The sequence below is a fragment of the Aquamicrobium sp. genome (assembly GCF_023954335.1).
Taxonomy (GTDB): domain Bacteria; phylum Pseudomonadota; class Alphaproteobacteria; order Rhizobiales; family Rhizobiaceae; genus Aerobium.
In genome coordinates, this window is sequence record NZ_JAMLIE010000001.1 from 1,449,739 (window position 1) to 1,562,456 (window position 112,718).

At 68.8% G+C, this 112,718-nt stretch carries 104 protein-coding genes (2 of these 104 only partly in view); 63 read left to right on the forward strand and 41 right to left on the reverse strand.

Features of this window, described 5'->3' with window-relative positions:
* A protein-coding gene (locus M9945_RS07130; protein WP_367928227.1) for a type II toxin-antitoxin system VapB family antitoxin crosses the window boundary here: on the reverse strand, positions 1-158 show its 5' portion. It extends 31 nt beyond the left edge of the window; the window shows 158 of its 189 coding nt (coding positions 1-158); the start codon lies at positions 156-158; its stop codon lies off the left edge, out of view.
* A 146-nt stretch (positions 159-304) separates the two neighbouring features.
* On the opposite strand from M9945_RS07130, the gene purD reads away from it, so the two are divergent.
* Positions 305-1,585 carry a phosphoribosylamine--glycine ligase gene (purD, locus tag M9945_RS07135; protein WP_367943972.1) on the forward strand — a complete coding sequence of 427 codons (1,281 nt, stop codon included), beginning with the start codon at positions 305-307 and terminating at the stop codon, positions 1,583-1,585.
* Between the two features lie 3 nt (positions 1,586-1,588).
* On the opposite strand, the gene M9945_RS07140 is transcribed toward purD, so the two are convergent.
* Positions 1,589-1,825: a hypothetical protein gene (locus tag M9945_RS07140; protein WP_367943973.1), complete on the reverse strand. Its 237-nt coding sequence runs from the start codon at positions 1,823-1,825 to the stop codon at positions 1,589-1,591.
* A gap of 166 nt (positions 1,826-1,991) precedes the next feature.
* Between M9945_RS07140 and M9945_RS07145 the strand changes: the two genes are divergently transcribed.
* Together M9945_RS07145 and M9945_RS07150 are read left to right on the forward strand one after the other, a co-directional pair.
* Positions 1,992-3,764 carry an acyl-CoA dehydrogenase gene (locus M9945_RS07145; protein ID WP_367943974.1) on the forward strand — a complete coding sequence of 591 codons (1,773 nt, stop codon included), beginning with the start codon at positions 1,992-1,994 and terminating at the stop codon, positions 3,762-3,764.
* A gap of 11 nt (positions 3,765-3,775) precedes the next feature.
* Positions 3,776-4,528 carry a crotonase/enoyl-CoA hydratase family protein gene (locus M9945_RS07150; RefSeq protein WP_367943975.1) on the forward strand — a complete coding sequence of 251 codons (753 nt, stop codon included), beginning with the start codon at positions 3,776-3,778 and terminating at the stop codon, positions 4,526-4,528.
* Between the two features lie 46 nt (positions 4,529-4,574).
* Here M9945_RS07150 and M9945_RS07155 read toward each other — a convergent pair whose 3' ends face one another.
* The 4 genes from M9945_RS07155 to pdxH form a co-directional block, all read right to left on the reverse strand.
* Positions 4,575-5,927: an esterase-like activity of phytase family protein gene (locus M9945_RS07155; RefSeq protein WP_367943976.1), complete on the reverse strand. Its 1,353-nt coding sequence runs from the start codon at positions 5,925-5,927 to the stop codon at positions 4,575-4,577.
* A 282-nt stretch (positions 5,928-6,209) separates the two neighbouring features.
* Complete coding sequence (locus M9945_RS07160) at positions 6,210-6,404, reverse strand: DUF2283 domain-containing protein (RefSeq protein WP_367928220.1); 195 nt, start codon at positions 6,402-6,404, stop codon at positions 6,210-6,212.
* Positions 6,401-6,664, reverse strand: coding sequence for a DUF4258 domain-containing protein (locus tag M9945_RS07165; protein ID WP_367943977.1), 264 nt, complete (start codon positions 6,662-6,664; stop codon positions 6,401-6,403). Before M9945_RS07165 ends, M9945_RS07160 begins: the two co-directional genes overlap by 4 nt.
* Before the next feature lie 6 nt (positions 6,665-6,670).
* Complete coding sequence (pdxH, locus tag M9945_RS07170) at positions 6,671-7,285, reverse strand: pyridoxamine 5'-phosphate oxidase (protein ID WP_367944789.1); 615 nt, start codon at positions 7,283-7,285, stop codon at positions 6,671-6,673.
* A 92-nt stretch (positions 7,286-7,377) separates the two neighbouring features.
* Here pdxH and M9945_RS07175 point away from each other — a divergent pair, with 92 nt between their 5' ends.
* The 4 genes from M9945_RS07175 to M9945_RS07190 all read left to right on the forward strand — a co-directional run bounded on the left by M9945_RS07175 (position 7,378) and on the right by M9945_RS07190 (position 10,343).
* Positions 7,378-7,785 carry an RT0821/Lpp0805 family surface protein gene (locus M9945_RS07175; RefSeq protein ID WP_367928219.1) on the forward strand — a complete coding sequence of 136 codons (408 nt, stop codon included), beginning with the start codon at positions 7,378-7,380 and terminating at the stop codon, positions 7,783-7,785.
* 80 nt (positions 7,786-7,865) lie between these two features.
* A complete protein-coding gene (locus tag M9945_RS07180) occupies positions 7,866-8,849 on the forward strand; it encodes a DnaJ C-terminal domain-containing protein (protein ID WP_367943978.1) in 984 nt (327 codons plus the stop codon).
* Between the two features lie 88 nt (positions 8,850-8,937).
* Positions 8,938-9,756 (forward strand): enoyl-ACP reductase FabI, encoded by an 819-nt coding sequence (fabI, locus tag M9945_RS07185; protein WP_367928217.1) that lies wholly within the window; start codon positions 8,938-8,940, stop codon positions 9,754-9,756.
* Positions 9,753-10,343 (forward strand): histidine phosphatase family protein, encoded by a 591-nt coding sequence (locus tag M9945_RS07190; RefSeq protein WP_367943979.1) that lies wholly within the window; start codon positions 9,753-9,755, stop codon positions 10,341-10,343. Before fabI ends, M9945_RS07190 begins: the two co-directional genes overlap by 4 nt.
* Positions 10,344-10,346: 3 nt before the next feature.
* Here the strand turns inward: M9945_RS07190 and M9945_RS07195 are convergent, their stop codons facing one another.
* Positions 10,347-10,619: a DUF1344 domain-containing protein gene (locus tag M9945_RS07195; RefSeq protein WP_367943980.1), complete on the reverse strand. Its 273-nt coding sequence runs from the start codon at positions 10,617-10,619 to the stop codon at positions 10,347-10,349.
* Positions 10,620-10,765: 146 nt separating this feature from the next.
* Entirely contained in the window at positions 10,766-11,662 is an 897-nt protein-coding gene (gene ppk2, locus M9945_RS07200) for a polyphosphate kinase 2 (RefSeq protein ID WP_367943981.1), read from the reverse strand.
* A 193-nt stretch (positions 11,663-11,855) separates the two neighbouring features.
* Here ppk2 and aroC point away from each other — a divergent pair, with 193 nt between their 5' ends.
* The 12 genes from aroC (at position 11,856) to M9945_RS07260 (ending at position 23,056) form a co-directional block, all read left to right on the forward strand.
* A complete protein-coding gene (aroC, locus tag M9945_RS07205) occupies positions 11,856-12,962 on the forward strand; it encodes a chorismate synthase (RefSeq protein WP_367943982.1) in 1,107 nt (368 codons plus the stop codon).
* 91 nt (positions 12,963-13,053) lie between these two features.
* Positions 13,054-14,154: a 3,4-dihydroxy-2-butanone-4-phosphate synthase gene (gene ribB, locus M9945_RS07210; RefSeq protein ID WP_367943983.1), complete on the forward strand. Its 1,101-nt coding sequence runs from the start codon at positions 13,054-13,056 to the stop codon at positions 14,152-14,154.
* A gap of 53 nt (positions 14,155-14,207) precedes the next feature.
* On the forward strand, positions 14,208-15,173 hold the full coding sequence (locus M9945_RS07215) for a hypothetical protein (RefSeq protein WP_367943984.1): 966 nt from the start codon (positions 14,208-14,210) through the stop codon (positions 15,171-15,173).
* A gap of 72 nt (positions 15,174-15,245) precedes the next feature.
* Complete coding sequence (locus M9945_RS07220) at positions 15,246-16,175, forward strand: histone deacetylase family protein (protein WP_367928210.1); 930 nt, start codon at positions 15,246-15,248, stop codon at positions 16,173-16,175.
* 6 nt (positions 16,176-16,181) lie between these two features.
* Entirely contained in the window at positions 16,182-16,436 is a 255-nt protein-coding gene (locus M9945_RS07225; protein ID WP_367943985.1) for an exodeoxyribonuclease VII small subunit, read from the forward strand.
* 65 nt (positions 16,437-16,501) lie between these two features.
* Positions 16,502-16,759 carry a type II toxin-antitoxin system Phd/YefM family antitoxin gene (locus M9945_RS07230; protein ID WP_367943986.1) on the forward strand — a complete coding sequence of 86 codons (258 nt, stop codon included), beginning with the start codon at positions 16,502-16,504 and terminating at the stop codon, positions 16,757-16,759.
* On the forward strand, positions 16,756-17,148 hold the full coding sequence (locus tag M9945_RS07235) for a type II toxin-antitoxin system VapC family toxin (RefSeq protein WP_367943987.1): 393 nt from the start codon (positions 16,756-16,758) through the stop codon (positions 17,146-17,148). Before M9945_RS07230 ends, M9945_RS07235 begins: the two co-directional genes overlap by 4 nt.
* A gap of 16 nt (positions 17,149-17,164) precedes the next feature.
* Positions 17,165-18,085: a pirin family protein gene (locus M9945_RS07240; RefSeq protein ID WP_367928206.1), complete on the forward strand. Its 921-nt coding sequence runs from the start codon at positions 17,165-17,167 to the stop codon at positions 18,083-18,085.
* A gap of 86 nt (positions 18,086-18,171) precedes the next feature.
* Positions 18,172-20,085: a 1-deoxy-D-xylulose-5-phosphate synthase gene (gene dxs / locus M9945_RS07245; RefSeq protein ID WP_367928205.1), complete on the forward strand. Its 1,914-nt coding sequence runs from the start codon at positions 18,172-18,174 to the stop codon at positions 20,083-20,085.
* A gap of 346 nt (positions 20,086-20,431) precedes the next feature.
* On the forward strand, positions 20,432-20,725 hold the full coding sequence (locus M9945_RS07250) for a hypothetical protein (RefSeq protein ID WP_367943988.1): 294 nt from the start codon (positions 20,432-20,434) through the stop codon (positions 20,723-20,725).
* Between the two features lie 319 nt (positions 20,726-21,044).
* Positions 21,045-21,815, forward strand: a complete 771-nt coding sequence (locus M9945_RS07255; RefSeq protein ID WP_367928203.1) for a TlyA family RNA methyltransferase — start codon at positions 21,045-21,047, stop codon at positions 21,813-21,815.
* Positions 21,812-23,056 (forward strand): class I SAM-dependent RNA methyltransferase, encoded by a 1,245-nt coding sequence (locus tag M9945_RS07260; RefSeq protein ID WP_367943989.1) that lies wholly within the window; start codon positions 21,812-21,814, stop codon positions 23,054-23,056. Before M9945_RS07255 ends, M9945_RS07260 begins: the two co-directional genes overlap by 4 nt.
* 7 nt (positions 23,057-23,063) lie before the next feature.
* Here the strand turns inward: M9945_RS07260 and M9945_RS07265 are convergent, their stop codons facing one another.
* Positions 23,064-23,783, reverse strand: a complete 720-nt coding sequence (locus tag M9945_RS07265; protein ID WP_367943990.1) for an NAD-dependent deacylase — start codon at positions 23,781-23,783, stop codon at positions 23,064-23,066.
* A gap of 76 nt (positions 23,784-23,859) precedes the next feature.
* Here M9945_RS07265 and M9945_RS07270 point away from each other — a divergent pair, with 76 nt between their 5' ends.
* Positions 23,860-24,231, forward strand: coding sequence for an antitoxin Xre/MbcA/ParS toxin-binding domain-containing protein (locus M9945_RS07270; RefSeq protein WP_367928200.1), 372 nt, complete (start codon positions 23,860-23,862; stop codon positions 24,229-24,231).
* Positions 24,232-24,295: 64 nt separating this feature from the next.
* Positions 24,296-24,784: an RES family NAD+ phosphorylase gene (locus M9945_RS07275; protein WP_367943991.1), complete on the forward strand. Its 489-nt coding sequence runs from the start codon at positions 24,296-24,298 to the stop codon at positions 24,782-24,784.
* Positions 24,785-24,793: 9 nt separating this feature from the next.
* Here the strand turns inward: M9945_RS07275 and tldD are convergent, their stop codons facing one another.
* Positions 24,794-26,209, reverse strand: coding sequence for a metalloprotease TldD (gene tldD / locus M9945_RS07280; protein ID WP_367943992.1), 1,416 nt, complete (start codon positions 26,207-26,209; stop codon positions 24,794-24,796).
* Between the two features lie 121 nt (positions 26,210-26,330).
* Entirely contained in the window at positions 26,331-26,885 is a 555-nt protein-coding gene (locus tag M9945_RS07285; protein WP_367928197.1) for an invasion associated locus B family protein, read from the reverse strand.
* A 344-nt stretch (positions 26,886-27,229) separates the two neighbouring features.
* Between M9945_RS07285 and coxB the strand changes: the two genes are divergently transcribed.
* The 11 genes from coxB to rnhA all read left to right on the forward strand — a co-directional run bounded on the left by coxB (position 27,230) and on the right by rnhA (position 36,465).
* Positions 27,230-28,117 (forward strand): cytochrome c oxidase subunit II, encoded by an 888-nt coding sequence (coxB, locus tag M9945_RS07290; RefSeq protein WP_367943993.1) that lies wholly within the window; start codon positions 27,230-27,232, stop codon positions 28,115-28,117.
* A 21-nt stretch (positions 28,118-28,138) separates the two neighbouring features.
* Complete coding sequence (gene ctaD / locus M9945_RS07295) at positions 28,139-29,809, forward strand: cytochrome c oxidase subunit I (RefSeq protein ID WP_367928195.1); 1,671 nt, start codon at positions 28,139-28,141, stop codon at positions 29,807-29,809.
* A gap of 93 nt (positions 29,810-29,902) precedes the next feature.
* Entirely contained in the window at positions 29,903-30,841 is a 939-nt protein-coding gene (locus tag M9945_RS07300; RefSeq protein WP_367928194.1) for a heme o synthase, read from the forward strand.
* A 5-nt stretch (positions 30,842-30,846) separates the two neighbouring features.
* Positions 30,847-31,032, forward strand: coding sequence for a hypothetical protein (locus tag M9945_RS07305; protein ID WP_367928262.1), 186 nt, complete (start codon positions 30,847-30,849; stop codon positions 31,030-31,032).
* Positions 31,033-31,039: 7 nt separating this feature from the next.
* A complete protein-coding gene (locus tag M9945_RS07310; protein WP_367943994.1) occupies positions 31,040-31,756 on the forward strand; it encodes a cytochrome c oxidase assembly protein in 717 nt (238 codons plus the stop codon).
* A 1-nt stretch (position 31,757) separates the two neighbouring features.
* Positions 31,758-32,639 carry a cytochrome c oxidase subunit 3 gene (locus tag M9945_RS07315; RefSeq protein WP_367943995.1) on the forward strand — a complete coding sequence of 294 codons (882 nt, stop codon included), beginning with the start codon at positions 31,758-31,760 and terminating at the stop codon, positions 32,637-32,639.
* A 105-nt stretch (positions 32,640-32,744) separates the two neighbouring features.
* Positions 32,745-33,158: a DUF983 domain-containing protein gene (locus M9945_RS07320; RefSeq protein WP_367944790.1), complete on the forward strand. Its 414-nt coding sequence runs from the start codon at positions 32,745-32,747 to the stop codon at positions 33,156-33,158.
* Complete coding sequence (locus M9945_RS07325; RefSeq protein ID WP_367943996.1) at positions 33,155-33,913, forward strand: SURF1 family protein; 759 nt, start codon at positions 33,155-33,157, stop codon at positions 33,911-33,913. Before M9945_RS07320 ends, M9945_RS07325 begins: the two co-directional genes overlap by 4 nt.
* Before the next feature lie 124 nt (positions 33,914-34,037).
* Entirely contained in the window at positions 34,038-35,033 is a 996-nt protein-coding gene (ispH, locus tag M9945_RS07330; RefSeq protein ID WP_367928190.1) for a 4-hydroxy-3-methylbut-2-enyl diphosphate reductase, read from the forward strand.
* The gene (locus M9945_RS07335) at positions 35,033-36,001 is read left to right on the forward strand and encodes a homoserine kinase (protein WP_367928189.1); all 969 of its coding nucleotides are present in this window, start codon (positions 35,033-35,035) and stop codon (positions 35,999-36,001) included. The genes ispH and M9945_RS07335 overlap by 1 nt, the downstream gene beginning before the upstream one ends.
* On the forward strand, positions 35,998-36,465 hold the full coding sequence (rnhA, locus tag M9945_RS07340; RefSeq protein ID WP_367928188.1) for a ribonuclease HI: 468 nt from the start codon (positions 35,998-36,000) through the stop codon (positions 36,463-36,465). The genes M9945_RS07335 and rnhA overlap by 4 nt, the downstream gene beginning before the upstream one ends.
* Before the next feature lie 337 nt (positions 36,466-36,802).
* Here rnhA and M9945_RS07345 read toward each other — a convergent pair whose 3' ends face one another.
* Both M9945_RS07345 and M9945_RS07350 read right to left on the reverse strand, forming a co-directional pair.
* Positions 36,803-37,288 carry a peroxiredoxin gene (locus M9945_RS07345; protein WP_367928187.1) on the reverse strand — a complete coding sequence of 162 codons (486 nt, stop codon included), beginning with the start codon at positions 37,286-37,288 and terminating at the stop codon, positions 36,803-36,805.
* A 149-nt stretch (positions 37,289-37,437) separates the two neighbouring features.
* A complete protein-coding gene (locus tag M9945_RS07350) occupies positions 37,438-38,361 on the reverse strand; it encodes a protein-disulfide reductase DsbD domain-containing protein (protein ID WP_367943997.1) in 924 nt (307 codons plus the stop codon).
* A 43-nt stretch (positions 38,362-38,404) separates the two neighbouring features.
* Here M9945_RS07350 and M9945_RS07355 point away from each other — a divergent pair, with 43 nt between their 5' ends.
* Entirely contained in the window at positions 38,405-39,013 is a 609-nt protein-coding gene (locus M9945_RS07355; RefSeq protein ID WP_367928185.1) for a YqgE/AlgH family protein, read from the forward strand.
* 12 nt (positions 39,014-39,025) lie between these two features.
* Here M9945_RS07355 and M9945_RS07360 read toward each other — a convergent pair whose 3' ends face one another.
* From M9945_RS07360 to thrC, 4 genes are read right to left on the reverse strand one after another with little or no spacing between them, the layout of a single operon-like run.
* Positions 39,026-41,869: a putative bifunctional diguanylate cyclase/phosphodiesterase gene (locus M9945_RS07360; RefSeq protein WP_367944791.1), complete on the reverse strand. Its 2,844-nt coding sequence runs from the start codon at positions 41,867-41,869 to the stop codon at positions 39,026-39,028.
* Between the two features lie 49 nt (positions 41,870-41,918).
* Complete coding sequence (locus tag M9945_RS07365; protein WP_367943998.1) at positions 41,919-42,521, reverse strand: GNAT family N-acetyltransferase; 603 nt, start codon at positions 42,519-42,521, stop codon at positions 41,919-41,921.
* Between the two features lie 17 nt (positions 42,522-42,538).
* A complete protein-coding gene (locus M9945_RS07370) occupies positions 42,539-43,837 on the reverse strand; it encodes a M16 family metallopeptidase (RefSeq protein ID WP_367943999.1) in 1,299 nt (432 codons plus the stop codon).
* Between the two features lie 10 nt (positions 43,838-43,847).
* A complete protein-coding gene (gene thrC, locus M9945_RS07375) occupies positions 43,848-45,287 on the reverse strand; it encodes a threonine synthase (protein WP_367944000.1) in 1,440 nt (479 codons plus the stop codon).
* Between the two features lie 119 nt (positions 45,288-45,406).
* Between thrC and M9945_RS07380 the strand changes: the two genes are divergently transcribed.
* Positions 45,407-45,979 (forward strand): hypothetical protein, encoded by a 573-nt coding sequence (locus tag M9945_RS07380; protein ID WP_367944001.1) that lies wholly within the window; start codon positions 45,407-45,409, stop codon positions 45,977-45,979.
* A 29-nt stretch (positions 45,980-46,008) separates the two neighbouring features.
* Here the strand turns inward: M9945_RS07380 and M9945_RS07385 are convergent, their stop codons facing one another.
* Positions 46,009-46,698 (reverse strand): HAD family hydrolase, encoded by a 690-nt coding sequence (locus tag M9945_RS07385; protein WP_367944002.1) that lies wholly within the window; start codon positions 46,696-46,698, stop codon positions 46,009-46,011.
* Between the two features lie 194 nt (positions 46,699-46,892).
* Here M9945_RS07385 and M9945_RS07390 point away from each other — a divergent pair, with 194 nt between their 5' ends.
* The gene (locus tag M9945_RS07390) at positions 46,893-48,038 is read left to right on the forward strand and encodes a site-specific DNA-methyltransferase (protein WP_367944003.1); all 1,146 of its coding nucleotides are present in this window, start codon (positions 46,893-46,895) and stop codon (positions 48,036-48,038) included.
* Between the two features lie 100 nt (positions 48,039-48,138).
* On the opposite strand, the gene M9945_RS07395 is transcribed toward M9945_RS07390, so the two are convergent.
* Both M9945_RS07395 and mutY read right to left on the reverse strand, forming a co-directional pair.
* Positions 48,139-48,744: an HAD family hydrolase gene (locus M9945_RS07395; protein WP_367944004.1), complete on the reverse strand. Its 606-nt coding sequence runs from the start codon at positions 48,742-48,744 to the stop codon at positions 48,139-48,141.
* Positions 48,737-49,867: an A/G-specific adenine glycosylase gene (gene mutY / locus M9945_RS07400; RefSeq protein WP_367944005.1), complete on the reverse strand. Its 1,131-nt coding sequence runs from the start codon at positions 49,865-49,867 to the stop codon at positions 48,737-48,739. Before mutY ends, M9945_RS07395 begins: the two co-directional genes overlap by 8 nt.
* 39 nt (positions 49,868-49,906) lie before the next feature.
* On the opposite strand from mutY, the gene M9945_RS07405 reads away from it, so the two are divergent.
* From M9945_RS07405 to M9945_RS07420, 4 genes are all read left to right on the forward strand, one after another.
* Positions 49,907-50,395 carry a DUF721 domain-containing protein gene (locus tag M9945_RS07405; protein WP_367928176.1) on the forward strand — a complete coding sequence of 163 codons (489 nt, stop codon included), beginning with the start codon at positions 49,907-49,909 and terminating at the stop codon, positions 50,393-50,395.
* A 271-nt stretch (positions 50,396-50,666) separates the two neighbouring features.
* Complete coding sequence (locus M9945_RS07410; RefSeq protein ID WP_367944006.1) at positions 50,667-51,404, forward strand: DsbA family protein; 738 nt, start codon at positions 50,667-50,669, stop codon at positions 51,402-51,404.
* A 78-nt stretch (positions 51,405-51,482) separates the two neighbouring features.
* On the forward strand, positions 51,483-54,938 hold the full coding sequence (gene smc, locus M9945_RS07415) for a chromosome segregation protein SMC (protein WP_367944007.1): 3,456 nt from the start codon (positions 51,483-51,485) through the stop codon (positions 54,936-54,938).
* A 267-nt stretch (positions 54,939-55,205) separates the two neighbouring features.
* Positions 55,206-55,628: a hypothetical protein gene (locus M9945_RS07420; protein WP_367928173.1), complete on the forward strand. Its 423-nt coding sequence runs from the start codon at positions 55,206-55,208 to the stop codon at positions 55,626-55,628.
* Between the two features lie 114 nt (positions 55,629-55,742).
* Here M9945_RS07420 and M9945_RS07425 read toward each other — a convergent pair whose 3' ends face one another.
* Both M9945_RS07425 and M9945_RS07430 read right to left on the reverse strand, forming a co-directional pair.
* Positions 55,743-56,087 (reverse strand): GFA family protein, encoded by a 345-nt coding sequence (locus tag M9945_RS07425; RefSeq protein WP_367944008.1) that lies wholly within the window; start codon positions 56,085-56,087, stop codon positions 55,743-55,745.
* Positions 56,088-56,191: 104 nt separating this feature from the next.
* Positions 56,192-56,533, reverse strand: a complete 342-nt coding sequence (locus M9945_RS07430) for a VOC family protein (protein ID WP_367944009.1) — start codon at positions 56,531-56,533, stop codon at positions 56,192-56,194.
* Between the two features lie 202 nt (positions 56,534-56,735).
* On the opposite strand from M9945_RS07430, the gene ppdK reads away from it, so the two are divergent.
* The 3 genes from ppdK (at position 56,736) to M9945_RS07445 (ending at position 61,962) form a co-directional block, all read left to right on the forward strand.
* Positions 56,736-59,399, forward strand: a complete 2,664-nt coding sequence (gene ppdK / locus M9945_RS07435) for a pyruvate, phosphate dikinase (RefSeq protein ID WP_367944010.1) — start codon at positions 56,736-56,738, stop codon at positions 59,397-59,399.
* A gap of 431 nt (positions 59,400-59,830) precedes the next feature.
* On the forward strand, positions 59,831-60,892 hold the full coding sequence (locus tag M9945_RS07440) for an endo-1,4-beta-xylanase (RefSeq protein WP_367944011.1): 1,062 nt from the start codon (positions 59,831-59,833) through the stop codon (positions 60,890-60,892).
* A 44-nt stretch (positions 60,893-60,936) separates the two neighbouring features.
* Positions 60,937-61,962, forward strand: a complete 1,026-nt coding sequence (locus M9945_RS07445; RefSeq protein ID WP_367944792.1) for a glycosyltransferase family 2 protein — start codon at positions 60,937-60,939, stop codon at positions 61,960-61,962.
* 24 nt (positions 61,963-61,986) lie between these two features.
* Here the strand turns inward: M9945_RS07445 and M9945_RS07450 are convergent, their stop codons facing one another.
* The 4 genes from M9945_RS07450 to M9945_RS07465 all read right to left on the reverse strand — a co-directional run bounded on the left by M9945_RS07450 (position 61,987) and on the right by M9945_RS07465 (position 66,000).
* Positions 61,987-62,922 carry a glycosyltransferase family 2 protein gene (locus M9945_RS07450; RefSeq protein WP_367944012.1) on the reverse strand — a complete coding sequence of 312 codons (936 nt, stop codon included), beginning with the start codon at positions 62,920-62,922 and terminating at the stop codon, positions 61,987-61,989.
* A 14-nt stretch (positions 62,923-62,936) separates the two neighbouring features.
* Positions 62,937-63,851 carry a glycosyltransferase family 2 protein gene (locus M9945_RS07455; protein WP_367944013.1) on the reverse strand — a complete coding sequence of 305 codons (915 nt, stop codon included), beginning with the start codon at positions 63,849-63,851 and terminating at the stop codon, positions 62,937-62,939.
* Between the two features lie 89 nt (positions 63,852-63,940).
* Entirely contained in the window at positions 63,941-64,702 is a 762-nt protein-coding gene (locus tag M9945_RS07460; RefSeq protein ID WP_367944014.1) for a polysaccharide deacetylase family protein, read from the reverse strand.
* The gene (locus M9945_RS07465; protein ID WP_367944015.1) at positions 64,699-66,000 is read right to left on the reverse strand and encodes an O-antigen ligase family protein; all 1,302 of its coding nucleotides are present in this window, start codon (positions 65,998-66,000) and stop codon (positions 64,699-64,701) included. The genes M9945_RS07460 and M9945_RS07465 overlap by 4 nt, the downstream gene beginning before the upstream one ends.
* A 303-nt stretch (positions 66,001-66,303) precedes the next feature.
* Between M9945_RS07465 and M9945_RS07470 the strand changes: the two genes are divergently transcribed.
* Positions 66,304-67,602 (forward strand): lipopolysaccharide biosynthesis protein, encoded by a 1,299-nt coding sequence (locus M9945_RS07470; RefSeq protein WP_367944016.1) that lies wholly within the window; start codon positions 66,304-66,306, stop codon positions 67,600-67,602.
* A 61-nt stretch (positions 67,603-67,663) separates the two neighbouring features.
* Complete coding sequence (locus M9945_RS07475; protein WP_367944017.1) at positions 67,664-68,452, forward strand: WecB/TagA/CpsF family glycosyltransferase; 789 nt, start codon at positions 67,664-67,666, stop codon at positions 68,450-68,452.
* A 6-nt stretch (positions 68,453-68,458) separates the two neighbouring features.
* Here the strand turns inward: M9945_RS07475 and M9945_RS07480 are convergent, their stop codons facing one another.
* Positions 68,459-70,150, reverse strand: a complete 1,692-nt coding sequence (locus M9945_RS07480) for a GumC family protein (protein ID WP_367944018.1) — start codon at positions 70,148-70,150, stop codon at positions 68,459-68,461.
* A 227-nt stretch (positions 70,151-70,377) separates the two neighbouring features.
* Between M9945_RS07480 and M9945_RS07485 the strand changes: the two genes are divergently transcribed.
* On the forward strand, positions 70,378-71,493 hold the full coding sequence (locus tag M9945_RS07485) for a hypothetical protein (protein ID WP_367944019.1): 1,116 nt from the start codon (positions 70,378-70,380) through the stop codon (positions 71,491-71,493).
* 30 nt (positions 71,494-71,523) lie between these two features.
* Here the strand turns inward: M9945_RS07485 and nadE are convergent, their stop codons facing one another.
* From nadE to M9945_RS07515, 6 genes are all read right to left on the reverse strand, one after another.
* Complete coding sequence (gene nadE, locus M9945_RS07490; protein ID WP_367944020.1) at positions 71,524-72,525, reverse strand: NAD(+) synthase; 1,002 nt, start codon at positions 72,523-72,525, stop codon at positions 71,524-71,526.
* Positions 72,522-74,066 (reverse strand): class I adenylate-forming enzyme family protein, encoded by a 1,545-nt coding sequence (locus M9945_RS07495; RefSeq protein WP_367944021.1) that lies wholly within the window; start codon positions 74,064-74,066, stop codon positions 72,522-72,524. The genes nadE and M9945_RS07495 overlap by 4 nt, the downstream gene beginning before the upstream one ends.
* A 5-nt stretch (positions 74,067-74,071) precedes the next feature.
* Positions 74,072-74,341 carry an acyl carrier protein gene (locus M9945_RS07500; RefSeq protein WP_367944022.1) on the reverse strand — a complete coding sequence of 90 codons (270 nt, stop codon included), beginning with the start codon at positions 74,339-74,341 and terminating at the stop codon, positions 74,072-74,074.
* A complete protein-coding gene (gene asnB / locus M9945_RS07505) occupies positions 74,338-76,296 on the reverse strand; it encodes an asparagine synthase (glutamine-hydrolyzing) (RefSeq protein ID WP_367944023.1) in 1,959 nt (652 codons plus the stop codon). The genes M9945_RS07500 and asnB overlap by 4 nt, the downstream gene beginning before the upstream one ends.
* 119 nt (positions 76,297-76,415) lie before the next feature.
* Complete coding sequence (locus M9945_RS07510) at positions 76,416-77,912, reverse strand: undecaprenyl-phosphate glucose phosphotransferase (protein WP_367944793.1); 1,497 nt, start codon at positions 77,910-77,912, stop codon at positions 76,416-76,418.
* Between the two features lie 255 nt (positions 77,913-78,167).
* Positions 78,168-80,483, reverse strand: a complete 2,316-nt coding sequence (locus M9945_RS07515) for a methyl-accepting chemotaxis protein (protein ID WP_367944024.1) — start codon at positions 80,481-80,483, stop codon at positions 78,168-78,170.
* Positions 80,484-80,762: 279 nt separating this feature from the next.
* Between M9945_RS07515 and M9945_RS07520 the strand changes: the two genes are divergently transcribed.
* From M9945_RS07520 to M9945_RS07555, 8 genes are all read left to right on the forward strand, one after another.
* Positions 80,763-82,049, forward strand: a complete 1,287-nt coding sequence (locus tag M9945_RS07520) for a glycerate kinase (RefSeq protein ID WP_367944025.1) — start codon at positions 80,763-80,765, stop codon at positions 82,047-82,049.
* Between the two features lie 52 nt (positions 82,050-82,101).
* Complete coding sequence (locus M9945_RS07525) at positions 82,102-83,565, forward strand: phospholipase D-like domain-containing protein (protein ID WP_367944026.1); 1,464 nt, start codon at positions 82,102-82,104, stop codon at positions 83,563-83,565.
* 291 nt (positions 83,566-83,856) lie between these two features.
* Entirely contained in the window at positions 83,857-85,431 is a 1,575-nt protein-coding gene (locus M9945_RS07530) for an ABC transporter substrate-binding protein (RefSeq protein WP_367928153.1), read from the forward strand.
* 265 nt (positions 85,432-85,696) lie between these two features.
* Positions 85,697-86,680: an ABC transporter permease gene (locus tag M9945_RS07535; protein WP_367944027.1), complete on the forward strand. Its 984-nt coding sequence runs from the start codon at positions 85,697-85,699 to the stop codon at positions 86,678-86,680.
* A gap of 2 nt (positions 86,681-86,682) precedes the next feature.
* The gene (locus M9945_RS07540) at positions 86,683-87,642 is read left to right on the forward strand and encodes an ABC transporter permease (RefSeq protein ID WP_367928151.1); all 960 of its coding nucleotides are present in this window, start codon (positions 86,683-86,685) and stop codon (positions 87,640-87,642) included.
* Positions 87,642-89,276 (forward strand): ABC transporter ATP-binding protein, encoded by a 1,635-nt coding sequence (locus tag M9945_RS07545; protein ID WP_367944028.1) that lies wholly within the window; start codon positions 87,642-87,644, stop codon positions 89,274-89,276. The genes M9945_RS07540 and M9945_RS07545 overlap by 1 nt, the downstream gene beginning before the upstream one ends.
* Positions 89,277-89,293: 17 nt before the next feature.
* Positions 89,294-89,857 carry a DUF924 family protein gene (locus M9945_RS07550; RefSeq protein WP_367944029.1) on the forward strand — a complete coding sequence of 188 codons (564 nt, stop codon included), beginning with the start codon at positions 89,294-89,296 and terminating at the stop codon, positions 89,855-89,857.
* Between the two features lie 108 nt (positions 89,858-89,965).
* Positions 89,966-91,660, forward strand: a complete 1,695-nt coding sequence (locus M9945_RS07555) for a long-chain fatty acid--CoA ligase (RefSeq protein ID WP_367944030.1) — start codon at positions 89,966-89,968, stop codon at positions 91,658-91,660.
* Positions 91,661-91,717: 57 nt separating this feature from the next.
* On the opposite strand, the gene M9945_RS07560 is transcribed toward M9945_RS07555, so the two are convergent.
* Genes M9945_RS07560 through M9945_RS07570 form a run of 3 tightly spaced genes read right to left on the reverse strand, consistent with a single transcriptional unit; the run spans position 91,718 to position 95,231 of the window.
* Positions 91,718-92,872 carry an alanine racemase gene (locus M9945_RS07560; RefSeq protein WP_367944031.1) on the reverse strand — a complete coding sequence of 385 codons (1,155 nt, stop codon included), beginning with the start codon at positions 92,870-92,872 and terminating at the stop codon, positions 91,718-91,720.
* Positions 92,869-94,164 (reverse strand): D-arabinono-1,4-lactone oxidase, encoded by a 1,296-nt coding sequence (locus M9945_RS07565; protein WP_367944032.1) that lies wholly within the window; start codon positions 94,162-94,164, stop codon positions 92,869-92,871. The genes M9945_RS07560 and M9945_RS07565 overlap by 4 nt, the downstream gene beginning before the upstream one ends.
* A complete protein-coding gene (locus M9945_RS07570) occupies positions 94,164-95,231 on the reverse strand; it encodes an AraC family transcriptional regulator (protein WP_367944033.1) in 1,068 nt (355 codons plus the stop codon). Before M9945_RS07570 ends, M9945_RS07565 begins: the two co-directional genes overlap by 1 nt.
* A 395-nt stretch (positions 95,232-95,626) precedes the next feature.
* On the opposite strand from M9945_RS07570, the gene M9945_RS07575 reads away from it, so the two are divergent.
* The 6 genes from M9945_RS07575 (at position 95,627) to M9945_RS07600 (ending at position 103,290) form a co-directional block, all read left to right on the forward strand.
* Positions 95,627-97,051, forward strand: coding sequence for a coniferyl aldehyde dehydrogenase (locus M9945_RS07575; RefSeq protein ID WP_367944034.1), 1,425 nt, complete (start codon positions 95,627-95,629; stop codon positions 97,049-97,051).
* Between the two features lie 36 nt (positions 97,052-97,087).
* Complete coding sequence (locus tag M9945_RS07580; protein WP_367944035.1) at positions 97,088-98,689, forward strand: GMC family oxidoreductase; 1,602 nt, start codon at positions 97,088-97,090, stop codon at positions 98,687-98,689.
* A 109-nt stretch (positions 98,690-98,798) separates the two neighbouring features.
* The gene (xylB, locus tag M9945_RS07585; RefSeq protein ID WP_367944036.1) at positions 98,799-100,253 is read left to right on the forward strand and encodes a xylulokinase; all 1,455 of its coding nucleotides are present in this window, start codon (positions 98,799-98,801) and stop codon (positions 100,251-100,253) included.
* Positions 100,250-101,575 carry a xylose isomerase gene (gene xylA, locus M9945_RS07590; protein ID WP_367944037.1) on the forward strand — a complete coding sequence of 442 codons (1,326 nt, stop codon included), beginning with the start codon at positions 100,250-100,252 and terminating at the stop codon, positions 101,573-101,575. Before xylB ends, xylA begins: the two co-directional genes overlap by 4 nt.
* A gap of 289 nt (positions 101,576-101,864) precedes the next feature.
* Positions 101,865-102,161 carry an ArsR/SmtB family transcription factor gene (locus M9945_RS07595; protein WP_367944794.1) on the forward strand — a complete coding sequence of 99 codons (297 nt, stop codon included), beginning with the start codon at positions 101,865-101,867 and terminating at the stop codon, positions 102,159-102,161.
* 13 nt (positions 102,162-102,174) lie between these two features.
* Positions 102,175-103,290, forward strand: a complete 1,116-nt coding sequence (locus M9945_RS07600; RefSeq protein ID WP_367944038.1) for an alkene reductase — start codon at positions 102,175-102,177, stop codon at positions 103,288-103,290.
* A gap of 12 nt (positions 103,291-103,302) precedes the next feature.
* Here M9945_RS07600 and M9945_RS07605 read toward each other — a convergent pair whose 3' ends face one another.
* The 3 genes from M9945_RS07605 to puuE are packed head-to-tail and all read right to left on the reverse strand — an operon-like array spanning position 103,303 to position 106,072.
* Entirely contained in the window at positions 103,303-103,800 is a 498-nt protein-coding gene (locus tag M9945_RS07605) for an ureidoglycolate lyase (protein WP_367944039.1), read from the reverse strand.
* Positions 103,797-104,624, reverse strand: coding sequence for a bifunctional allantoicase/(S)-ureidoglycine aminohydrolase (locus M9945_RS07610; protein ID WP_367944040.1), 828 nt, complete (start codon positions 104,622-104,624; stop codon positions 103,797-103,799). The genes M9945_RS07605 and M9945_RS07610 overlap by 4 nt, the downstream gene beginning before the upstream one ends.
* A 14-nt stretch (positions 104,625-104,638) precedes the next feature.
* The gene (puuE, locus tag M9945_RS07615; RefSeq protein ID WP_367944041.1) at positions 104,639-106,072 is read right to left on the reverse strand and encodes an allantoinase PuuE; all 1,434 of its coding nucleotides are present in this window, start codon (positions 106,070-106,072) and stop codon (positions 104,639-104,641) included.
* Positions 106,073-106,251: 179 nt separating this feature from the next.
* Here puuE and uraH point away from each other — a divergent pair, with 179 nt between their 5' ends.
* From uraH to xdhC, 4 genes are read left to right on the forward strand one after another with little or no spacing between them, the layout of a single operon-like run.
* Positions 106,252-106,611 (forward strand): hydroxyisourate hydrolase, encoded by a 360-nt coding sequence (uraH, locus tag M9945_RS07620; RefSeq protein ID WP_367944042.1) that lies wholly within the window; start codon positions 106,252-106,254, stop codon positions 106,609-106,611.
* A complete protein-coding gene (gene xdhA, locus M9945_RS07625; protein WP_367944043.1) occupies positions 106,611-108,095 on the forward strand; it encodes a xanthine dehydrogenase small subunit in 1,485 nt (494 codons plus the stop codon). The genes uraH and xdhA overlap by 1 nt, the downstream gene beginning before the upstream one ends.
* 4 nt (positions 108,096-108,099) lie before the next feature.
* The gene (gene xdhB / locus M9945_RS07630) at positions 108,100-110,475 is read left to right on the forward strand and encodes a xanthine dehydrogenase molybdopterin binding subunit (protein WP_367944044.1); all 2,376 of its coding nucleotides are present in this window, start codon (positions 108,100-108,102) and stop codon (positions 110,473-110,475) included.
* Positions 110,472-111,284: a xanthine dehydrogenase accessory protein XdhC gene (gene xdhC, locus M9945_RS07635; RefSeq protein WP_367944045.1), complete on the forward strand. Its 813-nt coding sequence runs from the start codon at positions 110,472-110,474 to the stop codon at positions 111,282-111,284. Before xdhB ends, xdhC begins: the two co-directional genes overlap by 4 nt.
* A gap of 15 nt (positions 111,285-111,299) precedes the next feature.
* Here the strand turns inward: xdhC and dps are convergent, their stop codons facing one another.
* Together dps and M9945_RS07645 are read right to left on the reverse strand one after the other, a co-directional pair.
* Positions 111,300-111,800, reverse strand: coding sequence for a DNA starvation/stationary phase protection protein Dps (gene dps / locus M9945_RS07640; protein WP_367928131.1), 501 nt, complete (start codon positions 111,798-111,800; stop codon positions 111,300-111,302).
* A gap of 78 nt (positions 111,801-111,878) precedes the next feature.
* A protein-coding gene (locus M9945_RS07645; RefSeq protein WP_367944046.1) for a LysR substrate-binding domain-containing protein crosses the window boundary here: on the reverse strand, positions 111,879-112,718 show its 3' portion. The gene runs 81 nt beyond the window's last position; 840 of the gene's 921 nt are visible here — the last part of the coding sequence; its start codon lies off the right edge, out of view; its stop codon occupies positions 111,879-111,881.

The following is a 112,718-nucleotide window of genomic DNA, read 5'->3' on the forward strand; positions in this document are numbered from 1 at the left end:
TGCGGCTCGCTGCCGCCGAGCAGGGCAAGGCGCCGGGCGCTTTCCCGCTCGATCAACGCCTTCAACGCCTCTCGCACCAGCGCCGATTTCTCCTTCAGGCCGGTGAAGGCCTGCGCCTGCGCCATCAGCTCGTCGTCGAGCGACAGGGTCGTCCGCATGGCGGTACCTCCTTGTGCATATAGTTTATCATCGAATGATGCTATATTTGATGCGTGAAGACAATGGATGGACGCGGTTCTTGACCGGCCGGCCCTGTGGCCCTACCGGGAACGCGACCAACGCGAGAGGCTAAGGAATCGCCGCGATGAACGTACTCCTGATCGGTTCGGGCGGGCGCGAGCATGCGCTGGCGTGGAAGATTTCGGCCTCGCCGCTGCTTGGCAAGCTCTATGCCGCGCCCGGCAATCCCGGCATCGCAAGCCACGCCGAATGCGTCGCGCTCGACGTCGCCGACCACGCCGCGGTCGTCGCCTTCGCGAAGGAGAAGGAGATCGGCCTCGTCGTCGTCGGGCCGGAAGCGCCGCTGGTCGCCGGGCTGGCGGACGATCTTCACACCGCCGGCATCCGCGTCTTCGGCCCCTCGGCCAAGGCGGCGCAGCTTGAGGGCTCCAAGGGCTTCACCAAGGATCTGTGCGCGCGATACGGCATTCCCACCGCCGCCTATGGCCGCTTCGGCAACGCCGCCGACGCCCGCGCCTATGCGCAAGAAGTCGGCGCGCCCATCGTCGTCAAGGCCGATGGCCTCGCCGCCGGCAAAGGCGTGACGGTGGCGATGGAGCTCGACGAGGCGCTTTCCGCCATCGACGCCTGCTTCGAGGGCGCGTTCGGCGCGGCCGGGGCGGAGGTCGTCGTGGAGGAATTCCTCGAAGGCGAGGAGGCGAGCTTCTTCTTCCTGTGCGACGGGAAAACCGCGCTGCCCTTCGGCACGGCGCAGGACCACAAGCGCGTTGGCGACGGCGACACCGGCCCCAACACCGGCGGCATGGGCGCCTATTCGCCCGCCCCGGTGCTGACGCCGGAACTGGAGGCGCAGGTGACAAGCCAGATCGTCGAGCCGACCATGCGCGGCATGGCCGAGATGGGCATGCCGTTCGCCGGCGTGCTCTATGCCGGGCTGATGCTGACGAAGGACGGGCCGAAGCTCATCGAGTACAATGCCCGCTTCGGCGATCCGGAATGCCAGGTGCTGATGCTGCGCCTGGAGGACGACCTCCTGCCGCTGCTTCTGGCGTCCGCCGAGGGCAGGCTGGCGGATTTTTCTCCGCTCTGGCGCGACGAGCCGGCGCTGACCGTGGTGATGGCGGCGAAGGGCTATCCCGGCACGCCGGAAAAGGGCAGCGTCATCTCCGGCGTCGAGGATGGAGGCGATGGCGTCGTGATCTTCCACGCCGGCACCGCGCGCGACGCTTCGGGGCGGCTGGTGGCAGCAGGCGGCCGCGTGCTCAACGTCACCGCCGCCGGCGCGACGGTTCTTGAGGCGCAGGCCCGCGCCTACGCCGCCATCGAGCGCATCGACTGGCCGGGCGGCTTCTGCCGCCGCGACATCGGCTGGCGCGCGGTGGAACGCGAGAAGACTGCCGGCTGAGCCTCAGCGGAAAAAGGCCGGATCCGTCTCAAGCGGGTTCGGGGCCGGCTCGCGCAGCAGCGTGCCTTCGGCCGCGCGCTTGCGGTAGTGCTCCAGCGAGCAGCGCGGCGAGCACAGCAGTCCGCGGTCGCACCAGTAGGCCGGGCCGTTCTCGATCAGCCCCTCATGCAGCCAGAACCCGTCCGCACCATAGGGCAGGTTGCATTCGATGCAGCGATACTTCTCCGGGCGCGCCAGCATGACCGTCTCCTTGCTTCGGGCATTCTTATCCCCGGCGCTTCGGCATCGCAACGGCGCGTGAACGTTGACGTAAACGTCAAAAAACAATAGCCATGTTGCGGAACCGCAGCCCTATCCCTACAGGAAGGGTGACAGCCCTTTTGTCTGCCGCAGAGGAGGAAGCCAGATGTACCGCGCGCCCGTTGCCGAGATCGCCCATACGCTCAAGCACGTCGCGGGCCTCGGCGCCGCGCTGGAATCCGGCCGGCTCGGCGACCTCTCGGAAGACCTCGTCGACGCCATCCTCGAGGAGGCCGGCCGCTTCGCCTCCGACGAGGTGACGCCGCTGCGCACCGTCGGCGACGAGGTCGGCGCGGTGTGGAAGGACGGCGACGTCACCATGCCACCCGGCTGGCGCGACCTCTACCGCCGCTGGATCGACGGCGGCTGGAACGCGCTGGCCGGCCCGGTCGATCACGGCGGGCAGGGCCTGCCGACCATGCTCTCCGTCGCGGCGCTCGAAATGTGGAACTCCGGCTCCATGGCCTTCGCGCTGGGACCCACGCTGACCATGGGCGCGGTCGAGGCCATCGAGAAGCACGGCTCCGATGCGCTCAAGGCGACCTATCTCGAAAAGCTCGTCACCGGCGAGTGGATGGGCACCATGAACCTCACCGAGCCGCAGGCCGGCTCCGACCTCGCCGCGCTGCGCACCCGCGCCGAGCCGGCCGGCGACGGCACCTACCGCATCTTCGGCCAGAAGATCTTCATCACCTATGGCGAGCACGATTTCACCGACAACATCGTCCACCTCGTGCTCGCCCGCCTGCCCGACGCGCCGGCCGGCACGCGCGGCATCTCGCTGTTCCTCGTGCCGAAGTTCCTCGTCAACGCCGACGGCTCGCTCGGCGCGCGCAACGACGCCTTCTGCGCCTCCATCGAGCACAAGCTCGGCATCCACGCCTCGCCGACCTGCACCATGATCTATGGCGACGGCTTCGCGAAGGACAGGGAGCCGGGGGCCATCGGCTGGCTGGTCGGCGAGGAGAATCGCGGCCTCGCCTGCATGTTCACCATGATGAACAACGCCCGCCTCGCCGTCGGCATGCAGGGCGTCGCCGTCGCCGAGGCCGCCTACCAGAAGGCGCTTTCCTACGCGCAGGAGCGCCGGCAGGGCAAGGCGGCGGACTATGCCGGCGAGGGCATGGCGCCCATCGTCCACCACCCCGACGTCCGGCGCAACCTCATCACCATGAAGGCGCTGACCCAGGCGGCCCGCGCCATTGCCTATGCCTGCGCCCACGCCATCGACCTGAGCAAGGCGGGCGGCGAGGACGCGGCCAGATGGAGCGAGCGCGCCGGGCTGCTCACCCCGCTCGCCAAGGCGTTCCCGACCGACATCGGCGTCGAGGTCTCGTCCATCGGCGTCCAGATCCATGGCGGCATGGGCTTCATCGAGGAGACGGGCGCGGCCGCGCTCTATCGCGACTCGCGCATCGCGCCGATCTACGAGGGCACCAACGGCATCCAGGCCATCGACCTCGTCACCCGCAAGCTGCCGCTGTCGGGCGGCGAGACGGTGAAAGCCTACATCGACGAGCTGCGCGGCGACGTCGAGGCGCTGCGCAAGGCCAATGCCGAGGGTTTCGGGCGAACGGCGGACAAGGTCTCCGCCGCGCTCGACGATCTCCAGGCCGCGACCGACTACCTGCTCGCCGCGCTCGGCGGCGGCAGGACGCAGGAGGCGCTGGCCGGCGCGACGCCGTATCTGCGGCTCTTCTCGCTCGCGGCCGGCGGGGCCTATCTGATCCGCGGCGCACTTGCCGGGCAGGACAAGGCCCGCGTCTCGCTCGCCCGCTTCTTTGCCGAGAACCTGATCGACGAGACGGCCGCGCTGAAGAACCGCGTCACCGAGGGCGCGGACAGCCTCGACACGGCCGCGGCGGCGCTGGCGCTGTAAGGGGAAAAGCGATGAGCGAGCATATCGAGGTCTCCCGCGACGGCGCGGTGCAGACGGTCCGCATGAACCGGCCGGACAAGAAGAACGCCATCACCCGGGCGATGTATGCGGCGATGGCGAAGGCGTTAACGGAAGGCGATGCCGACGAGGCCGTGCGCGTCCACCTGATCCTCGGCGTGCCGGGGGCGTTCTCGTCCGGCAACGATCTCGCCGACTTCATGGCGGTGGCGACCGGCGGCGAGCATGGCACCGAGGTCTACGATTTCCTGATGGCGCTGGCGACGGCGCAGAAGCCGGTGGTTTCCGGTGTCGACGGCATCGCGGTCGGCATCGGCACGACCATCAACTTCCATTGCGACCTGACGCTGGCGACGCCCCGCACGCGCTTCCACACGCCCTTCGTCGATCTCGGCCTCGTGCCGGAGGCCGGGTCGAGCCTCATCGGCCCGGCGCTGCTCGGCCGCCAGCGCGCCTTCGCGCTGCTCGGGCTGGGAGAGCCGCTCGCCGCCGCCGACGCAAAGGCCGCCGGCCTGATCCACGATGTGGTGGCGGAGGAGGAACTGGAAGCGGCGGTGCTGGCGCTGGCCCAGCGCGTCGCCGCCAAGCCGCCGCAGGCGCTGAAGATCGCCCGCGACTTCATGCTCGGCGATCGCGAGGCGCTGGTCGCGCGGATCAGGGCCGAGGGCGAACAGTTCCGCGCCCGCCTGTCCTCGGACGAGGCGCGCAACGCCTTCGTCGCCTTCATGAACCGCAAGAAGGGCTGAAGCGCCGCGGGCGGCAACCGCCCGCGACGCCTCGCGATGCCGCGTGCTACTTCACGGCGAGGAAATCGGCGACCTCGAGCAGGATGAACTCATTGTTCGCGGCCTTGCCGATCTCGCGCCCGCCCGAGAAGGGCAGGTTGTTGTCGTTGGCGACCATAATGTGGGTGTCGTCGACGCGCATCACGTCCTCGATGGTGAAGAACGGGAAGGTGAACGTGCCGGAAAGGTCGCGGTTCGACTGCGTCGTCAGGCGCGCCTTGCCGTCGGGGTCGGCGATGTCGAGCAGGTCGATGGTGCCGATCCGCCTGATGAAGCCGTCGGCGTCGACGCCGGCGGTATCGACCAGCACGATGCTCTTCACCTTCGCCGGCAGCGGGTAGCAGGCCGACTTGTCCTCGCCCGTGCATTCGAGGCTGATGTCGCCCTCGCCATTGTCGCGCTCGATCACCAGCGCCCGCGTCTCGTCGATGAAGTTGAAGTCGCCGATTGCCGCCGCGCCCTCGGCGAGCTGGAACCTGTAGCTGTCGCCGGTCCATTCGGCCTTGCCGGTGTCGAAGGTGACGATGCGCAGGAACGCGCCTTCCGGCTTGCCGTCCTCGCCCAGCAGCGGCTTTTCCAGCATGCCCCAGAGGAGGTTCGTGCCCGGCTGGAGCGCCATGCCCTCGTAGCCGCCCGAGCGCTGGACCGTGAAATCCTTGCCGGCGGCGGCTGGAACGACGACGCCCGGCGTGTCCGGCCCGCGCAGCGCCTTGCCGTCGAGCATGGTCTGGTGGACGGAAAGTACGCGCCCGTCCGCGGTGGCGCGGATGATGAAGGGGCCGAACTCGTCGCCGATCCAGATCTCGCCGTCGAGATACTGGATGCTCTCGGGGTCGAAGTCGGCGCCGGTCAGGTAGCGGCTCTCCGTCCCCTCATAGGCGATGCGGAACGGCACCTTGCGGTCGGGATCGCGCAGGAACACGGTTTCGATGCGCTCGACCGCGCCGGTCTCGAAATCCGGCTTCATGCGGTGGAAGAACAGCATCGCGTCGGGGCTGTTGACCTTGGAGCCGAAGCCGTTGTCGGTGAGCGTGAAGACGCTGCCGTCCTCGGCGCGGTTCATGGCGAAGCCCGACATGCCCTGCACCGGCTGGCCGAGGAACGGCAGCGAGATGCCGGTCTTGTGCCCGCCATAGGCCGCGCCGACATCGCCCATGACGCTCATCGGCCTTTCGTTGCGCTGGGGGCGGGTGAACTTGCCGGACACCCACGCGTCGCGCGGCGCGTCGGCCGGCGGCGCGACGAGGGTGAAGGCCGGCAGATAGGCGTGGCCGGCGAGGGTGGCAGTGAAGACCTGCTCCGCCCCGGCCGGCACGGCGAGGGCAAGGAGGGCGGCGGAAGCGAGAAGATGGCGGATCATGTGTCTGGCCTTCCATGAGGTTGATGGAGACCGGACCTGACTTAAGCGCGCTCGATGACAGCCGCCCGACGCGACGATGACAGTTCTGCGAGCGTCCTCTTGTAGGGGAAGGGGGACTTCAGGCCAGCCCGTGGTCCTTCATCGCCTGCGCCTCGTCCGGCGTGATCCAGGCGAAGATCCGCGGCTCGCCTCCGGCGAAGCTGACGAAATAGAGGTTGCGGAAGGCGATGGTTCCCGCCGCGCCGTCGCCTCGATCCCTTCGGTCATCGCCGCCATCGGGGGCTATGCCGCTTCGGCCAGAAGCTCCGGCGGAAGCTGGGCCTTGGCGTCGAGCAGCTCTATCGCCACCAGCCGTCCCTCGGCGTCATAGTCGAACACGACGCCGGGCGAGACTTCCTCGCTTTCGAGCACCTTGAGATCGGAGAAGCGGATATAGGCCGCGTTGGCCTGCGCATCGTATGTGACGGACGGCTTCATGGCTGTCTTCTGGCTCCGCGGTCGAAGAACGCCGTCAATATACGGATTTCGGCGTCGGTTTCCAAGCAGACGACCCGCAGGATGCGGTCGCCGTGCGCCGTGATCGTGCGATAGCGACGCTGGATGGGCTGGCGGGGGTCTGCTTCTTCCCATTCGGGAAAATGAACGGTCGCCTCGATCCACTCGCGCTTCAGTTCACGCTCGCGGACGGCGTCGCCTGCATGTTTCGTATAGACGAGCGGCTTGCGTCGCTGGACCATGGCCCCTCACGGATAGAGCCGCGTCTTCTTCCAGCCGCCGCCGTCGGTCGTGAACACGACCCGGTCGTGCAGGCGGAAGGGGCGGTCGTGCCAGAACTCGATCGAGGCTGGCCGGATGCGGAAGCCGGACCAGTAGGGCGGGCGCGGGATCTCGCCGATGGCGTGGCGGGCGGTGTATTCGGCAACCGCCTTTTCCAGCGCGAAGCGGCTTTCGAGCGGGCGCGACTGCTTCGAGGCCCATGCGCCGATGCGGCTGCCGCGCGGGCGCGAGGCGAAATAGGCGTCGGCCTCCGCGTCGCTCACCGTCTCGACCGGGCCGCGCACGCGCACCTGCCGGCGCAGGCTCTTCCAGTGGAAGCACAGCGCCGCCTTCATCGCGCCCAGCACCTCGCGGCCCTTCGCGCTCTCGTAATTGGTGTAGAAGATGAAGCCGTGCTCGTCGAAATCCTTGAGCAGCACCATGCGCACGTTCGGCATGCCGTCGCGGTCGACGGTGGCCAGCGCGACGGCGTTGGGGTCGTTCGGCTCCGAGGCCTTGGCGTCCTCCAGCCAGCGCGCGAACAGCGCGTAGGGCTCCCCGCTTTCGGTGAAGTCACCGTCCGTTAACCCTGTATCCGTCATCATGGACCCCTTGCATGCTTTGGCATCGACGGGGAGATTGCCGATTGGCGCGTCGGACGCAAGCATTCGCTGCGTGGGACAGGCTTGTTTTCGTGTGGCTCGGCCTTGCCGCCGTGCTGCCGCTGGCCGCGTGCGGCACGGCCGGCTTCTCGCTCGAGAGCGCCGTGCCGGACCGTTCCGTGCTGACGGGCTCGGTGCGGCCGGGGCCGGCCGACGCGCTGAACGGCCCGGTCGTCGCCTCCGACGAGGAGACGATCCGCAACGCGGTGTCCTCGGCCATCGTCGACGAGGTCGGCACCGAGGGGCTCGGCTGGGCCAATGCCGGGACCGGCTCGCGCGGCGCGATCAACCAGATCATCGAGCGCAAGGACGAGGGCAGGCTGTGCCGCCGCTTCACCGCCTCGCGCGAGAGCTACGAGGGCGTCCACCTCTATCGCGGCGAGGCCTGCCTCGGCTCGGCGCGAATCTGGACCATGACCGCCTTCGATCGCGTCGAATAGCGCCGCCGCACTGGAATTTCTTCCTAGGTGGGCGCATATAGACTGCAACACCACGAATCCCTTTCCGGCAGGCGGCACAGATGCGCGATCCCTATGACGTGTTGGGCGTTGCGAAGAACGCATCGGCGAAGGACATCAAGTCCGCGTTCCGCAAGCTCGCCAAGAAATACCATCCGGACCAGAATCCGGACGACCCCAAGGCCAAGGACCGCTTCGCCGAGGTCAACCAAGCCTATGAGATCGTCGGCGACGACGACAAGCGCGGCCAGTTCGACCGCGGCGAGATCGACGCATCCGGCAAGCAGCGCTTCACCGGCTTCGAAGGCGGAGCCGGCGGCGATCCCTTCGCCGCGTTCCGCCGCGCCCAGGGCGCGGGCGGCCGGGCCGGGCCGGGCGGCGCGCATTTCGAGTTCCGCACCTCCGGCACGGACGGCGAGGGGTTCGACGCCGGCGACATCTTCAGCGAGCTGTTCGGCCAGTCGTTCCGACGCGGCCCCGGTGGTGGCATGGGCGGTGGCATGGGCGGCGGTCCCGCCGGCAGCCGGTCGGCCCCGCCGGCCGGCGCGGATTTGAACGTCGCGCTCGACGTCACGGTCGAGGACATGGCGCAGGCCGCCAAGGTGACGGCGCTGTTTCCCGACGGGCGCAAGGTCGGCATCAAGCTGCCGGCCTTCGTTGAGGACGGGCAGACGATTCGCCTCAAGGGGCAGGGCCAGCCCTCGCCCTTCGGCGGCCAGCCGGGCGACGCGCTGGTCAAAATCCGCCTGCGGCCGCATCCGCTCTACCGTGTCGAGGGGCGCGACCTTCACGTCGACGTTCCGGTGCCGCTTGCCGACGCCGTCCTCGGCGCCAAGGTGCCCGTCGAGACGCCCTCGGGGCGGCTCGCGGTCGCCATTCCCGCCTGGTCGAGCTCGGACCGCAAGTTGCGGCTCAAGGGCAAGGGGTTGCCGCTCAAGTCCGGCGGCCACGGCGACCTCTACGCCCATGTGCGCATCATGCTGCCGGAGGGCGGCGACCAGGAGCTCGAGGCGCTGATGCGCAAGGCCCGGGCGGCCGGCGCCTGAAGCCCGCCGCCCACCGCCTTGTGCCTTGAAGCGGCAATGCGCCTGTGCGATAGGGCAGGCGGCGGGGATGAATGCGGAGTAACCACACATGGCGGCAGGAAACGGTCTTCTGGCAGGCAAGCGCGGCCTCATCATGGGCATCGCCAACAACAGGTCGATCGCCTGGGGCATCGCGAAGGCGTGCGCCGATCAGGGCGCGGAGCTGGCGCTGACCTATCAGGGCGACGCCTTCCGCAAGCGCGTCGAGCCGCTGGCCGCCGAGCTGGGCGCACATGTCGCCGGCGACTGCGACGTCACCGACATGCAGAGCGTCGACGCCGTGTTCGCCGGGCTGGAGAAGAAGTGGGGCAAGCTCGACTTCCTCGTCCACGCCATCGCCTTCTCCGACAAGGAGGAGCTCGACGGCCGCTATGTCGACACGACGCGCGACAACTTCCTGCGCACGATGGACATTTCCGTCTACTCGTTCACCGCGGTGGCCAAGCGCGCCGAGGCGATGCTCGCCGACAACGCCTCGCTGCTGACGCTGACCTATTACGGCGCCGAGAAGGTGATGCCGCACTACAACGTCATGGGCGTGGCCAAGGCGGCGCTGGAGGCCAGCGTGCGCTACCTCGCCGTCGATCTGGGCGGCAAGGGCATCCGCGTCAACGCCATTTCCGCCGGCCCGATCAAGACGCTCGCCGCCTCCGGCATCGGCGATTTCCGCTACATCCTCAAGTGGAACGAATACAACGCGCCGCTGAAGAAGACCGTCTCCATCGAGGAGGTCGGCGGCTCGGGACTCTACCTCCTTTCCGACCTGTCGCGCGGCGTCACCGGCGAGGTGCACCATGTCGATGCCGGCTACCACGTCGTCGGCATGAAGGCGGTCGACGCGCCGGACATAACCACCGTCAAGGAATGACTGGCCCAACCGTCTATTTCGTCCGCCACGGCGAGACGGACTGGAATGCCGAGGCCCGGCTTCAGGGGCAGGCCGACACCGACCTGAACGAGAAGGGCTGCGCGCAGGCGAGCGCCAACGGCCGCGCGCTGGCCGGGCTGATCGCCGATCCGGCCGGGTTCGACTTCGTCGCCAGCCCGATGCGGAGGACGCGCGAGACCATGGAGCGGCTGCGCGCCGCCATGGGGCTGGACCCCGCCGGCTACCGCACCGATCCGTGCCTCGTCGAGGTCAATTTCGGCGACTGGCAGGGCCACACCTTCCCCGAGCTGGAAGCGGTCGATCCCGGCTGCTTCGCGCGCCGCCAGGCCGACAAATGGGCGTTCGTGCCGCCGGGCGAGGGCGCGGAAAGCTATGCCGGGCTCACCGCGCGGGTGCGGCCGTGGCTGGAGGGCGTCGCGCGCGACACGGTCTGCGTCACCCATGGCGGCGTCATGCGCGCCGTCTTCAGTCTCGCCGGCGCGATGGAGCCGAATGAGGCCGTCATGCTGCCCATCCCGCAGGACCGTATCCTGCGGCTGGTGGGCGGGCGGCTGGAATGGCTGTAAGGTCTATTCGTAGATGACGAGATCGGTGACGAGCTTCTCGCCGCCGACCGTGTCGTAGGCCAGCACGACCTCGACGCCTTCCTGAAGCGCCTCGACGTCGAACTCGCCCGACAGCTTGTAGGTGTTGCCGTTGTCGAGCGTGATCGTCAGCGCCTCGCGGTCGACGCGGCTGATCTTGCCTTCGTCGTCGGCGGCCAGCGCCGCGCCCGAGGAGAGCATGAGGCCGGCGGCCACCAGAAGCGCGGAAAGCATCCCTGTCACGGTGCGCATGTGCATTCCCTTGTCCTTTGGCTCTTGTCCTTGGCCCCGCCCTGTCGCGGAGCATGTTCGATCGTCCGGGCGAGACGAAAGCAGAAACAGGATCACTATGTCAAAAGTTTTGCAGCTTTGCGGCGCGGGCGCCTTGCCGCGGCATTTTTCCCTCAGCGGAAAGCCTCGTCCGGCGCGGCGATGACCGCGCCGTCTTCCTCGCCGATCACCTCCATGTCCTTTCCCTCATAAGGGATGGACAACAGCAGGCGGCGGATGACGGAAAGCCGCGCCCGCCGCTTGTCGTTGGCCAGCACCACCGTCCACGGCGCATGCTCGCTGTGGGTGCGCTCGAACATCAGGTCGCGCGCCTTCGTGTAATCGTTCCATTTCTCGATGCCGGCGATGTCCATCGGCGAGAACTTCCACATCTTCAGCGGGCTGTGGCGCCGGTCGTGGAAGCGCTTCAGCTGCGTCTCCTGGCCGATGGCGAGCCAGAACTTGAACAGCCTGATGCCGTCGGCGACGACGCCCTTCTCGAAGTTCGGCGTCTCCTCGAGGAAGAGCGCGTGCTGCTGCGGCGTGCAGAAGCCCATCACCGGCTCGACGCCGGCGCGGTTGTACCACGAGCGGTCGAAGGTGACGAACTCGCCCGCCGTCGGGAAGTGGGTGACGTAGCGCTGGAAATACCATTGCCCGCGCTCGGTCTCGGTCGGCTTGGTCAGCGCGACGTTGCGCGCGGTGCGCGGGTTCATGTACTGGCGGGCGACGAAGATGGTGCCGCCCTTGCCGGCCGCGTCCCGCCCCTCGAACAGGATCATCACCCGCTCGCCGGTCGCCTGCAGCCAGGATTGCAGCTTCACCAGCTCGATCTGGAGGCGCTCGAGCTGCTTCTCGTAGGCCTTGCGCTTCATGCGCTTGTCGTAGGGATAGCCGCCGGCGGAAAGCTCGTTGTCCGTCACCCAGCCCGGCAGTTCGGGATCGTCGATGTCGAAAGACCGCTTCTTGCCCGCGACCGTCAGGCGGATCGGCTTGATCGGGTCGGAGAACTTCGTTCTGGCTTCGCTCATCGGCGTCGGTCCTTCGGGGGCGTTCGGGCGGGGGCTCGTTCGGGCCGGCATGCTATCGGCCGTCCGCCGCGAGGTCCAGCCGTGGGCGCGCGTTCGCGACGGTCCGTTCACGGCGCGAGCGCGCTCGTCGTTTGACGCACCCGCCAAAGGCAAATAGAAGCGTGGCGAAACGCATCCCCGCAGGCCAGACGCCATGTCCCACAACAGCTTCGGTCATCTGTTCCGCGTCACCACCTGGGGCGAGAGCCACGGGCCCGCGCTCGGCTGCGTGGTCGACGGCTGCCCGCCCGGCATCCGCTTCACCGTCGCCGAGATCCAGGCCGAACTCGACCGCAGGCGGCCGGGCCAGTCGCGCTTCGTCACCCAGCGGCGCGAGCCCGACGAAGTCAAACTCCTGTCGGGGTTCGTCACCGAGGAGGACGGCGTCACGCTGGTGACGACCGGCACGCCGGTCTCGATGCTGATCGAGAACACCGACCAGCGCTCCAAGGACTATGGCGAGATCGCCCGTCAGTACCGCCCCGGCCACGCCGACTACGCCTACGAGGTCAAATACGGCCTGCGCGACCATCGCGGCGGCGGCCGCTCCTCGGCGCGCGAGACCGCGGCGCGCGTCGCCGCCGGCGCGCTGGCGAGGAAGGTCGTTCCCGGCCTCGTCGTGCGCGGCGCGCTGGTCGGCATGGGCGAGAAGCGGATCGACCGCGCCAACTGGAACTGGGGCTTCGTCGAGGACGCCGAAAACCCGTTCTTCACCCCCGATCCGGCCTCGGTGCCGGTCTTCTCCGACTATCTCGATGCCGTGCGCAAGGAAGGCTCCTCGGTCGGCGCGCTTGTCGAGATCGTCGCCGAGGGCGTGCCGGCGGGGCTCGGCGCGCCGGTCTACGGCAAGCTCGACCAGGACATCGCCGCCAACCTCATGTCGATCAACGCGGTCAAGGGCGTCGAGATCGGCGAAGGCTTCGAGACCGCGCGCATGCGCGGCGAGGACAACGCCGACGAGATGCGCATCGGCAATGACGGCAAGCCGATCTTCTTGTCCAACCATGCCGGCGGCATCCTCGGCGGCATATCGACCGGCCAGCCGGTGGTGGCGCGCTTCGCGGTCAAGCCGACCTCGTCGATCCTGACGCCGCGCCGCTCCATCGACCGCGACGGCAACGAGGTCGACATCCGCACCAAGGGCCGGCACGACCCCTGCGTCGGCATCCGCGCCGTGCCGGTGGGCGAAGCCATGGTTGCCTGCGCCATCGCCGATCATTATCTGCGGCACCGGGGACAGACGGGGAGAATGAGTGAGTAGTGAATAGGGAGTAGTGAGTAGTGGGAGGGGAGAGTTCAGGTCTCTACTCACTATTCACTACTCTCTACTCACTCAATTCCGGGCAAGAAAAATGGCGTATGATCAAAAAAGAATCGTCGAGGCGCTGCGCGCCTTCGAGCGCGGCGAGATCGTCGTCGTCATGGACGATGACGGGCGCGAGAACGAGGGCGACCTGATCGTCGCCGCCGTCCACTGCACGCCGGAGAAGATGGCGTTCATCGTCCGCCACACCTCGGGCATCGTCTGCGCGCCGATGCCGCGCGAGGAGGCGAGGCGCCTGAACTTGACGCCGATGGTGGCCGAGAACGACGCGCCGCATTCGACCGCCTTCACCGTCAGCGTCGATTTCCGGCACGGCACCACGACCGGCATCTCGGCCGAGGACCGGACGCTGACCGTGCGCAACCTCGCCAACGGCAATGTCGGCCCGGCTGATTTCGTCCGCCCCGGCCACGTCTTCCCGCTGGTGGCGCGCGAGGGCGGGGTGCTGATGCGCTCCGGTCATACGGAAGCCGCCGTCGACCTGTGCAAGCTCGCCGGCCTGCCGCCGGTCGGCGTCATCTGCGAGCTGGTCAACGACGACGGCACGGTGATGCGCGGGCCGCAGGTCCAGGCCTTCGCCGACGAACACGGGCTGCGCCAGGTCTCGGTCGCCGACCTGATCGCCTATCGCCAGCGCCAGGAAACGCTGATCCAGCGCGTCGCCTGCTCCGAGATCGAGACCGCGGCGGGTCCGGCCAAGGCCTACACCTACCGCCTGCCGTGGGACGCGATGCAGCATTTCGTCGTCGTCTTCGGCGACATCCGCGACGGCGTCGACGTGCCGGTGCGCCTGCACCCGGAGGACGTCGTGTCCGACGTGTTCGGCCCCGACAGCCGCCTCGACACCATCATGCGCCGCATGGCGCAGAACCAGCGTGGCGTCATCGTCTATCTGCGCGAGGGCTCCGTCGGCGTCGGGCAGGGCGCCGGCCGCCAGCGCCCGGCGCTGGGCGACGAGGCGCATGAGGAGGCCTTGCGGCGCGAGAGCGAGTGGCGCGAGATCGGCCTCGGCGCGCAGATCCTGCGCGACCTCGGCATCTCCTCGATCCAGCTCATCGCCTCGCGCGAGAAGCACTATGTCGGGCTGGAAGGCTTCGGCATCGAGATCGTCTCCACCGACATCATCTGACGCTGCGGCAGTTTCGCCGCTAAAGTGGCGCATCCGAATCGGGGACGCGCACCATGTGGGATTTCGACATCGGCCGTACGCTCGGCATCATGGCCCGGACATGGCCGTTCATCGCGCTCCGGCTGGTCGTCTATTTCGCCATCACGCTCGCCTATATCCTCGCCACCGGCACGGGGGCGGGCGTCGGCTACGGCCTCGGCCGTATCTGGGACGATCCGGGGATGTTCGCGCTGTTCGGCGGGTTCATCGGCTTCGGGCTGGTCTCGGCCGTGCTCTACTGGCTGCGCGAATACATCCTCTATCTCGTCAAGGCCGGCCATGTCGCCGTCATCGTCCATCTGGTCGAGGGGCGCGAGGTGCCGGAGGGCAGGGGGCAGATCGACTATGCCACGAGCCTCGTCAGGGCGCGCTTCGCCGAGGCGAGCGTGCTGTTCGTCGTCGACCAGCTGATCAAGGGCGTGCTGCGCGTCGTCACCGGGCTGATCGGCGGCATCGCCAACGCCCTGCCGATCCCCGGCCTTCAGGCCGCCGCCGGCTTCGCCAATTCGGTCATCCGCATCTCGCTGACCTATGTCGACGAGATCATCCTCGGCTACAACATCCGCGAAGGCGCGGACGATCCGTTCGACGGCGCCCGCCGCGGCCTCGTCCTCTACGCCCAGAACGGCGGCCGCATGGTCAAGAACGCGGTGTGGCTCGCGCTTTTCATGTGGCTCATCGCCCTCGTCATCTTCCTTTTGATGCTCGGGCCTGCCGCCGCAGTGCTCTATCTCATGCCCGGCGCGCTCGCCGGCTGGTCGTTCGCGCTCGCCATCGTCTTCGCCTGGGCGATCAAGGCGGCGCTGCTCGAGCCCTTCGCCATCGCCGCGCTGATGCAGGTCTATTTCCGCACCATCGAGGGCCAGGTGCCGGACCCGGACTGGGACCGCAAGCTCTCCGACGCCTCGCGCCACTTCCGCGAGCTGAAGGACCGCGCGGCAAGCGCCTTCGGCGGCCGCCCGGCCGGGCAGACTCCCTGACGGCCTGTTGACGGGCCGGCGGCGCGCGCGAAGCCGCTTGGCGAACCGGCCGGAAAGCGCCTATATCGGGGAATGACCACCCGGCTCTATTCCCATTCGATCTATCTCGACCATCTGACGCCCGCCGGCCACCCCGAGCGGCCCGACCGGCTGCGCGCCATCGAGCGCGTGCTGGAGGACGAGGCGTTCCAGTATCTCGACCGTCGCGAGGCGCCCGAGGGCGACGAGGCCGCGATCCTCTACGCCCATCCCGAGCAGCACCGCGAGCGGGTGCGCCAGTGCATACCGCATGAGGGGCTGGCTCGGGTCGATGCCGACACCACCGCGAGCCCGATGAGCTGGCAGGCGGCGCTGACCGCCATCGGCGCCGCCAACGCCGCCGTCGACGACGTGTTCGCGGGCGTCGCCGACAACGTCTTCGTCGCCTCGCGCCCGCCCGGCCACCACGCCGAGAAGACGACGGCGATGGGCTTCTGCTTCTTCAACAACGCCGCCATCGCCGCCCGCCATGCGCAAAGGAAGCATGGCGCCGAGCGCGTCGTCATCGTCGACTGGGACGTCCACCACGGCAACGGCACGCAGGACATCTTCTGGGACGATCCGTCCGTGCTTTATTGCTCGACCCACCAGATGCCGCTCTATCCCGGCACCGGGGCCAAGGGCGAGACCGGCGTGGCGAACAACATCGTCAACGCGCCGCTCGCCGCCAATGACGGCGGCGCACAGTTCCGCGAGGCGTTCCAATCGCGCATCCTCACGGCGATCGACGCGTTCCGGCCCGACCTCGTCATCGTCTCGGCCGGCTTCGACGCCCATCACCGCGACCCGCTGGCCGAGCTGAACCTGACCGAGGACGATTTCGACTGGGCGACCGGCAAGCTGATGGAGAGTGCCGGCAAATGGTCGCAGAACCGGCTGGTCAGCCTGCTCGAAGGCGGCTACGACCTGCACGGGTTGGCCTTCTCGGTCGCCGCCCATGTCCGTCGCCTGATGAAGGGATGATCGCAAATGTCCGCTGAGAACGTCAACGACGACATCAAGGCCATGAGCTTCGAGCAGGCGCTGGAGGCGCTGGAGCGGATCGTCGACGATCTGGAACGCGGTGATGTGCCGCTGGAGCAGTCGATCCGCATCTACGAGCGCGGCGAGGCGCTGAAGGACCATTGCGGCAAGCTGCTCAAGGCTGCCGAGGACAAGGTCGAGAAGATCCGCCTCTCGCGCGATGGCAAGCCCGCCGGCACCGAGCCGCTGGACCCGGAATAGGAGCCATATCTTGCGACGCGGGCGCTCCAGCCCTATCTTAGCCAGACTTGGCTAAGGAGGCGACGATGCCGACCGTGAACATGCTGGAAGCGAAGACCTCGCTGTCGCGCCTCGTCGAGGCCGTGGAAAGCGGCGCGGAAAAAGAAATCATCATCGCCCGCAACGGCAAGCCGGCGGCGAAGTTGGTCCCGCTCGACGCTGCGCCGGAGAAGAAGCTGCGGCTCGGGCTGGCGCGCGGTAAATATCCCTCTCTCGACTATGAAGCGTTCCAGGCATTGGACGCCGAGGTCGCCCGCATGTTCTATGGCGACGACGAGAAGTGAGGCTGCTGCTCGATACGCATGTAGCGATCTGGGCGATCGACACGCCGGAGCGCATTCCCGAGCATATCCATCTCCTCCTCCGGGAAGCGTATCCGAACGTTTTCGTCTCGGCTGCAGCGGTGTGGGAGATCGCGATCAAGCACCCGCTCGGCAGGTCGGACGCGCCGCCCGTTTCAGGGTATCAGGCCATGGCCGAGTTCGAGGCGGCCGGCTTTGCCCTCCTCGACGTGAGCGCCGCGCATGCCGCTTTCGTCGAACGCCTCCCCCTCCATCACGGCGACCCATTCGACCGGCTGATGCTGGCGCAGGCGATCGTCGAGGGCATGCAGTTCGTGACATACGATCGGCATCTTTCCCGCTACGATGTCGCCCTGCTGACATGGTCCTGACGGAAGGCACGGCGAAATGAGCTTCTTCCCCGGCAACGATCCGCAACCCGGCGACGCCTTCGCCTGCGACGCCATCGAGACGCTGATCATTCCCAACGCCCGCGACATCGACGGGTTTTCCGTCCGCCGCGCGCTGCCGACGGCGCGGCGGCGGCTGGTCGGGCCGTTCATCTTCTTCGATCGGATGGGGCCGGCGATCCTGCGCGGCGGGCAGGAGCTCGACGTGCGACCGCACCCGCATATCGGCCTGTCCACCGTCACCTACCTGTTCGACGGCCGGATCAGGCACCGCGATTCGCTCGGCACCGAGATGGTGATCGAGCCGGGCGACGTGAACCTGATGACGGCCGGGCGCGGCATCGTCCATTCCGAGCGCTCGCCGGAAGAGCTGCGCGGCGGGCCGCTGTCGATCTCCGGCCTCCAGACATGGCTGGCGCTTCCCGACGACAGGGAGGAGATCGCCCCCGCCTTCGAGAACACGGCCCGCGCCGACCTCCCGGTCATCGACGCCGAGGGCATCACCGGCAGGGTGGTGATCGGCGCGCTGCACGGCTTCTCTTCGCCGGTCGCCACCGCCTCGCGCACGCTCTACGCCGACCTGAGGCTCGCGCCGGGCGCGCGCCTGCAAATCCCGGCCGAGGCCGAGGAGCGGGCGATCTACGTGCTCGAAGGCGATGTCACTATTGCCGGCGACCGCTTCCCGTCCGACCGGCTGATCGCCTTCAAGCCGGGGGCGGAGATCGTGGTCTCGTCCGAGCGCGGCGCGCATCTGATGCTGTTCGGCGGCGATTCCCTCGGCTCGAAGCGCTATATCTGGTGGAACTTCGTCTCCTCCTCCAGGGAACGGATCGAGCAGGCCAAGGAGGAATGGCGCACCGGCCGCTTCGACATCGTGCCGGGCGACGAGGAGGAGTTCGTGCCGCTGCCTTCGGGGTAGGCGGGCCCGATGGCCGCATTTACTTTCGCGGCTTATGCGCCTATCTCGGATGGCGAAGCGCAACGACAAGGAACAGGCGAGAAGCCTTGAACCCACGTCCGCACACCCCGCTCCTCGACAAGGTGCGCATCCCGGCAGACCTGCGCGGCCTCGCCGAAAGCGAACTGCCGCAGCTCGCCGCCGAATTGCGCGCCGAGATGATCGACGCCGTCTCGCAGACCGGCGGGCACCTCGGCGCGGGCCTCGGCGTCGTCGAGCTGACGGTGGCGCTGCATTACGTCTTCGACACGCCCACGGATCGGCTGATCTGGGATGTCGGCCATCAGGCCTACCCGCACAAGATCCTGACCGGACGGCGCGAGCGCATCCGCACGCTCCGCCAGGAGGGTGGGCTTTCCGGCTTCACCAAGCGCGCGGAAAGCGAATACGACCCGTTCGGCACCGCCCATTCCTCGACCTCGATCTCGGCCGGGCTCGGCATGGCGGTGGCGCGCGACCTCAAGGGCGGCGCCAACAACGTCATCGCCATCATCGGCGACGGGGCGATGTCGGCCGGCATGGCCTTCGAGGCGCTGAACAATGCCGGCGCGCTCGACGCGCGGCTGATCGTCATCCTGAACGACAACGACATGTCCATCGCCCCGCCGACGGGCGCGCTGAGCCACTATCTCGCGCGCCTCGGCACGGGCCGCGCCTATCACGGGATGCGCGACCTGGGCAAGAAGCTGACCTCCTATCTCGGCAAGCGGGTCGACCGCGCCGTGACCCGCGCCGTCGAGCATGCGCGCGGCTACGTCACCGGCGGCACCATGTTCGAGGAGCTCGGCTTCTTCCACATCGGCCCGATCGACGGCCACAATCTCGAGCACCTCGTCCCGCTGCTGCGCAACGTGCGCGACAACGGCAACGGCCCGGTGCTGATCCATGTCGTGACGCAGAAGGGCAAGGGCTACGCTCCGGCCGAGGCCGCGGCCGACAAGTATCACGGCGTCAACAAGTTCGACGTGATCAGCGGCGCGCAGGCGAAGGCGCCGGGCAACGCGCCGAGCTACACCAAGGTCTTCGCCGAGAGCCTCATCCGCGAGGCGCGGGAGGACGAGCGCATCGTCGCCGTCACCGCCGCCATGCCCTCCGGCACCGGGCTCGACCTGTTCGGCGAGGCGTTTCCCAGCCGTGTCTTCGATGTCGGCATCGCCGAGCAGCACGCCGTCACCTTCGCCGCCGGGCTGGCGACGGAAGGGCTGAAGCCGTTCGCCGCGATCTACTCGACCTTCCTCCAGCGCGCTTACGACCAGGTCGTCCACGACGTGGCGATCCAGAAGCTGCCCGTGCGCTTTCCCATCGACCGCGCCGGCTATGTCGGCGCCGACGGGCCGACCCATTGCGGCGCGTTCGACGTCGCCTATCTCGCCGCGCTGCCGGATTTCGTCGTCATGGCGGCTGCCGACGAGGCGGAGCTGCGCCACATGGTGCGCACCGCCGCCGACTACGACGAAGGCCCGATTGCGTTCCGCTATCCGCGCGGCAACGGCGTCGGCGTCGAGATGCCGGAGCGCGGCCAGCCGCTCGCCATCGGCCGCGGCCGCGTCGTCAAGGAGGGCACCAAGGTCGCGCTGCTGTCGCTCGGCACCCGCCTTGCCGACTGCCTCGTCGCTGCCGAGGAACTCGACGCCGCCGGCCTGTCGACCACCGTTGCCGACGCTCGCTTCGCCAAGCCGCTGGACGCCGATCTCGTGCGGTGGCTGGCGCGCGAGCATGAGGTGCTCGTCACCGTCGAAGAGGGCTCCGTCGGCGGCTTCGCTGCCCACGTCCTGCATTTCCTCGCCCATGAGGGGCTGCTGGAGAGCGGCCTCAAGGTGCGCCCGCTGGTGCTGCCCGACGCGTTCACCGACCACGGCAAGCAGGAAAAGATGTATGCCGCCGCCGGTCTCGACGCCGCCGGCATCGTGCGCACGGTCTTTTCCGCGCTGGGGCGTTCGGTGTCGGCCGCCTCGGCCTGATCGCCGGAAGCGCGTCGCGTCCTGTCCGCTTCGGAGGACCACGCGCTTGCGCCGCCCCTCATCCGCCCTTCGGGCACCTTCTCCCCGTGAACGGGGAGACGGAATGGTGGTCGCAACGCCCGCAATTTCTCTGGCCGCGCTCGCGATTGGCGAAAGCGGGGGCGGCAGCTCTCTTCTCCCCGTTCACGGGGAGAAGGTGGCGGCAGCCGGATGAGGGGCAGCGCCGGCGGCGCCGATGATGCACATAAGGCGCGACATGCTCTAACCCTCTCCTAACCATTTCGCTTGGGGCTTCCTTAGGCCGGCTTTGCTATCTCCCTTCGCACAGGGAGATGGAGCAGGGGCAATGCGCATCCATGTGCCGGCCATGCTGGCCGCCGCCGTGCTGGCGGGCGGCGCAGCCATGGCCGACGGGCGATACGACCGCAAGCTGGACGAGGCCGCAGCGCAGATCGCTGCGGCGAAGATGGGCTCGTTGCGCGGCGGCTTCGCGCCCGACGAGCGGCCGCTGCTGCTGAAGCCCGTGCCCCGGCCGCAGCGGGAGAGGGCGGAAAGGCCGGCCGCGCCCGCGCCGGGCGAGTGGCGCGACGGCCTCGCCATCGCGGTCGAGCGCAAATCGGCCGTCTCGCCCGAGCTATAGCGCAAATTCAGGCAGGCCCGGCGCTGCCCCTCATCCGCCCTTCGGGCACCTTCTCCCCGTGAACGGGGGGAAGGAATGCTGCGGCACCGCCACATCCCCTTCGCAACGCTTGCGATTGGCGAAAGCAAGGACGGCATCTCTCTTCTCCCCGTTCACGGGGAGAAGGTCCCGGCAGGGGGATGAGGGGCAGCGCAGGCAGCGCAGGCGGCGCCGATGAGGCACATAAGGCACGACACGCGATAGAGCATTTTGCGGCCGGATGGCGTCCGCCGCTGCAAGGCGCTTGCCATCGCCGCGCGCTTGCCGCACTGAGTGGCGGATGGTCACGCAGGGTTCCCCCACGCAAAGGCTGCGCCTCGACGAGCTGCTCGTCCGGCGCGGGCTGTTCCCCACCCGCTCGCGCGCCCGCGACGCGGTGGCGCGCGGCGCGGTGCGCGTCGACGGCCGCCCCGTGACCAGGCCCGGCCAGCCGACGGGCGCGGACGCCGCCATCGACGTGGATGATCCGGCGCGCGCTTACGTCTCACGCGCGGCCCTGAAGCTGATCGCAGGGCTCGAGGCCTTCGGTCTCGATCCGGCCGGGATCCTCGCGCTCGATGTCGGCGCCTCGACCGGCGGCTTCACGCAGGTGCTGCTTACGCGCGGCGCGGCGCATGTCGTCGCGCTCGATGTCGGCCACGGCCAGCTCGATCCCGCCCTTGCCGCCGACCCGCGCGTCACCGTGCTGGAAAAGCTCAACGCCCGCGATCTGACGCCCGGCCATCTCGACGGCAGGCGGCCCGGTTTCGTCGTCTGCGACGTCAGCTTCATCTCGTTGAAGCTTGCCCTGCCGCCCGCGCTCGACCTCGCCGCGCCCGGTGCGCGTTGCGTCCTTCTGGTCAAGCCGCAATTCGAGGTCGGCCGCGAAGGCATCGGCAAGGGCGGGCTGCTGCGCGACCCCGCCGAGGGCGAGCGCATCGCCGCCGATCTTTCCCGCTGGCTCGGCGAGCGGCCTGGCTGGCGCGCGCTCGGCATCACGCCGTCGCCCATCGAAGGCGGCGACGGCAACCGCGAGTTCCTGCTCGCCGGAATCAAGGACGGGAACGGATGAGCGCGATCCTCGACATCGCACGGCTGGGCGGGCAGGGCGACGGCGTCGCCGATACGGAAAATGGCCCGGTCTTCGTGCCGTTCGCGCTGCCGGGCGAGCGCGTCAACGTCGCGCTCGGGGCCAAGCGCGCCGACCTCGTTTCCGTGCTCGATCCTTCGCCGCTGCGCGTCGAGCCGGCCTGCCGCCATTTCACAAGCTGCGGCGGCTGCGCCATGCAGCATCTCGAGGACGACGCCTATCGCGACTGGAAGCGGAGCCTCCTCGTCGAGGCGCTGCGGGCCAAGGGCATCGGCATCGAGGTCGATCCGCTCGTCTCCTGCCCGCCGCACTCGCGCCGCCGCGCGGCGCTGACGGCGAAACGCACGGAAGGTGGCATCCTCCTCGGCTTCAACGCGGCGCTGTCGCACCGGATCGTCGACATCGAGGAATGCCCGGTGATGGAGCCTGAGCTGGTCGCGGCGCTGCCGTTGTTGCGGCGGCTGGCCGGCCTCGTCGCGCGCACCAATGACGCCTTCCGCTTCTCCGTCACCCGCACGGCCTCAGGCCTCGACGTGGCAGTGCAAGGCAGCGGACGGCTGGAAGGCAAGGCGCGGCAGGCGGCGATCGAATTCTCGATCGCCAACGGCATCGCCCGGCTGACCGTCGACGGCGAGATCGTCATCGAGCCGAAGAAGCCGGCGATCATGGTCGGCGACCTCTCCGTTTCGCCGCCGCCGGGCGCGTTCCTTCAGGCGGTCGCGGAGGCGGAAAGCGCCATGGCCGGCCTCGTCGCCGGGCATCTCGGCAAGGCGAAGCGCGTCGCCGATCTCTTCGCCGGCATCGGCACCTTCGCGCTCCGGCTGGCGCGGCAGAGCGAGGTCCATGCCGTCGAGGGCGACATGGCCGCGCTCGCCGCGCTCGACCGCGCTTTCCGCTTCGGGCAGGGGCTGAAGAAGGTGACAGTGGAAAAGCGCGACCTTTTCGTGCGGCCGCTGACCTTCAAGGAGCTCGACGCCTCGTTCGACGGGCTGGTTTTCGACCCGCCGCGTGCGGGTGCTGAGGCGCAGGCGGCGCAGATCGCCCGCTCGCAGGTGCGCCTCGTCGCCGCCGTGTCGTGCAACCCGCTGACGCTGGCGCGCGATCTTTCGATCCTGATCGCGGGCGGCTACCAGTTGAAGCGGGTGGTGCCGGTCGACCAGTTCCTGTGGTCGCCGCATCTGGAAGCCGTGGCGCTGCTGGAGAAGCCGAAGAAGCGGCGCTGAACTGAGCCTACACCCTCGCCAGCAGCCCCTCGACGAAGGCGGGAACGATCTCGGTCGCGCGTCCGTGGACGAGCTCGTCGAAGGACGAGGCGGTTTCCGACGGTTCCAAATTCAGCTCGATGGTGCGCGCGCCGGCGTGCTTCGCCTCCTCGACGAAGTCGGCCGCCGGATAGACGTGGCCCGACGTGCCGATGGCGACGAACAGGTCGGCTGCGCCCAGCGCGCGGTAGATGCGGTCCATGTGATAGGGCATCTCGCCGAACCAGACCACGTCCGGCCGCAGCTGGCCGATGGTCGAGCAGGCCGGGCATTGCGAGCTGGTCGTCATGTCGCCATGCCAGCGCGAGCGCTGGTGGCAGGCCTCGCATAGCGCCGAGAACAGGTCGCCATGCATGTGGACGAGCTTCTGCGAGCCGGCCGCCTCGTGCAGATGGTCGATGTTCTGGGTGATCAGCGTGAACTCGCCCTCCAGTCCATGGCCGAACGCCTGCTCCAGCCGCGCCAGCGCCCGGTGCGCGGCGTTGGGCTTCGCCTCGGCGACGCTCTCGCGGCGACGGTTGTAGAAATCGTGGACCTTCGACGGGTTGCGCGCGAAGGCGTCGGGCGTCGCATAGTCGCGCCAGTCGACCCGCGCCCAGATGCCGTCGCGGTCGCGGAACGAGGCGATGCCGGACTCGACCGAGATGCCGGCGCCGGTGAGGATGACGATGGAGGAGGGAGAGGGCATGCCGGTCCAGCTTGAAAAGTTCGGATATTGAGCGCATATTGAGCACGGAAACGTCAATCTGTGCAAGGATAATGTCATGAGCAGCATGGCGTTGGAAATTTCGGCCGGGACGTTCGGCGAGAGCGGGACGCCGTTCCTGTCGCCGCGCCGCGTCGCCGACCTGCTCGGCGTGACGATGACCGAGCTCGCGGCGCTGATCGGCGTCGCCCGCAACACGCTGGCGGCGCGCAACAGTGCGCGCAAGGTCGACGCGGCACTCAGCCCCGTGGTGCGGGTGCTGGCGATGGCCAGCGAGATGGCCGGCTCGCAGGAGCGCGCCGCGATCTGGTTCAAGCACCAGCCCATCCCCGGCTGGGCCGGCAAGACCGCCTACGACCTCGTGCGCGAAGGCAAGGCCGACAAGGTGCTCGCCTATCTGGAAGCCGTGCGCGCCGGCGTCTATGCCTGACCCCGAGAGGCCTGAATCAAGCGGGCCCGCCTCGGAAGCGACTGAAACCGCGGGCGCGCCCGTCGTGCTGTGGCGCGCCTTCGTACCGCGCTGGGCGCATCTGCCTCTCTCCGGCGAGGGCGCGGCGCGTTTCGGCGGCCGCTGGAACCCTGTCGGCGTGCTGGCCCTCTACGCCGCCCGCGAGCTCTCCACCGCATGGGCCGAATACAATCAGGGCTTCGTCCAGCACCCGGCGCTGATCGCCCGGCTCGAACTCACCGGCGCGCGCCTCGCCGACCTGACGGACGAGGCCGAACTGGCGCGGCTCGGGCTCGATCCCGGCATCCACCGCTGCGAGTGGCGCGCCGCGCTCGACGAGGGCAGGGTGCCGGCGACGCATGCGCTGCGCGAGACGCTGCTGGATGCGGGCCATGACGGCGTCGTCTACCGGTCCTTCATGTCGCCCGGCGGCACCTGCGTCGCGCTTTGGCGGTGGAACAGGCCGGGCGCGCCGCGTCTCGACATCGTCGACCCCGAGGGCAGGTTGTCGAAATCGCCGGCCTCGTGGATGTAGAAGCGCGGATCAGGCTTTCGTGCCGCCCACCGTCATGCGGTCCATGCGCAGGTGCGGCTGGCCGACGCCGACGGGCACCTGCTGGCCGGCCTTGCCGCACATGCCGATGCCGTTGTCGAGCTTCGAATCGTTGCCGATCATCGAGATGCGATGCATCGCGTCCGGCCCGTTGCCGATCAGCATCGCGCCCTTGATCGGCTGCGTCACCCTGCCGTTCTCGATCCTGTAGGCCTCGGTGCAGCCGAACACGAACTTGCCGCTGGTGATGTCCACCTGCCCGCCGCCGAAGGAGACGGCATAGATGCCGTCCTTCACCGAGGCGATGATTTCCTCCGGCGTGTGGGCGCCATCGGTCATGGTGGTATTGGTCATGCGCGGCATCGGGGCGTGGGCGTAGGATTCGCGCCGGCCGTTGCCGGTGGGGGCGACGCCCATCAGCCGGGCGTTCAGCCGGTCCTGCATGTAGCCGACGAGGACGCCGTCCTCGATCAGCACGGTGCGGTTTGTCGCCGTTCCCTCGTCGTCGATGGTGAGCGAGCCGCGCCGCTCGGCGATCGTGCCGTCGTCGACAACGGTCACGCCCTTCGCCGCCACCTGTTGCCCCATCAGCCCGGAAAAGGCCGAGGTCTTCTTGCGGTTGAAGTCGCCCTCCAGCCCGTGGCCGACCGCCTCGTGCAGCATAACCCCCGGCCAGCCGGAGGCGAGGACGATGTCGAAGGTGCCGGCCGGCGCGGGGACGGCCTCGAGATTGACCAGCGCCTGCCTGAGCGCCTCCTGCGCGGCGTGCTTCCACGTTTCCTCGGCGAGGAATTCGCCGAAACTCTTGCGCCCGCCCATGCCGTAGGAGCCGGTTTCCTGCCGCTCGCCCTCGCCGACGACGACCGCGACGCTGAAGCGCACCAGCGGGCGCACGTCGCTCGCCACGCGCCCGTCGGCCCGCATGATCTCGACCTGCTGCCAAGACGCGGCGAGCGAGGCGGTGACCTGGCGCACGCGCGGATCGCGCGCCCGCAGCCAGGCGTCGATCTCGCGCAGCAGCGCCGCCTTGGCCTCGAAGCCGGGCTCGGCGATCGGGTTCTCCTCGCCGTAGAGCTTCAGGTTGGTGCCGGCTGGCGCGTCGGCAAGCCGGCCGGCATGGCCGCTCCGGACCGCCGCGACGGCCGCCGCAGCCCGCTTCAGCGCCGCCTCGGAGAACTCGCCCGAATGCGCGTAGCCGCCCGCCTCGCCGGCGACCGCCCGCAAGCCGAAGCCGCGATCGGTGTTGAAGTTGGCGGTTTTCAGCCGCCCGTCGTCGAAGACCAGCGCCTCGCCCTCGCGATGCTCGACATAGAGCTCGCCGTCGTCGGCGCCGTCCAGCGCGCCGGCCACGATCCGGCGCACCGCTTCCGGCGCGATGTCGAACTGTTCGAGAAGCCTTGTCGCCACGGGTGCCGCCTTTCATGCCTGCCGCACGATGCGTCCCGTGCGCGTGCCCGGCCGCTCGCCGGCCGCGCCTGTCATATAGGCGCCCGCGGTGCGGGTTGCACCCGCGCATGCGCGGTTTTCTTCAGGGCAGGGCGTCGAAGCCGGCGGAGAAGCCGGCGAGGTCGACGGGGATGCCGATTCCCTCTTCCGGCGTCTGGAAGACGATGAAGGTGGCGGCCTCGCCGGTCTTCAGCGTGTCGAGCAGCGGCTGCTCGAGGATCACCTCGGCATAGCAGCCGTCCTGGAAGCAACGCACGAAGTAGGCGCGGCCGATGTCCTTGCCGTCGACGTTGAGGCCGAGCCCGTTGGGCAGGAGGACGCCGAGCGGCGCGAGCACGCGCAGGATCTCGGCGCGGTTGTCGGCGGTGCGCAGCACGACCACCGAAAGCCCGACCTCGGGCCGGTCTTCGGCGACCACGTTCTGCATCAGCGCGCACTGCTCGGCCGCCGCGCCGCCGGGCGTGTCGCAGATGATCGACCAGGAGCCGTGGGTCGAGCGGACCGTTCCCTGCTGGGCCGCGGCCGGGCCGGAGAAAAGGCTGGTGACGACGAGGCCGGAAAGGGCGAGCGCGCCGGCGAAGGCGGCTGCGAAGCCTGCCAAACGGGCGGTCACCGGCGCGGTCCAGCGAAGCGTCATGGAACTCATCCTCTCGAAAGCTGGCGTAACGAATCACGCAAATCTAGCACGCGCGCGCGGGGTGCGGCGACCTTACGCATGGGCAGGTTCTGGAGAGGGAAAATTCGCTGCAAGTTAAGCGAAATCAAGGCGCAGTCGGCATTTTCATGCACCCGCGCAAAAATGCCGCAGCAAGTTCGGGGCCAATCCCCGGCCTCCTTCAAACCATTCCTTGCGGTTCGACAAAGATTGTGGTTTGAGATTGTGCCAGTCGCCCGCCCCTCGTCACCCGGCGGGGGCGGTGCGCTTGCGATTTTCGCGAAGAAATTCGCCGAGGAAATTCCGACGGGGAGATGACAAGGGTGATGAAGAAGTTCCTTGCAGGCGTGGCCGTCCTTTCGCCGCTTCTGGCCGGCGCCAGCGCGTTCGCGGCGCAGCCGGAGCCCTGGCAGCTCGGCCTGCAGCCGGCGGCGACCGCGATCATGGAAGAGATCCGCTGGTTCGAGCAGTACACGCTCTGGTTCATCGTGCCGATCACCCTGCTCGTCATGATACTGCTGGCCTGGTGCATCATCCGCTACCGTGCCGGCGCCAACCCGACCCCCTCGCGCACCAGCCACAACACGCTGATCGAGGTGATCTGGACCGTCGGGCCGGTGATCGTGCTCCTGTTCATCGCCGTCCCCTCCTTCCAGCTCCTCACCGCGCAGTACAATCCCGAGGAAGAGCCGGCCATGACGCTGAAGGCCACCGGCGTCCAGTGGAGCTGGGAATACGAGTATCAGGACGGCGAGGAGCCGCTGACCTTCTCCTCCTTCATGCTGCGCGATGAAGACCGCGCCGACGCCGGCAAGGAGGACAGGGCCGCCTATCCGCGCCTTCTCGCCGTCGACAACGAGATCGTCGTTCCGGTCGACACGACCGTGCGCGTCCTCGTCACCGCCAGCGACGTCATCCACGCCTTCGCCATGCCGGCCTTCGGCATCAAGGTCGACGCCGTTCCGGGACGCCTGAACGAGACCTGGTTCAAGGCCGAGCGCGAAGGCATGTATTACGGCCAGTGCTCGGAGCTGTGCGGCAAGGACCACGCCTTCATGCCCATCGGCATCCGCGTCGTCAGCCGCGAGCAGTACGACGCCTGGCGCGCGGCCGCGCAGGCCAATCTCGATGAGGCGAACAAGGCGCTCGTGGCTTCGCTCGCAAGCCGCGCGGTCGACGTCGCCGACGCCGGCCCCAACGCCAGCGCGCAATAACAAGCATTACGGAGCGGGAAAATGGCAGGCTCGGCATCTCAGCACGACACCCACGCGGCCCATGACCACGACGACCACCACATGCCGACCGGCTGGACGCGGTGGGTCTATTCGACCAACCACAAGGACATCGGCACCCTTTACCTGATCTTCGCGATCATGGCCGGCATCATCGGCGGCTTCCTGTCGGTGATGATGCGCTGGGAGCTCGCCGAGCCGGGCATCCAGATCTTCCACGGCCTCGCGGCCATGGTCTACGGCTACGAGGGCGAGGCGGCGATCGACGGCGGCAAGCAGCTGTTCAACGTCTTCACCACCGCGCACGCGCTGATCATGATCTTCTTCATGGTGATGCCGGCGCTGATCGGCGGCTTCGCCAACTGGATGGTGCCGATCATGATCGGCGCGCCGGACATGGCGTTCCCGCGCATGAACAACATCTCGTTCTGGCTCCTGCCGCCGGCCTTCATCCTGCTGCTGATCTCGCTGTTCATGCCCGGCCCCACCGGCAGCTACGGCGCGGGCGGTGGCTGGACGCTCTATCCGCCGCTGTCGACCCAGTCGCCCGGCCCGGCCGTCGACTTCGTCATCCTCTCGCTGCACATCGCCGGCGCCTCGTCGATCCTCGGCGCAATCAACTTCATCACCACCATCTTCAACATGCGCGCCCCGGGCATGACGCTGCACAAGATGCCGCTCTTCGCCTGGTCGGTGCTCATCACCGCCTTCCTGCTGCTGCTCACCCTTCCGGTGCTGGCCGGCGGCATCACCATGCTGCTGACCGACCGCAATTTCGGAACCGCGTTCTTCGCGCCCGAGGGCGGCGGCGACCCGATCCTGTTCCAGCACCTGTTCTGGTTCTTCGGCCATCCGGAAGTGTACATCCTGATCCTGCCGGGCTTCGGCATCGTCAGCCACATCATCTCGACCTTCTCGCGCAAGCCGGTCTTCGGCTATCTCGGCATGGCCTACGCCATGGTCGCCATCGGTGTCGTCGGCTTCGTGGTGTGGGCGCACCACATGTACACGACCGGCATCTCGCTCGACGCGCAGCGCTACTTCGTCTTCGCGACGATGGTCATCGCCGTGCCGACCGGCGTGAAGATCTTCTCGTGGATCGCGACGATGTGGGGCGGCTCGATCTCGTTCCGCACGCCGATGCTGTGGGCGATCGGCTTCATCTTCCTGTTCACCGTGGGCGGCGTCACCGGCGTCCAGCTCGCCAATGCCGGCCTCGACCGCGCGCTGCACGACACCTACTACGTGGTCGCCCACTTCCACTACGTCTTGTCGCTGGGCGCGGTGTTCGCGATCTTCGCCGCCTGGTACTACTGGTTCCCGAAGATGTTCGGCTACATGTACTCGCCGCTCATCGCGCGCACCCATTTCTGGGTGACGTTCATCGGCGTCAACCTGATCTTCTTCCCGCAGCACTTCCTCGGCCTCGCCGGCATGCCGCGCCGCTACATCGACTATCCGGACGCCTATGCCGGCTGGAACCTGGTGTCGTCGTGGGGCTCGTATCTCTCGGCCCTCGGCGTGATCATCTTCCTCATCGGCGTCTTCGAGGCGTTCGCCAGGAAGCGCGTGGCGGGCGACAACCCGTGGGGCGAGGGTGCGACGACGCTCGAATGGCAGCTTTCGTCGCCCCCGCCCTACCACCAGTGGGAGCAGCTTCCGAAGGTCAAGTAGGAAGCCTCCCGACCGCAACGATGAATCCGCCGGCCCTCCTTTACTCGCGGGGCTGGCGGTTTCGGCCAAACGGATAGACCGGATCAGGTACGCATGGCCCTTATTGAGGAAAGCAGGTTCGAGGACGCCGGCCTTCGCGTGTCGGAAGCCACGCCCGGCGATTATCTCGCGCTGCTCAAGCCGCGGGTCATGTCGCTGGTCGTCTTCACCGCCTTCGTCGGCATGGTGACGGCGCAGGCGCCCGTCAACCCGGTCATCGCCGTGTTCTCGATCCTCGCCATCGCCGTCGGCGCGGGCGCGTCCGGCGCGCTCAACATGTGGTACGACGCCGACATCGACGCGGTGATGAGCCGCACCGTCAACCGCCCGGTCCCGTCCGGCCGCGTCGCGCCCGGCGAGGCGCTGGCCTTCGGCCTCGTCCTGTCGGCGCTGTCGGTGATGACGCTCGGCCTCGTCGCCAACTGGCTGGCCGCGAGCCTGCTCGCCTTCACCATCTTCTTCTACGCCGTCGTCTACACGATGTGGCTCAAGCGCTGGACGCCGCAGAACATCGTCATCGGCGGCGCCGCCGGCGCGTTCCCGCCCATGATCGGCTGGGCCGCCGTCACCGGCGACGTCAGCCTCTACGGCGTCGTCCAGTTCCTCATCATCTTCCTGTGGACGCCGCCGCATTTCTGGGCGCTGGCGCTGTTCAAGTCCGGCGACTACCAGCGCGCCGGCGTGCCGATGATGCCCAACGTCGCCGGCGAGGCTTCGACCAAGCGCCAGATCTTCGCCTACTCGATCCCCGTCGCCTTCATCGCCGTCGTCCCGACGCTGATCGGCGTCGCCAGCCTCGCCTACGGGCTGTTCGCCGCCGCGCTCGGCGCCGCCTTCGTCTGGTATGCGTGGAAAGTGCTGCGCATGGACGAGGCCGACCGCGGCATGCGTCCGGCGAAGATGCTGTTCGCCTATTCGGTGTTCTATCTCTTCGCCATCTTCGCCGCGCTTCTCGCCGACGGCATCGTCGGCCGTATCGGAGGCGTCTGGTGAGCGTGATGGAAGGCAGGATCGTCATGGAAGACAATGGTGCCCCCAAGGGCGTCGAGATGACCGAGGCGCAGAAGAAGGCGCGCCGCAGCCGGTCGATCGCCATCGGCCTCGCGCTCGCCGCGCTCGTGGTGCTGTTCTACGTCATCACCCTGGTCAAGTTCGGGCCGGCGATCCTCAACCGGCCTATGTGAGGATGCGATGAGCGATCTTGCACCGCGAACGGCAGGGAGTGGAGGCGAGCGGGGCATCCGCGAGCCGGAACAAGGCCGCGACCGCGGACCGGGCTTTCGCCCGTCCCCGCGCGAGCGGCAAGAAGGTAGGGGCGAGCGGCGCTCGAACCGCGTCGTCGTTCTCGTGTGCCTGACCTTTTTCGGCACCATGCTGGGCATGTCCTATGCCGCGGTGCCGCTCTACGATCTGTTCTGCCGGGTGACCGGCTATGGCGGCACCACCCAGCGCGTCACGCAATATTCGGACGTCGTCCTCGACCGCGAGATCACCGTGCGCTTCGACGCCAACGTCGCCGGCGGCCTGCCATGGGCCTTCAAGCCCGTCGCGCGCGACGTGACGGTGAAGATCGGCGAGACGACGCAGGCGAGCTACGAGGCGAAGAACGTCTTCTCGCGCCCGACCTCCGGCCGCGCCAGCTTCAACGTGACGCCGCAGCTCGCCGGCGCCTATTTCATGAAGGTCGAGTGCTTCTGCTTCACCGACACCGAGCTCGCGCCCGGCGAGACCATGGACATGCCGGTCGTGTTCTATGTCGATCCGGCCATCGTCGACGTGCCGGAGCTGAAGAACATCCATACCATAACCCTTTCCTACACCTTCTTCCCGATCGACAAGGACGGACCGCAGGGTCAGACCGCGGCCGGGAAGACGCAAACCAGCACCGACACGAAACTCGGGGGATAGAATGGCAGACGCCCACGCCAAGCATCACGACTATCACATCATCGACCCGAGCCCCTGGCCGGTCCTCGGCTCGCTGGCTGCCTTCGTGCTGGCGATCGGCGGCATCGGCTGGATGCAGTATCTCAAGGGCAATGCCGATTTCTCGCTCCTCGGCATTCCGCTGGCGACCCCGTGGGTGTTCTTCGTCGGCCTCGCTTTGGTGCTTTACGTCATGTTCGCCTGGTGGTCGGACACGATCCGCGAGGCGCATGAGGGGCATCACACGCGCGTGGTGTCGATCCACCTGCGCTACGGCATGATCATGTTCATCGCCTCGGAGGTGATGTTCTTCGCCGCCTGGTTCTGGGCCTTCTTCGACGTCAGCCTGTTCCCCGGCGAGGCGCAGCAGGTCCTGCGGTCGGAGTACACCGGCGGCGTCTGGCCGCCGAAGGGCATCGAGATCCTCGATCCCTTCCACCTGCCGCTCTACAACACCATCATCCTGCTGCTGTCGGGCACGACGCTGACCTGGGCGCACCATGCGCTGCTGCACGACGACCGCAAGGGGATGGTCTGGGGGCTGGCGATCACCGTCGCGCTCGGCCTGCTGTTCTCCTACGTGCAGTTCTACGAGTACGCGCACGCGCCGTTCGACTTCAAGCAGTCGATCTATGGGGCGACCTTCTTCATGGCCACGGGCTTCCACGGCTTCCACGTCATCATCGGCACGATCTTCCTGATCGTCTGCCTGCTGCGGGCGATGGCCGGCCATTTCACCGCCCAGCAGCATTTCGGCTTCGAGGCGGCGGCGTGGTACTGGCATTTCGTCGACGTGGTCTGGCTGTTCCTCTTCGCGGCCATCTATGTCTGGGGTTCGGCGGGCGGCACCATCGCCGCGCATTGAGGCGAACGATCCGAACGGATAGAACGGGGGCGGCCGTGGCGACACGGCCGCCTTTCTCTTGGGAAGGCCGGCAACGGCAAGGACGGAAATGCCATGAGCGAGAACATGAGCGAGAGCCAGCACGGCGACACGGCCATCTGGCCGCCGGTCGATCCGGTCAGGGCCGGGCTCTCCGGCCGCTGCCCGCGCTGCGGCGAGGGCCGACTGTTCAAGGGCTTCCTCGCCGTCGGCGACCGCTGCGGCAATTGCCGGCTCGACTATTCCTTCGCCGATGCCGGCGACGGCCCGGCCGTGTTCGTCATCCTCATCATTGGCTTCGTCGTCGTCGGGCTGGCGCTGTGGATGGAGGTCAACCACAATCCGCCGCTGTGGCTGCATTTCATGTTGTGGATACCGCTGACCCTCGTGCTTTCGCTGGCCGCGCTGCGCGCGTTGAAGGGCCTGCTGATCGTGCTGCAATACCGTAACAAGGCGGCCGAGGGCCGGCTGGAAAACGGCTCCGGCGGGGAAGAGCGATGAGTGCTGACAGCGGCAGGCCGGCGCGCCGGCGCGCGAGCACGGTGCTCTTCGTCGTCCTCGGCCTCGCCGCCCTCGCCATCCTCCTCGGCCTCGGCACATGGCAGGTGCAGCGGCTCCACTGGAAGGAAGGGCTGATCGCCACCATCGACGCCCGCATCGACTCTGCGCCCCAGCCGCTCGCCGCCATCGAGGCGCGGCTTGCCGAGGCGGGCGATGTCGATTACTGGCCCGTCTCGCTCGCCGGCACCTTCCGTCACGAGGGCGAGCGGCATTTCTTCGCCACCCACAAGGGGCATTCGGGCTATTTCGTCTATACGCCGCTTGCGCTCGACGACGGCCGGCTGGTCCTCGTCAATCGCGGTTTCGTGCCGTTCGACCTTAAGGACGCCGCCACCCGCCCCGAAGGGCAGGTCGAGGGGAGGCGGGAGATCGCCGGCCTCGCCCGCAACCGGGTCGACGGGAAGCCCAATTCGCTGATGCCGGACAACGACCCGGAAAAGAACATCTTCTACTGGAAGGACATCGGCGCCATGGCGGCGAGCGCCGGCGTCGGCGCGCCCGGCGACTACCTGCCCTTCTTCGTCGATGCCGACGACGCGCCCAATCCCGGCGGGCTGCCCGTCGGCGGGGTGACGCTGGTCGACATGCCCAACAGCCACCTTCAATACGCCGTCACCTGGTACGGCCTCGCCGCCGCGCTTGCCGGGGTGATGGGCGTCTGGCTCTGGCGACGGTGGCGGACTCCGGCCGGATAGATGGCGGCCCCACAGAAGCCGGCCCCACAGAAGCCGGGTTGACAGGCCGGGGCGCAACAGCCATCTGGCCTGTGGCGGATGGGCGATCTCCAGCAAGCATCACGCCCGGAAAAGAGACGAGACGATGAAGCCACCCCTGACGATCAGGCTATGCGGCCCGCGCGGTTTCTGCGCCGGTGTCGACCGCGCGATCCAGATCGTGGTGCTGGCGCTGAAGAAATACGGCCCCCCCGTCTATGTAAGGCACGAGATCGTCCACAACCGCTACGTCGTCGAGGGGCTGCAGGAGCGCGGCGCGATCTTCATCGAGGAGCTCGATGAGATCCCGCCCGAGCATCACGACAAACCGGTGGTGTTCTCCGCCCACGGCGTGCCGAAATCCGTGCCGCAGGACGCCGAGGCGCGGAACCTGTTCTATCTCGACGCCACCTGTCCGCTGGTCTCCAAGGTCCACAAGCAGGCGATGCGCCACCACCGCCAGGGCCGCCACGTCCTGCTCGTCGGCCATGCCGGCCACCCGGAAGTCATCGGCACCATGGGCCAGCTGCCGGAAGGCGCGGTGACGCTGGTCGAGACCGAGGCGGACGCGGCGTGGATCATGCCGGCCGACCCCGAGGCGCTCGGCTTCGTCACCCAGACGACGCTGTCGGTGGACGACACCGACGGCATCATCCGCGCGCTCCAGAAGCGCTTTCCCGCCATGCAGGCGCCGGCGGCGGAATCGATCTGCTACGCCACGACCAACCGCCAGGACGCGGTCAAGGAGGCCGCGCCCGGCGCGGACCTGTTCATCGTCGTCGGCGCGCCCAACTCGTCGAATTCCAGGCGGCTGGTCGAGGTCGCCGAGCGGGCCGGCGCGACGCGCGGGCTGCTCGTCCAGCGCGCCGCCGAGATCGACTGGAGCGACATCGGCGACATCGCGACGCTCGGCCTCTCGGCCGGCGCGTCCGCCCCCGAGATCATCGTCGACGAGATCATCGACGCCTTCCGCCAGCGTTTCGAGGTCAAGATGGAGCTGGCCATCACCGCCGAGGAAACGGAAACCTTCCTCGTCAATCGTGTGCTGCGCGACGTCGAGCTGACGACCGCCGACATGGCGTTCGTGAACGGGAACGCCTGATGGCCGTCTACACCGACATCACCGAGGCGGAGCTCGCCGCCTTCCTGGGCGGCTACGATCTCGGCGGGCTCCTGTCCTACAAGGGCATCGCCGAGGGCACGGAGAACTCGAACTTCGTCCTCCACACCGGGGCCGGCCCGTTCATCCTGACGCTCTACGAGAAGCGGGTGGAGCGGTCGGACCTGCCGTTCTTCCTCGGCCTGATGGAACATCTGGCAAAGCGCGGCGTCTCCTGCCCGCTGCCGGTGCGCCGCAGGAACGGCGAGATGACCGGCGACCTCGCCGGCCGGCCGGCGGCGATCATCACCTTCCTCGAAGGCATGTGGCCGCGCCGGCCGACGCCGGCCCACTGCCGGGCGGTGGGCGAGGCGCTGGCGCGCCTGCATGTCGCCGGGGCCGACTTTCCGCTCGCCCGCCCCAACGCCCTGTCGCTGCCGGGCTGGCGCACGCTGTGGGACGGCTGCCTCGCCCGCGCCGACGAGGTCGAGCCGGGGCTGGGGGCAGAGGTCGCGGCCGATTTTTCCGTGCTCGAGGCCGGCTGGCCGCGCGGCCTTCCCGCCGGCGTCATCCATGCCGACCTCTTCCCGGACAACGTCTTCTTCCTCGGCGACAGGCTCTCGGGGCTGATCGATTTCTATTTCGCCTGCAACGACTTCTTCGCCTACGATCTCGCCACCTGCCTCAACGCGTGGTGCTTCGAGCGCGACCACGCCTTCAACCTGACCAAGGGGACGGCGCTGCTCGCCGGCTACCAGAGCGTGCGCCCGCTGGCGCCGGCCGAGGCGGAGGTGCTGCCGCTGCTGGCGCGCGGCTCGGCCCTGCGCTTCATGCTGACGCGGCTCTACGACTGGCTGCACGGACCGGACGGCGCGCTGGTGATGAAGCGCGACCCGATGGAATATGTGCGCAAGCTGCGCTTCCACCGCGCGGTCGCCTCGGCCAGCGAATACGGCCTCGCCCGCCCATGAAGCAGGTCGAGATCTTCACCGACGGGGCCTGCTCGGGCAATCCCGGCCCCGGCGGCTGGGGCGCGATCCTGCGCTGGGGCGGCATCGAGAAGGAGCTGTCGGGCGGCGAGGCCGACACCACCAACAACCGCATGGAGCTGATGGCCGCGATCGAGGCGCTGAACGCGCTGAAGGAGCCGTGCGCCGTCGACCTCCACACCGATTCCAACTACGTCAAGGACGGCATTTCCGGCTGGATCGAAGGCTGGAAGAGGAACGGCTGGAAGACGGCGGCGAAGAAGCCGGTCAAGAACGCCGAGCTGTGGCAGGCGCTCGACACCGCCCGCCGCCGCCACAAAGTGACGTGGCACTGGGTCAAGGGCCATGCCGGCCACCCGGAGAACGAGCGCGCCGACGAACTCGCCCGGCTGGCGATGGCGCCGTTCAAGAAGGTGAGAAGGGCGGTCGGGCCGGTTGCGCCCTGAGCGCCAACGCCGGCTCTGCCCCTCATCCGGCCCTTCGGATCACCTTCTCCTCGTGAACGGGGAGAAGGGCAAGCGGCGGCGTTGCGGCAGTCTCTCCTCTCCCGGTTCACGGGGAGAGGATGCCGGCAGGCAGGTAAGGGGCGCCGGCGTTGGACGTCGCGTCCTGACCGCCGAGGCCGCAACCCCTCACCGCCTCGCTGCGCTCGGCACCTCTCCCCAGAGGGGAGAGGAAAACCAAGGTTGGAGAAGCGCCGGCATTGCGGCAGCTTTCCTCTCCCCTCTGGGGAGAGATGGCCCGTAGGGCCGGTGAGGGGCCGGCGCGAACCGCTCCGGAAGTTCAGAGCTGCTCGAGGATCGTCGCCGCGCCCGAATTGGCGACCATGCCCGGCGCGTCCTCGATGTTGAGCGCCGTCACCGTGCCGTCCTCGACGATGGCCGAGAAGCGCTTGAGCCGGAGGCCGAGGCCCGCCTTGGAAAGGTCGATGTCGAGCCCGGCCGCCTTGGCGAAATCGCCGCTGCCGTCGGCGAGGAACAGGATCTTGCCGTCGCCCCCGGTCGAGCGCGCCCATGCGCCCATGACGAAGACGTCGTTGACCGCGACCACCGCGATCTGGTCGACGCCCTTGGCGAGGATCGCGTCGTGGTTCTCGACGTAGCCCGGCAGGTGGTTGTTGTTGCAGGTCGGCGTGAACGCCCCCGGCACGCCGAACAGCACCACCTTTTTGCCGGCGAACACGTCGGCGGTGGACAGCTCCTTGGGGCCGTCGCCCGTCAGGGTCTTGAAGGTGGCGTCCGGCAGTTTCTGGCCAACGGCGATGGTCATGCTTCACCTCGTTCGGAAAGGCTGGTTGGGAGCGTAAGCGGCAAGGGTTACCGGTTCGTGCGGGCGATGGCAATGCGCGTTAAAGCGCGTCGCGATCTTTCAGATTCGCTCCTCACGCTTTGGCTTCCCGCTTTCGGGATAGAGGCATGCTAGCGCGGCGGCACCGCGATGACGCCCGTGACCGCGCCGGCGTCGGTGACGAGCGTATAGGTCACGTCCGCGCCGGCCTCGCCGGTCCGCAGCGAGACCGGGACACGGAACGTGCCGTCCTCGCCCGCCTTTTCCGGCGTGCCGAGGACGAGGCTTTCGGTCCCGGCGACGAAAAGGTCGAGCGCGCGCACGCCGGCCGGCAGCACCGGCCGGATCACCACCGCCTTGTCGTCCGCCCTGGCGAGCGCGGCGGAGAAATCGGGCCGCGCCGGCGCGGGCAGGGCGGCGAAGGCGGCCTCGACCACGGCGGCGTCGGCCGGGTCGGCCATGCTGTTGCGCGGGTCGAACGACAGCGTCGCCTGGACCGGGATGCAGATCGTCTCGCAGACGCCGAGGAAGACGCTCGCCTCCAGCCGCGCCGGCGTCGTCGCGCCCTGCGGCAGCGCCATGGTCAGCGCCAGCGAGACCGGCTGGTCGTAGCCCGCCCACGCGGCGTAGCCGTCGTCGAAACGGCTTGGCGGCGGGAACCCGATCTCGACCGCCGCATCGGTCTCGCCCGCGAGCGCGGTCAGCGTCGGCGGCACACCCGCCGAGCCGGGGTCGAGCCAGTAGGTCTTCCAGCCGGGCTTCAGCCGGATTTCGAGCGCGCCGCGCAGCAAGCCGCCGGCATCGGGCTCGCCGCTGGTGACGATGCGGATCGAGCCGCCCTCGACATGGTGCCAGCCGCTCGACGCCGCGCCGGCGCCGCCGGCGCAGGCGAGAACGATGGACAATCCGGCCAGGAGGCTGGGCAGGAGGCGGGCGATCGACATCGCGCGAATGTGGAGCCAGCCGCGCGCTTTCGCAACAGCCCCGCGCTCGCGCGCCATCATAATTGCGTGAGACGCGGCAAGGGCCGTCCGTCCGGCGAAATCACCGTTCATGATGCCCTTTCGCGTCGGCGGGAAACACGCTAGCTTTCGTTTCATGGACCTGTTGGGCAAAAAGAAAGGCATGCCGCGCAGCGGCTTCCTCGACGACCAGTTCCTCATCGCCATGCCGGGCATGAAGGACGAGCGCTTCGCGCGTTCGGTGATCTATGTCTGCGCCCACAGCGAGGAAGGGGCGATGGGCCTGATCATCAACCAGGCGCAGCAGCTTCTCTTTCCCGACCTCCTGGTCCAGCTCGGCATCCTCGACGAGCGGCAGGCCATACGCCTGCCGGCCAAGACGCGCGACATCGTCGTGCGCCATGGCGGCCCGGTGGACCGCAGCCGCGGCTTCGTCCTGCACAGCGACGACTACACGGTCGAATCCTCGATGCCGGTCTCCGACGAGGTCTGCCTGACGGCGACGGTCGATATCCTCAGGGCGATCTCGGCCGGCAAGGGGCCGCGCCACGCGCTGATGGCGCTCGGCTATTCCGGCTGGGGGGCGGGGCAGCTCGAGCACGAGATCGCCGAGAACGGCTGGCTCACCTGCCCGGCCAATGTCGACCTGCTGTTCGATTCCGACATCGACCGGAAATACGACCGCATCCTCGCCTCGATCGGCATCAACCCGACGCATCTGAGCAGCGAGGCCGGGCACGCCTGAGCCGGGCCCGCCTTACGCCTTGACCAGCGGATACTGCTCCTTGAGCAGCCTGAGCGCCACGTCGGCCTGGATCGGCGGGCCGAACAGGAAGCTCTGGACGTATTCGCAGCCCATCTGGCGCAGCTCCAGCGCGTCGTTGTCGTCGGCGACGCCCTCGGCTACCACCGACAGGCCGAGCTCGTGCGCCATGCCGACCATGGAGCGCAGGAGCACCGAGCGCTTCGGGCTGGTGTCGTCGATGAAGCTCTTGTCGATCTTGATCGTGTCGAAGGGGAAGCGCGTGAGGTAGGCGAGCGAGGAATAGCCGGTGCCGAAATCGTCGAGCGACAGGCCGATGCCGATCTGGCGCAGCTTGGCGAGGATGTGGGCCGACTGCTCGGGATTGTCCATCACCAGCGATTCGGTCAGCTCCAGCCGGAAGCAACGCGGCTTGATGTTGGCGCGCGCCACCACCGAGCGCACGTCGCTGACGAGATCGCGGCGGATCAGCTGCCGGCTCGACAGGTTGACGGAAACCGACAGCGGCACCTCGCCGACCTGCTTCTGCCACATGGCGAGGTCGTCGGCCGCCTGCTGCATGGCGAACAGGCCGAGCGGGACGATGAGGCCGCAATTCTCGGCGACGGGGATGAAATCGGCCGGCGGGATGGGCCCGCGGCGCGGATGCTCCCAGCGCAGCAGCGCCTCGAAGCCGGCGATCGAGCGGTCCTCCAGCCGCACGATCGGCTGGTAGGCGAGGCGCAGCTCCTGCCGCTCCACGGCGCGGCGCAAGTCGGATTCGAGCTGGAGCCGGTCGGTGCCGACCGAGCGGAATGCCGGGCGGAACGGCTCGATGCGGTCGCCGCCGAAGCGCTTGGCCTGGTGCATGGCGAGTTCGGCGTCCTTGACCATCTCGCCGGCATTGGCGTGCGAGGCGGTCCACGAGGCGAGCCCGAGCGAGGCCGACAGCACGATCTCGCGCTTGGCGAACATGATCGGCGCGTTGATCGCCTTCTTCATCGCCTCGGCGACCGCGGCGACGCGGGTGGGTTCCTGCTCGGAGACGAGCAGCATGGCGAACTGGTCGCCACCGAAGCGCGACAGCGAATCCTGCGGCTTGAGCAGCCGATGCAGACGCCGCGCGATGGTGAGCAGGATGGTATCGCCGGCCGAGATGCCGAGGCCGTCATTGACCTGCTTGAACCGGTCGATGTCGACGACGATGACGGTCGGCCGCACGCTCTCGCCCGTCCGCGCGATGGAGATCAGCGCGTCCAGCCGGTCGAGGAACAGCTCGCGCGTCGGCAGGCCGGTCAGGTTGTCGTGGACGGCGTCGTGCAGCAGGCGCTCCTCGGCCTTCTTCTGCTCGGTCACGTCGACCAGCGTGCCGACGCAGCGGATGATCTCGCCGTCCGAGCCGATGATCGGCCGCGCCTTCAGCGTGAACCAGTGATAGTGCCCGTCGGCGCCGCGCATGCGGAAGGATTGCGACACGCGCCCGCGCCGGTGCTCCAGGATGACGTCGAGCGTGGTGCGGAACGTGTCCCGGTCCTCGGCATGCAGCGCCGGCAGCCAGTTGCGCGCCGGGCCGTGCAGGCTGCCCTGCGGCAGGCCGAGCTGGCGCGTGACGTCGGGCCGGGTGATGACGCGGTCGCGCAGCACGTCCCAGTCCCAGACCGTGTCGCCCGAGCCGGCGATGGCCAGCGCTTGCCGCTCCATGTCGCTGAACAGCCCCTGATGCAGCGCGCCGCCGGCGAAGGCGTGCTGCATGACGGTGAAGCCGATCAGCAGGATGATGAGCACCAGCCCGCCGCCGAGCGCCGGTTGGACGATGTCGTTGTCGAGCGCGCCGGTGACCGCCATCCACGAGCCGGCGAGCCAGACGAGGATCATCAGCCAGCTCGGCACCAGCATGATGGCGCGGTCATAGCCCCGCGCCGACAGGAAGGCGATGATGCCGAGGCCGACGACGGCGGTGAGCGCGAAGGAGAAGCGCGCGATGCCGGAGGCGACGGACGGGTCGAACAGCAGCACGCCCGACAGCGCGACCAGCGCCAGCACCCATGTGAACGCGCCGTAGCTGAAGTGGAGGTGCCAGCGGTTGAGGTTCAGATAGGTGTAGAGGAACACGACCAGCGTCGCGGCGAGCGCGATCTCGGTGCCGGCGCGCCACAAACGCTCCGAGCCGGCGGTGATCTCCAGCACCTGGTTCAGGAAGCCGAAATCGATGCAGATATAGGCCAGCACCGCCCATGACAGCGCCGCCGTCGCCGGGAACATCGACGTGCCCTTGACCACGAACAGGATGGTCAGGAACAGCGCCAGGAGGCCGGCGATGCCGATGACGATGCCGCGGAACAGCGTGTAGGAGTTCATCGTGTCCTTGTAGGCGTCCGGCTCCCACAGATAGACCTGCGGCAGCCGGGGCGAGGACAATTCGGCGATGAAGGTGACGATGGAGCCGGGGTTCAGCGTCACGAGGAAGATGTCGGCGTCGCGGCTCGCCTGCCGGTCGAGCGTGAAGCCCTCGCTCGGCGTGATGGCGGCGATGCGGTTGGAGCCGAGGTCTGGCCAGATCAGCCCCGAATTGACGAGGCGGTAGTGCGGCGCGACGATCAGCCGGTCGAGCTGGCGGTCGGTGGTGTTGGCGAGCGCGAACACGGCCCAGTCGCCGCTGGAGCGCTCGTCGAGCGCCTCGACCTCGATGCGCCGCACGATGCCGTCGATGCCCGGCGCGGTCGAGACCTGGAAGTTCTGGCCCTGGTTGCGGTAGATCTCGACGGCGCGCGACAGGTCGAGCGCGACGTCCTCGCGGGAAATCTTGATCGGCTCGATGGCGGAGGCCGGAAAGGAGAACACCAGAAGGAGAAGCGCCAGAAAGGCGCATGCGAGCCGTTGCCCCGTTCGCGTCGTCGCCGTCAACCGCCTAAGCCTCTCGTCTCGCTGGTGCCGGGCCCGGATCGCCGGCGACCCGCGCATAGATGTAGTGATCCTGCCAGACGCCGTTGATGCGCAGGTAGGACCGCAACAGTCCTTCCCGCTCGAATCCGGCTTTTTCAAGTACGCGGATCGAGCGCACATTGCCCGGAATACAGGCCGCTTCGATGCGGTGCAACCTCATGGTTTCGAAAGCGTGAACGACGAGCGTCCGCACGGCGTCCTGCATGTAGCCGCGTCCGGCATGGCGCTCGCCGGTCCAGTAGCCGATCTGCGCTGACTGCGCGACCCCGTAGCGGATGTTGCCAAGGGTGATGCCGCCGACGAGGCGGCCCGCCTCCTTCTCGAAGATGAGATAGGCGATGGCGATGCCGGCCTCGAAATCCTCGTGGTAGCGGCGCATGCGCCGCCGCCAGCCGGAACGGTCGAGCTCGTCGCCGGCCCAGCGAGGCTCCCACGGTTCGAGGAAGCCGCGGCTCTCGCGGCGCAGCGCCGACCAGGCGGAAAAGTCCGAATTTCGCGGCGCGCGCAGCCTTACCCGACTGCCCTCGAGTGCCGGCGGCTCGCGGCGAAGGAGGGGCAGCTTCAGCATGGCGCGCGGCCGAAGGATCAGACGGCGAGCTTGTGCCGCACCTGCGCGGGCGTCGATCCGCCGAGGCTGTCGCTGACCGCCTCGAAGGCCGGCAGGGCCGAGACGGGGCCGATGGCGGCAAGCGTCGGGCGCGTCGAGAACAGGCGCGAGGACAGATCCGTCAGGCGCTCGACCGTCAGCTTGGAGAGCCTGTCGACCAGCTCCTCGGTGGCGATGGGGCGGCCGAACAGCAGGAGCTGGCGCGCGATCTGCGAGGCGCGGGAGGCCGCGCTCTCGTGCGACATCATCAGGCCGGCGCGATACTGGGCGCGGGCACGGTTCAGCTCTTCCTCGGTGATGTCCTCGCCGGCGCGGCGCAGCTCGTTGACGATGACTGGCACCAGCTCGGCGATGTCCTCCCTGCCGGTGGCGGCATGGACGCCGAAGATGCCGGTGTCGGAAAAGCCCCAGTGGAAGGCGTAGACCGAATAGCAAAGGCCGCGCTTCTCGCGCACTTCCTGGAAGAGGCGCGAGGACATACCGCCGCCGAGGATCATCGACAGGACCTGGCTCGCGTAGAAGTCGCGCACGTGATAGGCGCGGCCCTCGAAGCCGAGCACGATCTGCGCGTCCATCAGGTCGCGGCCCTCGCGGAAATCGCCGCCGATATAGGTCGCGGTCTCGGGCGCGTCGGTGGTGGCGTGCGTGCGGAAGGCGCCCAGCCGCTTCTCGACCTCGCGGACGAAATCGTCGTGGGCGACGCCGCCGGCGGCGACCACCACCATGCGCTCGGCGCCGTACTGGCGCTGCATGAAGGCATGGAGCTGCGCCGAGGTGAAGGATTCGACCGTTTCCGGCGTGCCGAGGATCGAGCGGCCGAGCGCCTGGTCGCGGAACGCGGTCTCGGTGAAGCGGTCAAAGACGATGTCGTCGGGCGTGTCGTGCGCCGCGCCGATCTCCTGCAGGATGACGTGCTGCTCGCGCTCCAGCTCGTGCGGGTCGAACAGGGAATCGTTGAGGATGTCGGCGAGGATGTCGATGGCCAGCGGCATGTCGTCCTTGAGCACGCGGGCGTAGAAGGACGTGGTCTCGACGCTGGTCGCGGCGTTGATCTCGCCGCCGACATCCTCGATCTCGGAGGCGATCTTCCAGGCGCTGCGGCCGCTCGTGCCCTTGAAGGCCATGTGCTCGAGCAGGTGGGCGAGCCCGTGCTCGTCCCCGCGCTCGTCACGCGCGCCGGATTTGACCCAGACGCCGAGCGCCACGGATTCGATATGCGGCAACGTTTCCGTGGCGACCGTGAGGCCGTTGGACAGCCGGCTTACCTCAACACCCATTTTATCGTACTCAGCTCCCCGAACGCGATCCTGCCGCTCCCGACGCGGCTCTGGTCAGCCGGCTGATATGATCTTCCACCATTTTACGGTCGGATGGAAGCACGCTGTAACGCTCCTCGCGCTCCATCAGGTCGCCGAGCCATGCGGGCAGGGCCGGGCGCGTGCCTGAGGCTTCCTCGACCGCGGCGGGGAACTTGGCCGGATGGGCGGTGGATAGCACCACCATCGGCGTGCGGCCGTCCCCGGCCTTTCCCCGCGCCGCGTCGCGCGCGACCTTGACCGCGGTGGCGGTGTGCGGGTCGATCAGGTAGCCGGTGCCGGCGAGCACGGATTTGATCGTCGCCGCCGTCTCCTCCATGGTCGAGCGGCCGGCGTCGAAGTCGCGGCGGATCGCCTCCAGCGTCCCTTCGGGCACCGCGAAGCGGCCCGACTGCTTCAGCCCGTCCATGCAGCGGACGACGGCCTCGGCGTTGCGGCCCGAGGCCTCGTAGAGCAGGCGCTCAAAATTGGACGACACCTGGATGTCCATCGACGGCGAGGTGGTCTCGGTGACGCCGCGCGTCTCGTAGACGCCGGCGGCGAGGGTGCGCGCGAGGATGTCGTTGTCGTTGGTGGCGATGATGAGCCGCTCGATGGGCAGGCCCATGCGCCGCGCCGCGTAGCCCGCGAAGATGTCGCCGAAATTCCCCGTCGGCACGGTGAAGGAGACCGGACGGTCCGGCGCGCCGAGCGACAGGGCCGAGGAGAAATAATAGACGATCTGGGCCATGATCCGCGCCCAGTTGATCGAGTTGACGCCGGCGAGCGCGACACCGTCGCGGAAGGCATGGTGGTTGAACATGCCCTTCACGATGTCCTGGCAATCGTCGAAATTGCCTTCGAGCGCGATGGCATGGACGTTGCCGGCGCTTGACGTCGTCATCTGGCGCTGCTGGACCGGCGAGACGCGGCCATGCGGGAACAGGATGAAGATGTCGGTGCGGTCACGGCCGGCGAAGGCCTCGATGGCCGCGCCGCCCGTGTCGCCCGAGGTCGCGCCGGCGATGGTGGCCCGCTCGCCGCGCGCGGCCAGCACATGGTCCATCAGCCGCGCCAGGAGCTGCATGGCCACGTCCTTGAAGGCGAGCGTCGGCCCGTGGAACAGCTCGAGCACGAACTCGTTTGGCCCGGTCTGGATGAGCGGGCAGGTGGCGTCGTGGCGGAAGGTCGAATAGGCCTCGCGCACGATGCCGGCGAAGGTGCGCTCGTCGATCTCGCCGCCGAGGAACGGCGTCAGCAGCCTGACCGCGAGGTCGGGATAGGAAAGCCCCCTCAGGGCGCGGATCTCGTCGGGCGAGAGCTGCGGCCATTCGACGGGCACGTAGAGCCCGCCGTCGCGGGCCAGCCCCGCCAGCAGCACGTCGCAGAATCCCAGTTCGGGCGCGCCGCCCCTTGTGCTTATATAGCGCATGATAGTCCGTCCCGTTGCGCCGCCCGCGGCGCGGTCTTCGAAAAACCGCAATCGCGCGGTCGCCTTTTTACTGCGGCGTTGGTATAGAACGCCAGCTTTGCATGAGGGAAGTGCGGTTCATGGCATTTGTTCGCTTGAAGTCGGCCGGCCTTGCGGCGGCCTGTCTCGCGCTGGCGCTTTCGGGCTGCCAGTCGGGCGATACGCTCGGCGCGCTCAACATCGGCGGCGGCGGGCAGAGCCAGCCCCCGGCCGGGCAGGAGACGATCACCGCAGCCGAGCTGTTGGCCTATTGCCCGGCGGTGACGCTGGCCGCCGACAACGCGGTGCTCAATTCCTACCAGCGCGGCGGCGACGGTGACGCGTCGAAGCTCAGCTATCGCGCCGCCATCACCGACACGACGCGCAGCTGCACCTATGGCGGCGGCATGACCTCGATAACGATCGGCATCGCCGGTCGCCTCATTCCCGGCCCCGTGGGCGTTGCCGGGACGGTGCGCCTGCCGCTGCGCATCACCGTCTATCAGGACACGACGGAAATCCACACCCAGCGCTTCGACCATGACGTCGCCATCGCCGACACGGCCGGCGCGACCCAGTTCATCGTCGTCGACCGCAATTTCTCCATGCCCAACCCGACCTCGCGCAACGTGCGCGTCATCGTCGGCTTCGAGCCGGCGCCGAAGGGGCGCTAGCGCCTTCACGAGGTCCGGTGACGGGGCGATCACGCCCCGTCCGACCATTCCGACAGGGCGGCGATGACGGCGGGAAAATCCGCCCAGCGCCGGATCACCGTTTCCGCGCCGGCCTCCGTCAAGAGGTCGGCATGGCCGGGGTGGCTGTGCGAGCCACCGGTGAAGCCGATGACGCGCATGCCCGCCGCCCGCGCCCCGGCGATGCCATGGACGGAATCCTCGATCACGAAGGTGGCGCGCGCGTCGGCCGCCATCGTCTTGGCCGCGTGGAGGAAGATGTCGGGCGCGGGCTTCGGCCGCCCGTCCGGCAGGTCTGCGACCGAGAACACCGCGCCGGGGAAGAAGGGCAGGAGCCCGGCCCGCGTCAGCGTCAATTCCACCCGCGCCGTGCCCGAATTGGAGCAGACGCAGCGCTTGCCCTTGACGGACGCCACCGCCTCGCGCGCGCCGTCGATGGCCCGGACCTCGCGCGCCAGCCGCTGGTCGACCAGCCGCTCGACCTCGTCGAGCAGGGTAGCCTGGAAGGGAATGGCCGCCTCCTGCTCGATGCGCAGCATGATGTCCTTGAAGGTCAGGCCGGCATAGGTCTCGGCCAGTTCCTCCGGGGTGATGGCAAAGCCCGCCTTGGTCAGAATGTCGGCCTCGACCCGCGCGGCGATGATCTCCGAATCGGCCAGCACGCCGTCGCAATCGAAGATGACGAGTTCGGGTTGCGGCATCGGCGGGACCTTTCGGGACGATGGGCGGGACGGGGAAGCCGCGCGGCATACACCATGGTTCTCCGGACGGCAAATCGCGCCGGGCTTGCCGCACGGGAGATCGGGTAGGAAATCGGGCCGCGCTTCATTAAAAATTTACCGGAAAAGGTAACCATAACGGCGAGTTAAGAGTAACCCGCGTTCCCGGTGTACCCATGTCCGCTTCCCAGACAGCCTTGCGTCATCTCGATGGCCTTTCCCCCGCAGCGCCTGCCGCCGAGTGGCTGGACACGATCCTGAAAGGCGATTGCGTCGCCGCGCTGGAGCGGCTGCCGGAAAAATCAGTCGACGTCATCTTCGCCGACCCGCCCTACAATCTCCAGCTCGACGGCGACCTGCACCGGCCCGACCAGTCGAAGGTCGACGCGGTCGACGATGCCTGGGACCAGTTCGAGAGCTTCGCCGCCTACGACGCCTTCACCCGCGCCTGGCTGCTCGCCGCGCGCCGGGTGCTGAAGCCCAACGGCACCATCTGGGTGATCGGCTCCTACCACAACATCTTCCGCGTCGGCGCGATCATGCAGGATCTCGGCTTCTGGATCCTCAACGACATCGTCTGGCGCAAGACCAACCCGATGCCGAATTTTCGCGGGCGCCGCTTCCAGAACGCGCACGAGACGATGATCTGGGCCTCGCGCGATCCCTCAGCCAAGGGCTACACCTTCAACTACGAGGCGATGAAGGCGGCGAACGACGACGTGCAGATGCGCTCGGACTGGCTGTTCCCGATCTGCACCGGCAACGAGCGGCTGAAGGACGAGAACGGCATCAAGGTCCATCCCACCCAGAAGCCGGAGGCGCTCTTGGCGCGGGTGCTGCTTTCGTCGTCGAAGCCCGGCGACGTGGTGCTCGACCCGTTCTTCGGCACCGGCACCACCGGCGCGGTGGCGAAGAAGCTCGGCCGCCATTTCGTCGGCGTCGAGCGCGAGCAGGCCTATATCGACGCCGCGCTGGAGCGCATCGCCGAGGTCGAGCCGCTGGAGATGACCGCGCTCAAGATCATGACCGGCAAGCGCGCCGAGCCGCGCGTCGCCTTCGCCAGCCTGCTCGACAACGGGCTGATCCGGCCGGGCGCGGCGCTCCACGACGCGCGCCGCCGTTTCCGCGCCGTCGTGCGCGCCGACGGCACGCTGGAATGCGGCGACGTCGCCGGCTCGATCCACAAGGTCGGGGCGCAGGTGCAGGGCCTCGACGCCTGCAACGGCTGGACCTTCTGGCACTACGAGCGCCATGGCGGCCTGATGCCGATCGACGAGCTGCGCCGCATCGTGCGCCTCGGCATCGAGCGCGCGGGCGGCTAGAGCATTTTGCAGCCGGACGGAATCGTCCGGCGTCGCATAAATGCGGCGAAAGGAAAGAAGCTGAGCAGCGGAAGCCGCGTTCGTCAGAACGCCTGCTGCTCTAGAGCCCGAACCGCGCCAGATCGCTTTGAAGCGTCGGCGCGTCGGTGAACAGCACCGCCCGCCAGCCGGCGTTTCTTGCGCCCTCGACATTCTTCGCGCTGTCGTCGACGAACAGCGTCGCCGCCGGCTCGAGGCCGAACGTCTCGGCATGCAGGCGATAGATCGCCGCGTCCGGCTTGATGACGCCGGCCTCGCCCGAGACCGTCGCCCCGCGCGGCAGGGCGAGGAACGGGAAGATCGTGCGCGCCTCGGCGAAGGTATCGGCGGCGAAATTGGACAGCAGCGTCACGTCGTGCCCGGCCTCGACCAGCCGCGCGAGGATCGCTACCGTGTCGTCATAGGCGTGCGGCACCATCTCGCGCCAGTGGCGGCGGAAGGCGCGGATCAGCGCCTCGTGCTGCGGGTGCCGGTCGATCAGCAGCGCCTCGGCCTCGGGCCACGGCCGGCCGCGATCCTGCTCGACGTTCCATTCCGGCGTGCAGACTTCCGCGAGGAATTGCCGCCGCGCCGCCTCGTCCGGGATCAGCCGGCGGAACGGCAGCTCGGGGTCGTAATGGAGCAGCACCTTGCCGATGTCGAAGACGATGTGACGGATTTCAGTCATTCTTTCCTCCTCGGCGGTGGGGCAGGGCCGCCGCGATCGCCTTCTTCATGACCGTGGGCAGCGCCTCGCCGTCGAGATTGGCGGGGGGCGACCACCACCAGTCCTGCGGCGCAGCGAGGCCGGAAACCTCGGCCCGCCAGATGTCGAGCCGGAGCTCGAAATGGGTGAAGACATGGGCAATCGTGCCCGCCGGTCGCCAGTCGGCGGGGAAGGGCGCGGCCTCCGGGCCGGTCCCGCCGTCCTGACGCGCCGTCCACGCGCTCGTCGGAGGCTCGGCCATGCCGGCCAGCAGCCCGCTCCCGGCGCGCTTGCGCAACAGCACCGCCCCGTCGCCGCGCAGGGCGATGAAGGCCGCGCCGCGCCGCAGCGGCTTTTCCTTCTTCGGTGCCTTGACCGGATAGCGCTCGGGCTCGCCTTCGCCGAGCGCCGCGCAATCCTCGTTGACCGGGCACTGCATGCATTTCGGCCGTTTCGGCGAACACAGCGTCGCGCCGAGGTCCATCATCGCCTGCGCGAAGTCGCCCGGCCGGTCGGGCGGCAGCATCGCCTCGACATGCGCCCGGATCTCGCTCTTGGCGGCGGGCAGCGGCGTCGAGATGGCGCGAAGGCGCGACACGACGCGCTCGACATTGCCGTCCACCACCGCGGCCGGGCGGCCGAAGGCGATGGCGGCGACGGCCGCCGCCGTATAGGCGCCGATGCCGGGCAGGGCGCGCAAGGTCGCCTCGCTGTCGGGAAACCGCCCGCCATATGCTGCCGCGACCGTCTCGGCGCAGGCCTTGAGATTGCGGGCGCGCGAGTAGTAGCCGAGCCCCGCCCACGCCTTCATCACGTCGTCGGCCTCCGCCCCGGCCAGCGCCTCGACCGAAGGCCAGCGGGCGACAAAGCGTGCGAAATAGGGTTTCACCGCCTCCACCGTCGTCTGCTGGAGCATGATCTCCGAAAGCCAGACCCGGTAGGGATCGGGCCGCTCGCCGCGCGCGATCCGTGCCGGCGGCACCCGCCAAGGCAGGTCGCGATGGTGGGCGTCGTACCAGGCGAGCAGACGCGCCGCCACGCGCCCGGCCGCCACGCGCCCGCCTGCTTTGGAACCGCCGCTTTCGGTGCTAGTGTGCCTTGCCATGAACCCGTTCAGCCGGCCCGCAACGATGGAAGACCGCTCATGACAGGGAAACGCCGCAACGGCAATGCCGTGCCGGTCAGCGATCTGGCTTCCGGCATCCTCGATCCGGTGCTGCGCCGGCGCGCCGGCATCACCATCGGCCTCGTCCAGTCGTGGGACGAGATCGCCGGCGAGCGGCTGGCCGCGACGACGCGGCCGGAGAAGATCGCCTGGCCGCGCCGGATGCACGAGGACGACCCGTTCGAGCCGGGAACGCTGGTCGTCGCCTGCGAGGGCATGGCCGCGCTCCACCTCCAGCATGAGACGGGCGAGGTGATCGCCCGCGTCAACGCCTTCCTCGGCTTCGCCGCCATCGGCCGCGTGAAGATCGTCCAGAAGCCCGTCGCGGTCGCCGCGAAGCCGCGCCCGAAGCCGCGCGCCCTGACCGGCACGGAGGCCGCCCGCCTCGCCGGCATGGTGCGCCAGATCGAGGACGACGGCCTGCGGGAAGCCTTGGCGCGGCTGGGACGGTCGATGATGGGATCGTAGAGCGAATAGTGAGTAGTGAGTAGTGAGTAGTGAGTAGGGGAGAAAGGAGTCTCTTCGCTTCGAGGCGGTGCCGGCATCGCGCCTTCGGACCCGCCGCACCCACTACTCCCTACTCACTATTCGCTATTCCTCCTCCCTCCCTTCCCTCTTTTGTGAACGCTCCGTCGCCGCCCGCCCATTGGATTGGGGACAGATTTGCCTTAATTCGGCATCACGCTCGCCTTCGCGGCCGAAAAGGCTGCACAGTTCAATCCGTCATCAGGTGATTCGCATGATCCGCTCTGTCCCGCGCCGTACAGTTCTTGCCTTGCTCGCCGGCCTTCCGGCCGCGGCCCTGCTCGCGGCGTGCAGCGATTCCGGCAGTGGCGGCGCCGAGGCGCAGGCGCCGCAGGCACCGGCTCCCGAAGCGCCGGCGACGCCCGCACCGGCCACGCCGCCGGCGGCCGCCGCGCCCGCGCCCTCCGGCAAGGTTGACATGGCCAAGCTCCTGGAGGAGGGCGCGCTGCCGGAAAAGACGATCGGCAACGCCGACGCCCCCGTCACCATCGTCGAATACGCCTCGATGACCTGCGGCCACTGCGCCAATTTCCACAACGAGACACTGCCGGTGATCAAGGAACGCTACATCGACACCGGCAAGGCCCGGATGGTGTTCCGCGAGTTCCCGTTCGATCCGCGCGCCGAGGCCGGCTTCATGCTGGCGCGCTGCGCCGACGACAAGTATTTCGCCATGATCGACGTGCTGTTCAAGCAGCAGCGCAACTGGGCGGGGGTGGACAACGCCCGCGAGGCGCTGCTCCAGATCGCCCGTCTGGCCGGTTTTTCACAGGAAGCGTTCGAGGCCTGCTTGACCGACCAGAAGCTTCTGGAGGATGTGCGGGCGGTGCGTACGCGCGGCGCGACCGATTTCGGCATCGACGCGACGCCGACCTTCTTCATCAACGGCAACAAATATTCGGGGGCTTTGAAGGTTGACGAGATGTCGGCCATCATCGAAAGCCTGCTCTAGCGGCAGGGACGAGGGCAAGGCGAGGCGCGTGTCCCGCACCCTCCGGTGCGCCCCGTGCCGATGCGCGCGGGTGCGCGCATGAAATTCTCGCGCCTGCGCCTTCTCGGCTTCAAGTCCTTCGTCGAGCCCGGCGAGTTCGTCATCGAGCGCGGGCTGACCGGCATCGTCGGCCCCAATGGCTGCGGCAAGTCCAACCTCGTCGAGGCGCTGCGCTGGGTGATGGGCGAAAGCTCGTACAAGAACATGCGCGCGTCCGGCATGGACGACGTCATCTTCTCCGGCTCGGCCACGCGCCCCGCGCGCAACACCGCCGAGGTGACGCTGTTCCTCGACAATGCCGAGCGCACCGCGCCCGCCGCCTTCAACGACGCCGACGAGCTGCAGGTGTCGCGCCGCATTGAGCGCGAGGCCGGCTCGGTCTACCGCATCAACGGCAAGGAGGCCCGCGCCCGCGACGTGCAGCTTCTCTTCGCCGACCAGTCGACCGGCGCGCGCTCGCCGTCGATGGTCGGACAGGGGCGCATCGGCGAGCTGATCCAGGCGAAGCCCCAGGCGCGCCGCGCGCTGCTGGAGGAGGCCGCCGGCATCTCCGGCCTGCACACGCGCCGCCACGAGGCCGAGCTTCGCCTGCGCGCCGCCGAGCAGAACCTCGAACGGCTCGATGATGTGGTCGGCGAGCTGGAAAGCCAGATCGAGAGCCTGAAGCGGCAGGCGCGGCAGGCCTCGCGCTTCAAGAACCTGTCGGCCGAGATCCGCAAGGCCGAGGCGATCCTGCTGCATCTGCGCTGGAGCATCGCCAGGGACCAGGAGGCGGAGGCGAAATCGGCGCTGGCGCAGGCGACGACGCTGGTCGGCGACCGCGCCGCCGCCCAGATGCAGGCGGCGAAGGAGCAGGCGGTCAGTGCCCACCATCTGCCCGCCCTGCGCGAGGCGGAAGCGGCCGCCGCCGCCGCCTTGCAGCGCCAGACCATCGCCAAGGCGCAGATCGAGGAGGAGGCGCAGCGCGTGCGCGCCCGCGCCGCCGAGCTCGAGAAGCGGCTTGCCCAGTTCGACGCCGACATCGGCCGCGAGGAGCGCATGGTGCGCGACAACGCCGACGTGCTCGCCCGGCTCGACGAGGAAGAGCGCAGCCTGAATTCGGACAATGCCGGAGCGGCCGAGCGCGAAGCCGGGACACGGGCCGCGTTCGAGGAGGCCGTGGCCCGGCTCACCGCCAGCGAAGCCGCGCTCGCGGCGGTGACGGCCGAGAGGGCGGAGGCCGCCGCCGGCCGCGCCCAGATCGAGCGCGCGCTGCGCGACATCGCCGAGCGGCGCGAGCGCCTCGCGCGCCAGCTTGCCGAGATCGACCGCGAGATGGGCGAGATCGCCGGCCGGATCGCCGCCCTTGCCGACCCGGCCGAGAAGCGGGTCCTGCTCGATGAGGCGCAAGCCGCCGTCGAGGCGGCCGAGGAAGCCGCGCTCGCTGCCGAAGAGGCCGTTGCGAATGCGCGCGCGGCGGAAGCCGCCGCCCGCCCGCCGCTCGCCGAGGCGAAAGCCGAATTGCAGCGCATCGAGACCGAGTCGCGCACGCTGGCGAAGATGCTGAACGCCGGCGGCGGCGACCTCTTTCCCGCGGTTCTCGAGAAGATCAGGGTCGCGCGCGGCTACGAGACGGCGCTGGGCGCCGCGCTCGGCGAGGACCTTGACGTGCCGCTCGACCGCGCCGCGCCGGCTCATTGGGCGCAGGTCTCTGGCCACGACGACCCTGCGCTGCCAGCCGGCGCGCGGCCGCTCTCCGAGGTGGTCGACGCCCCGGCGCAGCTTGCCCGCCGGCTCGCCCAGATCGGCATCGTCGACGAGGCCGACGGGCCGCGCCTGCGCGCGGAGCTGAAGGCGGGGCAGCGCCTCGTCAGCGCCGGCGGCGCGCTGTGGCGCTGGGACGGGCTGACCGCCAGCGCCGACGCGCCGACCGCCGCGGCGCTGCGCCTGCAACAGAAGAACCGGCTGGCCGAGCTGGAGGCCGAGGCGACCGAGGCGACGCGGCTGGTGCGCGCGGCGGAAGCCGCGCTCGCCGGCGCGGAAACGCGGGTACGGCAAACGGTCGACGAGGAAAGGGCCGCGCGCGACGGCTGGCGCGAGGCGCAACGCCTTGCCGGCGAGGCGCGCGAGGCGCTGGCGCGAGCCGAGAAGGCGGCCGGGGAGCTGACCAGCCGCCGCGCCGCGCTCGAGGAATCGCGCGGCCGCGTGATGGAGGCGTTCGAGGAAGCCGAGGCCGGCCTCGCCGAGGCCGGGGAGGCGCTGGCCGCGACGCCCGACCTTTCCGAATTGCAGACGCGGCTCGACGCCCTCGCGCGCGACGTCGCCGAGGATCGCGCCCGGCTGGCCGACGCGCGCGCCGCCAATGAGGGCCTTGCCCGCGAGGCCGAGGCGCGCGCCCGCCGGCTCGCCGCCATCGCCGGCGAGCGCAAATCGTGGGTGGGCCGGGCCGAGAACGCCGACCGCCAGATCGCCTCGCTGCGCGAGCGCCGCGAGGAAGCCGCGGCCGAGCACGAGGCGCTGGCCGAGGCGCCGGACGAGATCGACGTGCGCCGCCGCGCGCTGCTGTCGCAGATCGCGCAATCGGAAGAGGCCCGCAAAGCCGCCGCCGACCGGCTGCAGGAGGCGGAGAACCGGCAGGCCGCCTTCGACAGGGCCGCGACCGACGCCATCCAGGCGTTGTCGCAGGCGCGCGAGGCCCGCGCCCGCGCCGAGGAGCGGCTGACCGCCGCCGACGAGCGGCGCAAGGAGGCGGAGGCCCGCATCCAGGAGGCGCTCGCCGTGCCTCCGCATCTCGTCCTGCGCCAGGCCGAGCTGGCGCCCGACGCGCCGCTGCCCGAGATGGCGCAGGTCGAGCGCGACCTGGAGCGGCTGAAGATCGAGCGCGAGCGGCTGGGCGCCGTCAATTTGCGCGCCGAGGAGGAGCAGAAGGAGCTGACCGAGCGCCACGAGACCATCGTCTCCGAGCGCGAGGACGTGATCGAGGCGATCCGCAAGCTCAGGCAGGCGATCCAGAGCCTCAACCGGGAAGGGCGCGAGCGTCTTCTCGCCGCCTTCGAGGTGGTCAACGCCCAGTTCCAGCGCCTGTTCACCCACCTGTTCGGCGGCGGCACGGCCGAGCTGCAACTGATCGAGTCGGACGACCCGCTGGAGGCGGGGCTCGAAATCCTCGCTCGCCCGCCCGGCAAGAAGCCGCAGACCATGACGCTGCTTTCCGGCGGCGAGCAGGCGCTGACCGCGATGGCGCTGATCTTCGCCGTGTTCCTGACCAATCCCGCGCCGATCTGCGTCCTCGACGAAGTCGACGCGCCGCTCGACGACCACAATGTCGAGCGCTTCTGCAACCTGATGGACGAGATGGCGGCCTCGACCGAGACGCGCTTCGTCGTCATCACCCACAACCCGATCACCATGGCGCGCATGGACCGGCTGTTCGGCGTCACCATGGCCGAGCAGGGCGTCAGCCAGCTCGTCTCGGTCGACCTCCAGACCGCCGAGCAGATGCGCGAGGCGGTGTGATCCGCCGCCGGAGCATTTCGCGGCCGCGCGGAAACGGCTGGAGCAATTCCGGCGAAGACCGGGTTGCCTCCGTTGCCCCATCTCCTTGTTTTTACGTAGTTCCGGACACTATACCGCTGCGCGCCTTTGCAGGAATTGCTCGGGCATCGCATATATGCGGCTGGATCGAATGGCTGAAGCGCCGGGCATTCCGCGACGAATGCCTGCTGCTCCGGTCCGCCTTCCCCTTCGTCCGAATCGGCGGCTCGCCCGCGTCAGGAGCATGGAATGTCTGAAGCCGAACCGGGGCACGCCGCGCTCGCCGTCCAGCTTTCCGGCGCGCTGAAGGAACTGCACAGGGCGCTGATCCGCTCCGAGATCGGCGACGACCCGGCGCTGCAGAACCCCTATACGATGCTGTTCGCGCTGATCGGCGATCCGCGCTTCGCCTGGATGGGGCCGCTGTCGCAGCTGATCGCCCGCATCGACCAGCAGGTCGCGGACGAGGAGATCGGGGACGCGGACATCCTCGCCGCGCTGCATGGCGAGGTCGCAGGCTTGACGGGTGCCGGCCTAACTGGGGGCAAGGGCGACGCCACCTTCCGCATGCGCCATGTCATGGCCTTGCAGAAGGAGCCGGAAGTGGGGCTGGCGACGGGCCGGCTGCGCAAGGTGCTGGCGAAGCTGCCGCCCCTTCCCGAGCCGGAGTGAGCCGACCCCGGTCCGAAACGCATCGCGATCCTTCCGCTTCGCCGCCCGCGCCCCAGTCTCCTGTTCGGCGCGAGTCCCGTCCCGAAACCGCCTCCCACTCCCGGGCGGCCTGCGTCAGAAGCTCCTGCCGTCGATGGCGATGCGCTTGACGGCGGAAAGGTCGATGCCTTCGAGGCAGCGTATGTTGATCGCCGCCGTCTCCGCGCCGTCGGGCGCGGTGCCGAGGCTGAACGGGGCGCAGCCGCAATCCGGGCAGAACCGGTGGTCGATGACGTGCCGGTTGAAGCGGTAGGATGACAGCGCGTCCACCGGCGTTCCGCTGCGCAGATGCGCGCGCGGCACGAACCAGAGCAGGAAGCCCTTACGGCCGCAATGCGAGCAGTTGCATTCCATCGCCTCGGCCGGCGCGCCTTCGACCTCGAACTTGACCTTGCCGCAGTGGCAGCTTCCCGAAACCATCGTCTCGCTCCGTTCGTTAAGGGCGCCCTCCGCGCACCTCTCTTTCTATCCACTCGACGGCAAGCGGAAAAGCCGCGCGGCAGCTCCGCGCCGAGGAAAGCGGCCTATTCGCTCCATACGGCGAGCTCGTTGCCGGCGGGGTCGGTGAAATGGAAACGCCGGCCGCTGGGAAAGGAAAAGATCGGCTTGACGATGGCTCCGCCCGCCGCCGTCACCGCGGCAAGCGTCCTTTCCAGATCCTGCGCATAAAGGACGGGCAGCGGCTTCGCTCCGCGCGCCACGGCGCCGTCGAAGCCGCCGTTCAGCCCCTCGTCGAAGGCGGCGTAGGACGGGCCGTAATCGGTGAAGCGCCAGCCGAACGCCGCCGCATAGAACGCCTTCACGCCCGCCAGCGCCCCGTCGCCGGCCTGCATCTCCAGATAGTCGAGCTTGCCGTCGGTTTTCATCTTTACATCCTCATATGTTCATGATTTGTTCCATATCATGATCGCGCTCGGATGCAAATGGATTTTCGCGACGCTGCTAATCGATTCAGTCGGGCGGCTGGGATCGTGGCTGCTTGCGTTCGCCGCCTTCGGGTCTTATCGCTCAGGCCTCGGCCGGGGGCGGGCCTATCCGGCCGCGGCGGCAAAAGGCAGGGAAGCGAGCATGACAAAGTGGGTCTACGGCTTCGGCGGCGGCAGCGCGGAAGGCAATGCCGGCGACAGGAACCTTCTCGGCGGCAAGGGCGCGAACCTTGCCGAAATGTGCAGCCTCGGGCTGCCGGTCCCGCCCGGTTTCACCATCACCACCGCCGTATGCTCGTGGTTTTACGCCAACGACCGCTCCTATCCGGCCGATCTCGAGGCGCAGGTCACGGCCGCGCTCGACCGGGTTGGCGAGATCACCGGCCGCCGCTTCGGCGATCCCGAGCGGCTGCTTCTGGTGTCCGTGCGCTCGGGCGCGCGCGCCTCGATGCCGGGCATGATGGACACCGTGCTCAATCTCGGCCTCAACGACCGCACCGTCGCCGCGCTGGCGCGCGATTCCGGCGACGAGCGCTTCGCCTATGACAGCTACCGCCGCTTCATCCAGATGTATTCCGACGTGGTGCTCGGCGTTGCCCACGAGCATTTCGAGGAGATTCTGGAGGACGAGAAGGCCCGGCGCGGCCACGACCTCGACACCGACCTCTCCGCCGCCGAGTGGCAGGAGATCATCGCGCTCTACAAGGCCAAGGTCGAGGAGGAGCTGGGCGCGCCGTTCCCGCAGGAGCCGCAGGAGCAGCTCTGGGGTGCCATCGGCGCCGTGTTCTCGAGCTGGATGACGCCGCGCGCGGTCACCTATCGCCGCCTGCACGACATTCCCGAGGACTGGGGCACGGCCGTCAACGTCCAGGCCATGGTGTTCGGCAATATGGGCGAATCGTCGGCCACGGGCGTCGCCTTCACCCGCAACCCCTCGACCGGCGAGAAGAAGCTCTACGGCGAGTTCCTCGTCAACGCCCAGGGCGAGGACGTCGTCGCCGGCATCCGCACGCCGCAGAACCTGACCGAGGAAGCCCGCATCGAGGCCGGCTCCGACAAGCCGTCGATGGAGAAGGCGATGCCTGAAGCGTTCGCCGCCTTCGTCGAGATCGCCGACCGGCTGGAGCGGCACTATCGCGACATGCAGGACATGGAGTTCACCATCGAGCGCGGCCGGCTGTGGATGCTGCAGACGCGCTCCGGCAAGCGCACGGCCAAGGCCGCGCTTAAGATCGCGGTCGAGATGGTGGCCGAGGGCCTGATCGGCAAGGAGGAGGCGGTGCTGAGGGTCGATCCCGCCTCGCTCGACCAGCTCCTCCACCCGACCATCGATCCCAAGGCGAACCGCGACGTCATCGGCGTCGGCCTGCCGGCATCGCCCGGCGCCGCGACCGGCGAGATCGTCTTCACCTCGGACGAGGCCGAGGAGATGCGCGCCCAGAACCGCAAGGCGATTCTCGTGCGCGTCGAGACCAGCCCCGAGGACATCCACGGCATGCATGCCGCCGAAGGCATCCTGACGACGCGCGGCGGCATGACCAGCCACGCGGCCGTGGTGGCGCGCGGCATGGGCAAGCCCTGCGTCTCGGGCGCGGGCTCGCTCCGGGTCGACTACAAGGCCGGCACGTTGACCGCCCTCGGCCGCACCTTCCGGCGCGGCGAGGTCATCACCATCGACGGCGCCACCGGGCAGGTGCTGAAGGGCGCGGTGCCGATGCTCCAGCCCGAGCTCTCGGGCGACTTCGCCGCGATCATGGAATGGGCCGACGAGACAAGGCGGATGAAGGTGCGCACCAATGCCGAGACGCCGGCCGACGCGCGCATGGCGCGCTCCTTCGGCGCCGAGGGCATCGGCCTGTGCCGCACCGAGCACATGTTCTTCGACGACGAGCGCATCGTCGCCGTGCGCGAGATGATCCTGTCCGACGTCGAGAAGGACCGCCGCGCCGCGCTCGCCAAGCTCCTGCCGATGCAGCGCGGCGACTTCCGCGAGCTGTTCGAGATCATGGCCGGCCTGCCGGTGACGATCCGCCTGCTCGATCCGCCGCTGCACGAGTTCCTGCCCAAGACCGAAGCCGAGATCGACGAGGTCGCGGCCGCCATGGGCGTCTCGGCCGACAGGCTGCGCCAGCGCACCGAGGCGCTGCACGAGTTCAACCCGATGCTCGGCCATCGCGGCTGCCGCCTCGCCGTCTCCTATCCCGAGATCGCCGAGATGCAGGCGCGCGCCATCTTCGAGGCGGCGGTCGAGGCGGGCAGGAGCACCGGCAGCCCGGTGGTGCCGGAGATCATGGTGCCGCTGGTCGGCATCATGAAGGAGCTCGACTTCGTCAAGGCGCGCATCGACGCGGTGGCGCAGGCGGTGATGAAGGAGAGCGGCACCACCATCGACTACATGGTCGGAACGATGATCGAGCTGCCGCGCGCCGCGATCCGCGCCGACGCCATCGCCGCGTCCGCCGAGTTCTTCTCCTTCGGAACCAACGACCTGACGCAGACCACGTTCGGCATCAGCCGCGACGACGCCTCGTCCTTCCTCGAGACCTATCGCCAGAAGGGGATCATCGAGCGCGACCCGTTCGTCACCCTTGACGTCGAGGGCGTCGGCGAGCTGGTGCGCATCGCCGCCGACAAGGGCAGGGCCGCGCGCCCCGGCATCAAGCTCGGCATCTGCGGCGAGCATGGCGGCGACCCGGCCTCGATCGCCTTCTGCGAGGAGGTGGGCCTCGACTACGTGTCCTGCTCACCCTTCCGCGTCCCCATCGCCCGGCTCGCTGCCGCGCAGGCGGCGGCGCGCAGGCGCTAGCTTTACGGCCGGGCGGCTCCGCCCGGCGTTGCATGGCTGCGGCAAAGGAAGGCAGGCCGAAACAACGGAGGAGCTGCGGCCGCCGCTGAAGCGCTCGCTGCTCCGGCGCACGCCTCCCGAAGCCGGAACCGGCTTCGGGATAGGACACGCGGGGGAATGAAGCGCGGGGAGCCAAACCGGAAGACCGCGATGTATCTTGGCGCGGCCTGCGGCCGGAAGGCTTCGTTCGACATCGCGTGAATGCGGCCGGATTTGACGCGTGGAGCCGTAGCGACCCTCGCCGCAATGCCACCGCTCCGGGCGTCCGCGCGGGTGCGGCCGGCATCCTTGCATTAACCCTGGAAGCGGGATCGGCTACAGTTGCCGCGCCCGACGTGGTAGTGCCTCCCGTCCGGGCCGGCCAGGCCGGCCGGTGGAAGGATGCCTGTTGCATGGAGCCGACAAGAAGGGACATTCTCGCCCTGGGGCTGGCCGCCGGCGCCTGTGCGGCGGTGGGCGGCGCGGCGCATGCCGGGCCTGCGGCCCGGCCGGTTCCCTTCGGCGCGGCGGTCTATCTGCCGGACCTCGAGGCCGATCCCCGGCTGGGCGCGGCGATCGCCGCCCGCTGCCAGCGCGTCACCCCGGTCAACGAGCTGAAATGGACCTACAGCCGCCCCGACCCCGACGCGTTCGACTTCGCCGCCGGCGACCGCATCGCCGATTTCGCCCGTGCCAACGGCCTCGCCATGCACGGCCACACGCTGGTCTGGTATGCCGAGCTTCCCGACTGGGTGAATGCGCTCTCCAGCGCGGCCGAGGCCGAGGCGGCGCTGGCGAAGCACATCGAGACGACCATGCTGCGCTATCGCGACGTCGCGCGCAGCTGGGACGTCGTCAATGAGCCCATCCCCGACGTCGTGCGCCGGCCGACCGACCGGCGCGACAGCCCGTGGCGGGCCTTGCTCGGCGATGGCTACATCGAGCGCGCCTTCCGGCTCGCCCATGAAATCGACCCCGACGCGCAGCTCGTCATCAACGAATACGACGTCGAGCACGCGACCGAGTATTTCCCGGCCAAGCGGCGCGCCTTCGCCCACCTGATCCGCGAGCTGGTGGAGAAGGACGTGCCCGTCCACGCCGTCGGCCTGCAGGGCCATCTGCGCGGCGGCGTACCGATCGACAGCGAGGAGCTCGCCGAATTCGTCGCCGAGATGCGCGGGCTCGGCCTGAAAATCCTCGTCACCGAGCTCGACGTCATCGACGCGGCCCTGCCGACGCCGATCGAGGAGCGCGACGTGCTCGTCGCCCGGCAGGTCGAGGAATTCCTCGAGGCCGTCACCTCGTCCGGGCCGCTCGATTCGATCACCACCTGGGGGCTGACGGACAGGTTCACCTGGATAGGCTGGGCCTACAAGCGCATCGACGGCACCGGCAACCGCCCCCTGCCGCTCGACGCGGACTATCGACCCAAGCTCATGCTCGACGTGATCGAGCGGTTCCGGAGAGTGGCGTGACGGAGACCTCGAAGACGCGGGTGCGCGCGGCGCTCCAGATCAACATGCATCCCTTCGATGCGCCGCATGTCGTCCACACCCTGCCGCACCAGCTGCGCGCGTGGTCGGGGCAGGTGGACCGCGTCCTCGTCACCGTCGACACGCGGCTGGCCAATGCCGGGCGCTATCGCGCCGACCGCTACGAGGAGGCGCGGGAGGCCCTGTTCGCCCAGCTCGAGGCGATGCGCAAGGACCATCCCGCCCTCGTCGTCGATCCTGTCTCCTACGACAGGCAAACGCGCGCCGAGATCGGCCGCGCCTTCTTCTCGACGACGCCCGACTGGCCGGACCGGGCCTTCGACGGCGGGCCGTTCTACGTCTATTTCCACGGCCTTCACCGCGCCGACGCCGATTACGTGCTGCACATGGACAGCGACATGCTGTTCGGCGGCGGCAGCCAGACGTGGATCGACGAGGCGGTCGCGCTGCTCGAAAGGCGGCCGGACGCGCTGTTCGTCGGGCCGTTCCCCGGCCCGCCCCGCGCCGACGGCAGCCTCGACCCGGCGGTCCATGCCGGCTTTCCCGGCCTCTCCGGGGTGGCGGCGCCGGCGCGGCTCGACGAGCCCGCGCCCGCCTATTGCTTCTCCACCGTTTCGACGCGCATCTTCATGATGGACATGCGCCGGTTCGCCGCGCGCATCGGCGCGCTCGATCTCGTGCGCCCCGATCTGAAGCGCCGGCTGCGCGCCCGCGCCTATGACGAGACGCCGCGCTCCATGCCAGCCGAGGAGGTGCTGAGCGCCAACCTCGCCGCCCGCGGCCTGTCGCGTATCGACTATCTCGGCGAGGGCGCCGGCATGTACTCGCTGCACCCGCCCTATCGCATGCCCGAATTCTACGCGCGCCTGCCCGAGCTCATCGCCCGCATCGAGCGCGGCGACATCCCCGAGGGACAGCGCGGCAATTTCGACATCAACGCGTCGATGATCGACTGGTCTGTCGCGCTCGAAGCCAAGCGCCCCGCCGTGCGCTACCGCAAGGCGCTCCAGCAGTTGCTGCGGGTGCAGGCTGGCCGCTTCCGGCGCGCCTGAAATCCGCGCCCGTCCGGTTCCGCTTCACGGCGCGGCCGGGGCGGTGTCCTTGTAGGGCGCCTGGATCATGCCGAGGCTGCCCATGATCCGTCCCCACGACAGAAGGATCGGGTGCGACGCCTGCAGCGGCGAGCCCGTGCGCGCCAGCACCTTCGCGGCGCGCCACAGCGACAGGCCGAGGCTGGCGACGTTCTTGGCCTCGACGCGCAGGCGACCGCCGGGGCCCGAGGCATGCCTGCGGTCGATGAGGTAGTTGATGGTGCCGGTGCGCACCGAGCGCCGCATCAGCCAGCCCGGCGTCAGCCGGTCTGTCGCCACATGCTCGACGATCTCAGCCTCCGCGCACCAGGCGAAGCGGAAGCCGCGCCTGCGGCAGCGGGTGAAGAAATCCATGTCGCCGCCGCCGAGGAAGTTGAAGGCGGGATCGAAATAGGGCCTGCCGAACGCCTCGAACACCCGCCGGCGGATCAGGCAGTTGCCCGTGCCGTGGATCGCCGTGATCGGCCCGGTCGGCGCCTCGATCGAGCGGAAGAGCTGGTGCGTCGCCATGGCGGCGTCAACCGGATGGTCGAACACGCGGTCCACCGGGCCGCCGGCGATGTCGGCGTCGAGCCGGCGCGCGGTGGCGACCATGGCCTCCAGCCAGCCGGGCGCGGCCGTCTCGTCGTCGTCGATCATCAGCAAGAATCCGGCGTCGGGAAAGCGGTCCATCGCGCCGGCGAAGGCAGCGTTGATGGCGTGGCAGTTGCCCTGCTTCTCCTCGACGGCGCAGTGGCCGGGTATTCCGCTCTCGCGGAAGAAATCGCTTGCCACCGCCAGCGCCTCGCGGCCCGCCGCGTCGTTGTCGATCACGAGGACCGCGAAGGAAAGACTGGTGCGCTGTCCCGCCAGCGAGGCGAGGGTCCGCCGCAACCCCTCGGGCCGGCGGAAGCTGGGAATGCAGATGACGGCTTCGACCATCGCTTGTCCCCGCCTCAAAGGCCGGCCAGCGCGGCGGCGCTGACGAGAAGCGCCCGCGGCAGCGCGCGCGGCTGGCGCGCGAGCGTGGCGGCGAGCCCACTGAGCGCCGTCCCGTAGCGCCCGGCGCGCAGCGACTGGCCGATCAGATAGGCGTTGAGATGGGCATGCGCCTTGGCGCGCAGGCCGGCCCGGCGCTCGGCCGGGACGGCCCGGACGATGTGCGGGTCGGAAAAGATCGCGTCGAGCGCGGGCAAATAGTCGTCCATGGTAAGGGTCTTGGCCATCATCGTGCTGCTGGAATGGACGCGGTAGTCGAGGACGCCGAGGCCCTGGCGGAAGCGCATCTCGCCCGTCGTCGCCAGCCGGCACCATGCGTGCCAGTCCTCGCAATAGCGCAGGCTTTCGTCGAACCCGCCGATCTCGCGGAAATTCGCGGCCCGGATCAGCATGATGCCGCCGTTGACGATGAAATTGCCGGCGAGCAGGCTTTCCACGATGTCGCCCGAAGGCTTGGCGCGGTGGCGCAGCAAGCGCCGCCAGCCGACCGTCGCGCCTTCGCCGTCGATGCGCTCGTAGTCGCCGTAGACCGCGGCGACGCGCGGATCGTCGGCCCCCTCGATGAGCCGCGCCACCGCACCCTCGCGCAGCCGGTCGTCGGCGTCGAGGAACAGCACCCACTCACCGCGGCTGCCGGCGAAGCCGTAATTGCGCACCGCGGAGACGCCGGAGCGCCCGGCGGGTCGGTCCGTCACGAGGCGGATGCGCGGGTCGGCAAGCGCCGCGACCCGCTCCACCGTGCGGTCGCTCGAGCCGTCGTCGACGACGATGACCTCGATGACGGCATCCCCTTGCGCGAGCGCGCTCTCGACCGCCTCCACGACATGGTCCTCGCCGTTGCGAACGGGAATGACGACCGAGACGTCGTGCATGTGTGGGGAAGCCGTCCGTGGCACGCCGCAACCTTCATGACCGCAGGAATGGGTTCGCGGCAGCATAGGGGGCGTTTCTGGGTTTCCGGTTAACGGGCGATGCCGATCCGGTCGAGCGCGGCGTCGACGGTCAGGATGTCAAATCCGCGGGCGGCGACCGCGTTGACGGCGGCCTCGAAATTCTGCGGCGACAGGCCGTAGTCGCCGGGCGGGTTGTCGCGGACATGGTGCGTGAAGAAGATCAGCCAGCCGGGCCGGCGCGCGAGGTCGTCGAGCCAGGCCGCTATCGCGTCGGGGTCGAACAGGCTTTGGCGCAGCTCGACGGCGCCGAGGCCCTGCAGGTTTGTCATGCCCCTGTTGACGGCCGGCCAGCCGCTGCGGCTGCTGCGGAAGCGGCTGCGCAGCAGCGCCTGCCTGCCGGGCGACATCATCGTGTAGGGGACCGCGAAGTTGCGCCGTGCCGTGCGGCCGTCCAGCTCCCGGAGGAACCGCTCGTTGCGGTCGAGGTCGGCCGCGAGGGCCTTGCGCGACATCGAGGCGAGCTTCACGTGGCTGAAGGTGTGGCAGCCGAGCTCATGGCCGCGCGCGGCAAGGTCGACGCAGCCCTCGGCAGGCGTGAGGTCGAGCTCGCGCGCGTGGTTGAGGATCAGGTCGCCGGCCAGATAGTAGGTGCCGCGCCCGCCGGCCGCTTCGAGGATCGCCGCGCCGTCGCGCCAGGCCGAACGCGGCGCGTCGTCGAACGAGAAGGAAACGATCGGCCGGGCAGGGGCGATCTCGCTCGTCGGGCCGGGAAAGGCGCGGGAGAGCCGGTTCGCTATCCTGTCCCCGATCGTTCCGATCTTCACCGTCATCCCGCTTTCTCGTTTTCCACCACGAGGTAGTTGCGCGCCTGCTGGCGAAGGCCGAACACGCCGATCAGGAGCGATACCCACACCGCTCCGGTTCCGGCGAAGAAGTTGCTTTCCAGAAGCGCGGAAAGGACGCAGTAAACCCAGATTCTGGTAAACAGGGCCGTAAGGGCCGGGTCCGCCCGGCGCGCCTTGGCGGCGGCGATGTCGCGCAGCGGCAGGACGACGAGCCACAGCACGGTCAGGACGAAGGCCGGGACGCCGCCCGACAGCAGCGCCTCGATGAAGCCGTTATGCGCATGCGAGGCCTCGACGGCCCAGGTGTCGTCCGCGTCGGCGGAGTTGAGCAGCATGTCGCTGCCCCAGAAGCTGCCGAACCCGTAGCCGAAGACAGGCTGCTCCTCGACCGCCTTCAGCGCGAGGCTCCAGATGTCGGTGCGCGCGGTGAAGGTCGGATCGAAGCCGAGATCGGCGATGAATTTGTGGATCTCCGGCGACAGCGCCGAGCCGAGCGTGATGGTGCTGGTGGCGGCCAGCGTCGCGCCGAGCAGCAGCGCACCGAACACCGGCGTGCGGACGAGGAAGAACGCCAGCACGAGGACGAGGGGGAACATGCCGAGCGCGGTCTTGCCGTTGGTCATCCACAGGAAGACGAGCGAAAGCACGACGATGGCGCCGCGCGCCGCGCTGGTGCTCGCGCGCATGACGTAGAGGCCGAAGAAGCAGAGGATCACCATCGCCGGGGCCGCGCCGTTCTTGTGGTTGAAGACGCCGCGCCAGTCTCCGGCCAGCCCCGGCTCCACCAGGTCGTAGGCCTGATGCACGGCCCGGCCGGGAATGAGGAAGACGCCGAGATAGCTCGCCCCGAGGATGACGAGCGCGGAGAGCCCGACCAGCTTGGTGAACTGCTCCCGGCTCTTCGGCAGCACCAGCAGGAGCGAGGCGCAGGCGCATATCAGCCCGGTGAAGAACAGGCGGCGCAGCGCCACCAGCGGCTCGACGCTCATCAGCGAGGTCATGGCGAGCCAGCCGAACAGCAGGAGGATCAGGCTGCGCGGCCGCAGGATCATCGAGGTGAGCCCGTTGGCGGCGGCGTAGATGAAGAGGGCGATGGTCAGCAGGAAGCCGGTGACCTGGTTCAGCGCCGCCGCGTTGGCGGGCGGCGATTGCAGGTTCTCGAACGGGTTGACCGAGACCCAGCAATAGATGAACACGACGACGAAGAGGACCGCGCCGACGCGGCTGCCGGCGATGTCGCCGGTGGCGGGTATGCTCGCCGGCGGGATCGATCCTGCTTTCATGTCCGCTGGCCAATGCGGCATAGGAAACCTCTGTGGCTGCCGCCTGCGCGCATCGCGCCGGCTGGAGCCCGAAGGCGGCCGCCTCGACCATGTTCCCGATCCGGCCCCCCGATTCGGCGAAGACTAGGCCGTCATGGTGAACAGCCTGTAAATCCGGGCGTCGCTTCAGGACATGGTTTACCATGATTGCGGCAATTTCGCCGCTTGAGCCGCGATGGCGCGGCACGGGACGGCCGAAATCCGATTTGTTCACGATTGAATCCGTATGGTCGACCGACAGGACACAGGCTGATCTATTTGCGCATGACGATTCCGTCGCTTCAACCCGGCACCATCCGCCGCCTGGTTCCCATGGTGATGCTCTACATGGGATCGAGCGGCAGCCTGCTGGCGTCCAGCGCCGCCCAGCTGGTGACGTTCGCGATCCTTGCCCGCTATCTCGGCGTCGAGCAGTTCGGCCTCTATGCCATCATCACGGCTGTCACCAATGTCGGCGTCCAGCTCTGCGGCCTCGGCGCGCAGGAATCGCTGATCCGCCGCGTGGCGCAGGACCCCGGCATGTATCCGAAGATGCTCGGCCACGCCTATATCCTCAGCGCCGCCTCGGGCCTCGTCCTTTTCCTCATCGGCCTCGCCATCCTGCCGGTGGTCGCGCCGGTGTCGGACGATCTGGCGACGACGGTGGTGGCGATGGGGCTCATCCTCGCCTCCAACCTGATCCTGCTGAAGATCATCTCGCTCGCGACGCAGAGCTATATCGCCCATTCACGCTTCGCCACGGCCAACCGGATCGAGGTCGCCTTCGCCGCGTTCCGCACCGTCGCCGCGGTTCTTGGCTGCCTCGTGTTCGGGGTCGCGTCCGTCGCCGGCTGGGCATGGTGGCATTTCGCCGCCCATGTCGCCGCCGCCGCCGTCGCGCTCATGGCGACGCGCCGGCTGGGCTGGCCGCAATGGACCATCGTCCGCGAAGAAATCCGCATCGGGCTGCTGTTCTCGACCCAGTTCCTGTTCAAGGCGTTGCGCGGCAACGCCGACCTTCTGGTCCTCGGCGTCGTCGCCTCGAGCGAGATCCTCGGCAGCTACTCGATCACCCGCCGCCTCGTCGAAAGCTCCTATCTGTCGATCGAGGCGCTGAACCGGCTGATCTATCCCGGCTCGGCGCAGATCGCCGTCTCGGGCATCCACAACGCGGCGGGCCGAATCCGCCGGGTGCTGCTCGCTGCGCTGTTCATCTCGTTCGGTACGGCGACGGCGATGTTCATCCTGTCGCCGTGGCTGCCGCTCATCTTCGGGGCGGAATATGTCTCGCTGGTCTGGCTGACGCGCGCGCTGTGCTGGGTGGTCGTGCTGATGGCGGTCTATGTCGTGGCGCTGGAGGCGCTGGGCGCCGCCGGCCTTCAGGGCGCGCGCGCGGCCATCCTGAACACAGGCAACATACTGGGCGCGGGCCTCGTCGCCCTCGCCACCTGGGAATGGAGCATCGGCGGCACGCTGGCCAGCTACTACGTCGTCGAGCTCGGCATCGCCGTCGCCGCCTGGATCGTGCTCCTGCGCAAGATCAGGATCCATCGCGAGGCGGCCGAGCGGGCCTGCGCGGTCTAGGCGCTGAACGGTAATCACGGGGTCAGGCAGTTTCATGGGAATGACGGGCAGAAAGAGCAAGATGGCGCAGGAACCCGCGGCGAGCGCCCCGTGGCCGCCTTCGGTGGAGCGGGTCACGGTCGGCGGGCTGCCGATCGCCGTGCTCGACCGCAACGAGACCGCGCGCATGATGTGCGACGCGGCGCGCGCGCGTGTCCGCGGCGGCCGGCCGCTCTACCTCACCTCGGCCAATGGCGAGGTGTTGGCGCGGTGCTGGCGCGACCCGCAGATGCGGGCGCTGTTCCTCGAGGCCGACCAGATCGCCGCCGACGGCCAGCCGATGGTGACGGCATCCCGTCTCTTCTGCCGCATGCCTCTGCCGGAGCGCGTCGCCACCACCGACCTCTTCCACGACGTGGCGGCGCTCGCCGAGGCGGAAGGGTTGAGCTTCTACATGCTCGGCGCGTCGCCCGACGAGAACGAGCGCGCCGTCGCCGCCGTGCGCCGGCAGTATCCCCGCCTCAGGATCGCCGGCCATTACCACGGCTATCTCGGCGGTGAGGAACTGGAGGCGAAGATCGCCGAGATCGATGCGCTCGCGCCCGACATATTGTGGCTGGCGATGGGCGTGCCCAGCGAGCAGCGCTTCATGCGCGAGCATGGCGACAGGCTGGGCCGGGTCGGCGTCGTCAAGACCTCCGGCGGCCTGTTTAATTTCCTGTCGGGAAAGAACGCCCGCGCGCCGCAGTGGATGCAGAACGCCGGGCTGGAATGGCTGTGGCGCATCGGGCAGGAGCCGCGGCGGCTGTTCTGGCGCTACTTCGTCACCAACCCGGTGGCGTTCTACGCCATGGTGCGCGGCTCCGCCTGAGGGGCCTCATGCAGTGGCGGCGAGAAGCCGCCGCCGCTCGTCGTGCCAGCTGCGCGGCATGCGCAGGAACCGCCACAGGCCGAACCAGATGGCCAGCGCCGTCCCCAGCATCAGGCCGGCGATGCCGCCCGCTATCAGCAGGACGATCTTGCGCGGCGGCCAGTCGCGGCCCTGCGGCGGCACGGCGCGGGAGATGACGCGCACATTCGTCGTGTCGATCTGCTGGCGCTCGGAAACCTCCTGGGCGCGGGCGAGATAGGTCTCGTAGACCGCCGCGCGCGAGCGCGCCTCGCGCTCCAGCTCGCGAAGCTGGACCTGCGCCGCGTTGTCGGTGAAGACGTTGGTCTTTTCCTCGTCGGCCTTGCGGCGCAGCGCGTCGTACGAGGCCTGCTCGCGCGTGGCCTCGGCCCGCGCCAGTTCGAGGATGCGCCGGGCCTCGCGCACGGTCGCCTGGTCGAGCGTGTCGCGTTCCGAGATCGCGGCGATCATGCGCGGGTGCAGCGGGCCGTAGGTGCGCTCGATCGAGCCGATCTGCTGCTGGAGCCGGTGGCGCTGCTCGCGCAGGGCGGTCATCGCCTCGGAATCGAACACGCTGGCGCTCGCCGTCTGGCCGCGCTCCAGCGCGGTGTTCATCTGCGAGAACACCGACTGCGCCTGGATCAGGCGCTGCTGCGCCTCGACGAGCTGGGTGTTGATCTCGGCGGAGCGCTGGCTGGAGACCAGCTCGCCATTGGCCGATTGCAGCCCGTTGGCGCGGCGGAACTCCTCGACCCGGCCCTCGGCCTGGGTGACGTGGGCGCGCAATTCGTCCAGCCGCTCGCGCAGGCTGTCGGCGACGCGGCCGGCGCTTTGCGCCGAGGAGCTGAACAGCTCCTCCTCGAAGGCGGTTACGATGGCGTCGGAAATGGCGACGGCCTTCAAGGGGTCCTCGCTCCACACCCGCAGCACCACGACGAAGGAGCGGTCCTCGCGATGGGCCTGGACGCGCTCGCTCAGCGCCCGCATCGCCGCGACACGCTTGCCGCCTTCGCCCGGTTCCTCGGCGGTGCCGCCGAGGCCGATCAGCGCCTTGATCCGCTCGAGCCCGCCCGCCTGGACGAACTCGTCGTCCTCGGTCAGCTCGAGCCGGTCGATGACGCGCGCATAGACGTTGCGCGAGGTCAGCACGCGCAGCCTGCTTTCCACCTCCATCAGCTGGGCATCGCGCTGCGGGCTGGTGGTGAAGACGTCGTCGGTGACGACGTTGAGGTTGGCCGGGTCGATGACGATGTCGGTGTAGACCGAGTAGCGCGACGTGACGACCAGCGAATAGGCGAAGGCCGCGGCCATGCACAGCACGACGGCGAGCGCGATCCATTTCCAGCCGTCGCGCAGCCAGGCGACGAAATCGTCGATCCCGAGCGTGCCGATGGCCGGAAGCCCCGGGAGGAGCGAGGAGGTGGAAGCCTGCTGCGCCGGCGGGGGTGGGGGCGTCGGCTCGGGCGCGCGCGCCTGCGCGGCCGGTCCCGCGGCGAGCAGCGAGCCCGGCGTCGCCTGCGGTCGGGGTTCGAGAGGGCGGGCTTCGGGCGCGTCGGGCTGGCGCCGCTCGGGCTGGAGCCGTCGCGCATTCAGCAGCGACCCGGGGGAGGGAGCGTTCTCCCGGCCGGCCGGCGCCGTCCTCGACGGCTCTGTTCGCTCAGGCTGACGTGGCCTGTACATTGGTTGTGCTCTCCGCCCGGCCAGCCTCGACAAAAGCGTTACAGGATTATGAATCATCCATGAGAGTTATGCAGAGATGGTAAATACCGGGTAAACCGCGCCTGTTTCAGCTTCCGTTTACGCGGCTGGCCTAATGTCGCCCGACCCGGTCCGCCACAGGAAGAGCGAGCGCCCGTGAACGGTGACGACAACGCCATGAACAGTCTCGACGCGGAGCCTCGCCGGCCATGAGCGGGATCAGGCCTCTTCGCGCCGACGACATCGGCGCGCTTGCCGCGCTGTTCCAGGAGGTTTTTCGCGATCGCGCGGCCCCGCCGCCGGCGTCGCTCGCCGCCTATCTGCGCTGGCACTATCTCGACATGCCGGGCTGCGATCCCGAGATCGCCCCGCTGGTCCATGTCGAGCAGGACGGGCGCATCACCGGCTTCATCGGCCTCAATGCGCAGGCGATGACCCATGGCGGCAGGACGCTGCGCGCCGGCATCGCCAGCGCGCTGATGGTCAGTGATAATGCCGGCGACAAGCTGGCCGGGGCGCGCCTCGTCAAGGCGGCGCTGGCCGGCCCGCAGGACATCACGCTCACCGAGACGGCGAGCGACGTTTCGGCGCGCATGTGGGTCGGCGCGCGCGGGGCGCTGCTGCCGCAATACAGCCTCGACTGGATCCGCGTCCTTCGCCCCGGCTCGTATCTCGTCGATCTCGCCGCCGGCCGGATCGGCGCGGCCCGGCTTCTCGCGCCGTTCGGGCGCGGCCTCGACCGCGTGTCGGGCCGGCGCGCCGCCGATGCGGGGTTGAGCTGGTCGGGCCTGCCGGACGGCTGGGTCGGGCAGGGCGCCCTGAGCGCTGAGGAGGTCGACGCCGCCGCCTTCGCCGCGCTGGTCGAGCCGCTGACGGAACAATATCCGTTGCGCCCCGTCTGGCGTGAGGGCCAGCTCGACACGCTCCTCGCCTGCGCGCGGCAGAAGCCGGACTGGGGCGAGCTCGTCCTCGCCGCCGCCAATACGCGCGGCGGCAAGCCGGTCGGCGCCTTCGCCTACTACGTCAGGCCGGGGCGTGTCTGCCGCGTTCTTCAGGTGCTGGCGCTGCCGGGGCAGGCCGGGCCGGTGCTCGACTGCCTGCTCGGCGATGCCCTGCGGCGCGGCGTCGTCGCCCTGCGCGGGCGCACGCAGCCGGCGCTGATGGAAGCCATGCTCGGGCGGCGCGTCGCCTTCCTCAACGAGGCGACGAGCCTCGTCCATTCGCGCGACGACGCGCTGGTCGAGGCCTGCCGCAACGGCGCGCTGTTCTTCAACGGGCTGGCCGGCGAATACTGGAGCCGCCTCGTCGGCGGCTCGTTCGACTGACGAGGGGCGACTGACGAAATCGAGGCGGACTCAGTCGCCGATTTCCCCAACCGGCTCGACGAGCAACGGGCGCATGTGGAGGCCCCGCGCCACCTTGCGCTTGGCGGCGATGTCCGCCCACACCCGCTCGACCTGCTCCGCTGTCAGCCCGGTCGCCTTGGCCACCTCGACGGCGGGAACGCCGTTGTTCAGGCCGAAAAGGCACAGGTCCATCAGGCCGTAGGGCAGGGAGAAGTAGAACTCCTCCTGCGTCTGCGCCAGCGAATAGGTGTCGGTCGTCGGCGGCCGGCGCAGGATGTCCTCCGGCACGCCGAGATGGGCGGCCATCGCGTAGACCTGGCTCTTGTAGAGATGGGCGATCGGCTTGACGTCGGCCGCCCCGTCGCCGTTCTTGACGAAGAATCCCTGGTCGTATTCCAGCCGGTTCGGCGTGCCGACCACGGCGAAGTTCAGCCGGTCGGCATGGTAGTATTCCATCTGCTTGCGGGTGCGCTGCTTCATGTTGGTGGCAGCGACGATGCCGAGATAGGCCGAAAGCGGCATGCGCAGCTTCTGCTGCCGCCCTTGCGGGTCCTGCACCACCAGCGAGGAGATGTTGTAGCCGTCCCCCTCCAGCGAACTGGCGATGACGACCTTCGAGGCCCAGCCCGATCCGTAATCCGGCACCAGCTCGCGGATGGAGGCGTCGCGCCGGTCGTAGCAGCCCATCGCCTTCAGCGCCGGGCCGATATCCTCCACCGCGCCCTCGACGCCGAAGGTCTCGGCCACCAGCCGGCCGAGCCTGAGGCTCTCGGGGTCGGAATCGTTCTCCGGCATGAACAGGGCGAAGACGTTGGCGGCGCCGACGGCGCGTACGGCGAGCGCCAGCGAGGCGCTGGAATCGATGCCGCCCGACAGGCCGATGACCAGCCCGCGTCGCTTCAGGAGACGCAGCTGATTGCGCAGCGCCGCGGCGATCCGCTCGGTCTCCCGGGCCGCGTCGATGGCCAGCGCATCGACTGAGAAGCTGGCCTTTTGTGCGAGAGCGATCATTCTGCGGGCTCCATGGTTTCGGCGGCCAGCCGGCGGCTGACCTTGCCGGTATCTGTCTTGGGCAATTCGCTGCGGAATTCGATGACTTTCGGCACCATGAAGTCCTCGAGCCGGGCGGCGCAGTGGCGGGCGACGTCCTTCTCGGTCAGGGCCGGGTCCGAACGCACGATCATCGCGCCGACCGCATGGCCGAGCACCGGGTCGGGAACGCCGAAGACGACGGCGTCGGCGATGCCCGGATGGGTGAGCAGCACTGCCTCGACCTCTTTCGGCGCGACCTTCTCGCCGCGCGTCTTGATGATGTCGTCCTTGCGGGCGATGAAATAGAGGAAGCCGTCCTCGTCGGCGCGGAAGAGGTCGCCGGTGTGGAGCAGCTTTTCCCACGGGTTGGGGCCGGCGCGGAGCATCTGCGCCGTCGCCTCGTCATTGTTCCAGTAGCCCTGCATCACATGCGGGCCGCGCACCACCAGCTCGCCGACGACGCCGGGCGGCACCGGCCTGCCCTCGTTATCGACCACGAACACCTCGGTGTTGGGAATGGCGATGCCGACGGAATCGGGCCTGCGGTCAAGCTCTTCCGGCGGCAGGAAGGTGCAGCGCTTGCTCTCGGTCACCCCGTACATCGAGAAGATCTTCGCCTGCGGAAACAGCTCGCGCAACCGGGCGATATGCGTCGGCGGCAGCGTCGCGGCGGTGTTGGTGATGTAGCGCAGCGACGGCAGGAAGCCGGGCGCGACGTCCCGCATCTGCAGGATGATCGCCGAAATGGTCGGCACCAGCGGAAAGCCGGTCGCCTTTTCCTCGCGCATGCGCTCGAACACGGCCTGCGGAAAGGCGAAGGATTTCTCCAGCACCAGCGTCGCGCCGACGCGAATGGCCATCAGAAGCTGGTAGAGCCCGTAATTGAAGGCGAGCGGCAGCACGGAGAGGATGACGTCGTCGGGTCGGTTTTCGAGCAGGCCGGTGATCGATTCCGACGCCGCATCCATGTTGCGATGCGTCATCATCACGCCCTTCGGCCGCCCGGTCGAGCCGGAGGTGTAGATCAGCATGCCGAGATCGACGTCGATGCCGCCATGGGCGGGCGGGGGGCCTTGCGTCTCCAGAAGCCCGGCGAAGGAGGCGATGCCGTCCGGCAGCGCGCCGCGGGCGGCGGTGGCGGCGATGAACGGCTTGTCCCCTCCGGTCGCAGCGCAGGCGTCCAGCGCGACCGGCGCGATCCGCGCCTGCGTCAGGATGGCGGACGGCGTGCAATTGGCGAGGATGTAGGCGAACTTGTCGGCCTTGGTCGAGGCGTTGATGACGGCGAAGGTCGCGCCCGCTTTCAGGACGGCGAAGATCGAGACCGCCGCCTCCCAGCAATTGTCCATGAACACCAGCACGCGGTCGCCGCGCCTGACGCCGGCGCTCGCCAGCCCGGCGGCGAGCCGGTCTGACAAGTCGTTCAGCTCCGCATAGGTAAGACGCGTCTCGCCGACGACCAGCGCGGTCTTGCCGCCGTGGAGGCGGGCATTGTCGATGAGGAAGCGCTCGTACCGCATCGTCGCTACTCGGCGGCCTCGGCCGCCGTCGCCCGCGCCGAGACGAAGGCGGCGATGCGCTCGAGCGTGTCGAGGTTGGCCGGCACGATGTCGCCGTCGGCCATGGTCAGGCCGAAGCTCTCCTCGATGAAGGCGACGAGCTCCAGGACGCCGGTGGAATCGATGACGTCGTTCTCGATCAGCGATTCGTCGTCGGCCGGGGCCTGGGAGGCGTCGCCGAACAGGAAGTTCTCGACAATGAAGGCGCGCACGCGCTCCTTGACGATCTCGGTCATGAGTTCAATCCTTTCACTTTCAATGCGTCGCGCGGCGCCGCCTGGCTGCCGGCGAAGGTCTGCATCCACAATTGCGTCGACAGGACGCCGACGAAGGCCGCGTTGTCGCGGAAGCCCCCGGCCTTGCCGGTGGCGCATTTGGCGTGGAGCCGGGCGACGGCTTTCGGGCTGAACAGGCCGGTCGAGGCGATCGCCCGCTCGCTCATCGCTTCGGCGACATAGCCGCGCGCGCCGCTGCCGGCGAAGGCGCGGCTGTCGGGCGCGCGGTAGGGCTGCTTCGGCCGCTCGCGGATCAGCGCCGGCACGATGTCCTTCGTCGCCTCGCGCAGGATGTGCTTTTCCGTCAGGCCCTTCAGCTTCATCTGCGGCGGCAGGCCGGCGGCGAACTCGACCAGCCGGTGGTCGAGGAAGGGGAAGCGGCCCTCGATGCCGTGGGCCATCGCCATGCGGTCGCCCTGGCTCGACAGGATGTAGCCTGGCAACAGGAAGCGGGCCTCGAGATACTGCGCCTGGTGCAGCGGATGCCAGCGCGCGAACGCGCCGGGCAGGAGGCTCGCCATCTCCTCGGCCGCGTCGTAGCCGGCAAGCTCCGATTTCAGCGCCTCGGAGAAGAACAGCTTGGTCGCCACTGTCCCGCGCAGGCGCGGCCGGTGCGAGAACAGCGGGTCGTCCAGCCGGTCGCTGCCGGTGCCGAAGAAGGCGGCGAGATATTCGGCCGACTGCTGCCTCAGGCCCGGCAGGTACGGGTAGAGCTTGCGGAACAGGTGCGGGCGGATGCGCGAGCCGGGCTGGCGGCCGCAGAAGCGGCGCACGCGCGCCTCCTTGAAGATGTCGTAGCCGGCGAACACCTCGTCCGCGCCCTCGCCGGTCAGCACGACCTTGAGGCCTTCCCGGCGCACGAGGCCGGACAGCGTGTAGAGCGGCGCGGGCGCGGTGCGCAGGATCGGCCGCTCGGTGAAGCGGATGACCTCGGGAAAGACCGCGGCGATGTCGCCCTCCGTGCAGTGGACGGCCGCGTGGCGGGTGCCGAGCGCCTGCGCCATCGCGTTCTGGAAGGCGCTCTCGTCGTGCTCGGCGCTGTCGAACGTGACGGAGAAGGTGCGCAGCGTCTGCGGCGTCATGCCGGCGGCGAGCGCGGAGATGATCGAGGAATCGAGCCCGCCCGACAGGTAGGAGCCGACCGGCACGTCGGCACGCATGCGCAGCCGCACCGCGTCGGTAAGCAGCGCGCGCAGCTCCTCGGCCGCCGCTCGCTCGTCGCGATGGCGCGAGGGCTCGCCGGCGTCGGGATAGTCGAGCCGCCAGTAGGGGCGGGAGGTCGCGCCGTTCCGGTCGACGATCATCAGCGAGGCGGGTTCGAGCTCGTAAATGTCCTTGAACGGCGTGCGCGGCGCGAGCGGCGCCCACAGCGTGAAGATCTGGTCGAGCGCGAACGGGTCCATTTCGGCGCGGATGCCGGGGACCTGAAGCAGCGCCTTCACCTCGGAGGCGAAATAGAAGACGCCGGCATGGCGCGTGTAGAACAGCGGCCGCACGCCCATGCGGTCGCGCGCCAGCATCATGCGCTGGCGCCTTGCGTCCCAGAGCGCGAAGGCGAAATCGCCGTTGAGGCGGGTCACGCATTCCTCGCCCATCTCGTCATAGAGCTGGAGGATGACCTCGGTGTCGCTCGCCGTGCGGAAGCGCCTGCCGCGGGCGCGCAATTCCTCGCGCAGCTCGACATAGTTGAAGATTTCGCCGTTGAAGGCGATGGCGAGGTCGCCGTCTTCCAGCCGCATCGGCTGCTGGCCGTCGCTCAGGCCGACGATGGCGAGCCGCGCATGGGCAAGGCCCGCCTGCCCTGAGGCGAGGATGCCCTGCTCGTCCGGCCCCCGATGCTCCAGCGCATGCGTCATCGTGCGAAGCAGGTGCTCCGCTTCTGGCGCATGGCCGAAAAAACCGCCGAAACCGCACATCAGTCAGTGCCTTGAGAAAATGAAGGGCGGTATTGCTCTTATACCTGCTTCCTTCCGCTCCGGTTAAGACGGCCGGAGCTGCCGCAGGACTTGGTTTACAAACAGAAAAGCGAAGCCCTTCAGTAAGCGTTCTTCGTGTCGAGCAGGCGGAACGGCGTCAGCAGCAGGATCTTGAGGTCGAACCACAGCGACCAGTTCTCGATGTAGTAGAGATCGAACTCCGTGCGCATCCTGATCTTCTCGTCGGAATCGATCTCGCCGCGCCAGCCGTTGATCTGCGCCCAGCCGGTGACGCCCGGCTTGACGCGGTGGCGGGCGAAATAGCCGTCGACCACGTCGTGGTAGAGGCGGTGGCGGGTCTGGCCGCTGACGGCGTGCGGGCGCGGCCCGACGAGCGACAATTCGCCCCGCAGCACGTTGAAGAACTGTGGCAGCTCGTCGATCGAGGCCTTGCGGATGAAGCGGCCGACGCGGGTGACGCGCGGATCGTCGCGGACCACGGCGTTGCGGGCGGTCGGGTCGCACTGGTCGCTGTACATCGAGCGGAACTTGAAGACCTCGATGACCTCGTTGTTGAAGCCGAGCCGCTTCTGCCTGAACAGCACCGGGCCGCGGCTGTCGAGCTTGATCGCGACGGCGGTGGCGATCATGACCGGCAGGAAGAGCAGGATGCCGATCAGGCTGAAGACGATGTCGAAGCAGCGCTTGGCGACGTAGTCCCAGTCGGCGATCGGCTTGTCGGCCATGTCGAGCATCGGCAGCGAGCCGATATAGGAATAGGTCCGCGGACGGTAGCGCAGGCTCGAATTGTCGGCCGCGAGGCGGATGTCGACCGGCAGGACCCAGAGCTGGTTCATCAGCGACAGCAGGCGGCTCTCGGCCGTCACCGGCAGGGAGACGATCAGCATGTCGATATGAGCGATGCGCGCGAAGGCGATCAGCTCGCCGATGTTGCCGAGCTTGGGATAGCCGGCGACGACGGGGGGCGAGCGGTCGTCGTTGCGGTCGTCGAAGATGCCGCAGATGCGGATGTCGCTGTCGGCCTGCTCGGCGATGGAATGGATCAGCCGTTCGGCCGCCGCGCCGCCGCCGACGATGACCGCGCGCCGCTCCAGCCGGCCCTCGCGCGCCCAGCGCCGCACCAGCTGCGCCATGACGAGCCGTGTCCCGAGGACGAGGGCCGTGCCGGCCAGGAACCATGCGCCGACCCAGAAGCGCGAGAAATCGCCGGCGATCTTGAGGAAGAAGCCGAGGAAGGCGATGAGCGCCAGCGTGCCGCTCCAGATCAGCACGAAGCGCGCCGCGCTCAGGAAGGGCTGGCGCAGGGTGCGCAACCGGTAATTGCCGGCGAAGTCCGAGGCGATGACGGCGAGCGTCGAGGCGAGCAGGATCGCGACCGGATAATGCACGACGAGATGCGTGGAAAGGCCGACATAGGCGACGAAAAGCGCCAGGCCCGAGGCGACGAGCAGGCCGAACTCGACGAGGCGCAGGCCGCCGCTGACGATGGACGGCGACAGCGCGGTGCGTCGGTAGTGCGCGGCGGCGCGCTGCGCGGCGTTGTTCAGTTCGCCCGCCGCCGGCGCTGCCGCAGCACTGGTCCCAGCACTGGTCATCGTGTCGTATGCGCTGTTCGTCGATCGGTTCAAGACTGCCGGATCTGCCATGAAGGGGGTTCCGTGGACAGTCCCGTGTCTACCATCCGGCGGCTAAGGAAACATTGAAGATCTGCAATCAATGCGTGTAGAGTTAACAATGGCTTAATGCGAAAACCGGCCGCTGGAGGGGCGGCCGGTTCGGGCCTTCGTGGCGAGGTATGGGCCCGGCTTTCGCCGGGAGAGGGGGAGCGGCGGGCCGGCTCGCGCCGGGCGTCAGAACTCCTCCCAGTCCGCGGCTTCCGGCGCGGCTGCGGCCAGTCCCAGCGCGCCGGCGAGCTTGCGCCCCAGCGCCCGGGCCGGGGAGGGGTGCGCGGCGGCCTCGCCGGAGACGGCCAGCGGCCTGCCCCCAGCCGGCGCGCCGTCGCCGAGATTGAACTGGCCGATCAGCTGCATCAGCGTCGAGGCCTCGCGCGCCAGGCCGTGGCTGGCGGCGGTCGACTGCTCGACGAGGGCGGCGTTCTGCTGGGTGCCGTGGTCGATGGTGGTGACGGCCGAGCTGATCTCCTGGATGCCGGTCGCCTGCTCGCGCGCGGCGGTGACGATGGAGGCGACGTGATGGTCGATCTCCTGCACCTGGGCGACGATGGCTTCGAGCGCGCTGCCCGTCTGCTCGACGAGCTCGACGCCCGAGCGCACGCGCCCGCCCGAGGTGGTGATGAGCTCCTTGATCTCCTTCGCCGCCGTGGCCGAACGCTGGGCGAGCTCGCGCACCTCATGGGCGACCACGGCGAAGCCCTTGCCCGCATCGCCGGCGCGCGCGGCCTCGACGCCGGCATTGAGCGCCAGCAGGCCGGTCTGGAAGGCGATGTCGTCGATGACGCCGATGATGTTCGAGATATCGTTCGACGAGCGGGCGATCTCCTGCATCGCGGCGATGGCGTCGTGGACGATCATGCCCGACTTCTCCGCCCCCTGCTTGGTGCGGGCGACGAGCTGGCCGGCCTGCTCGGCGCGCTCGGACGAGCTCTTGACCGTCGCGGTGATCTCCTCCAGCGCGGCGGCCGTCTCCTCGACGGAGGCGGCCTGCTGCTCGGTGCGTCGCGCCATGTCGTCGGAGGCGGAGCGAATCTCGCTGGCGCCCGAATCGATGGTGCGGGCGTTGTCGCCGACCGCGCGCAGCGTCGATTGCAGCGTGTCGAGCGAGGCGTTGAAATCGGCGCGCAGCCGCTCGAGGTCGCCGGCGAAGGGCGTCGCGATGCGGCAGGCGACATTGCCGTCGGCGAGCTGGCGCAGCGCCTCGCCGAGCGAATCGACGGCGAACTGGACCTGCGCCGCTTCCTCGGCCTTCTGGCGCTCGCGCCCCGCGCGCTCCTCCTCGGAGAGGGCGCGGTTGGCGTCGGCGTCGCGCTCGAGCTGGAGCTTGGCGAGCGAGGCGTCGCGCAGCACGACCAGCGAGCGGGCCATGTCGCCGATCTCGTCCTTCGCTTCCGCCTCGGTGATCTCGACGTCCATATCGCCGCCGGCGATCCTGCCGGTGGCGCCGATGATGCCTTCGAGGCGGCGGCGGAAGCGGCCGGAGATCATGACGCCGAGAAGGACGAGCAGCACCGCCGCGCCGGCGATGATGGCGATGGAGGTCCACGCCATGCGCGTCAGATACGCGTAGACCGTGGCTTCCGGCACGGAAACGACGGTGAACCACGCGGTGTCGTCGAGAAGCTGGACCGGAACCGCGACGGCGAGCCGCGCTACGCCGTCTGCGCCCGTTGTTTCCATCACCGTGCCGGGATCGGCGATCATCCGCTGCCAGGTCGCCGCGTCCTCGCCGGTCTCGGAAAGGGCGCGGCCGAGGAACGAGGCGTCGGGATGGCTGATGAAGCTGCCGTCCTGCGACAAGAGCGCCACGAAGCCGTCGCCGAGCGGCTTCATGCCCGAAAGCGCCTGCGTGATCGCGTCGAGGCCGACATCGGCGCCGGCGACGCCGACGACCTTGCCGCCGACGAGGATCGGCGCGGTCAGCGAGGTCATCAGCGTCGGGACGCCGTTCACCTCATAGGCGAAGGGCTCCATGATCGCCGACTTTCCGCTGTCGCGCGCCTTGAGGTAGTAGTCGCCGTCGCCGGGCTGGTCGTAGCCGACGATGGGTTCGAGATTGATGCGCCCGTCCGTGCCGGTCGTCGCATAGGGAAGGTAGCGGCCGGTGGCGTCGTGGTTCGTCGTGTTGGCGAACTGCGCGTCGCGGCCGTCGAAGGCGTTCGGCTCGAAGCCGGTCCACACGCCGAGCAGCCCCTCAGCGTTGGCCTGCATCTGTATCAGCACGCTGTCGGCCAGCGCCCGGTCGCCGCCGAGCCCGGCGCTCATCGCCTGCATCGTGTCGCGCAGGGTATAGACGACCTGCATGCGGCTGGCGATGCCGCCCTGGATGGCGGCGGCGCTGTTCTGCGCCGCCGCGCGCATCTCGCCGGCGCTGGCGGCCTTCATCTGCTGGTAGGACATCACGAACAGGCTCGACGCCGTCGCGACGGTCGCAACCACGCCGACGGCGACGATGGCGAAGATGTTGCGGGAGGTTGCGGTCTTCAACAGCATGGGAGATGCCTTTCTGGCAGGGAGCCGAGCCCTTCCGCTTAACCACGGCGAAAAGGCGGGTCATCGTCTCGATGCAGGAGGGCAGGCGCTGAAGACCGCATCCCCCCGCGATGTTCTTCAACACGGGAAGGTTGCTGGAGACCGATTAATTTAATCTGAACTAAATTAGAAATGTCGGTGGCCGCCGACCCACCGGAATCGGCGGCGAAGCTTCTTCCCGAGGCCGAAGATCGGCCGGGGGAATTGACGGCGGGGCGCGATGGCCGGCAAGGATGGAGCATGACCGATCCGCGCACCTTCTTCACCGTCCTGTTCGAGGCGGCCGTCGCCGCCGCCGACCCTGCCGTCGTCATTCGCGACTTCCTCCCGGGCCGGCCGAAGGGCCGCGTCGTGGTCGTCGGCGCGGGCAAGGCGTCGGTGCCGATGGCCGCCGCCTTCGACGCGGCATGGGACGGCCCGCTGACGGGCATAATCGTCACCCGCCATGGCCAGGGTGGGGGTCGGGGCGGGGCCTGCGGGCGCATCGCGGTGCTGGAGGCGGCGCATCCCGTTCCCGACGAGGCGGGGCTTGAAGCAACGGCACGGTTGTTCGACGCGGTGCGCGGCCTCGGCCCCGACGATCTCGTCGTCGCCCTGATATCGGGCGGCGGCTCGGCGCTGCTGCCGTGGCCGCCGCCGGGCATGAGCCTTGCCGACGAGATCGCGGTCAACGAGGCGCTGCTCGCCTCCGGCGCGCCGATCTCGGCGATGAACACGGTGCGCAAGCACCTGTCGGCGATCAAGGGCGGGTGGCTGGCGCTCGCCGCCCATCCGGCGAAGGTGGTCACGCTCGTCGTCTCCGACATTCCCGGCGACAACCCGGCCTTCGTCGCCTCGGGGCCGACCGTCGCCGACGGGGCGAGCCGGCGCGACGCCCTCGCCATCGTCGCGGAATATGGGCTTGCGCTTCCCGACGCCGCGATGCGCCACCTCGCCACGCCGGCGGCCGACGCGCCTCTGCCCGACGACCCGCGCCTCGCCGGCAACGAGGTCCACGTCATCGCCTCGGCGGCGCGCTCGCTGGAGGCCGCGGCGCGCGCCGCCGCCCGCCATGGCGTCGAGGCGGTCATCCTGTCGGATTCCATCGAGGGCGAGGCGCGTGACGTCGCCGGCGTCCATGCGGCCATCGCCCGCGAGATCGCACTGCGCGACCGGCCGTTCCGCAAGCCGGTCGTCCTGCTGTCGGGCGGCGAGACGACGGTGACGATGCGGAGCAGGGGCGGCCCCGGGGGAGGCAGAGGAGGCCGCAACGGCGAGTTCCTGCTCGCTTTCGCGCTTGCGGTCGACGGCCACGCCGGTATCCACGCCTTCGCCGCCGATACCGACGGCATCGACGGCACGGGCGATAATGCCGGCGCCTTCGCAGACGGGACGAGCGCCGGGCGGATGCGCGCAGCGGGGCTCGACCCGCGCGCCGCGCTCGCCCGCAACGACGCCTTCGCCGCCTTCGCCGCGCTGGGCGACCTGTTCAGCCCCGGTCCGACCGGCACCAACGTCAACGATCTGAGGGCCGTGCTGGTGCGCTGAAGGCGCCGCGCCGGCGATTGCGGTCGGTTCGCATTCGCGGGATACTCGGTGCATGTGGAGCATCCTTTCCGACTATTGGCCGCACATCCTCGCCGTCATCTCCGTCCTGATGGCGGTGCCGGCCATCGTCCACGTGGTGATGAACAAGGAGGAGGTGCGCTCGGCCATCGGCTGGGTCGGCGTCATCCTGCTTTCGCCGGTCATCGGCGCGCTGATCTACGCCATCGGCGGCATCAACCGCATCCGCCGCGCCTCGATCATCTCGGAACGGCGGCGCGCCATCGAGCACGACCCGCGCCACCAGGCGCATCTCGATGCCTCGCGGGCGCTGGTCGCCGACCTGTTCGCCGAGCGCTTCGCGGCGATGAAGACGCTGGGCGACCGCGTCGCCAAGCACGCGATGACGGTCGGCAACTCGATCCGGCTGCTCGACGGCGGCGACGAGACCTATGCGCAAATGATTGCCGAGATCGATGCCGCGCAGCGCTCGATCATCCTCGAGACCTACATCTTCGACCGCGACGCCATCGGCCTTAGGCTCGCCGAGGCGCTGGCGCGGGCGCACCGCCGCGGCGTCGCCGTGCGCGTCCTCATCGACGCCGTCGGCGTCCGCTACAGCGTGCCGAGCATCGTCGGGACGCTGGAGAGCGCCGGCATCGCCGTCGACCTGTTCAACGGCAGCCTGATCATGGGCCTGCGCCTGCCCTATGCGAACCTGCGGACCCACCGCAAGATCCTCGTCGTCGACGGCGCGGTGGCCTTCGTCGGCGGCATGAACATCCGCAAGGGCTTCACCAGCGAGTTCGCCCGCGGCGGGCAGGCGCGCGACACCCATTTCCGCGTCACCGGCCCGGTGGTGGCTGACATCTTCTCCACTGCCGCCGAGGACTGGCGCTTCACCACCGACGAGGACCTCGACGGCGAGGCGTGGCGGATCGAGCCGCTGCCGGCCGTGCAGTTCGGCGCCCCGGTCTTCATCCGCGCCGTCGCCTCCGGCCCCGACGCGGCGCTCGAAACCAACCACCGCATGCTGATGGGCGCGTTCTCGGTCGCCCGCCGCTCGATCCGCATCATATCGCCCTACTTCCTGCCCGACAGGGAGCTGGTCAGCGCGCTGGCGACGGCGGGCCGGCGCGGTGTCGAGATCGACATCGTGGTGCCGGCGCAGAACAACCTCGTCCTCGTCGAGCGCGCCATGATCGCCCAGTTCGAGCAGGTGCTGAAGAACTATTGCCGCGTCTGGCGTGCCGACGGGCCGTTCGACCATTCCAAGCTGCTGGCGGTCGACGGGGTGTGGGCCTTCGTCGGCTCGTCCAATCTCGACCCGCGCTCGCTGCGGCTGAATTTCGAGATCGACGTCGAGGTGCTGGACGCAGATTTCGCCGGCATGATCGAAAGCCGGATCGACACGGCGATCGCCTCGGCCCAGCCGGTCACGGTCGAAGGGTTGCGCGCGCGCCCTTTTCCGCTCCGCCTCTTCGACCGGATCCTGTGGCTCGGCTCGCCCTATCTGTAGGCGTTGCCTTACCTTGCGGTATTCGTGCCGCCCGGGGAAGAAATCCGATCACGGTTTCGTGAAGAAAACGCGCAAAACCGCCCGGAATCGGGCTTTTTGGCTTTGGTTTTCTAAGGTTGGCGAAGATGAGGCGATTGTCCGGCGCACGTTTTGAATGATTGTTTCGCATGGCGCTGAAACGCGCAAGAACGGTGCTTTGCAAAAGCCGGTGCGCTCCCTTAATGTGCTCGCCAATCGTGGGTGGGCAGCAACCGTTCACGGGGAAGATCGCATCAAAAACAGGGAGCCTTCATGCGAAAACTTCTTCTTACTGCGAGCGCGATCGCGCTTGGCGCAGCCGTTCTTCCGGCATCCGCCGAGACTCTTCGCTGGGCGCGCGGCGCCGACGCGCTGACGCTTGACCCGCATTCCCAGAACGAGGGAACCACCCACACCTTCAACCACCAGATCTACGAGACGCTGCTGAACCGCGACGTCGAGGGCAACCTCATCCCGCGGCTGGCCACCGAATGGTACGTCAAGGCCGACGATCCGAACGTGTGGGTGTTCAAGCTGCGCGAGGGCGTCAAGTTCCACGGCGGCCAGGATTTCACCGCCGAGGACGTCGTGTTCTCGCTGAACCGCGCCCGTTCGGACAAGTCGAACCTGCGCCAGCTTCACGCCGACGTGGCGGATGTCGTGGCCATCGACGACCTGACGGTCGAGGTGAAGATGAACGGCCCGTCGCCGCTCTATCCGAACAACATCACCAACACCTTCATCATGGACAAGGGCTGGTCCGAGGAGCACGACGTCGTCGAGGTCCAGGATTTCGCCGCCGGTGAAGACAACTACGCCGTGCGCAACACCAACGGCACCGGCCCCTACGTGCTCCAGTCGCGCGAGCCCGACGTGCGCTCGGTGATGACCGTCTTCGACGGCCACTGGGACGAGAAGCCGGCCGTGACCGAGATCGTCTACCTGCCGATCAAGGAAGCCGCCACCCGCGTCGCCGCCCTCCTGTCGGGCGAGGTCGACCTCGTCCAGGACGTGCCGGTGCAGGACATCGAGCGCCTGTCGGCCACCGACGGCGTCAAGGTCGAGACCGGCCCCGAGAACCGCATCATCTATTTCGGCTACAAGTTCGGCGACGCGCCGCTGAAGTCGTCCAACATCACCGACAAGAACCCGATCGCCGACGCCAAGGTGCGCGAGGCGATGGAGCTCGCCATCGACCGCGAGGCGATCAAGCGCGTCGTCATGCGCGGCCAGTCGGTGCCGGCCGGCGTCGCCATGCCGCCCTTCGTCAACGGCTGGACGCCGGAGCTCGACGCCTTCCCGGCGCCGGACATCGCCAAGGCCAAGGAGCTGCTGGCCGAGGCCGGCTATGCGGACGGCTTCACCATCACGCTCGACACGCCGAACAACCGCTACGTCAACGACGAGGCGGTCAGCCAGGCCGTCGTCGGCATGCTCGGCCAGATCGGCATCCGGGTGACGCTGGCCTCGCGCCCGGTCGCCCAGCACTCGCCGCTCGTCCAGAACAGCGAGACCGACTTCTACCTGCTCGGCTGGGGTGTCCCGACCTTCGATTCGGCCTATGTCTTCAACGACCTGGTCCACACCAAGGACGGCAAGTACGGCGCCTACAACGCCGGCCTCTACACCAATCCTGAGCTTGACGAGAAAATCCGTTCGCTCGGCACCGAGATCGATCTCGACAAGCGCAACGCGACCATCGCCGAGATATGGAAGGTGGTGAAGGAGGACCGCGTCCTCCTGCCGATCCACAACCAGGTCCTGGCCTACGCCATGAAGAGCAACGTCAACCTGGAAGTCCATCCGGAGAACCAGCCGCTGATCCGGGGCGTCACCTACGGCGAGTAACGCCAGCGACAACGCCGGCCCGCCGCGCATCCTCGCGCGGCGGGCCTTTCGCGCCGTGCCGTGCCGGTAGGGTGAGGGGCTTGGAGCCGCTCGCAGCCGGAGCGTCTGGTGCGGACGGACTGATTGCCGCGAGGCGCCCGTGAGGGGCGCCGAGGCGGCGCAGATGTTTTCCTGGTCGTCGGCCGCGTGGCTGCATGGCTTTATGCCGTGCGGCCCCATCGGCTTAAGCAGAATCGGGCGCTCTCGCCCGTGCGGGGAAGAAGCCATGGTTGCCTTCATCCTGCGACGGCTTTTCCAGTCATTCATCGTGATGCTGGTGGTCGCGCTCATTTCCTTCATGCTGTTCCGCTATGTCGGCGACCCGGTCGCCAGCCTGGTCGGGCAGGACACGCGCCTTCACGAGATCGAGGAGCTGCGCCAGCGGCTCGGCCTCAACGATCCGTTCTACATCCAGTTCGCCCGCTTCATCGGCAACGCCTTGCAGGGCGAGTTCGGCATCTCCTACCGCCTCCAGCAGCCGGTGACGGAGCTGATCGTCAGCCGCCTGCCGGCGACCATCGAGCTCGCCTTCGCCTCGGCGCTGATCGCGCTGGTCTTCGGCGTCGTGCTCGGCGTCTTCACCGCGCTGAAGCCGGGAAGCTTCGCCTCGGGCGCCATCATGACGCTGTCGCTGATCGGCGTGTCGCTGCCGACCTTCCTCATCGGCATCGGGCTGATCTACATCTTCGCCGTCGAGCTGCAATGGCTGCCGTCGTTCGGCCGCGGCCAGGTGACGGAGCTCGGCTGGTGGCGAACGGGCCTCCTGACCGAGTCCGGCCGCCGCTCGCTGATCCTGCCGGCGATCACGCTGTCGCTGTTCCAGCTCACGCTCATCATGCGCCTCGTGCGCGCCGAGATGCTCGAGGTGCTGCGGCAGGACTACATCCGCTTCGCCCGCGCCCGCGGGCTGTCCAAGCGGGCGATCAATTTCGGCCACGCGCTGAAGAACACGATGGTGCCCGTCATCACCATCACCGGCCTCCAGCTCGGCTCGGTCATCGCCTTCTCGATCGTCACCGAGACCGTGTTCCAGTGGCCGGGCGTCGGCTCGCTGTTCATCAATTCCGTGCAGGTCGTCGACGTGCCGGTGATGGCCGCCTACCTGATGTTCATCGCCTTCGTCTTCGTCGTCATCAACCTGATCGTCGACATCCTCTATTACGCTGTCGATCCGCGCCTTCGCGTGCACGGCATCGGCGGGGGGAAATAGCCATGAGCTCCGCCCACACCACACCCCCCGTGGCTGCCGTCGCGCCGCCGCGCTCCTTCCTCCGCCGCGCCTGGGATTCGGACGTCTTCTTCTCGTTCCGGCGCTCGCCCGTCACCATCGTCGCGGCCATCGTGACGATCGTCATGGTGCTGGCGGCGCTGCTGGCGCCGTGGATCGCGCCCTACGACCCGTTCAACCCGGCGAGCCTCAACCTGATGGACGGCTTCACCCCGCCGATGTCGACCTCGATGGCCGGCAACTACTTCCTGCTCGGCTCCGACCACCAGGGGCGGGACGTGCTGTCCACCATCCTCTACGGCAGCCGCGTCTCGCTGTTCGTCGGCCTTTCGGCGACGCTGTTCGCCATCGTGCTCGGCGTCGCGCTCGGGCTGACGGCCGGCTATCGCGGCGGCATGACGGATTCGGTCATCATGCGCATCGCCGACATCCAGCTCTCCTTCCCCGCGATCCTGATCGCGCTGCTGATCTTCGGCATCGCCCGCGGCCTCATCCCGCCGAGCCGGCACGAGAGCATGGCGATCTGGGTGCTGATCGTCGCCATCGGCCTCTCCAACTGGGCGCAGTTCGCGCGCACCGTGCGCGGCGCGACCATGGTCGAGCGGCAGAAGGACTACGTCTCTGCCGCGCGCATCATGGGCGTCCACCCGCTGCGCATCCTCGTGCGCCACATCCTGCCCAACGTGCTCGGGCCGGTGCTGGTCATCGGCACCATCGGCCTCGCGCTGGCCATCATCGAGGAGGCGACGCTGTCCTTCCTCGGCGTCGGCGTGCCGCCGACCCAGCCCTCGCTCGGAACGCTGATCCGCATCGGCCAGCAGTTCCTGTTCTCCGGCGAATGGTGGATCCTGTTCTTCCCCGCCGTCACGCTCATCCTGCTCGCGCTCGCCGTCAACCTGCTCGGCGACTGGCTGCGCGACGCCCTGAACCCGAGGCTGCGCTGATGACGGACCCGATCATTTCCGTCCGCGACCTCGTGGTCGAGTTCCCGCTGCGGCGGGGGCTGTTCACCGCGGTCGACGGCGTGTCCTTCGACATCATGCCGGGCGAGATCCTCGGCGTGGTCGGCGAATCCGGCGCCGGCAAGTCGATGACCGGTGCCGCCATCATCGGCCTGATCGAGCCGCCCGGCCACATCGCCGGCGGCGAGATCTACCTGAAGGGCAAGCGGATCGACAATCTGCCGCCCGAGGAGATGATGAAGATACGCGGCAAGCGCATCGGCATGGTCTTCCAGGACCCGCTGACCTCGCTGAACCCGCTTTACACCATCGGCCAGCAGCTGATCGAGACGATCCGCCGGCACCTGCCGCTCAGTCAGGCAGGGGCACGCCAGCGCGCCATCGACCTGCTCGGCGAGGCCGGCATTCCCGCGCCGGCCGACCGGCTCGACAGCTATCCGCACCAGTTCTCGGGCGGCATGCGGCAGCGTGTCGTCATCGCGCTGGCGCTGGCGGCGGAGCCCGAGCTGATCATCGCCGACGAGCCGACCTCCGCGCTCGACGTCTCGGTGCAGGCGCAGATCATCAAGGTGCTGAAGGAGCTGTGCGAGAGCCGCGGCGCGGCGGTGATGCTGGTCACGCACGACATGGGCGTGATCGCCGAGACCGCCGACCGCATGATCGTGATGAACAAGGGCAAGATCGTCGAGACCGGCTCGGTCGCCGACATCATCAAGCGCCCGAAGGAGGACTACACGATCAAGCTGATCGACGCGATCCCGTCGATCCGCGACGAGACGCGCCGCCATGTCGTGCCGCCCTCTGACGCGCCGATCATGAAGGTCGAGAAGCTGACGCGCGAGTTCGACCTGTCGCGGTCCTTCCTCGACCGGGTGCTGAAGCGTTCCGGCCGCAAGGTGGTGAAGGCGGTGCAGGACGTCTCGTTCGAGATCCGCAGGGGCTCGACCTACGGGCTGGTCGGCGAATCCGGCTCGGGCAAGTCGACCTGCGCGCGCATGCTGGTCGGCCTGATCCCGCCGACCTCGGGCCGGGTTCTGCTCGAGGGCGACGACATCTGGGAGGGCCAGGCGGCGTCGAGCAAGCGCCGCCAGCGCGTGCAGATGATCTTCCAGGACCCCTATGCCAGCCTCAACCCGCGCTGGCGCGTCGGCGACATCATCGCCGAGCCGATCCGGGCGCTGAAGCTGGCGGGCAGCGGCGGCGAGATCCGCGACCGCGTCGCCGACCTCCTGGAGAAGGTGCGGCTCGATCCGATCTCGATGCGCAAGTTCCCGCACGAGTTCTCGGGCGGCCAGCGCCAGCGCATCGCCATCGCCCGCGCCCTGTCGAGCCAGCCGGAGTTCATCGTCTGCGACGAGCCGACCTCGGCTCTCGATGTCTCGGTGCAGGCGCAGGTTCTCGACCTGATGCGCGCGCTTCAGGACGAGTACAACCTCACCTATCTTCTCATCAGCCACAACCTTGCAGTCGTGCGCCAGATGGCCGACGATGTGGGGGTGATGCACAACGGCGTGCTGGTCGAGCAGGGGCCGGTGGACGAGATCTTCGACAGCCCGAAGGTCGACTACACCCGCATGCTGCTCGACTCGGTGCCCGACATCTCCAACGTCGAGTGAGCGTCGAGGGGAAGGCGATGGACAGGATCGAGGCTGGCTGGGTCGATGAGGTTCTGAACTTCTGGTTCGGGGAACTGACCTACGAGGACTGGTTCGGCGGCGGACCGGAGCTGGACGAGAAGGTGCGCGCGCGCTTCCTCGGCCTCTACGAGAAGTTGAAGGCCGGCTTCGACGAGCGCAGGATCGACGACGCGCGCATGGCGCTCGCTGCCATCATCGTCTTCGACCAGTTCCCGCGCAACATGTTCAGGAGCAGCGCCGCCGCTTTCGCCACCGACGACACAGCCGCCGGCATCGCCCGGATCGCCGTCGAGCGCGGCTGGGACCGCGCCGGCCCGGAGGCTGCGCGACCGTTCTTCTACATGCCGTTCATGCACTCGGAAATCCTCGCCGACCAGGAGCGCTGCGTCGACCTTTTCCGTGCCATCGGCGAGGGGGACGGGCTGAAATTCGCCATCGAGCACCGCGACATAGTGGCCCGCTTCGGCCGCTTCCCGCACAGGAACCGGGCGCTGGGGCGCGAAAGCTCGCCGGAGGAGCTGGAATTCATGAAGGAGCATGCCGGCTACGGCCAGTCGTGACCGGGCCCGGCCGCTTGCGCCCGGCCGGCCGCCGCCATAGATGAAACAGACGTAACCGACCCGGCACGAAAAAGCGGCGCTGTCGGGCGCACCGAGGGAGGCATCATCTTGACCAAGTCCAAAGACAAATCAGCGCCCGCCGCAGCAAAGCCGTGGCTCGCCAGCTATCCGGACGTCGTGAAGCCCGAGATCGGGCCGATCGAGGACGCCTCGCTCGGCGACATGATGATGAAGGCCTGCGCGCAGTTCTCGACGCGCCCCGCCTTCACCTCCATGGGCAAGAGCCTGACCTTCGCCCAGCTCGAGGAAGCCTCGACGCATGTGGCGGCGTGGCTCCAGTCGAAGGGCCTGAAGAAGGGCGCGCGCGTCGCCATCATGATGCCGAACGTGCTGCAATACCCGGTGGCGCTGATGGCGATCCTGCGCGCCGGCTGCATCGTCGTCAACGTCAACCCGCTCTACACGCCGCGCGAGCTGGAGCACCAGCTCAAGGATTCGGGCGCGGAAGCCATCTTCATCCTCGAGAACTTCGCCACCACGCTCCAGACCGTGGTGAAGAATACCGAGGTCAAGCACATCGTCGTCGCCGCCATGGGCGACATGCTCGGGCTGAAGGGCCACATCGTCAACCTGGTGGTGCGCCGGGTCAAGAAGATGGTGCCGGCCTGGTCGCTGCCGGGCCACGTCCCGTTCAAGCAGGTGCTGAGCGAGGGCCGCTCGAAGAGCTTCGCCAAGGTCGATGTCGGGCAGGACGACGTCGCTTTCCTGCAATATACCGGCGGCACGACCGGCGTTTCCAAGGGCGCGACCCTTCTCCACCGCAACATCCTCGCCAATGTGCAGCAGACGGAACTCTGGCTCGAAAGCGCCTACACGAAGCGCCCGCGCCCGGAGCGGCAGACCTTCGTGTGCCCGCTGCCGCTCTACCACATCTACGCGCTGACGGTGAACGCGTTCATGGGCATGCGGCTCGGCGCCGAGAACCTGCTGATCGCCAATCCGCGCGACATCCCGGCCTTCGTCAAGGAACTTGGGAAGTACCAGATCAACGTCTTCCCCGGTTTGAACACGCTGTTCAACGCGCTGCTCAACAACGAGGATTTCCAGAAGCTCGACTTCAAGCCGCTGTTCCTGACCTTCGGCGGCGGCATGGCTGTGCAGCGCGCCGTGGCCGACCGCTGGCAGAAGCTGACCGGCATCGTCATCTCGGAAGGCTACGGCCTGTCGGAAACCTCGCCGGTGGTGACGACCAACCGCTTCGATGCGACGGAATTCTCCGGCACCATCGGCCTGCCGATCCCCTCTACCGAAATCGTCATCCGCGACGAGGACGGCAAGGACGTGTCCCTCGGCGAGGTCGGCGAGATCTGCATCCGCGGGCCGCAGGTGATGGCCGGCTACTGGAACCGCCCCGACGAGACCGCCAAGGTGATGACCGCCGACGGCTACTTCAAGTCGGGCGACATGGGCTTCATGGACGACAAGGGCTACGTCAAGATCGTCGACCGCAAGAAGGACATGATCCTCGTCTCCGGCTTCAACGTCTATCCGAACGAGATCGAGGACGTCATCGCCATGCATCCGGGCGTACTGGAGGTGGCGGCCGTCGGCGTGCCGGACGAGAAGTCGGGCGAGGTGCCGAAGGTGTTCGTGGTCAAGAAGGACCCGAACCTGACGGAAAAGGAGGTCATCGACTTCTGCCGCGACAAGCTGACCGCCTACAAGCGCCCCAAGCATGTCGAGTTCCGCACCGAGCTGCCGAAGACCAATGTCGGCAAGATCCTGCGGCGCGAGCTGCGCTGAGCGCGAAAAGCCAGTTCGAACCTGATCCGGCCCGCCGTCGAAAAGACGGCGGGTCTTTCATTCCGGCGGCAGGACGGGCCAGGCGTCGACGATGCGCCCTTGCGACAGGATGCGGATCGGGCCGAACTGCTGCAACACCGCCTCGCTCTGCGTCGGGCGCAGGAAGGCGAAGTCGTCGGGGCGGATCGCGGCGTCGCCGGGCAAGGCGAGGAACTGCTGGTTGCTCGAACGGCCGAACGCGCCGCTCTCCTTCATCCCGGCCGGATGGACCGGGTTCGCCATCCACTTGCCGCCATAGAGGTAAAGCCCGCGCCGGGGCAGGAGGCCGAGCGCCTGCGCGAAGCGCGAGCGGCGGTCGAGGCCGGGCAGCTCCGCCTCCACCACCTTCAGCACCGGCGCGGCGATGAAGATCGCGGGCCGGAGCGCGGCAAGGCTCGGCACGTCGAAATCCGACGGCTTGACGAAGGCCGAGCCCATCGCCACCTCGTTCGCGCCGAGATCGCCGCCGTAGAGCAGCGCCGTGCTGCTGCCGCCGAGATTGACGATGCGCCGCCGCTCCTCGCCGAGCAGCGCCAGATAGCGCCGGAAGAGGGCGAGACTCTTGCGCCGCGCGCCGTCCGGCCCGCCGAGCCAGCCCGGTATGTGGCCGATATGCGCCTCGTAGGCCATCATCCCTTCGCAGGCGAGACGGGGATGCCGATCCAGCGCCGCCAGCGCCTCGGCCAGTGCATCGGGCGTCGGAAAGCCGCCGCGATGGAGGCCGATGTCGACCTCGAAGCAGAAACGGAGCGTCTGCCCGCGCGCCGCGGCGACCGCGCCATACTGCGCCAGCCGCTCGGGCGTGTCGATCAGCCAGACGATGCGCTGCGCGGCGGATTCCGGCAGCTCGTCCAGCATCGAGGCGGCGAGCGCGGCCGGCATCGGCTTGCCGAACAGCAGCTCGGCGTCGGGGAAGGCGGCGAGCATCGCCCGCGCCACCGGCGCGTGGAACGTCATGATCCGGCGCGTATCGAAAGCCGCCGTGATGCGCGCTACGAGCTTCGGGCAGGGCAGCGACTTGTCGACGACGCGCAGCGCGAGGCCGGGCGCGAGCGCCGCCCTGACCGTCGCGATATTGGCGTCGAGCAGGTCGAGGTCGAGCACGAGGCATGGCTGGTGGATGCCCGCCGCCTTGAGCGCCGCGTCGGCCTGCCGGAACCAGTCGCCGTTCATCGCTCCACTCCCAGAAGCCGCGCCATATAGGGCGAGACGAAGCGGTTGTCGGGGTCGAGATCACGGCGCACCGCCATCGCGTCGCGAAAGCGCGGGTAGAGCCCTGCCAGCTCCTTCGCGGTCAGGCTGTGCATCTTGCCCCAGTGCGGCCGTCCGCCATGGCGGCGGAATATCTCCTCCATCGCGGCGAAATAGGGCCGGTGGTCGAGGCCTGCCGTGTGGTGGACGGCGATGGAGGCGCTCGGCCGACGGTAGAACGGGCTGAGCCAGGCCTCGTCGGCGGCGACGGTGCGCACCTCGATCGGGAAATAGATGCCGGGAAAGCGCGTCTCCAGCCGCTCGATCACCTCGGCCAGCGCCTTCGGCGCCTCCTCGATCGGCAGGTGATACTCCATCTCGTTGAAGCGGACATTGCGCTGCGAGGGATAGACGGCGAGCCAATCCGCGACATAGTCCTCGCGCGCGGCCGAGGCCACGGCCCGCTTCAGCAGCGCGCGCCGCAGCGGCGGCAGCCAGCCGGTGAAGCGCTGGACGCGCCCGAGCAGGACGACGGCCGCGTCGTCCTCGTCCGGCGGGCGCGGCGTCGACGCACTGTCGGTCAGGTCCGAGGTGATGAACAGCGCCATGCGCGAGAACGGGATGTAGAAGAACTCGGCCGAGCGGTGTGCGCTCATCCGCGCCGGGAAGTCGTCGATCAGCGCGCGGATCGGCAGCGACGTGCGGCGGCGGTGCAGCCGGTAGGGCGCGACGTTGCGGATCGTCACCTCGGTCACCATGCCGAACGCGCCGAGGCCGGGGCAGACGGCAAGGAGGTCGTCGGCGTTCTTGGTCACCGAGAAGTCGCGGACCTTACCGGCGCCGTCGACCAGCGTCAGGGCCTCGACGCCGGTGTGGTAGGCCCCGAGCGCGGCACCCGAGCCGTGGGTGGCCGTGGCCAGCGCGCCGCCGAACGCCTGCCGGTCGATGTCGCCCATGTTCGGGAAAGCCTGGCCGACCGCGTGCATCGCGCGCGCCAGCTCGCCGAGCTTCGTTCCCGCGCCGACGCGGGCGGTCATCGCCGCGGGATCGTGGTCGATCAGCCCGGCGAAGCGGTCGAGCGAGACCAGCGCGCCGTCGTTCTGCACCAGCGGCGTGAAGGAATGGGAGGTTCCCACGGCCCGCAGCGGGCCGGGCGCTGTGCGGATGGCGTCGCCGAGCGCGCCGATGTCTCCGGGCGCGAGGCGCGCCGCCGGCCGCGCCGTGAGAAGCCCCGACCAGTTCGTCCAGTCGTCGTGCCGCTCGCCGTCCGTCATCAGGCTTCCTCCGCTTCCGGCGCCCGCCCGCCCGCGATTGCCGGCATGCCCGCCTCGACATGCCTGCGCCACGACAGCGGCGTCATGCCGTCCTTCCAGCCTTTGAAGGCGTTGGTGAAGCAGGTCGGATCGGCATAACCGAGCCGCCCCGCGATCTCGCCTATCGAAAGCTCCGTCATCGACAACAGTTCCTCGGCGAGCGCAAGGCGCACCTCGTCCCGGATCGCGGAAAAGGTCGTGCCCTCGTCGTCGAGCCGCCGGCGCAGCGTGCGCGGCGTCAGGCACAGATCCGAGGCGACGGTCTCCATGTCCGGCATATGCGCCGATTCGCGCAGCAGCCGCTCCCTGATCCTGAGCGCGAGGCCTGAGCGCATGCGCCGCCTTTCCAGAAGCAGTCGGCACTGCTCCTCGGCGGCCTGGCGGGCGATGGCGTTGGCCTGCGGCAGGAGCTGCAGCAGGCCGGCATTGCACAGCCGGATCACCGAGCGCGGCGCGCCGAATTGCGGGCGCAAGCCGAGAAGCGCCGCGTAGCGCGCCTCGTTCGCCGGCGGCGGGAAGGCGAAGGCGATGCCGCGCAGCAGCGGAAGATGCGGGCAAAGATCGCGCTGGATGCGCACCAGCGCGCCGATGTCGCGCTCGACCACGAAGCGCCTCAAATCCGGCGGCAGGCTGCCGTCGTCAATGGTGATCGTCGTTTCCGCGTCGTCGCGGGCGACGAGGAAATCGGTGAAGGCGAAGGTCAGGTTGAAGTAGCGCAGCGCGATCTCGAGCGCACTGAGCGCGTTGGGGCTGGCGGCCATGGCGAGGCCGAGCATGCCGAACGCGGTGAAGTGATAGCGCAGGCCCGCCTCGACGCCGAGCGCCGGCACCTTGCCGAGCGCGCCGACGAGGTTGCGCACCATCTTCAGCTCCTGTTCGGGCGCGACCAGCGCTGACGCGTCCTCGAGGTCGCGCTCGTAGACGCCCGTCCCGGCGAGGCAGGCGCGCGGCGAAAGCCCGTGGGCCGCACCAAGCTCGGCCATGATGCGCATGCTGGCCACGCCGCGCTCGCAGTCGCGTGCCGCCATCCCCCGTCCCCCCAAAGCGCCCCCTTGGCGAATGTCCCCGAAATTCAGTTTTTTGTCTTCTTCTAATATGCCAGCCGCCGGGCGCGGCCGCTAGCCTCTATCGGTCGGCCTTGAAGGGAGAATCGAACGCGAGGGGGGCCAAGCCTTCGGATCGCCCATGAGGCTGCGCGCTGCCGCGGGACAGGTTGGCGTTCGCCGCTCCGCCGTCCCGAGGCGGCGCCCGCCCATGCCCGGCGAGCCTGAGCGCCGGGGTGGGCGGCTTGCGGCCCGGCGTTTCCCACAGGGCGGCTCCCTCCTTGCACAGTCGGCAGACGGTCGCCATCTTCCGTCAATTCGGGCAGACTGTACCCGACACGGCCGGCCCGCCGGGCGCTCCCACCGGAAGGAACGACACGATGGAAAACACCCCGTCCGCGACCATCGCCGCGCGCTTCGAGGCGCAGCGGCAGGCCTTCCTGAAGGAGCCGAACCCGACCTGGGAGGCGCGGCTGTCACGGCTCGACCGGCTGCTGGCGCTGACCGACGCCAACGAGGCGGCGGTCGTCGCCGCCATCGATGCCGACTTTTCCGGCCGCGCCGCGCAGGAGACGCGGCTCGCCGAGATGTTCGTCGTGCGCGCCGGCATCCGCCACGCGAAGTCGCATCTGCGGCGCTGGATGCGGGTGAAGCGCGCGCCGACGGGCCTCCACTTCCGCCCCGGCTACAACCGGCTGATGCCGCAGCCGCTCGGCGTCGTCGGCGTCGTCTCGCCGTGGAACTATCCGTTCCAGCTGGCGCTCGCGCCGGCGCTCGCCGCGCTCGCCGCCGGCAACCGGGTGATGATCAAGCCGTCGGAGCTGACGCCCGCCTTCTCGGCGCTGCTCGAACGGCTCATTGCCGGTGCGTTCGACCCGGACGAGGTCTGCGTCGTCACCGGCGACGCCGAGACCGGCAAGGCGTTCACCGCGCTGCCCTTCGACCATCTGATCTTCACCGGCTCCACCGCGGTCGGCCGCGCTGTCGCGCAGGCGGCGGCGGCCAATTTGACGCCGGTGACGCTGGAGCTCGGCGGCAAGTCGCCGGCGATCTTCGATCCGTCCTGCGACGTCGACGTTTCCGTCGAGCGTCTCGCCTTCGGCAAGCTCCTGAACGCCGGGCAGACCTGCATTGCGCCCGATTACCTGATGGTGCCGAAGGGGCAGGCCGAGGCCGTGGCCGGCAAGTTCTCGACCGCGGTCGCGAAGATGTATCCCTCGCTTGTCGACAATCCCGACTACACCGCGATCATCAGCCAGCGCCACCGCGCCCGGCTTGTCGAGCTGGTCGACGAGGCGCGCGCGGCGGGCGCGCGGGTCATCGAGATCAACCCGGCGAACGAGCGCTTCGAGAGCAACGAGACGCGCAAGCTCGCGCCCACGATCGTCATCGACCCGCCGGCGGACACCCGGCTGATGCGCGAGGAGATCTTCGGTCCGGTGCTGCCGATCCTCGAATATGACGGCATGGACGAGGCGATCGCCCGCGTGCGCGCCGGCGACCATCCGCTGGCGCTCTACTGGTTCGGCACGGACCGGGGAGCCCGGGAGCGCGTGCTCGGCGAGACGCTGTCCGGCGGCGTCACCGTCAACGATTGCCTGTGGCATATCGGGCAGGAGGACCAGCCCTTCGGCGGCGTCGGCGCCAGCGGCATGGGCGCCTATCACGGCGAATGGGGCTTCAACACCTTCTCGAAGCTCAAGCCGGTCTTTTACCAGTCGCGGCTCAACGGCATAGTCCTGTTCAGGCCGCCCTACGGCCAGGCCTTCGAGCGCATCCTCGGGCTGCTGAAGCGCGTGACCTGACGTTTCGACAATGGGGGCAATAAGGGGGAGGGGAAGGTGGAAACGGCTTTCGACTACGTGATCGTCGGCGGCGGCTCGGCCGGTTCCGTCCTGGCCGGGCGGCTGAGCGAGGACCCGGCCGTCACCGTCTGCCTTCTGGAGGCGGGCGGCGGCGGCACCAGCGGCGTCGTCACCGTGCCGGTCGGCGCCGTGGCGATGATACCGACGAAGCTCAACAACTGGGCGTTCGAGACCGTGCCGCAGCCCGGCCTCGGCGGCCGCAGGGGCTACCAGCCGCGCGGGCGTATGCTCGGCGGCTCCTCCGCCATCAACGCCATGATCTACATGCGCGGCCACCCCAGCGACTACGATCGCTGGGCCGCGCTCGGCAACACGGGCTGGTCGTTCGCGGACGTCTTGCCCTATTTCCGGCTCAGCGAGGCGAACGAGCGCTTCGACGACGAATGGCACGGCCGCGACGGGCCGCTTCCCGTCAGCGACCTGCGCACCGGCAACCCCTTCCACCGCCATATCGTCGAGGCCGCGCGCCAGATCGGCCTGCCCGTCAACGACGATTTCAACGGCGCGGAGCAGGAGGGCGTCGGCGTCTATCAGGTGACGCAGAAGAACGGCGAACGCTGGAGCGCGGCGCGCGCCTATCTCTTCCCGCATATGGGCAAGCGCCCGAACCTCCACGTCGAGACGACGACGCGCGTCGCGCGGGTGCTGGTCGAGAACGGCCGTGCCGTCGGCGTCGAGACGATCAAAGGCGGGGGGCGGCGCGCCATCCGCGCCCGGCGCGAGGTGGTGCTGTCGGCCGGCGCGCTGCAATCGCCGCAGATCCTGATGCTGTCCGGCATTGGTCCCGCCGAGGAGCTTAAGTGGCATGGCATCGCCCCGGTCCTCGATCTGCCGGGCGTCGGCGCGAACCTTCAGGACCATCCCGATTTCATCTTCGGCTACCGCTCGGCCAGCCTCGACACGTTCGGCCTGTCGCTGCGCGGCGGCTGGCGGACGCTGCGCGAGGCGCTGCGCTACCGCCGCGAGCGGCGCGGCATGGTGACGTCGAACTTCGCCGAGGCCGGCGGTTTCCTGAAGACGCGGCCCGATCTCGACGCGCCCGACATCCAGCTCCATTTCGTCGTCTCGCTGGTGGACGACCATGCCCGCAAGCTCCATCTCGGCCACGGCTTCTCCTGCCATGTCTGCCTGTTGCGCCCGCGCAGCAGCGGAACGCTGACGCTGGCGAGCGCCGATCCGCTCGCCGCGCCGCTGATCGACCCGGCTTTCCTGATCGACCCGCGGGACGTCGAGGACATGGTCGCCGGCTTCAAGCTGACGCGGCGGTTGCTCGGAGCGCCGGCCCTTGCCCGCTGGGCGCGGAAGGATGCGGTGACGGCGGCGGTGCGCAGCGACGACGACATCCGCGCCATCCTGCGCAAGCGGGTCGACACGGTCTATCACCCGGTCGGCACCTGCCGGATGGGGGTCGATTCCGGCGCGGTGGTGGACCCGGAACTGAAAGTGCGCGGGGTCGAAGGGCTGCGGGTGGTCGACGCCTCGGTCATGCCGACGCTGATCGGCGGCAACACCAACGCGCCGACGATCATGATCGCTGAAAAGGCGGTCGACATGATGCGCGGGACCTTGCGCATCTGACGGCATCAGGCGCTCGGCGTTATTTTTTGCGGATTGCGAAATAAATCGCTTTCGCGCTATGCTCGCCCCGCTGCCGCACCCTTTCGGGGAGGCGGCGCGGGAGGATGGCATGTATCTCGGGATCGACCTCGGCACGTCCGGCGTCAAGGCGCTGCTGCTCGATGCCGGCCAGCGCGTCGTCGCCTCGGCGAGCGCGCCGCTCGAGGTCTCGCGCCCGCATGACGGCTGGGCCGAGCAGAACCCCGCCGACTGGATCGAGGCGACCGAGGCGGCGGTTTCTTTGCTGAAATCGTCCTATCCGGCAGCGCTCGCCGCCGTGCGCGGCATCGGCCTGTCCGGCCAGATGCACGGCGCGACGCTGATCGACGCCGCCGGCGCGGTGCTGCGCCCGGCGATCCTGTGGAACGACACGCGCAGCCACGCGGAGGCGACGGCGCTCGACGCCGATCCGCGCTTCCGCGCCGTCACCGGCAACATCGTCTTTCCCGGCTTCACCGCGCCCAAGCTCGCCTGGATCAGGGCCAACGAGCCGGCCGTCTTCGCCCGCGTCGCCAAGGTGCTGCTGCCCAAGGATTATTTGCGCCTGTGGCTGACGGGCGAATATGTCTCCGAAATGTCGGACGCTGCCGGCACGGCGTGGCTCGATGTCGGCCGCCGCGCCTGGTCGCCCGAGCTCCTTGCCGCCACCGGCCTTGATCTCGGGCACATGCCGGCGCTGGTCGAGGGAACGGAGGTTTCCGGCACGCTTCGCGGCTCAGTCGCCGCGCGCTGGGGCATGGGCGGCGGCGTTGTCGTGGCCGGCGGCGCGGGCGACAACGCGGCGTCCGCCTGCGGCATGGGCGCGGTCCGGGCCGGGCAGGCATTCGTCTCGCTCGGCACCTCGGGCGTTTTGTTCGCCGCCAACGATTCCTACCGGCCCAATCCGGCCAGCGCCGTCCACACATTCTGTCATGCGCTGCCCGGCGCGTGGCACCAGATGGGCGTCATCCTGTCGGCGACGGATTCGCTGAACTGGCTCTGTGGCGTCACCGGCCGCACGGCGGCGGAGCTGACCGCCGGGCTCGGCGAGGCGCTGCGGCGGCCGTCCGGCGTCACCTTCCTGCCCTACCTCTCGGGCGAGCGCACGCCGCATAATGACGCCACGATGCGCGGCGCATTCGCCGGCCTTGCCCATCTCTCGGACCGCACGGCGCTGGCGCAGGCGGTGCTGGAGGGCGTGGCCTTCGCCTTCCGCGACAGCCTCGAGGCGCTGCGCGAGGCGGGAACCGAGCTTTCGCGCGTCACCGCCATCGGCGGCGGCTCCCGCGCCCGCTACTGGCTGAAGGCCATCGCCACGGCTCTGGAAATCCCGGTCGACCTGCCGGCCGAGGGCGATTTCGGCGCCGCCTTCGGTGCGGCACGGCTCGGCCTCATCGCCACCGAGAGCGCCGATCCGCACGCAATCTGCACCCCGCCGGAAACCGCTGAGACCATCGAGCCCGACGCGGCGCTGGTCCCGGCCTACCATGATGCCTACCGGCGCTATCGCGCGCTTTACCCCGCCATCAAAGGAGCAACATCGTGAGCACCGGCTTTTTCGGCGACATCGCCCCGATCCGCTACGAGGGGCCGGGGTCCGCCAACCCGCTGGCCTACCGCCACTACGACCCCGACGAGGTCGTGCTCGGCAAGCGACTGGAGGACCATCTGCGCTTCGCGGTGGCCTACTGGCACTCGTTCAGCTGGGAAGGCGGCGACCCGTTCGGCGGCCGCACCTTCGAGCGGCCGTGGTTCCCAAGGGGCACAGAAGCCGACACGATGGAGCTTGCCCGCCGCAAGGCCGATGTCGCCTTCGAGATGTTCCGGCTTCTAGGCACGCCGTTCTACTGCTTCCACGACGCGGACGTGCGCCCGGAGGGGGACACGCTCGCCGAGAGCTTTTCCCGCCTCGACGAGATCGCCGACATCTTCGCCGGCAAGCAGGAGGAGACGGGGGTGAAGCTGCTGTGGGGCACGGCGAACCTCTTCTCCCACCGCCGCTACATGGCCGGTGCGGCCACCAACCCGGACCCGGACGTCTTCGCCTATGCGGCGGCGACGGTGAAGGCCTGCATCGACGTGACGAAGCGCCTCGGCGGCGAGAACTACGTGCTGTGGGGCGGGCGCGAGGGCTACGAGACGCTGCTCAACACCGACATGAAGCGCGAGCGCCAGCAGGCCGGCCGCTTCCTGTCGCTGGTGGTCGACTACAAGCACCGGATCGGCTTCAAGGGCACGATCCTGATCGAGCCGAAGCCGCAGGAGCCGACCAAGCATCAGTACGACTACGACGTCGCCACGGTCTACGGCTTCCTCAAGGATTTCGGGCTGGAGAAGGAGGTCAAGGTCAACATCGAGGCCGGCCACGCCATTCTCGCCGGCCATTCCTTCGAGCACGAGCTGGCGCTGGCCGGCGCGCTCGGCATCCTCGGCTCCATCGACATGAACCGCAACGACTACCAGTCGGGCTGGGATACGGACCAGTTCCCCAACAACGTGCCCGAGGCGGCGCTGGCCTATTACGAGATCCTGAAGGCGGGCGGCTTCACCACCGGCGGCACCAATTTCGACGCGAAGCTGCGCCGCCAGTCGCTCGACCCACAGGATTTGCTGCTCGCCCATGTCGGCGGCATCGACACCTGCGCCCGCGGGTTGAAGGCGGCGGCGCGGATGCTGGAGGACCGGGCGTTGAGCGCCCCGCTCGAGGCCCGCTACGCCGGCTGGCAGGCGCCCGAGGCGCAGGCGATGCTGGCGGGCGAGCGCCGGCTCGAGGAGATTTTCGCCCGCGTACTCGGCGAGGCCATCGAGCCCCAGCCGCGCTCCGGCCGGCAGGAATATCTGGAGAACGTGGTCAACCGCTACGTTTAGCGGACACTTCACGAAGGTTCGCGCCGCCCCTCATCCGGCCCTTCGGGCCACCTTCTCCCCGTGAACGGGGAGAAGGGAAAAGCGGAAAGGTTGCGGCCAGTCCTCCTCTCCCCGTTCACGGGGAGAGGATGCCGGCAGGCAGGTGAGGGGCGGCGCAGTCCTTCCTGAACTAAAGTGCCCCGCGACGTGAAGGCGGCCGCAGTCACGTTTTTCCAATCCAAGCTGGAAAATTGGCACCCGCTTTCTGGTAATTCGCTTCCAGGCGATCCATATATCGCCAATGGACGATATGACGACCGATCACGACGCGATCCTCAAGGCGCTGGCGCATCCGGTGCGGCGGGCGATGCTGTCATGGCTCAAGGAGCCTAAGCGGCATTTCTCGGCGCAGGCCCACCCGCTGGAGATGGGCGTGTGCGCCGGCAGCTTCGAGCGCTGCGGCCTGTCGCAATCGACGGTCTCGGCGCATCTGGCAGTGCTCGCGGCCAGCGGCCTCGTCACCACGCGCAAAGTCGGCCCATACGTCTTCTATGCCCGCGACGAGGCGGCGATCGCCGCTTTCCGCTCCTCCCTCCATGACCTCTGACAACGGTGAAGCCATGACCACGCTTTTCGATCCCGTAGCCCTCGGTGCGATCCCGGCCGCCAACCGCATCGCCATGGCCCCGCTGACGCGCAACCGCTCGCCGGGCGCGGTGCCGGGCGCGCTGGTCGCCGACTATTACGCGCAGCGCGCCTCGGCCGGGCTGATCATCACCGAAGGCACGGCGATCACGCATCAGGGGCAGGGCTATGCCGACGTGCCGGGGCTCTACGCGCCAGAGCAGCTCGCCGGCTGGCGGCGCGTCACCGACAGGGTGCACGACAAGGGCGGGCGCATCGTCACCCAGCTCTGGCATGTCGGCCGCGTCTCGCATGACACGCTCCAGCCCGCCGGGGCGAGCCCGGTCGCGCCATCGGCGGTTTCCGCGCAGGCGAAGACCTACCTCGTCAACCCGGACGGCAGCGGCAGTTTCGCCGAGACCTCCGCGCCGCGCGCGCTTGAGCTCTCCGAAATCCCCGGCATCCTCGACGACTACCGCCGCGCCGCGAAGGCGGCGGTGGAGGAGGCCGGCTTCGACGGCGTCGAGATCCACGGCGCCAACGGCTATCTGGTCGACCAGTTCCTGCGCGCCGGCAGCAACCGCCGCACCGACGCCTATGGCGGGTCGATCGAGAACCGCGCCCGCTTCCTGTTCGAGGTGGTGGACGCCGTCACCGAAGGGGCGGGCAGGGGCCGCGTCGGCATCCGCCTGTCGCCGGTGACGCCCGCCAACGACGCCTCTGACCCCGAGCCGCAGCCGCTGTTCGAGCATGTCGCGCGCGGCCTCGGGTCCCGCGGCCTCGCTTATGTCCATGTGATCGAGGGAGCGACCGGCGGCCCGCGCGACTACCGGCAAGGTGCGCGCGACTTCGATTACGCCGTCTTCAAGGCCGCCTATCGCGACGCCGGCGGCAAGGGCGCGTGGATGCTCAACAACGGTTACGACGCCGAGCTGGCGAAGCAGGCGGTGGAAAGCGGCGCGGCCGACCTCGTTGCCTTCGGCCGGCTGTTCATCGCCAATCCCGATCTGGTCGAGCGGCTGAAGAAGGCGCTTCCCCTCAACGAGCCGGACAGGAAGACCTTCTACGGCGGCGGCGAGAAGGGCTATACGGACTACCCGTTCGCGGCCTGACGGGCCGGGCGCTCAATCGGGGAGTCTCACTTCCCACGGGTCGGTGAAGTGGTGCTCCTCGAGATTGTCGCCGTCGCCGCCGCGGTCGACGACGAGGAAATCCTGCGGCGCGCCGATGGGCGTCAGCACCGCGTGCCATATGTTGCGGCGGTAGTTGACGCCCTGTCCCGGCAAGGTGAAGAAGGCCTGCGGCGTGCCCGGGCCGTCCGGCCCGTCGGGGCAGACGACGACGAGGAACGGCGCCGGCGACAGCGGCACGAACGCCTGGCTGCCGAAGGGATGGCGCTCGACCATGCCGAGCTTCAGCGGGAAGTCGTAGGGCGTGCCCCTGAACAGCGAGATCAGCACCCGCGCGTTCGGCCCCTCGGCCTCGACTCTTGCGAGGTCGTGGTAGCGCTCGCACTTGCCCGCGTTGATCGGGAAGTGGTTCTCCCAGTCGGTGTCGATGACGTCGCCGAACGGGGCGAAGGCGGCCCGCGTCAGCTTCTGTGCGGTAAGGGTGCGGCTCATCGAAACGCGAGCTTCGCGTGGCGGTTGACGTCCTTGTAGAGCAGGTAGCGGAACCTGCCCGGCCCCCCGGCATAGCAGGCCTGCGGGCAGAAGGCGCGCAGCCACATATAGTCGCCGGCCTCGACCTCGACCCAATCCTTGTTGAGCTTGTAGACCGCCTTGCCTTCCAGCACGTAGAGCCCGTGCTCCATCACATGCGTCTCCTCGAACGGGATCAGTCCGCCCGGCTCGAAGGTGACGATTGTGACGTGCATGTCGTGGCGCAGATCCTCGGGATCGACGAAGCGCGTCGTCGCCCATCTCCCTTCCGTGTCCGGCATCGGCGAGGGGGCGATGTCGGCCTCGTTCAGGAACAGCGGGTCCGGCGCGTCCAGCCCCTCGACGAAGTCGTAAGCCTTCCTGACCCAGTGGAAGCGCGTGGTCCCGGCGCCCTCGTTGCGCGCCGTCCAGCCGCTCGCCGGCGGCAGGTAGGCGTAGCAGCCGGGCGTCATGACATGGCTTTCGCCGTCGAGCGTGACGGTCAGTTCGCCGTCGACCACGAAGATGACGCCCTCGGCGTCGGCCTCGGGCTCCGGCCGGTCGCTGCCGCCGCCGGGCTGGACCTCCATGATGTATTGCGAGAACGTCTCGGCGAAGCCCGAGAGCGGCCGTGACAAGATCCACAGCCGCGTTCCTTCCCAGAACGGCAGGTAGCTGGTGACGATGTCGCTCATCACGCCTTTCGGGATCACCGCATAGGCGTCGGTGAACACGGCGCGGCCGGTGTGGAGCTCGGTCTGCGGGGGCAGCCCCCCATGCGGCGCGTAATAGGTGCGGCCGGTCATTGTGCGTTCTTCCTTCAGGAGGGGAGGAGGGCGTTGAGCCGCAGCGCGGCGATGCGCTCCACCTGCCGGCAGGCGGTGGCGAACTCCGTGTCGCGGTCGTTGTCGATGCGGGCGCGGAAGGCGGCGAGGATGCCCGCCCTGGTGTTGTCCTTGACCGCGATGATGAAGGGGAAGCCGAACTTTTCCGTATAGGCGTCGTTCAGCCGGGTGAAGGTCTCGCGCTCGTCGTCGGTCAGCGCGTCGAGGCCGGCCGAGGCCTGCTCGGCCGTCGACTCCGCTGTCAGCCGCTTCGCCTGCGCCAGCTTGCCGGCAAGGTCGGGATGGGCTTTCAGCACGCAGAGCCGCTCGTCCGCGCTGGCGGAGCGGAAGGCGCGGCAGAGCGCGTTGTGGACGCCGGAAGCGCAATCGTGCGCCGGGCCGAGCTCGAGCTCGAAGGCGCGCTCGGCGACCCACGGAGAATGCTCGAAGATCGAGCCGAATCTTGCCACGAACGCATCGCGATCCATGCGGCTCGGCCGCAGGGCCGGCGGGGCGTAGGGGTGGGCCTCGCGCCAGTGGGCGGCGATCTCCCCGCGCGTCGGCAGCCAGACGCGGTCGTGACTCATGACGTAGTCGATGAAGCGCCGGAGCGCGGAGGCGCGGCCCGGCCGGCCAATCAGCCGGCAGTGGAGGCCAATGCTCATCATCGCCGGGCGACCGGCCTGTCCTTCCGCATAGAGCGTGTCGAAGGCGTCCTTGAGATAGGCGAAGAACTGGTCGCCGCTGTTGAAGCCCTGCGCGGTGGCGAAGCGCATGTCGTTGGCGTCGAGCGTGTAGGGGATGACGAGCTGCGGCGGGACCGGATTGCCGTGGCCGTCATGGTCGAGCCAGTAGGGCAGGTCGTCGTCATAGGTGTCGGAAATCCAGTCGAAGCCGCCTTCGCCTGCCGCGAGCCGGACCGAATTGACCGAGGTGCGGCCGAGATACATGCCGCGCGGCCGCTCTCCCACGACTTCCGCATGCAGACGGATCGCTTCGAGAAGGTCCTTGCGCTCCTCGGCCTCGTCATGGTCGCGATAGTCGATCCAGCGCAGGCCGTGGCTGGCGATCTCCCAGCCGGCCGCCTTCATCGCCGCGACCTGGTCGGGCGAGCGGGCGAGCGCGGTGGCGACGCCGTAGACGGTGACGGGAACCTGCGCCGTCGTGAACATGCGGTGAAGCCGCCAGAAGCCGGCGCGCGCGCCGTATTCGTAGATCGATTCCATGTTCCAGTGGCGCTTGCCCGGCCACGGCGCCGCGCCCACCACCTCCGACAGGAACGCCTCCGACGCCGCGTCGCCGTGCAGCACGCAGTTCTCGCCGCCTTCCTCGTAGTTGACCACGAACTGGACGGCGACATGCGCGCCGCCCGGCCATTTCGCATCGGGCGGGTTCGCGCCGTAGCCGCGCATGTCTCTGGGGTATCGCATCCAGGGTGCCCTCGTCGTTTCCTCAAGAATAATTCAAAACCGGCATGCCATTCCCCCTCGAAAGTTTGAAAGTGTTTTGGCCCCTTTCTGCTGGCCTGTCCTTTTCGATGCAATAGAGTATCGTGAATCCGCGCGCCGAAACCGCCGATGCGACGCGGGCGCGGCCGCAGGGAGAAACGATGGCTGGGAACGCACGACTTACGACCCACGTGCTCGATACCGCCAGCGGCCGGCCGGCCGAGGGGCTGAAGATCGCGCTCTATCGGGTCAGCGGCAATTCGCACAAGAAGATCAAGGAAGTCGTCACCAACGCCGACGGCCGCTGCGACGCGCCGCTGCTCGAAGGCAACGACTTCCGCACCGGCCAGTACGAGCTCGTCTTCTTCGCCGGCGACTATCTGCGCGCCGGCAATGCTACCCTGCCGGAGCCGCTGTTCCTCGACCAGATTCCCATCCGCTTCGGCATGGCGCAGGAGGCGCATTACCACGTGCCGCTGCTCCTTTCCCCCTTCGGCTACTCGACCTACAGGGGAAGCTGATGAGCCAAGGGGCTGGATTGCCGCGCCGCGAGATCCGCTTCCTGCTCAACGGCGAGGCGGTCGCGCTTGCCGATTTGCGGTCGCACGAGACGCTGCTCGACTGGCTGCGCCTGCGCCGCGGCCTCAACGGCACCAAGGAAGGCTGCGCCGAAGGCGATTGCGGGGCCTGCACGGTGCTTGTTGGGCGCCTCGGCACGGATGGCCTCGTCTATGAGAGCGTCAACGCCTGCATCCGCTTCCTCGGCTCGCTCGACGGCTGCCACGTCGTCACCGTCGAGCACCTGAAGGGCGCGGACGGAGCGCTGCACCCGGTCCAGCAGGCGATGGTCGATTTCCACGGCTCGCAATGCGGCTTCTGCACGCCGGGCTTCGTCATGTCGCTCTACGGCCTGTGGATGCGCGAGCCCCGCCCCTCCGACGCGCGTATCGAGAAGGCGTTGCAGGGAAACCTGTGCCGCTGCACCGGCTACGAGGCGATCATGCGCGCCGCGCGCGCCGTCTCGACCTATGGCGAGGCGGGCCGCGACCCGCTCGCCGCCGAGCGCGCCGATGTGACGGCGCGGCTCACGGCGATGCGCGACGGACGCCGCGTCGAGATCGGCGAGGGCCGCGAGCGGCTGGTCGTGCCGGCCTCGCTCGACGATTTCGCCGCGATCATGGAAGCCGAGCCGAAGGCGACCATTGTCGCCGGCTCGACCGATGTCGGCCTGTGGGTCACGAAGATGATGCGCGACATCGCGCCGGTCGTCTTCATCGGCGGGCTTCAGGAGTTGCAGGCGATCTCCGAGACGGACGGCGTCGTCACCATCGGCGCCGGCGTCACCTATACCGACGCGCGCGGCCACCTTGCCGCCCGCATCCCGGCGCTGGGGGCCCTGATCGACCGCATCGGCGGCGAGCAGGTGCGCAACATGGGCACCATCGGCGGCAACATCGCCAACGGCTCGCCCATCGGCGATACGCCGCCGCCGCTGATCGCGCTGGGCGCCCGGCTCACGCTGCGCAAGGGCGGGCAACGCCGCACCATCGCGCTGGAGGACTTCTTCATCGCCTATGGCAGGCAGGACCGCCAGCCGGGCGAGTTCGTCGAGGCGGTGCATGTGCCGCTGCCCGAACGGCACGCGCATTTCGCCGTCTACAAGGTGTCGAAGCGCCGCGACGAGGACATCACCGCCGCGCTCGGCGCGTTCCACGTCAGCGTCGAGAACGGGATCGTCGCGTCCGCGCGCATCGCCTATGGCGGCATGGCGGCGACGCCAAAGCGGGCGCGGGCGGTGGAGGCGGCGCTCCTCGGCAAGCCGTGGACGCCGGAGACGGTGGAGGCGGCGCAAGCAGCCTACGCGCAGGACTACCAGCCGCTGACCGACATGCGCGCCTCGGCCGAATACCGCGCGCTGGCGGCAAGGAACCTTCTCCTGCGCTTCTACATGGAGACGACCGGCACCGCGCGGCCGTTCGCGGTGAAGCGGTACGAGGTCGCGTGAGGCCATGAACAGGCACGCCCCGAACCTCAAGGCGGAAAGGATCGCCGGCGGCGTCCACAGCGACGTGCGCCACGATTCCGCGCACAAGCATGTCGCCGGCGAGGCGGTCTATATCGACGACATGCCGGAGCCGGCCGGCACGCTGCACGCGGGTCTCGGCCTTTCAACGGTCGCGCATGGCTTCGTGACATCGCTCGACCTCTCGGCCGTGCGCGCCGCGCCCGGCGTCGTCGCGGTGCTGACCGCGAAGGACGTGCCCGGCGTCAACGACATCTCGCCCTCGGGCATGAACGACGACCCGGTGCTGGCCGACGGCAAGGTCGAGTTCCACGGCCAGCCGCTCTTTTGCGTTATCGCCCGCACGCGCGATCAGGCGCGGCGCGCGGCGCGGCTGGCAAAGGTCGAGTACGAGGAACAGCCGGCGCTTATCGACATCTGGGACCTCGACCCGGCGACGGCGCGGCAGGTGACGACGCCGCTGACGCTGAAGCGCGGCGACGCAGCAAGCGCGCTCGACGCCGCGCCACGCCGCGTCACGGGCCGCATGCGGCTCGGCGGGCAGGACCATTTCTATCTCGAGGGCCAGGTGTCGCTCGCCGTTCCCGGCGAGGACGACGAGGTGACGGTCTATTGCTCGACGCAGGGGCCGAGCGAGACCCAGCACATGATCGCCCACGCGCTCGGCATCGCCAGCCACGCGGTGACGGTCGAGGTGCGGCGCATGGGCGGCGGCTTCGGCGGCAAGGAGACGCAGGCCAACCAGTGTGCGGCCATCGCCGCCATCGCGGCGAAGAAGCTCGGCCGCGCCGTCAAGCTCAGGCTCGACCGCGACGAGGACATGACCGCGACCGGCAAGCGGCACGACTTCGCCATCGACTACGACATCGGCTTCGACGAGGAGGGCCGCATCCTCGCCGTCGACTACACCTTCGGGCTCAGGGCCGGCTTCTCGGCGGACCTGTCCGGCCCCGTCGGCGACCGGGCGCTGTTCCACTGTGACAACGCCTATTTCTTCCCGCACGTGCTGGCGAAGTCGGCCCCGCTCTACACCAACACCGTCTCCAACACCGCCTTTCGCGGCTTCGGCGGCCCGCAGGGCATGGTCGGCGCCGAGCGGGTGATCGACGAGGTGGCGTTCGCGGTCGGCAAGGACCCGCTCGACATCCGCAAGCTGAATTTCTACGACGAGATGGGCACCGAGGGGACGCGCAACCTCACCCCCTACCACCAGAAGGTCGAGGACTGCATCATCCAGCGCATCGTCGCCGAGCTGGAGGAAAGCGCCGACTATGCCGGGCGCCGGCGCGAGATCGCCGCGTTCAACGCCAACAGCCGGTTCGTCAAGCGCGGGCTGGCGCTGACGCCGGTCAAGTTCGGCATCTCCTTCACCAAAACCGAGTCCAACCAGGCCGGCGCGCTGGTCCACGTCTACACCGACGGCTCGGTTCACATGAACCATGGCGGCACCGAGATGGGGCAGGGGCTGCACCTCAAGGTCGCACAGGTCGTGGCCGAGGAGTTCCAGATCGATCTCGACCGCGTGCGCATCACCGCCACCACCACGGCCAAGGTGCCGAACACCTCGCCGACGGCGGCGTCGTCCGGCGCGGACCTGAACGGCATGGCGGCGCAGGACGCGGCGCGGCAGATCAGGAAGCGCCTCACCGACTTCGCCGCCGAGCACTATGAGGTGCCGCGCGAGCAGGTCGTCTTCCTGCCCAACCGGGTCAGGGTCGGCAATCAGGAGATCGCCTTCAACGAGCTGGTCCGGCAGGCCTATATGGCGCGCGTCCAGCTCTCCGCCGCCGGCTTCTACAAGACGCCGAAAATCCACTGGGACCGGTCGAAGGGGCGCGGCCACGCCTTCTACTACTACGCCTACGGCGCGGCCTGCGCCGAGGTCTCGGTCGACACGCTGACCGGGGAATATGTCGTCGAGCGCGTCGACATCCTTCACGATGTCGGCCGCTCGCTCAATCCGGCCATCGATCTCGGCCAGGTCGAGGGCGGCTTCATCCAGGGCATGGGCTGGCTGACGACCGAGGAGCTCGTTTGGGACGAGCGCGGCCGGCTGCGCACCCATGCGCCGTCGACCTACAAGATCCCGCTCGCCTCGGACCGGCCGAAGATATTCAACGTGGCGCTCACCGACTGGTCGAGCGCCTACGAGCCGACCATCCATCGCTCCAAGGCGGTGGGCGAGCCGCCGCTGCCGCTCGGCCTTGCCGTGTTGCACGCGCTCTCCGACGCGGTGGCGAGCGTCGCCGGCCACGTTGTCTGCCCGCGCCTCGACGCGCCGGCGACGCCCGAGCGGGTGCTGATGGCCATCGAGCGGCTGAAGGCCGAGGCCGCCGCCCCGGCGTCGCCATCGGCGCGATGAGCGCCGCGCCGTCCCGCCTGCGCGCGTTCCTCGCCGCATGGCCGCGCGTGGCGCTGGTAGAGGTGAGGGAGGCGAAGGGCTCGACCCCGCGCGAGGCCGGGGCGTGGATGCTCGTCTCGCCGGGCGCGATCTTCAGCACCATCGGCGGCGGCCAGCTCGAATTCATGGCCATCGACCGCGCCCGCGACATGATCGCCGCCGGCGCGCCGTCGGCCGACATTCTCGACGTGCCGCTCGGGCCGCAGATCGGCCAGTGCTGCGGCGGCCGGGTGCTGGTCGATGTCGCTCTTGCCGGCGAGGCGCGACGCGCGGCCATGCTGCGGCGGATCGAGGACGAGGCGGGGTCGCGTCCCTCGGTGTTCATCTTCGGCGGCGGGCATGTCGGCCACGCGCTCGCCGCGGCGCTGGCGCTGCTGCCGCTCGCCGTCACGATCGTCGAGACCCGCGCCGACCAGATCGGCGACCTGCCCGAAGGGGTGGAGGTGCGGCTGACCGCGGTGCCGGAAGAGGTGGTGCGCGACGCCCCGCCCTGTTCGGCCTTCCTCGTCCTGACCCACGACCACGCGCTCGACTTCCTTATCGTCGCCGAGGCGCTGAAGCGGGCCGATGCCGCCTATGTCGGCATGATCGGCTCGAAGACCAAGCGGGCGACCTTCGCGAGCTGGTACTTGAAGGAGGCGGGCGGCGGCGAGGCGGCGCTTTCGCGCCTCGTCTGTCCCATCGGCGGGGCGGAGGTGAAGGACAAGCGCCCCGCCGTCATCGCCGCCATGGCGGCGGCGGAGGTCATGCGGGGCCTTTCGGCCCCGTGACGGCTATGGAGAAGGTTATTCCTTCTCCTGCACATGCGCCTCGAGGAACCACAGCGACTTGTCGAGGTCGCGCGAGAAGGCGGTGAAGATATCGGCCGTGTCGGCGTCGCCCGCCTCGTCGGCCTCGTCGATCGCCGCGCGCACGGCATTGGCGACCGCGCCATAGCGCTCGATCAGCGCCGCGAGATGATCCTTCGTCTTCGATATGTCAGTCGGGTAGGGCTTGAGCGCGGTCTTTTCCGCCACCGTCTGCACCGTGCCTTGCGCCTGTCCGCCCAGCTGCACCGCCCGCTCGGCGATGGTGTCGACATGGCCGTCGAGGGTGGCGCGGAAGCCGTCGAGCATTTCGTGGATGGCGATGAAATGCGGCCCCTTCACGTTCCAGTGCGCCTGCTTGGTGACGAGCGCGAGGTCGATGGCGTCGGCAAGGCGCGCGTTCAGAAGCTCGATCGCCGTTTTTCTGGTGTTGGATTTCAGGTCGATACGGGTGGGGTGCATTGCCATTTTTCGCTCCATCTTCGGGCCTCGGAGGCTCGCACTATGAACCTCGGCCGGCTGCCCATCAACGTGCCATCCCGTGTCCGGGTTGCAGCCTCAGCGCCCGGTCAGAATGTCGCGGATCATCCGCTGGCAGCGGTCGGCCATGAAGTCGAGCAGCAGCCTGACCTTCGGGTCCTGGAACTTGCGGTGCGGGTAGACGGCGGCGAGCTGCACCGGCAGCGGCGGGCAATCGGCCAGCACCACCTTCAGCCTGCCGTCGCGCAGGTAGGGTTCGATCTCGAAGCGCGGCTTGTTGACGATGCCGCGCCCCGACAGCGCCCAGCCGGTGATGACGTCGCCGTCGTCGCTGTCGAACGGGCCGTGGACCTCGGTCCTGACGAGGCCGGACGGCGTCCTCAGCGTCCAGATGTAGTCCTTAGCGCCGGGATAGCGCAGTTGCAGGCAGTCGTGCTTGCGGTTGGCGAGGTCGTGCGGGCTCGCCGGCTCGCCGCGCGCCTCGAGATAGGACGGGGCGGCGGCGAGCACGCGCTCGCATTCGAGGATGCCGCGCATCCTCAGACTCGAATCCTCCAAGAGCCCGAGGCGGAAGGCAACATCGATGCCCTCCTTCATGATGTCGACATTGTGGTCGGACAGCCTGAGCCGGACCTCGATGTCGGGATAGCGGTCGTGGAACTCGGGAATGCCGGAGGCGATCAGCCGCCGGCCGAGGCCGAGCGGCGCGGTGACGCGGATCGTGCCGCGCGGCTGGCCCGACAGCGCGCTGACGGCCGCTTCCGCCTCGTCGACCGCGTCGAGGATCTGCCGCGCGCCCTGGTAGAAGACGCGCCCGTGCTCGGTCGGCATCAGCTGCCGCGTCGTGCGGTTGAACAGCCTGACCCCCAGATGCTTCTCCAGCTCCTTGATTCGGTTGGAGGCGACCGCCGGCGAGAT

Coding starts and splice junctions, on each gene's coding strand:
- purD (WP_367943972.1), top strand. CDS start 305: ATGAACGTACTCCTGATCGGTTCGGGCGGGCGCGAGCATGCGCTGGCG.
- M9945_RS07140 (WP_367943973.1), bottom strand. CDS start 1,825: ATGCTGGCGCGCCCGGAGAAGTATCGCTGCATCGAATGCAACCTGCCC.
- M9945_RS07145 (WP_367943974.1), top strand. CDS start 1,992: ATGTACCGCGCGCCCGTTGCCGAGATCGCCCATACGCTCAAGCACGTC.
- M9945_RS07150 (WP_367943975.1), top strand. CDS start 3,776: ATGAGCGAGCATATCGAGGTCTCCCGCGACGGCGCGGTGCAGACGGTC.
- M9945_RS07155 (WP_367943976.1), bottom strand. CDS start 5,927: ATGATCCGCCATCTTCTCGCTTCCGCCGCCCTCCTTGCCCTCGCCGTG.
- M9945_RS07160 (WP_367928220.1), bottom strand. CDS start 6,404: ATGAAGCCGTCCGTCACATACGATGCGCAGGCCAACGCGGCCTATATC.
- M9945_RS07165 (WP_367943977.1), bottom strand. CDS start 6,664: ATGGTCCAGCGACGCAAGCCGCTCGTCTATACGAAACATGCAGGCGAC.
- pdxH (WP_367944789.1), bottom strand. CDS start 7,285: ATGACGGATACAGGGTTAACGGACGGTGACTTCACCGAAAGCGGGGAG.
- M9945_RS07180 (WP_367943978.1), top strand. CDS start 7,866: ATGCGCGATCCCTATGACGTGTTGGGCGTTGCGAAGAACGCATCGGCG.
- fabI (WP_367928217.1), top strand. CDS start 8,938: ATGGCGGCAGGAAACGGTCTTCTGGCAGGCAAGCGCGGCCTCATCATG.
- M9945_RS07190 (WP_367943979.1), top strand. CDS start 9,753: ATGACTGGCCCAACCGTCTATTTCGTCCGCCACGGCGAGACGGACTGG.
- M9945_RS07195 (WP_367943980.1), bottom strand. CDS start 10,619: ATGCACATGCGCACCGTGACAGGGATGCTTTCCGCGCTTCTGGTGGCC.
- ppk2 (WP_367943981.1), bottom strand. CDS start 11,662: ATGAGCGAAGCCAGAACGAAGTTCTCCGACCCGATCAAGCCGATCCGC.
- aroC (WP_367943982.1), top strand. CDS start 11,856: ATGTCCCACAACAGCTTCGGTCATCTGTTCCGCGTCACCACCTGGGGC.
- ribB (WP_367943983.1), top strand. CDS start 13,054: ATGGCGTATGATCAAAAAAGAATCGTCGAGGCGCTGCGCGCCTTCGAG.
- M9945_RS07215 (WP_367943984.1), top strand. CDS start 14,208: ATGTGGGATTTCGACATCGGCCGTACGCTCGGCATCATGGCCCGGACA.
- M9945_RS07220 (WP_367928210.1), top strand. CDS start 15,246: ATGACCACCCGGCTCTATTCCCATTCGATCTATCTCGACCATCTGACG.
- M9945_RS07225 (WP_367943985.1), top strand. CDS start 16,182: ATGTCCGCTGAGAACGTCAACGACGACATCAAGGCCATGAGCTTCGAG.
- M9945_RS07230 (WP_367943986.1), top strand. CDS start 16,502: ATGCCGACCGTGAACATGCTGGAAGCGAAGACCTCGCTGTCGCGCCTC.
- M9945_RS07240 (WP_367928206.1), top strand. CDS start 17,165: ATGAGCTTCTTCCCCGGCAACGATCCGCAACCCGGCGACGCCTTCGCC.
- M9945_RS07250 (WP_367943988.1), top strand. CDS start 20,432: ATGCGCATCCATGTGCCGGCCATGCTGGCCGCCGCCGTGCTGGCGGGC.
- M9945_RS07255 (WP_367928203.1), top strand. CDS start 21,045: ATGGTCACGCAGGGTTCCCCCACGCAAAGGCTGCGCCTCGACGAGCTG.
- M9945_RS07260 (WP_367943989.1), top strand. CDS start 21,812: ATGAGCGCGATCCTCGACATCGCACGGCTGGGCGGGCAGGGCGACGGC.
- M9945_RS07265 (WP_367943990.1), bottom strand. CDS start 23,783: ATGCCCTCTCCCTCCTCCATCGTCATCCTCACCGGCGCCGGCATCTCG.
- M9945_RS07270 (WP_367928200.1), top strand. CDS start 23,860: ATGAGCAGCATGGCGTTGGAAATTTCGGCCGGGACGTTCGGCGAGAGC.
- M9945_RS07285 (WP_367928197.1), bottom strand. CDS start 26,885: ATGACGCTTCGCTGGACCGCGCCGGTGACCGCCCGTTTGGCAGGCTTC.
- coxB (WP_367943993.1), top strand. CDS start 27,230: ATGAAGAAGTTCCTTGCAGGCGTGGCCGTCCTTTCGCCGCTTCTGGCC.
- ctaD (WP_367928195.1), top strand. CDS start 28,139: ATGGCAGGCTCGGCATCTCAGCACGACACCCACGCGGCCCATGACCAC.
- M9945_RS07300 (WP_367928194.1), top strand. CDS start 29,903: ATGGCCCTTATTGAGGAAAGCAGGTTCGAGGACGCCGGCCTTCGCGTG.
- M9945_RS07305 (WP_367928262.1), top strand. CDS start 30,847: ATGGAAGGCAGGATCGTCATGGAAGACAATGGTGCCCCCAAGGGCGTC.
- M9945_RS07310 (WP_367943994.1), top strand. CDS start 31,040: ATGAGCGATCTTGCACCGCGAACGGCAGGGAGTGGAGGCGAGCGGGGC.
- M9945_RS07315 (WP_367943995.1), top strand. CDS start 31,758: ATGGCAGACGCCCACGCCAAGCATCACGACTATCACATCATCGACCCG.
- M9945_RS07320 (WP_367944790.1), top strand. CDS start 32,745: ATGAGCGAGAGCCAGCACGGCGACACGGCCATCTGGCCGCCGGTCGAT.
- M9945_RS07325 (WP_367943996.1), top strand. CDS start 33,155: ATGAGTGCTGACAGCGGCAGGCCGGCGCGCCGGCGCGCGAGCACGGTG.
- ispH (WP_367928190.1), top strand. CDS start 34,038: ATGAAGCCACCCCTGACGATCAGGCTATGCGGCCCGCGCGGTTTCTGC.
- M9945_RS07335 (WP_367928189.1), top strand. CDS start 35,033: ATGGCCGTCTACACCGACATCACCGAGGCGGAGCTCGCCGCCTTCCTG.
- rnhA (WP_367928188.1), top strand. CDS start 35,998: ATGAAGCAGGTCGAGATCTTCACCGACGGGGCCTGCTCGGGCAATCCC.
- M9945_RS07345 (WP_367928187.1), bottom strand. CDS start 37,288: ATGACCATCGCCGTTGGCCAGAAACTGCCGGACGCCACCTTCAAGACC.
- M9945_RS07350 (WP_367943997.1), bottom strand. CDS start 38,361: ATGAACGGTGATTTCGCCGGACGGACGGCCCTTGCCGCGTCTCACGCA.
- M9945_RS07355 (WP_367928185.1), top strand. CDS start 38,405: ATGGACCTGTTGGGCAAAAAGAAAGGCATGCCGCGCAGCGGCTTCCTC.
- M9945_RS07365 (WP_367943998.1), bottom strand. CDS start 42,521: ATGCTGAAGCTGCCCCTCCTTCGCCGCGAGCCGCCGGCACTCGAGGGC.
- M9945_RS07370 (WP_367943999.1), bottom strand. CDS start 43,837: ATGGGTGTTGAGGTAAGCCGGCTGTCCAACGGCCTCACGGTCGCCACG.
- thrC (WP_367944000.1), bottom strand. CDS start 45,287: ATGCGCTATATAAGCACAAGGGGCGGCGCGCCCGAACTGGGATTCTGC.
- M9945_RS07380 (WP_367944001.1), top strand. CDS start 45,407: ATGGCATTTGTTCGCTTGAAGTCGGCCGGCCTTGCGGCGGCCTGTCTC.
- M9945_RS07385 (WP_367944002.1), bottom strand. CDS start 46,698: ATGCCGCAACCCGAACTCGTCATCTTCGATTGCGACGGCGTGCTGGCC.
- M9945_RS07390 (WP_367944003.1), top strand. CDS start 46,893: ATGTCCGCTTCCCAGACAGCCTTGCGTCATCTCGATGGCCTTTCCCCC.
- M9945_RS07395 (WP_367944004.1), bottom strand. CDS start 48,744: ATGACTGAAATCCGTCACATCGTCTTCGACATCGGCAAGGTGCTGCTC.
- mutY (WP_367944005.1), bottom strand. CDS start 49,867: ATGGCAAGGCACACTAGCACCGAAAGCGGCGGTTCCAAAGCAGGCGGG.
- M9945_RS07405 (WP_367928176.1), top strand. CDS start 49,907: ATGACAGGGAAACGCCGCAACGGCAATGCCGTGCCGGTCAGCGATCTG.
- M9945_RS07410 (WP_367944006.1), top strand. CDS start 50,667: ATGATCCGCTCTGTCCCGCGCCGTACAGTTCTTGCCTTGCTCGCCGGC.
- smc (WP_367944007.1), top strand. CDS start 51,483: ATGAAATTCTCGCGCCTGCGCCTTCTCGGCTTCAAGTCCTTCGTCGAG.
- M9945_RS07420 (WP_367928173.1), top strand. CDS start 55,206: ATGTCTGAAGCCGAACCGGGGCACGCCGCGCTCGCCGTCCAGCTTTCC.
- M9945_RS07425 (WP_367944008.1), bottom strand. CDS start 56,087: ATGGTTTCGGGAAGCTGCCACTGCGGCAAGGTCAAGTTCGAGGTCGAA.
- M9945_RS07430 (WP_367944009.1), bottom strand. CDS start 56,533: ATGAAAACCGACGGCAAGCTCGACTATCTGGAGATGCAGGCCGGCGAC.
- ppdK (WP_367944010.1), top strand. CDS start 56,736: ATGACAAAGTGGGTCTACGGCTTCGGCGGCGGCAGCGCGGAAGGCAAT.
- M9945_RS07440 (WP_367944011.1), top strand. CDS start 59,831: ATGGAGCCGACAAGAAGGGACATTCTCGCCCTGGGGCTGGCCGCCGGC.
- M9945_RS07445 (WP_367944792.1), top strand. CDS start 60,937: ATGCATCCCTTCGATGCGCCGCATGTCGTCCACACCCTGCCGCACCAG.
- M9945_RS07450 (WP_367944012.1), bottom strand. CDS start 62,922: ATGGTCGAAGCCGTCATCTGCATTCCCAGCTTCCGCCGGCCCGAGGGG.
- M9945_RS07455 (WP_367944013.1), bottom strand. CDS start 63,851: ATGCACGACGTCTCGGTCGTCATTCCCGTTCGCAACGGCGAGGACCAT.
- M9945_RS07460 (WP_367944014.1), bottom strand. CDS start 64,702: ATGACGGTGAAGATCGGAACGATCGGGGACAGGATAGCGAACCGGCTC.
- M9945_RS07465 (WP_367944015.1), bottom strand. CDS start 66,000: ATGAAAGCAGGATCGATCCCGCCGGCGAGCATACCCGCCACCGGCGAC.
- M9945_RS07470 (WP_367944016.1), top strand. CDS start 66,304: ATGACGATTCCGTCGCTTCAACCCGGCACCATCCGCCGCCTGGTTCCC.
- M9945_RS07475 (WP_367944017.1), top strand. CDS start 67,664: ATGGCGCAGGAACCCGCGGCGAGCGCCCCGTGGCCGCCTTCGGTGGAG.
- M9945_RS07480 (WP_367944018.1), bottom strand. CDS start 70,150: ATGTACAGGCCACGTCAGCCTGAGCGAACAGAGCCGTCGAGGACGGCG.
- M9945_RS07485 (WP_367944019.1), top strand. CDS start 70,378: ATGAGCGGGATCAGGCCTCTTCGCGCCGACGACATCGGCGCGCTTGCC.
- nadE (WP_367944020.1), bottom strand. CDS start 72,525: ATGATCGCTCTCGCACAAAAGGCCAGCTTCTCAGTCGATGCGCTGGCC.
- M9945_RS07495 (WP_367944021.1), bottom strand. CDS start 74,066: ATGCGGTACGAGCGCTTCCTCATCGACAATGCCCGCCTCCACGGCGGC.
- M9945_RS07500 (WP_367944022.1), bottom strand. CDS start 74,341: ATGACCGAGATCGTCAAGGAGCGCGTGCGCGCCTTCATTGTCGAGAAC.
- asnB (WP_367944023.1), bottom strand. CDS start 76,296: ATGTGCGGTTTCGGCGGTTTTTTCGGCCATGCGCCAGAAGCGGAGCAC.
- M9945_RS07510 (WP_367944793.1), bottom strand. CDS start 77,912: ATGACCAGTGCTGGGACCAGTGCTGCGGCAGCGCCGGCGGCGGGCGAA.
- M9945_RS07515 (WP_367944024.1), bottom strand. CDS start 80,483: ATGCTGTTGAAGACCGCAACCTCCCGCAACATCTTCGCCATCGTCGCC.
- M9945_RS07520 (WP_367944025.1), top strand. CDS start 80,763: ATGACCGATCCGCGCACCTTCTTCACCGTCCTGTTCGAGGCGGCCGTC.
- M9945_RS07525 (WP_367944026.1), top strand. CDS start 82,102: ATGTGGAGCATCCTTTCCGACTATTGGCCGCACATCCTCGCCGTCATC.
- M9945_RS07530 (WP_367928153.1), top strand. CDS start 83,857: ATGCGAAAACTTCTTCTTACTGCGAGCGCGATCGCGCTTGGCGCAGCC.
- M9945_RS07535 (WP_367944027.1), top strand. CDS start 85,697: ATGGTTGCCTTCATCCTGCGACGGCTTTTCCAGTCATTCATCGTGATG.
- M9945_RS07540 (WP_367928151.1), top strand. CDS start 86,683: ATGAGCTCCGCCCACACCACACCCCCCGTGGCTGCCGTCGCGCCGCCG.
- M9945_RS07545 (WP_367944028.1), top strand. CDS start 87,642: ATGACGGACCCGATCATTTCCGTCCGCGACCTCGTGGTCGAGTTCCCG.
- M9945_RS07550 (WP_367944029.1), top strand. CDS start 89,294: ATGGACAGGATCGAGGCTGGCTGGGTCGATGAGGTTCTGAACTTCTGG.
- M9945_RS07560 (WP_367944031.1), bottom strand. CDS start 92,872: ATGAACGGCGACTGGTTCCGGCAGGCCGACGCGGCGCTCAAGGCGGCG.
- M9945_RS07565 (WP_367944032.1), bottom strand. CDS start 94,164: ATGACGGACGGCGAGCGGCACGACGACTGGACGAACTGGTCGGGGCTT.
- M9945_RS07570 (WP_367944033.1), bottom strand. CDS start 95,231: ATGGCGGCACGCGACTGCGAGCGCGGCGTGGCCAGCATGCGCATCATG.
- M9945_RS07575 (WP_367944034.1), top strand. CDS start 95,627: ATGGAAAACACCCCGTCCGCGACCATCGCCGCGCGCTTCGAGGCGCAG.
- xylB (WP_367944036.1), top strand. CDS start 98,799: ATGTATCTCGGGATCGACCTCGGCACGTCCGGCGTCAAGGCGCTGCTG.
- M9945_RS07595 (WP_367944794.1), top strand. CDS start 101,865: ATGACGACCGATCACGACGCGATCCTCAAGGCGCTGGCGCATCCGGTG.
- M9945_RS07600 (WP_367944038.1), top strand. CDS start 102,175: ATGACCACGCTTTTCGATCCCGTAGCCCTCGGTGCGATCCCGGCCGCC.
- M9945_RS07605 (WP_367944039.1), bottom strand. CDS start 103,800: ATGAGCCGCACCCTTACCGCACAGAAGCTGACGCGGGCCGCCTTCGCC.
- M9945_RS07610 (WP_367944040.1), bottom strand. CDS start 104,624: ATGACCGGCCGCACCTATTACGCGCCGCATGGGGGGCTGCCCCCGCAG.
- puuE (WP_367944041.1), bottom strand. CDS start 106,072: ATGCGATACCCCAGAGACATGCGCGGCTACGGCGCGAACCCGCCCGAT.
- uraH (WP_367944042.1), top strand. CDS start 106,252: ATGGCTGGGAACGCACGACTTACGACCCACGTGCTCGATACCGCCAGC.
- xdhA (WP_367944043.1), top strand. CDS start 106,611: ATGAGCCAAGGGGCTGGATTGCCGCGCCGCGAGATCCGCTTCCTGCTC.
- xdhB (WP_367944044.1), top strand. CDS start 108,100: ATGAACAGGCACGCCCCGAACCTCAAGGCGGAAAGGATCGCCGGCGGC.
- xdhC (WP_367944045.1), top strand. CDS start 110,472: ATGAGCGCCGCGCCGTCCCGCCTGCGCGCGTTCCTCGCCGCATGGCCG.
- dps (WP_367928131.1), bottom strand. CDS start 111,800: ATGGAGCGAAAAATGGCAATGCACCCCACCCGTATCGACCTGAAATCC.